Below are 111632 nucleotides of genomic sequence, written 5' to 3'. Positions count from 1 at the left end.
TCCGAGCAGTCTGTCTCCAGCCTTTTCGACTGAACTTCACGCGCCCATGCAATTCAGTGAAATTCTGGAAGAACTAGGCATCCGACTGGGACTGATCAGGCCTGCCCTGCCGAAGAACCGGCTTGTTGTCCTCCTCCGATCTCCGCAATTCATTGTTCTCCTGCCAACCGTGGCAGGCTACGACTATGGTCGCTGGAAAAATCCAGAAAGGGCTGTCCGACTTCCCGTGGATGCGCCGGACGAGGAGATCGGGGCCGCCGCGCAGCACACCTTTCAAGAGGTCAGGATCGACCGCTCCTACAAGGAGCCGCGCAAACGCCACCCCTACGGCATCAGCCCCGAACTGCAGGCTCTCACGGGCTGCAAGCGGACCCGGTCCTTCTACAGCCATGTCAAATATGCACAGGCCGGCGAAGACGACGGGCTCGTAAGGTGCCACGCGTCCATCAGGGGCGCGCTCTATACCTACACGCCGGTCTTCGAAGCGCCGCTCGACGATGCGCGAAAGCTCGGCACGGCCGTGCGTGAGGCGCTGGAGGCCTCACGGTTTTAACGGCCTTCAGGCGCTTGAGTGCGCCAACCAAACCCCGAACTTACCGCTACCGCAGCTTACGTCTCGATCACCGCTCCTCTTTCCTGAAGCAGTTCCCGCAGCACCGAGCGGTGGCAGCGCGCCTCGTCCTCTCAGTAGCAGCCGATGGAGAAATCAGCGTTGAGCGAGCCTGATCCGCACCCGCGCCTCAACTGGGGCTACCGCTCCATCGGGGTCCCCGGCGACGCGCTCGGCTCCACCGGCAGCGCCACCTGTCTCGCCAGCCGCATCAGCTCAGCCTGGCGGGAGACACCGCTCTTCAGAAAGATGTTGTCGAGATGCGTGCGCGCCGTCGTTGGCGCGATACCGAGGTCGCCGGCAGCCTCGGCGAGCATCCGGCCGGCGAGCAGACAGGTGAGCAGCCGCGTCTCAGCCCGCGTCAGCCCGAAGGTCCGCGCGATCATCTCCGCTTCACTCTCCGCGTCCGGCTCGCTGCCGATGAAGACGGCGGCCACCGCCGCCGGCTGGAGACTCGTGCGAAGATCACTACCGGTCATCGGCAGGAGGTGGGCGAAGAGCGGCAGTGCGTCGATATCTGTGAGGCGGACGCTCAGCCCCGCCTTGCCCATGCCCGCCTCGTCGCACGCGGCCTGACGGATGGCGTTGCGCAATTCGCGCGCGGCGGCGGGGACCTTGGCCTCCAGAACGCCTCGACTCTCTCTTATGGCTGCGCCCTCGCAAAGCATGCGCTCAGCCGCGCGGTTGGAATGCAAGATGGCACCGCGCTCGTCTGTCAGCACCACACCACAGGCGAGCGCGTCGAGCGCCTGAACCATGCGTTCACGTTCGATCGCGCGGGCGTCGAGCACCCGGCTAATCGTCACGGCGCGTCTCAGATGGGGCAGGAGCAGCTTGCCGATCGCGATTTCACGGTCCGTCATCAAGCCCTGCCGCTGGTGCCGAAAGACCACCATCTCGGAAAAATGGGTTGGCGTGTACATAAGGAAGAAGTGAGTGATGTCGGTAATTCCTTGCGGCTTGAGGCAGCGCTGCACGTAGGGCGAGGCCGCAAGGCGCTCCGGCGGAATCTCGCGCGAGGCGACGTAAGCCTCGTCCAACGACGTGCCTGGGGACAGCCACGATGAAAGAAAGCCGTGGATCTCGGGAAGATGCTGCGCCCTTTCCTCCAGCCAATGCTGTTCCCAACCGAAACTCTGATCGATCACCAGATGGTCGTGGCGCAGATCGTTCAGCGACAGGATGAGCGACTGCGCAAGGAGAGCCTCCGCGATCTCGGCGAGCGTATGCCCCCAGCGCGACGGATCGAGCGTGCAGTCGTAGATCGATCCGACGAGCCTCGAGAAGGCATGTGGCGGCAGTGTCTCGACCATGCTCCCGGACTCCGAACGCAAATTTCCGACCGCTGCCACCCTTCCCTGCGCTTGGCGCGGCATCACGCCCCAACTTTTCACGGCCTCCTGCAAACGCAGGATGCGCAAGTAAAGAGGCCGTGAAAAACTTCGCGCAGTCAATGCAAATCTGTTCTGTCAGGAAGAGCGAAGATCATGTCAGGAAAAAGGAACGGACATCCGATCGGTGGCGTGAAGACGGGTGATGGTATCCGGATGCTGTCCGCTTCGCCGGCGGAAGTGCCGGCGCCCAAGGGAGGAGAATCAGCGATGACACGACGTTTGACTGCGTACGCATTCGCGTGGCTCGCCGCGACCGGCGTTGCCGCGGCCTCGGACTTGGCTCCCGAGAGCGGGCACAGCCTACACCTCGCCCGCTTCAACGGCACCCTCTACTACACGGTCGAGGAGGACGGCTTTCATGTGGTCGCCACCCTCGCCGAGGGCGAAGACGGCCTGCCTGTGCGCTTCATGGCCATCTTGGCCGACGGCCAGGTGCTTGCCATCTCCGTTCCGGGCAGGCCCGGCGAAACGGGCGAGAAGATCGAAATCCTGCGCGCCGGAAGCAAGGTCCGGATAGACATGCAGCCGCAACCCGGAGCCTTCGTGAGCGCTCGTCCATAGACAGCAATGGGGGGGAGGAAATGCCATGTCTGGCTCGGTTCTGATCTCAACGGCCATGTTGCAATTCCTGGCGGGCTACATGGTGATCGTGATCACGCCCGGGCCGATCGCACTCACCACAGGAAGCCTCGCCTCGCTCTACGGCTTCGCTCGAATGATCCCGCTCCTGGCCGGCATCGGCGTGGGAACGGCCGTTCTGGCGACCCTCATGGCCTTTGGCGCGGTGCGTCTCGCCGCTTCCCTGCCGCCGCCGACGGTCGAGATCGCCAGCGCGGCGGTGCTGGGCGGGATGGCATGGCGCATCGCGTGCATGGCTCCGCCCGCTGCGGCCGAACCGCCACGGAAGCTGCAAGCCAGCCTGTTTGTCGGGGGCGTTCTGATCGGATTTCTGTCACCCCAGACCGCCTCCTTCCTAGCCGTTGTCTTCGCCGGAATGATGCTGCCCATCCAGAATACCGGCGACGCTTTTTTGGTGGTCGCCGTCACGACGCTCCTCGGGGTCGGCTGGTACGGGTTTGTGGCTGCCGCCCTTTCCCGTCCAGCTGTGCGCGCCGCCGCCCTTCGCCGTCACCGCGCCATCTGCCGGGGGGCGGGTTTCACGCTGGCTTTGCTTGCGCTTGCTTCCGCCCTTTCCGCCCTTTCGCCGAGCTAAAGGGAAACCATGTGCAACAATGCCATCAAGGCACGCTTCGAAGCCATTCTGGCGCCCGATGAGCGCTGGATGGTCTTTGACCGGCTGACCGAAATGCCGGCGGAATGCGACGACCGCGTGCTGATCGGCCTTGACCAGGTGACCGCCTTTTCCCTCCTGGGCCTTCTGAACGGGACGGATCGCCCCTTACAGCAGGCCGATAAGCCGACCAACCCCGCCCTCCCGGCGGACGGCGCCCGCGCTGGGCGCCCTTGCACCCGTCCCCCCCATCGGTTATAGACGCGCGTCCGCGCGGACACCCTTGGAGGCAGCGCGGATGAAAACCGGTTGCCGAGAACGCCACCGGTTTTCCGTTTTCGGGATTCGGCTTGTCCCTCCCGGAAACGCTCCGAAAAACGAAAGGAAAAGACCATGGCCCATCAGTCCTATGAACTGAAGGCCGAGGCGCGCGAACGGGTCGGAAAGGGGTCCGCCCGGGCAATTCGGCGCAACGGCAAGGTTCCCGCCGTCATTTACGGCGAAAAGCAACCCCCGCTGGCGATCACGCTTCCCTACAAGGAGGTGTTCCACCGCATCCACGCAGGCGGCTTCATGACCACCATCGCCTCCGTCGAGGTGAACGGCGAGAAGATCCAGGTCCTGCCGAGGGATTATCAGCTCGATCCCGTACGCGGCTTCGCCATGCATGTGGACTTCCTGCGCATCGGCCGCAACACCATCGTGACGGTCAACGTGCCGGTGCATTTCCTCAACGAGGAGGACGCGCCCGGCATCAAGCGCGGCGGCGTCCTGAACGTGGTGCGCCACGAAGTCGAGTTCGCTTGCCCGGCGACCGCCATCCCGGACTACATCGAGGTCGACCTCACGGGCATGGACATCGGCGATTCCGTACACATCTCCGCTGTGAAGCTGCCCGAGGGCGCCAAGCCGACCATCACCGACCGCGACTTTACCATCGCCACGGTTGCCGCACCGGCCGGCCTGAAGGCCGAGGAGAGCGAGGAAGCCGCCGAAGCGGAAGAGGAACAGGAAGAAGAGGCGGAAGGCGGGGACGAGGAGTAGTCCTCCCCTTCCCCACAGGGGACCGACCGCATGCTTCTTGTTGCAGGGCTCGGCAATCCCGGCCGGCAATACGAAAACCACCGGCACAATGTCGGCTTCATGGCGGCGGACGCGATCGCGCGCCGCCATTCCTTTTCGCCCTGGTCGAAAAAGTTCAGCGCCCTCGTGGCGGAGGGGCTGCTTGGCGGCGAAAAGGTGCTGCTCATCAAGCCGCAAACCTTCATGAACCTTTCCGGCCAGGCGGTCGGCGAAGCCATGCGCTTTTATAAGCTCGCCCCCGCCGACCTCGTCGTGCTCTATGACGAGTTGGACCTTGCCCCGGGAAAGCTGCGCGTCAAGCGCGGCGGCGGGCATGGCGGCCACAATGGCATCAAGTCGATCAACGCCCATTGCGGCCCCGACTACCGGCGCGTGCGCATCGGCATCGGCCATCCGGGCGACAAGGCGCGGGTGAACGCCCATGTTCTGGGCGACTTCGCCAAGGCCGACCGGGACTGGCTGGAGCCGTTGCTCGATTCTGTGGCCGACAATTTCGGGATGCTCGCCGCAGGCGACGAGTCGGGTTTCATGAACAAGGTGAGCCTGGCGATGAAGGGCGAGCCCGACGAGAAGACGCCTGTCCCGGCGCCGAAGGGTCGCAGTCACATTCGCCAGGCGCGGCCGCGGAAACCGGCTGCGCCGGTACCGGAGACGGGACCGATGGCGGCGATGCTGAAAAAGCTCTTCGGCAACAAGGAATAGCCGGACGAGCGCACAGGCGGGGCTTGACCTTTCCAAGCCCCCTCGCCCATACCCTCCCCCAACCTTCGCCGAACCGGTTCCACCTGACAGGACAAAGCACCCATGGGTTTCAAATGCGGCATTGTCGGTCTGCCCAATGTCGGCAAGTCGACGCTCTTCAACGCGCTCACAAAGACGGCCGCGGCCCAGGCGGCGAACTATCCCTTCTGCACCATCGAGCCGAACACCGGCGAGGTGGCCGTGCCCGACCCGCGGCTGAAAAGGATTGCCGAAATCGCCGCCTCGAAGGAGGTCGTGCCGACGCGCATCTCCTTCGTGGACATAGCCGGGCTGGTGCGCGGCGCATCCAAGGGCGAAGGACTCGGCAATCAGTTCTTGGCCAATATCCGCGAGGTGGACGCGATCGTGCATGTCCTGCGCTGCTTCGAGGACGAGGACATCGCCCATGTGGAGGGGCGCATCGATCCGGTCGCCGACGCCGAGACGGTGGAGACAGAACTGATGCTGGCCGACCTCGAAAGCCTCGAGCGGCGCATCGTCGCAACCCGCAAGCGCGCCACGGGCAAGGAAAAGGAGGCGATCACCGTCCTGCCCGTCATGGAGCAGGCGCTCGCTCTTCTCCAGGACGGCAAGCCGGTCAGGCTCCTGCTTTCGGAACTGGATGCGGAAAGCCTGCGCATCCTGCGCATGCTCAACCTTCTGACGTCCAAGCCCGTTCTTTATGTCTGCAACGTCGCCGAGGGCGATGCCGCGAACGGAAACGCCTACAGCGCAGCGGTCGAGGAGATGGCAGCGGCGCAGGGCGCCAAATCGGTGGTGATCTCGGCGGCCATCGAAGCGGAGGTGGCGCAGCTTCCCGAGGAGGAGGCAGCGGAATATCTGGAGGCCATGGGGCTCGAGGAGCCTGGTCTCAACCGCCTGATCCGCGCCGGCTATGCGCTTTTAGACCTGATCACCTTCTTCACCGCCGGGCCGAAGGAGGCCCGCGCCTGGACCGTCCAGAAAGGCTCGAAAGCGCCGCAGGCCGCCGGTGTCATCCATACCGATTTCGAGCGCGGTTTCATCCGTGCGCAGACCATCGCCTATGACGATTTCGTCGGCCTCGGCGGCGAGACGGCGGCGCGCGAAGCCGGCAAGGCGCGCGACGAGGGCAAGGAATACATCGTTCAGGACGGCGACGTTGTGCTGTTCAAGTTCAACACCTGACGGGCGGTCGCCGGACTATCCACCGCTTCCACGCTCTGCGGCGGATTGCCGCCGCTTGCGGATTGGATTCGTGTCATCGAAAGGGTGTAATCCTCAGCTTGTCCGGTGTTCCCCTCCCAGGCACCGGGTTCTCAAACCATTCCCGTGAGCCTCCGGTCCTTGGGCCGGTGGGCGGGCCTGTTTTAAAGGATCGTGTTCATGCTGAGAAAAAGAGTCCCGGACGTGACCTTCCGCACCCGCGTGCGCGATGAGAGCATCGAAGGACCGAATCCCTATCGCTGGGAGAACAAGACCACGGCGGATTATTTCAGCGGGAAGCGCGTGGTCCTGTTCTCGCTGCCGGGCGCCTTCACGCCCACCTGCTCCAACTACCAGCTGCCCGATTTCGAGAAGCTCCACGACGAATTCAAGGCGGAAGGCATCGACGAGATCTACTGCATTTCGGTCAACGACGCCTTCGTCATGAACGCATGGGCCCGCCACCAGGGGATCGAGAAGATCAAGTTCATTCCCGACGGCTCCGGCGAGTTCACGCGCAAGATGGGCATGCTGGTGGCCAAGGACAATCTGGGCTTCGGCATGCGCTCCTGGCGCTATGCTGCCGTCGTCAACGACGGCATGATCGAACAGTGGTTCGAGGAGGAAGGCTTCGCCGACAATTGCGAGACCGACCCGTACGGCGTTTCCTCGCCGCAGAACATCCTGGAAAACCTCAGGGCGCGCGAATCCGCCGCCGCCTGATCCCACCTACTGCGTCTGACCCTCTACCCCCGGACAGAGCCTGTCCGGGGTTTTTGCCGTATGCGGCGTTATCGGCGGGGCTCGCCTCGTCAGTCGCCCGCGAAGGAGACCAGCGTGCGCACCTCGACACCGGCGGCTTCCAGCAAGGCACGGCCGCCCAGATCCGGCAGGTCGATGACAAAGCAGGCCGAGACGATTTCTGCGCCCATCTGGCGCAGGAGCTTGACCGCCGCTTCCGCCGTGCCGCCCGTGGCCACCAGATCGTCGACCAGGATCACCTTCTCGCCGGGCTTGACGGCATCGCGGTGCATTTCCATCTCATCGAGCCCGTATTCGAGGCTGTAGGCCACGCGCACCGTCTCGTGCGGCAGCTTGCCTTTCTTGCGGATCGGGGCGAATCCGGAGGAGAGCTGGTGGGCAATCGCCCCGCCGAGGATGAAGCCACGCGCCTCTATGCCCGCGATCTTGTCGATCTTCGACCCCGCATAGGGATGGACGAGTTCGTCCACCGCGCGGCGGAAGGCGCGTGCATCGCCCAGAAGCGTGGTGATATCGCGAAAGAGGATGCCGGGCTTCGGGTAGTCGGGAATCGTGCGGATCGCCGCGCGCAACGTCTCATCGAGCGACTGCTTCATCTTCCGGAGTCCTCCGCCCTGCTGCCTTGCCAATAAAAAGGGCGCCCATGCGGCGCCCTCAAATTTCACATGGAATGAGGTCTGATGCCGTCAGTGCACTTCCGCCCATACCTTACGCTTGGTCAGATAGACAAGCCCGCCGAATAGGACGAGGAAGACCATGACCGTGAAGCCGGTCGCCTTGCGCGCTTCCATATGCGGCTCGGCCGCCCACATCATGAAGGCCGACACGTCGCGGGAGTACTGGTCCAGCGTCTCAGGCGCACCATCGTCATAGGTGACCATTCCGTCGGCGATCGGCGGCGCCATGGCAAGCGAGATGCCGTTGATGAAATACGGGTTGTAGTACGTACCGGGCGGAACTTCGACGCCCTCCGGCGGCTCCTCGTATCCGGTCAGCAGCGCGTGAGTATAGTCCACTCCGCCCTCGGCATACTGGGTAAAGATATCGAAGAGGAAGGTCGGGAACCCGCGCTCCACCGCCCGCGCCTTGGCCAGCAGCGAAAAATCGGGCGGCACGGCGCCGTTGTTCGAGGCCGCCGCCTGCTCGGGATTGGCGAAGGGCGGGGGGAAGTGGTCGGACGGCTTGGCGGGCCGGGTGAACATGTCGCCCGCCTCGTTCGGGCCGTCCTCGACTTCGTATTCGGCGGCGATCGCCCGCACCTGCTCTTCCGTGTAGCCCAGGTCCTCCAGATTGCGGAAAGCGACGAGGTTCAGCGAATGGCAGGCGGAACAGACCTCGCGATAGACCTTGAAGCCGCGCTGCAGCTGGCCCTTGTCGTAGGTCCCGAACGGCCCCGAGAAGCTCCAGTCAATGGGCTCCGGTTCCTCCAGTGGATACTCCGCGGCCGCCGCCGAGGAGGCCAGGGCAAAGCCGAGGCCGAGCGCCGCCAGGCCATGGAAAAACATCTTCATGTCCGAAATCCCTTTGCGCATCGCTCAACCTTCACTGGCCGCCTGGGCGCCAGCGGGCGCGCTGGTTCTGTTCTTCTCCAGAACCGCTTCGGTAATCGAGTTCGGCAGCCGGCGCGGCGTTTCGATCAAACCGAGAACCGGCATGACGAGTAGGAAGAAGGCGAAGTAGTACAGCGTGGAAATCTGCGCCAGCACGACATAGACGCCCTCCGCCGGCCGCGAGCCGAGCCAACCAAGGAAGATGGTGTCGGCCACGAAGAGCCAGAAGAACAGCTGGTACCACGGCCGGTAGACCGCCGAACGCACCTTCGAGGTGTCGAGCCAGGGCACGACGAAGAGAACGGCAATGGCGCCGAACATGGCGAGCACGCCGCCGAGCTTGGAGTCGATCGGCCCGATGTTGAAGGTGATCGCCCGCAGGATCGCGTAAAACGGCAGGAAGTACCATTCGGGCACGATATGCGCCGGCGTCTGAAGCGGGTTGGCCTCGATGTAATTGTCGGGGTGGCCGAGATAGTTGGGAATGTAGAAGACGAAGTAGAGGAACACGAGGAGGAACACGACCATGGCGAAGCCATCCTTGATGGTCGCATACGGCGTGAAGTTGACCGTGTCCGTCTTCTGCTTCACCTCGATTCCGGTGGGGTTCGTCTGGCCCGTGACGTGCAGCGCCCACACGTGCAGAACCACCACGCCCGCGATCATGAAGGGCAGCAGGTAATGCAGCGAGTAGAAGCGGTTGAGGGTCGGGTTGTCGACCGCGAAGCCGCCCAGCAGAAGCTGCTGGATCCAGTCGCCCACGAGCGGAATAGCCGTGAAGAAACCGGTGATCACGGTGGCGCCCCAGAAGCTCATCTGCCCCCAGGGCAGCACATAGCCCATGAAGGCCGTCGCCATCATCAGCAGATAGATGATGCAGCCGAGGATCCACAGAAGCTCGCGCGGCGCCTTGTAGGAGCCGTAGTAGAGCCCCCGGAAGATGTGCACGTAGACGGCGATGAAGAAGAAGGATGCGCCGTTGGCGTGCAAATAGCGCAGGAGCCAGCCGGAATTGACGTCGCGCATGATCTTCTCGACCGATGCGAACGCGACCTCCGTGTTGGCGGCGTAGTGCATGGCCAGCACCACGCCGGTCAGGATCTGCGCGACCAGCATCAGCGAAAGGATGCCGCCGAAGGTGTAGGCATAGTTCAGATTGCGCGGCACCGGATAGGCGACGAAGGAATCGTAGACGAGACGCGGCAGGGGCAGACGCGCGTCGATCCAGCGCCCGATGCCGGTCTTGGGTGTATAGGTCGAGTGTCCACCGCTCATGGAAAATGCGCTCCCTTTCCTACCCGATCTGGATGACCGAGTCGGAGATGAAATCAAAGGTCGGAATGGCCATGTTCTCGGGAGCGGGCCCGTGGCGGATGCGGCCCGCCGTATCGTAGTGCGAGCCGTGGCAGGGGCAGAACCAGCCGCCGAAATCGCCCTGCTGACCGAGCGGCACGCAGCCCAGATGGGTGCAGATGCCGATCATGACGAGCCAGTTTTCCATCCCCTCGCCCGCCGAGCGGTCGACATCGGTCGCCGGCGCATCCGCGGGCAGGTTGGCATTGCGCGCGACCGGGTCCTTGAGCTCGTCGAGCGGCACCTCGCGCGCCGCTTCGATCTCCGCCTCCGTGCGGTTGCGGATGAAGACGGGCTGGCCGCGCCACTTCACCGTCAGCGACATGCCGGGCTCGACGGCCGAGACGTCCACCTGGATGGAAGCCAGTGCACGCGTGGAGGCATCGGGACGCATCTGGTCGATGAAGGGCCACAGGGCACCGGCGGCGCCAACGGCAGCGGCCGTTCCGGTGGCCACGTAGAGGAAGTCGCGGCGGTTGTGTTCCGGGATATGGGTCGAATCGATATCGCTCACGGGACTGCGGTCCTTTTCACCTCATGCCTGCCGAAGAGAATGCGTTTGTCGACAATCGCGCCCGCCCTTCGATTCCCCACGACGGACCGGCCGTTCCCCCGGCAATTGGCGATGGTTTCTATGCGCGACCGCCAGACTTGTCCAGACACCCGCCGCCTGACAGGGCAGATTGTCGCGGGGAGAACACCCTTTTATGCGCATGTGAGGGCCGTGCGAGACGTTCCCCGCCCTGACCGGCGCATCCCCGCGGATTGCCGGTCCCTATCGCGCGCCGAGCCGCACCAGGACGGCGCGCGGAATGGCAAGCTGGCGCACCACGTCGTCATGGCGCTTCAGCCCGCATAGCTCGCGCTGGATGAAATAGGCGTAGACGGCATCGGCCGCCGCACGCAACAGACCGGCCCGTTCGGATCCCTCGCCCTCGTGCGCGGCGAGCCGCGCCAGGGCCGCCTCGGCCTCCCGACCGGCCCGGCCGAGCGAAGCGGCCATTTCGCCGGCAAGCTCATGGTCGAGCGAATCGACCCCGGTCTGCGGTCTGTTGGCTTTCGTGGAAGGTGCGCGCAGCATGTCCGATTCCCGATTCTCGCGGCCGGTTTGTCTCGACAGGACGTGGAGACGGCACCTATTGTGGTCCTCATCGAACGATGCTTCAACCGATGGCCTGAGAGCCGGCGCAAAGACCCTTGGCCGCGGCACGATCCTGGCAGGAATACGGCAATGACTTTCCTGGAACTCTCCGCCTTCACGCTCGTCGCCACTCTTCTGGTGATCTCGCCCGGCCCGAACGGCGTTCTGATCGCCAAGACCGTTCCCACCTCGGGCAAGGCGGCGGGCTTTGCCAACATCGCCGGTTTCTTCGCCGCCTTCTACCTGCACGGGGCACTGTCGATCCTGGGCATCTCCATCATCCTGGTCCAGTCGGCGCAGGCCTTCTTCATCGTGAAGATGCTGGGTGCCGCCTATCTGTGCTTCATCGGCCTGAAGGCGCTCTGGGAGGCCTGGAAAGGCGTCGCGTTGCCCCGGCAGGTGACGCCGGCAAAGCGGCGGCGGACCCTCGTGCGGGCGACGGTCGAAGGATTCCTCACCAACGCGCTGAACCCAAAAGTGTCGATGTTCTATCTTGCGGCCTTCCCTCAGTTCATTCCGCCCACCGCGCAGGGCGTGCAATGGGCCTTCCTGCTGGTCGCGATCCACTCGCTGGTCAACATCGTCTGGTTCTCGGGCCTTGTCGTGCTCCTGTCTTCGCTCAAGGGGCTCGGCAGCCGCGCCTGGGTGCAGCGCGCGCTCAAGGCCGTAACGGGAACGGTCTTTGTCGCCTTCGGCCTGAAGCTCGCGACCCTGCGGCCATGAGATCACGCCGCGTTGCGGCGCTCCAGACGCTCGCGCATGCCCTGCGGATCCCTGGAAAATGAGGTCGATCAGCGTCTGCCGGCAAGCTACGGCCACTTGACCACAGGCGGCATGCTGGAGAGGATGGAATCGACATTGCCGCCGGTCTTCAGCCCGAAGATCGTGCCGCGGTCGTAGAGCAGGTTGAACTCAACGTAGCGGCCCCGGCGCACGAGCTGCTCCTCGCGGTCGGCTTCGGTCCAGTTGGTATCGAAGTTCTTGCGCACCAGGTGCTCGTAGACGACCAGGAAGGCGCGGCCCACGTCCTGCGTGAAGGCGAAGTCGGCCTCGAAGCCGCCTTTTTCGTCCGAGGTCTTCAGCCAGTCGTAGAAGATGCCGCCGGTGCCGCGCGGCTCGTTCCTGTGCGGCAGGAAGAAATATTCGTCGCACCAGCCCTTCATGCGGTCATACTCCGCCACCTGCTTGTGTCGGTCGCAGACATACCGCATCGCCCGGTGGAAGGCGACCGTGTCGGGATCCTCCTGGGTGCGCCTGCGGTCGAGCACCGGCGTCAGGTCGGCGCCGCCGCCGAACCACTGCCGCGTGGTCACCACCATGCGGGTGTTCATGTGCACGGCCGGCACATTCGGGTTCTGCGGGTGCGCGATCAACGAGATCCCGGACGCCCAGAAGCGCGGATCCTCCTCCGCACCCGGTATCTGCTGGCGGAACTCCGGCGAGAACTCGCCGAAGACCGTCGAGGTGTGCACGCCGGCCTTCTCGAAGACGCGGCCGTTCAGCATCGACATGAGGCCGCCACCGCCCGCCCCTTCCTCGCGCTGCCAGGGCGTGCGCTCGAAACGGCCGGGCGCACGGGTCGAGAGCGGCCCCGACAGTTCGTCCTCGAGCTTCTCGAAGGCGGTGCAGATCCGATCGCGCAGGCTTTCGAACCAGGCCTTCGCCCGTTGTTTCTTCTCCTCCAGGCCGTCGGGCAGTCCGGCCGGTATGTCTGGTCTTTCCATGAGGCCCCTTTCGAGCGCGAAGCCGCGTCGTCGTGGCAGACAAAGGACTCGCAATTGTCACTTTCGATCCCTAATCTTAACGGGCAACGGGTCAAGGAGTTCTTTCGTGCGCGTGCCCGCCAAGCCCCCGCTCGAGGGCCTCAAACGTGCCCTCGACAAGAAGCGCGCCAACGACCATCGCCTACCGCGCGACGGTTTCCTGCGCGAAACCTTCTCGCTGCCGCGCGACGAAGCCCGCGCCAAGGCGCGCGAATGGCTGGAGCGCTGGCCCAAGCAGGCTTACTGGACCGAGGTGGAAAGCTGGTGCGAGCGCCCGGGCGGCGTGATCGAGTTCACCATGCGCCGCCTGCCGAGCGCGGACTAAAGCGCCGCCTTTCGGTTTTTCCGCATCCCGCTTGACCTCAACTTAAGTCGAGGTCGTACCCCGGCCTCCTTCCACTTACCGTGAAGGAGAAAACCGTGCAGCCGTACAGCCTAAGCAAACGAAGCAGCCTACCCCGTCTGCCGCAACGCTTCGCCGCAGACCATCGCGGCGGCAAGCGCGACATTGAGGCTGCGCGCCTCCTCCCGCATGGGAATGACCAGGCGGCAATTGGCCGCCCGGTGCACCTCCTCGGGCACGCCGGCCGACTCGCGCCCGAAGAGCAGCACGTCGCCGTCGCGGTAGCACAAGGCCGTATAGGGGACGGCGGCCGTCGTGGTGAAGAGGAGAAGCCGGCGCCCTTCCGCCTGTCGCCACGTCTCGAACGCTTCCCAGGACGCATGGCGCGTGAGCGGCGCGCGTTCGAGATAGTCCATCCCCGCGCGCTTCAGGGCGCGGTCGGAAAGTTCGAAGCCCGCCGGCTCGATCAGATCCACCGCCACGCCCAGACAGGCCGCAAGGCGCAGGATGGCACCGGTGTTGCCCGGAATGTCGGGTTGGAAAAGTGCGATGCGAATGCCGTGTTTCATGCCTTGCTCGACTGTAGCCCCGGAGACACAGCTGCCCGAAAGGGTGAAAGCACACTGACAAAGGCGCTGGCCAGCCTCGGCATTCTTGGATATAAGGTCGCCACGCTTAACGTAAACCGCCGGAGGCAGACATGGATAATCGGATGGTCGCATCCTTGGTCTGCGCGCGCCCCTGGATCGGGGCCGGGCTCAAGGCCTGACGGCGGTTCTCGCTCCAACGCATATTCTTCCCCAGTAGACCACGCGCGAGCCGATCCGCCGGAACCCATTCCGGAATCATTCCAGGATTCGCTCCATGTCTGCGAAATTTCCCGAAAGGCGCAACGCGCCGGCGACACGAGTCGCTCCCACCACCACGGCTCTGCCGCCGAGCGACGCACACCAGGCTCCCGCCAAGACCCTGTCAGGAGCCTTCGCCGCTGTTCTTGGCGCAAAGCCGCAAATGCCGCATGCCGGGTCCCCGATGCCGCAGGAGAAAGGCTCCGGTTCGAAAGCCTTTGCGGTCAAGGCGAGCGCGCCACCGATCAGAAGCGGAAAGCCCGGAATGCCGACCGTGCTGCCGCGCAAAGGGCACCGCTGAGGGCCCGAGCCTGTCGAGGATGAACGATGTTTAGCTGGTTCGAAAAGCGCCTGCCCGCCTTCCCCGCTGAGGAGATGACCGAGCCGCCGAAGACGCTCGTCGCCTTCTGCCTGCACTTCACCAGGGGCGCCTGGCCCTATCTGGCGGTCTCGATGGTTCTGATGGCGCTGATCGCCATCATCGAGGTGTGGATGTTCTCCTTCCTCGGCAACATCGTCGACTGGCTGGCCGAGCGGGACCGGGCGACCTTTCTCGAGACGGAAGGTTGGAAGCTTGCCGGCATGGCATTCGTCGTGCTGGTGATCCTGCCGATCGCGGTGGTGCTGCACTCGCTTGTGAACCACCAGGTGCTGATGGGCAACTACCCCATGCGCATCCGCTGGCAGGTGCACCGCTACCTGCTCAGACAGTCCATGTCCTTCTACCAGGAGGAATTCGCCGGCCGCATCGCCACCAAGCTGATGCAGACGGCGCTCGCCGTGCGCGAATGCGTCATCAAGCTCATCGATGTCCTGAACTATGTCGTCGTCTACTTCACCGGCATGCTGGTCATCGTCGCCTCCGCCGATCTGCGGCTCGCCGCGCCGTTGGCGGGATGGCTCGTCGGCTACGCCCTCCTTCTGCGCTACTTCATCCCGCGGCTCGGCCGGGTGGCCGAGGAGCAGGCCGATGCGCGCTCGGTCATGACCGGTCGCGTGGTCGACAGCTACACCAACATCCAGACCGTCAAACTGTTCTCGCATGCCCGCCGCGAGGCAGGCTTTGCACGCGAGGGGATGTTGGAGTTCCTGAAGACGGTCTATCGCCAGATGCGGCTGGTGACCGGCCTCTACGGCACGCTCTATCTTTTGAATTCGCTGTGCCTGTTCGCCGTCGCCGCCCTTTCGATCTGGCTGTGGCTGGGCGAAGCGGTCTCGATCGGCGCCGTCGCGGTGGTGATCGGCCTGGTCCTGCGGCTTTGGGGCATGTCGCAGTGGATCATGTGGGAACTGACCGTCCTGTTCGAGAACATCGGCACGGTCCAGGACGGCATTTCCTCGATCTCCCTGCCGCGCCTCGTCGAGGACAAGCCCGGCGCGAAGGAACTGCGTGTGTCTAAGGGCGAGATCGTCTTCGACCGCATCCGCTTTCACTACGGCAAGACGGGCGGCGTGATCGAAGATCTGTCGCTGGCGATCCGTCCTGGCGAGAAGGTGGGCGTCGTCGGGCGCTCGGGCGCGGGAAAATCGACCTTGGTCAACCTGCTCCTGCGCTTCTACGACCTCGAAGGCGGGTGCATCCTGATCGACGGAAACGACATCGCCGAAGTGAAGCAGGATTCCTTGCGCGCCAACATCGGCATGGTCACGCAGGACACATCGCTGCTCCACCGCTCCGTGCGCGACAACATCCTTTACGGCCGGCCCGACGCCGACGAAGCCATGGTGATCGAGGCGGCAAAACGCGCCGAGGCACTGGACTTCATCGGGGGCCTGTCCGACATAAAGGGACGGACAGGACTGGATGCCCATGTCGGCGAGCGTGGCGTGAAACTATCCGGCGGCCAGCGGCAGCGCATCGCCATCGCGCGCGTGATGCTCAAGGATGCGCCGATTCTGATCCTGGACGAGGCGACTTCGGCGCTCGATTCGGAGGCCGAGGCGGCGATCCAGGAGAATCTCGCCTCCCTGATGCAGGGCAAGACGGTGATTGCCATCGCCCATCGGCTTTCCACCATCGCCGCCATGGACCGGCTCGTGGTGATGGACGAAGGGCGCATCGTCGAAGAAGGCAACCACGACGCATTGCTGGCCAGGGGCGGAATCTACGCCCAGCTCTGGCAACGCCAGTCGGGCGGTTTTCTCGACTTCGAAGAAGCAGAGGCAGCGGAGTGAAGGACGGCGAGGAAGAAAAGGGCGGGCTGAACGAGCGCCTGTGGCAAAGCGCCGAGGGGGTGATCGACCCCTTCGGCGACACCGAGCGCGAGGTCCTGCCCACGGAGGCCCACCGCTTCATCCTCTTCTTCGCCGCCCAGGCCAAATGGCCTTTCGTCCTGCTTCTGGCCGCCGGCGGCCTGATGGGCGCGGTGGATGCCGGGCTTTACTGGGCGCTCGGCTGGCTGATCGACCTGCTCGACACCTCGAGGCCCGAAACCTTCCTGGCCGAGCACTGGCCGGCCCTCCTGGCCCTCGGCCTCCTCGTGCTGTTCGGGCGCGCGGCGATCATGATCGTCAACACCGTTCTGGAAGAGCAGGTGATTGCGCCCTCCTTCTACCAGCGGGTACGGTGGCAGTCCTTCCGGCGGGTGATGGACCAGCCCTACGAGTTCTACCAGAACGACTTCGCCGGCCGCATCGCCACCAAGATCATGCAGGGCGGCGAGGCGACGGGCGATTTCATCACCTCCGCGCTCCAGACCCTGTGGAGTTTCCTCACCTTCCTGCTGCTCGCCGCCACCATTCTTACCCGGCTCGACCCGCTGCTCGGCATCGTCCTGGCGCTGTGGTTCGCGGCGTTCCTGGTCACCGCGCGCTATCTCCTGCCGCCACTGCGCGAAGCCGGGCGGCGGCGCGCGGACGAGCGCTCCCTTTTGAACGGCCGCATGGTGGACGCGTTCACCAACATCATGGCGGTGAAGCTCTATGACAGCGGACGGCGCGAGCACGGCTATGTGCGTGAGGGCATGGCGCGCTTCCTCGCGGCCGTGCGCACCCTGACGCGCGCCATCACCCGCGTGCGCGCCGCCGTCGCCATCCTCAACGGCCTGATGATGACGGCGGTGGGTACGCTGGCGGTCATGAGCTGGATGAACGGCGCGACGACGACTGGGGCGATCGCCACCGCCATGGGGCTCGTCTTCCGGCTCAACCAGATGTCGGCCTACATGATGTTCAACGTCAACGGCCTTATCCGCGCCTATGCCACCGTGCAGGACGCCACCGGGGTGATCTCGCGCCGCCCGGCAATCCGCGATGCGGCGAATGCACAGACGCTCCCTGAGGCCAAGGGCGACATCCGTTTCGAGGACGTGACCTTCAACTACGGCAAGGAAGAGGGGGTCATCGAGAACCTCGACCTGCACATCCGCCCCGGCGAGCGGGTGGCGCTCGTCGGCCCTTCCGGCGCCGGCAAGACCACCATCGTCAACCTGATGCTGCGCCTTTTCGACATCGAGGGCGGGCGCATCCTCCTCGACGGGCACGACATCCGGGAATTGAGCCAGGCCTCGCTGCGCGCCCAGTTCGGCGTCGTCACCCAGGAGCCGATGCTCATGCATCGCTCCATCCGCGACAACATCGCCTATGGCCGGCCCGGCGCAAGCGAGGCCGACATTATCGCCGCGGCAAGGCGCGCCTCCGCGCACGACTTCATCATCGGCGTGACGGACCCGCGCGGCCGCACCGGCTACGACGCGCATGTCGGCGAGCGCGGCGTGAAGCTCTCCGGCGGCCAGCGCCAACGCATCGCCATCGCCCGCATGATGCTGAAGAACGCCCCGATCCTCGTCCTCGACGAGGCGACCTCGGCGCTCGATTCGGAGATCGAGTCCGTCATCCAGGAGAACCTGGCCGAGCTAATGGCGGGAAAAACCGTCATCGCCGTCGCCCACCGCCTCTCCACCATCGCCGCGCTCGACCGGCTGATCGTGCTCGACAAGGGCTGCATCGTCGAGGAAGGCACGCACGAAGAACTGATCGCCCGCGGCGGCCTCTACGCTCAACTGTGGAAACGTCAGTCGGGCGGCTTCCTCGGCGAACGGCTGGCGGCGGAATAGGCCGACGCGATCGTCCTGTCAGCGCCTGCAGGCAATGTCGCGCCGAAACGGCAGATCCGCCAGCTCGCGCTGGCTCATTGCGGCGATGTCGGGATGCGAGAGCGGATCGCGACACCATTTCTCCCGTTCCTCCGCATACTCCTCGATCGCCCGGAACGCCTCCCTTCGACGGCGTAGATAGGCGGCAACACTCAAGAAAATCTTCAGCATGGCGATATCCCTCCGGCGCCACAGCCGAAAATCCGCCGAGAGCGGCTCGTTTTCAATGGAGATTGCCTGCACGTTGCTATAGAAAAACTATATGCAAAACCTGAACCGCGTCCACCTGAACGCCTTGCGCGCCGTGGAGGCCGTGCTGCGGCTTGGCTCGCTCGCCGCCGCTGCAGCGGAGCTGGGTGTTTCGGCGGGAGCGGTGAGCCAGCATATCATCCGCTTGGAACGCCAGCTCGGCCGGAGCGTCTTCGAGCGCACGCGGCGCGGCCTCGAGCCGACGGTTTTCGGACGGCAGATCGCGGAAAGACTCAACGAGGGCTTCGAAAGGCTCGACGAGGCGGTGGCGCTGTCGCAACGGCATGCCGACACGGTACTGACCGTTTCCGTCGCTCCGGTCTTCGCCTCGAAATGGCTGGTGCCGCGCCTGTCGGGCTATTCCCGGCAATATCCGGAGATGCGGATCAGGCTCGACGCTTCCGTAACGCTGGTCAATCTCGATGCTTCAGACATTGATCTGGCGATCCGCGTGGGTGAAGGCGGCTGGCCCGGTGTCAAGGCCGAGTTCATCCTCGCGCAGGAGGTCTTCCCGGTCTGCGCACCGGCCTTGGCGGAACGGCTGAAGGAGCCGCGTGACCTGCTTTCCGCGCCCATCGTGCGCGACGCCAATTCGACGACGGGCTGGGACATCTGGCTCGCCCCGCACGGCCTCGACGAGCGGGAGCTCGAGGAAGGCAGTTCCTTCACCGACGCCTCGCTCGCCCTCGACGCGGCGATCGCCGGCCAGGGCGTGATGCTCGCCTGGCCGACGCTCGCGCATGACGCGCTTGCGGCGAACCGCCTCGTGCGGCCGTTTCCCGGACGGGCCCCGACCCGGTTCGGCTACTGGCTGGTGACGTCGAAGAATCGGCCGGAGCCGAAAAAGGTCAAGGATTTCAAAAGCTGGCTTCGCCAGGAGGTGGCTGCCACCGCCTCCAGGTATCAAACGTGATTGCCGGGCCTTGTCTCAATTCGGTCCGAAACCATCTATCGTGCTATACTACCCAGCCCCACCAAGCGCGAAACAAAGGAGGATCGGATGATGAAGGAATTCCATTGCGGATCGCTTGTCCCCGGTTGCGAGTGGCACACGAGGCACGAGGAGGAGGCGGAAGTCATCCGTCGCGCCGTGGAGCATATGCGCGAGGTCCACGGCGAGACCATCATTCGCGAAAGCATGCTCGAGGCCATTCGCTCGCGCATCACCGAGGCCCGCAACGCCGCATAGGGACAGCCTTTCACGACAGGGAAAGCGGTTGGCGCAAGCCTACCGCTTTTCGCCCCGGGCTTCCGACAGGAGGTCTTCCCGACTCATCGCAAAACCCGATTCCAGCCACCGTTCCTCAAGCGCAGCCAGGGTCTTGCCCAGTTCCGCACCGGGCTTGAAGCCCAGGGGCAGGAGATCCTTTCCGCCAAGCGGGAAGACAGGCCGCTGCCAACGTTCCAAAGTGTCGAGCAGGCGGCGATAGCCGGCTGCCTCCATGAGCGCGCCGTCATCCGCTTGCGCGCGGGCGCGGGCACCCGCAAGGGCAAGGCCCAGGCGCTTGTCGACACCCTTCTCCCCGGCGCGGTAAAGCAGCTTTGCGAACGCGCTCTCGCCGAGTGATGGGTCGGGCACGGGTGCCTCGGCCCAGCCAACGAGCGCGGCCGCCTCAGCCTTCGACATGCGCAGGCGGACCGCCAGCGCCTTCACCCGTTCGGCATCGGGCGGGATGATGGCCGCAAGGCGCAGGAGCGGGTCGGGCGCCCAGCCGAATGCCCGCTCGGTATCGACCAGCCCGTGAATCGCGTCGATCCCCCACCGCTCGCTCTCCGGCAGAACGGCGGTGAGCGTGCCCGTCTGGCGCATCCAAAGGAGCGCGCGCGAGGGATCGGCAGCGGCCAAAAGCTTCTTCAACTCGCTCCAGACGCGCTCGGCGGACAGCCGGGCGAGACCGTCTCTAAGCCGCGTGCACGCCTTCAGGCCATCCGCATCCGGCCGGCCCGAGCCGTACCAGGCGAAAAAACGGAAGAAACGCAGGATGCGCAGATAGTCCTCGCGTATGCGTGTCTCCGCGTCGCCGATGAAGCGCAAGGTGCGCGTCTCGAGATCGGAGAGCCCGCCGACGAGATCCACCACGCGCCCGTCCGCCTCGGCGTAAAGGGCATTGATCGTGAAGTCCCGCCGCTCGGCGTCGTCCCTCCAGTCTCGACCGAAGACGACGCGCGCATACCGGCCGTCGGTCTCCACGTCGGCGCGCAGCGTCGTCACCTCGTAGGGCAGGCCCTTGGCGACCACCGTCACCGTGCCGTGCTCGAAGCCTGTGGGAACGACCTTGAACCCGGCCGCCTCCGCCCGTCGGGTGGTCTCCTCGGGCGTGGTGGTGGTGGCGATGTCGACATCCGTCACCGGCTGCCCGAGAAGTGCGTTGCGCACCGCGCCGCCGGCGATCCGCGCCTCCTCGTCGCCTTCGTTGAGGACGGCAAGCAGCGCCTGGAGGCCGGGCCTGTGCAGCCACTCGGCCTTGTTATCGATGGTGGCAAGCGTCATCGCGCGTAGAGCCTTTCATAGAGCATGTGCAAAATACCCGCCGTGACTCCCCATATGAAGCGCTCTCCGTAAGGCATTGTATAATAAAACCGTTCCCGCTCCTGCCAGATGCGGCTTTCGCGCCGGTGATTGGCCGGATCCATAAGGAAGGACAACGGCACCTCGAACGCCACCTCCACCTCGTGCGGGTTGAGCGTCAATGTGAAACCGGGTTCGACGATCGAAAGCACGGGGCGGATGCGGTAGCCGCTACCGGTGACGTAGTCGGGCATGCGGCCGACGATCTCGACCCGCGACGGTGCGAGCCCGATCTCCTCCTCCGCCTCGCGTAGGGCGGCATGTTCGGGCGAGCCGTCTACGGCGTCGATGCGCCCGCCGGGAAAGGCGATCTGGCCCGAGTGCCGGCGCAGGGTCGTGGTGCGCTGGGTGAGGATGACGGTCGCCTCCTCGCCGTGGTCGACCACCGGCACGAGCACGGCCGCATCGTCGAGACCGTCGCGGACGATGAGGTGCCTGATATCCGGGTTCAGCCGATGGTCGCCATAGGCATCGGGATCGTGAGCCGGGTCCTGCGCGGCGGCGCGGCGGCGGAATGCCTCTGCTGAAAAGCGATTCTGCGTAGCGGCCCGCATCGTCATCCCACGAGCGCCTTCAGCCGTTCGGCCGGCATCACGGGAAAGATCGCGCCGCCGGAGCGGACGGCGAACATCGCGCGGCCGTCGATCTCCACCTCTTCGCCCAGTTCCACGAGTTCGTACATGACCGGACGCGCCACCAGCGCCTCGAGTCGGCCCCGCACGAGCACATAGGGCTTCACGCCGCCGGTCCCCTCCTCCTCGACGAAGCGTATCGGATGATCAGAGCCGGCCTCCACCACGTCGCCCACATTGGTGCGGAAGGTCAGGTGCTGATTCTCCCCGGCGCCGGAGACCGCCATCTCCACCGCAAGGAAGGGCGCATCCTCCACGCGGATGCCGACCTTTTCCACCGGCGTGACGAGATAGGTCCTGCCGTCCGCATCCTTGCGCAGAACGGAGGAAAAGAGCTGCACCAGGGCCATGCGCCCGATCGGCGTGCCGAGATAGAACCACGTGCCGTCGGCGCGGATTTCCATGTCGAGATCGCCGCAGAAGGGCGGATTCCAGCGCTCCACCGGCGGCACGCCCTTATCCGCGCGGGCCGCGCGGGCAATCAGCGCCGAGAGCGCCGCCGCGTCACCGGCCTTGGCGAAGGTGCCCTCCCCGGCGGCATTGTCCTGGTTTCGAGCAGTCATGGTCACGAAATAGTCACTGTTGTTCGGCTTGTCAGCCATGGGAACTCAATTAAGCTCGTCGGGCTGGCACGCTGCGCATCCTGTTCCATGTATCGCAGATGACCGCCAGATCGGCAAAGCGAGGACGAGCCGCATGAGCATCATCGCCAGGGAAGGCCAGGCCGGTACAGCCGGCGAGAAGGAAATGGTGGCGCAGGCCGAAACCGCGCTTGCCGATATCGCCCGCGTACGTGAAGGGGTCGGACGGGTGATCTACGGCCAGGAGGCCGTGGTGGAGCGCGCCCTGGTGGCCATCATGGCCGGCGGGCACGCGCTTCTGGTCGGCGTGCCCGGACTTGCCAAGACCAAGCTGGTGGAAACCCTCGGCATGGTGCTCGGGCTCGATGCGCGGCGCATCCAGTTCACGCCCGACCTGATGCCTTCCGACATTTTGGGCTCGGAGGTGATGGAGCAGGACGACACGGGCCGCCGCTCCTTCCGCTTCCTCCCCGGGCCGATCTTCGCCCAGCTTCTGATGGCCGACGAGATCAACCGCGCGAGCCCCCGCACCCAGTCCGCGCTCCTGCAGTCGATGCAGGAGTACCACGTGACGGTGGCCGGTGAACGCCACGACCTGCCCTCGCCCTTCCATGTGCTGGCCACGCAGAACCCGCTCGAGCAGGAGGGCACCTATCCGCTTCCCGAAGCGCAGCTCGACCGTTTCCTGATGCAGATCGACATCCTCTATCCGGAACTCGATGCCGAAAGGCGTATCCTCCTCGAGACGACCGGCCTCGAGGAGGCACGGCCGATGAATGTGCTCGCCCCGGCGCGGTTGAAGGAGATCCAGGCGCTGATCCGCCGCATGCCGGTGCCCGAAAGCGTGGTGGAGGCGATCCTGGCGCTGGTGCGTTCGGCGCGGCCTGGTCTCGGCCACCCCGAAACGGACCGGCATGTGGCCTGGGGACCCGGCCCGCGGGCGAGCCAGGCGCTGACGCTCTGCGCCCGCGCCCGCGCACTCTACGACGGCCGCCTCGCCCCGTCGGTCGACGATGTGCGCGCGCTCGCCGAGCCGGTGCTGCAGCACCGCATGGCACTGACCTTCGCGGCGCGGGCGGAAGGCATGAGCGTGCGCGATGTCATTGCGCGCCTGGTGAAGGCGCTCGGCTGAGCGAACGGCGAAAGAGGCTGATGGCGCGGATCGGTGAAGTCACCACCCCCGTTTCGACAGAGGACGCGCTGGTGCGTGCCCGCACGCGCGCGGCCCTGGTGCCGGATCTTCTGGTGGAGGCCCGCCGCGTCGTCAACAACGTGATCGCCGGCTGGCACGGCCGCCGCCGACGCGGCATCGGCGAGAATTTCTGGCAGTTCCGCCCCTATGTCGAGGGCGAGGCCGTCGCCCGCATCGACTGGCGGCGCTCCGCCCGCGAGGAGGACCATCTCTATGTGCGTGACCGGGAGTGGGAAGCCGCGCACACCGTCTGGCTGTGGGCCGACCGTTCCCCCTCGATGCTCTACCGCTCCGGCCAGGCCGAGGTTTCCAAGGAATCGCGCGCCCTCGTGCTGATCCTCTCCCTGGCCGAGCTCCTGTCGCGCAGCGGCGAGCGGATCGCCTGGCCTGGGCTGACCGACCCCTTCGCCGCCCGCAACGGCGCGGAGCGGTTGGCGCAATACATCAGCCATGCCGAGCCGGACACCGGACGCGCGGACTTCTCCCAGGTCCGCCGCTTTTCCGACGTCGTCATTGCCGGTGACTTCCTCGATCCGCCGGAGGAGATCATGCGTTGGCTCGATCCGCTGGCGCGCCGGGGCACCCGTGCGCATCTGATCGAGGTGGCCGATCCCGCCGAAGAGACCTTTCCCTATTCGGGCCGCACCGAGTTCCAGGACCCCGAAACCGGCGTCAAGCTGACAGCCGGCCGGGCCGAAACGCTGGGCGAGGAGTATCGCCGGCTCTACCTAGCAAGACGCGAGGAACTTTCCCGCTGGGCCAAGAAGGTCGGCTGGAGCTACACGGTCAACCACACCGACCGGCTGGCCTCGGAGGCTCTGATCCGCGTGCATACGGCCATGACCGCCGAGATGGATGCGGGCCGATGAACTTCCTCCCCCTCTCCTTCGGCGCGCCGATGGTCCTGTGGGGCCTTGTTGCCCTGCCGGTCATCTGGTGGCTCTTGCGGCTGACGCCGCCCCGGCCGCAGCGGGAGACCTTCCCGCCGCTGGCCATCCTGGCGCGCATCGTCAGGAAGGAGGAAACCCCGCACCAGAGCCCGTGGTGGCTGACGCTCCTCAGGCTCGCGCTTGCCGCGCTCGTCATACTGGCGCTTGCCGACCCCGTCTTCAATCCGCGCGAACGGACCGTCGTCAACGGCAGCGCGCTCGCCGTGGTGCTCGACAATGGCTGGTCGAGCGCTCCGGACTGGGACAGGCGGGTGGCGACCGCCACGCGGCTGATCAACGATGCGGGGGAAAGCGGCGTGCCGGTGGTGCTGGCGCTGACCGCCGAAGCACCGGCGCAGGATATCGGCCCGTTCGACGCCGCAACCGCGATCGAGCGACTGAACGCCGCGGAGCCACGCCCGGTCCCTAGCGACCGCCCCGCCATCTACGCCCGGGTTGCCGAAACGCTTTCGCAACTGCCCGGCGCGAGCCTCGCCGTGCTTGCCGACGGGCTTGCGCGCGGCGATGACGCGGAAGCCTTCGAGACGCTGTTCTCCGCCGAGCTTTCCGACGTTCTTTGGATCGCTCCGGATAACTTGCCGCTCGTTGCCCTGTCCGACAGCGCCAACGCGCCGGAGCGCTTTACCGTAACCGCCGTTCGGCGCGAGTCGGAGACGGGACCACGGCAGGTCGTCGCCTACGCTTCCGACGAGCAGGGCCGGCGCATCGCCGAAACGGCCATTGGCTTCGGCCCCGGCGAATCCGCCGCCACGGGCGAGATGCGCGTGCCCTTCGAACTGCGCAACGATTTCACCTCGATCGGGCTTGCCGGCGAGAACCATGCCGGCGCGCTCCGGCTGCTCGACGAGAATGCGCGCCGGCGCCGCATCGGGCTCATCTCCCAGCACGAGGCCGACGAGGCGCAGCCTCTCCTTTCACCGCTCTACTACATTCGCCGGGCCATCGGTCCCTATGCCGATCTCATCGAGGCCGGCAGCGCCGATCTGACGCAATCCGTGCCCCGGCTCCTGGAGCAGAAGCCGGCGGCGATCGTCATGGCCGATGTCGGCACTCTGCCGGATTCGGTGCGCAGCCGGCTGATCGAGTGGATGGAAGCCGGTGGCACGCTGATCCGCTTCGCCGGGCCGCGCCTGGCGGCGGCCGAGCACGACGAGGCGCTGCTGCCGGTCCGCCTGCGCACCGGCGAGCGCTCGCTGGGCGGTACGCTCTCCTGGTCGGAACCGCAGCCGGTCGACCAATTCCCTCCAGGCCCCTTCTCCGACCTGACGCCGCCGCGCGACGTGACGGTGAACCGCCAGGTACTCGCCGAGCCGTCCGCCGACATCGTCGAGCGCACCTGGGCCAATCTCGCCGACGGAACGCCGCTCGTGACCGGCGCGCCGCGCGGCGAGGGCCGCGTCATCCTCTTCCACGTGACGCCGGAAGCCACTTGGTCCAGCCTGCCGATCTCCGGCAGCTTCGTCGAGATGCTGCGGCGCATCGTGCAGCTTTCGCGCAATCAGGGCAGCCTGACCGAGCAGGAGGAAACGGGCGCACGGCTGGCGCCTTACCGCATGATTTCCGCGACGGGGGCGCTGGTGCCCCCCGGCCCCGAAGCCGAACCGCTGGAGCCCTCCTCCGACGCACCGGTGACACTGCGAAATCCGCCCGGCTTCTACGGCTCGGAGGAAGGGGTGGTGGCCCATAATCTGCTTTCACCCGACGCCACGCTTGCGCCGCTTGCCCGCCCCGAAGCGCCGGTGAACGTGAGCCAGGCCTCCTATGCATTCGACGAATCCAGGCCGCTCAAGGGACCGCTGATGGCGGCTGCGCTTGCGCTCCTGGCCCTCGACACGCTGGCCGTCCTGTGGCTCGGCGGGCTGTTGCAGCGCCGCCCCGCGCGGCGCGCCGGCACCGCCGCTTCCGCATTCCTGGCCGGCTTCCTCGTCCTCTTGCTCGCCGCACCGGACAATGCGCGCGCGCAGGAGACGCCGCAGGTGGACGAGGCGGCTGCGATCGATGCGATCTCGGCCACCCGCATCGCCTATGTGGTCACGGGCGTGTCGTCCGTCGACGCGGTCAGCCGGGCCGGCATCGCGGGACTGTCGCGTTTCCTGACGCAGAAGACGGCGCTCGAGCCAGGCGCGGCCGCCGCCGTCGACATCGCCACCGACGAATTGTCCTTCTATCCGCTCATCTACTGGCCCATCGATGCCGGCGCCGAAATGCCCTCGGAGCGGGCCGTCGCCCGCATCGACGCCTACATGCAGCAGGGCGGGACGGTGCTGTTCGATACGCGCGACCAGTATTCCGCCGGTTTCGGTTCGTCCGGCTCCGTCAGCCCGGAAACGCAGCGGCTGCGCGACATCCTCTCCGGTCTCAATGTGCCGCCGCTGGAGCCCGTGCCGGATGACCACGTGCTGACCAAGGCATTTTATATCCTGGCGGAATTTCCGGGCCGGTATCGCGGCAGCGATCTGTGGGTCGAAGCCTCCGTGAACGCCGAAAGCCGTTCCGACCGGCCGGTGCGCACGGGCGACGGCGTGTCGCCCATCATGATCACCGGAAACGATCTTGCCGGCGCATGGGCGATCGACTCCGACGGATCACCCCTTCTGCCGACCGTGCCTTCGGACCCGATGCAGCGCGTCTATGCGTTGCGCGCGGGCGTCAACATCGTGATGTACATGCTGACCGGCAACTACAAATCGGACCAGGTCCACGTGCCGGCCCTGCTTGAGCGATTGGGGCAGTGATGGACTGGTCGGTAAGCTTCGATCCGCTGTTTTCCTGGAGCGTACTGGCGCTCTTGCTCGCCCCGCTGACGCTCCTGATGGCGCTCAGCCTGCTTCTCGGCCGGCGCGGCGCCCTTCTGCGCCTGGCGGCCCTTGCAGCGCTCGCCCTCGCTCTCGTCAACCCGGTGCTTCTGGAGGAGGAGCGCGATCCCCTTCAAAGCGTGGTCGCGCTGGTGGTCGACGAAAGCCAGAGCCAGGACATCGGCAACCGGGCCGAGACGACGCACCAGGCGGTGCAGACGCTGCAGGAGCGTCTCGAGCGTTTCGACGAATTCGAGGTGCGCGTGGTGGAAGCCGGACGCGGCGAGGCGGCCGACGAGCGCACCGAGACGCGCCTGTTCGAGGCGCTCGAAGGCACGTTGCGCGATGTGCCGCCCTCGCGCGTGGCCGGCACGATCATGGTCACCGACGGCCAGGTGCACGACACACCGGCCAACGCCACCGGACTTTCCGGACCGCTGCACGCGCTGATCACGGGCGAGGACGACGAGCGCGACCGGCGCGTCCGCTTCGAGCGCGCGCCGCGCTTCGGCATCGTCGGCACGCCGCTGGAGATGACGTACCGCGTCCTCGATTCGGCCAGCGAAGGCGGACAGGTGGAGGTCGAGGTCTTCGTCAACGGCGAATTGGCGCTGATCGAGCAGGCGGTGATCGGCCGCGAGATGCCGCTGGAGATCACCGTTCCCAACGCCGGCCGCAACATCGTGGAACTGCGGATTCCGGTGCTGGAAGGCGAGCTGACCGAGACCAACAACCGCGCCGTTGCCCTGGTGGACGGCATCCGCGAGAACCTGCGCGTGCTGCTCGTCTCCGGCGAGCCGCATTCGGGCGAGCGGACCTGGCGCAACCTCCTGAAGTCCGATGCTTCGGTCGATCTCGTCCATTTCACTATCCTGCGCCCGCCGGAAAAGCAGGACGGCACGCCGATCAACGAGCTTTCGCTGATCGCCTTCCCGACGCGTGAGCTCTTTGTGGAGAAGATCGAGGATTTCGACCTCATCATCTTCGACCGTTACCAGCACCGCGACGTGCTTCCGGTGCTCTACTACGACTACATCGCCGAGTATGTGGAAAACGGCGGCGCGCTGCTGATCGCGGCAGGACCGGAGTTCGCCGGAAACCAGTCCATCGCCCGCACGCCGCTGATCTCGGCACTGCCGGCGCTGCCCAACGGCGAGGTGACGGAAGCCGGCTTCTATCCGCGGCTGACAGAGACCGGCGAGCGCCATCCCGTCACCCGCGGCCTCGACGGTTCGGCCTCCGAGCCGCCGCAGTGGAGCCGCTGGTTCCGCATAGTCGGGGTGGAGCAGCCGGACGGCCACGTGGTGATGGAGGGCGCCGGCGAGCGGCCGCTCCTCCTGCTTTCCCGCCGCGGCGAAGGCCGCATCGGCATGTTCCTGTCCGACCAGGGATGGCTGTGGGCGCGCGGCTATGAAGGCGGCGGCCCCTACGTCGCACTCTACCGCCGCATCGCCCACTGGCTGATGAAGGAACCGGACCTGGAGGAAGAGCGCCTGACGGCGACTGGCCGCGGCATGCAGCTCGAGATCACGCGCCAGACGATGGAGGACGAGGCCGGCACCGCCACCGTGACCGCCCCCTCGGGCGAGACGCGTAACGTGCCGCTCGCGGCCGGTGAGCCCGGCCTCTTCCGCGGCACCATGGAGGTGGACGAGATCGGCCTCCATCAGGTCGAGAATGGTGAACTCAGCACGCTTGCCCATGTCGGCCCGGTCAACGCGCCCGAATTCGCCGATACGATCTCGACCGAAGACGTCCTGGCGCCGGTGGCCGAGGAAACGGGCGGCAGTGTGCGCAGGCTCCAGGGAGGCGTCGGCGGGATCACACTTCCCAATATCGTGCCCGTGCGCGCCAACGCCACCACCGCCGCTGGCCGCGACTGGATGGGGCTGCGCACGACCAATGACAGCGTGCTGAAATCGGTCAAGCGCGTTCCCCTCTTCGCCGGCTTCCTCGGCCTCGGCCTCCTCCTGCTGGCGATCGGCGCCATGTGGTACCGCGAGGGGCGGTGAGCGGCCGCGCTCAATACGCGAGGCGATCCTGCCAGAGGTCACATTTCGGCCCTGCCGCACCGATATAATGGCAGCGTGGAGTATGTTTTTCCATTTAGAATCAGTAGTTTTACATTAGAACTTTACAGAAATGACGAAATCTTTGATCCCTTTGGTCGTGACAGTCGCCGTGGCGGTTTCCTGCAGTTCCGCCTTCGCCCAAAGCAAGAAGGTGCCGGAAAAGTTCCTGTATGCCGGTTCCGGAGAACTGGAAGAACTGCGCCCGATTCTCAAGCGGCCGGGCATCGATGGCATCCAGGTCGTCTACTCATGGAAAGCGCTAGAGCCCGCCTTCAATGAATACGATTTCTCGGCGATCGAGCACGACCTGGCGCTCACCGATTCTCTCGGCAAGAAGCTCTTTATTCAAATCCAGGACAGTTCTTCACGCCTGAAGCGCGGCGCGTGCCCGACTACCTCCTGACCGAGCCGCAATATGGCGGTGGGCTCGCACCTCAGCTCGACAATCCCGGCGAGGGCAAGCCGGTCGGCCATGGCTGGGTCGCCATGCAATGGAACCCCGCCGTGCGCGACCGCTTTCAAGCTCTGCTGCAAGCGCTCGGCGAAGCGTTCGACGGCAGGGTTTTCGGCATGAATCTGCCCGAGACCGCCGCCGACGTCGACATGGAGGATGATCGGAACGGCTTCAGCTGCGAGGCCTATTTCGCGGCGGAAATGCAGAACATCGCGGCGGCCAGGAAAGCCTTTCGAAAATCCCATGTCGTGCAGTATGTGAACTTCTGGCCATGCGAATGGGAGAACGACCACAACTACATGGCTCGCCTCTTCGATTACGCATCCCGGCACGCCATCGGCCTCGGCGGCCCCGACATCGTTCCCGAAAGAAAGGTGCATATGAAGAATGCCTATCCCTTCTTCAACCGGAACAAGGACAGACTCGACCTTGTGGCGATGGCCGTGCAGGAGCCGACGCTCACCTACACCAATCCGAAAACCGGAAAGCCGTTCACGAAGGACGAACTGGTCCGTTTCGCCTCCGAGTACCTGGGAGTCGACGTGATCTTCTGGAGCGCAGCCTCACCCTGGCTCAAGGAGTAACGCGGCAGGCGGCCTCCTTGCCTTGCCTGCCTTTGAGCCGTTATGCGTCCACTCGGACCTACGTATCGTTCTTTCCGAAACCTGTTTCCGGACTTCGGGACGATGCTGGAAAGCTGCCAGGGATTTCGACTGGAACTGGGCCGGGCCGGTTTCGGCCTTCGGTAGGCGCTAGTGGCGTCTGGACATGCTCTCTGACCGCGCAGTCAACAATGTCGTCCCACAATGCCATGATTCGTTCGCCCGAAAAGCGTCGGGCCGAAAGGCGGGCAGCTTCGCCGAGACGCTTGCGCAACACCTCGTCGGACAGCAAGCGCGAGAGTGCCGTAGAAAGCGCATCGACATCGCCATCGGGAACAAGCAGGCCGTTCACGCTGTCGGTGATCATGTCTTCCGGGCCGAACGGGCAATCGAAGGAAACCGACGGCAGGCCCGCCGCCATGGCTTCCGCCAACACGTTGCCCCATCCCTCGTAGCGCGAGGAGAGCACGAAGGCGTCAGCCGCCGCCAGCCATTGGCCGGGCGTGCTGCTGACACCCGGCAGCGCCACCCGGCCTTTCAAACCCAGAGCATCGCGCTGAGCGGTCAATCTGGGTCGCTCCGGCCCTTCGCCCCATATCGTCAAGTGCCAATTGTCGTGCTTGGCGGCAATACGGGCGAAAGCTTCGAGCAGCAGGTCGAACCCCTTCTGGGGCACGAGCCGGCCGACGGCCACGAGTATCCCGCCGCTGCGACAGGCCGTCACGCCGGACGGCAGCACGACGGGATTCGGCACGACCCAGCGGCGCTCGCGCGGAACGCACGGGAAAAGCTCCAACGCGCCGCGCGTCATCGCGACAAGGCCGAACGCGCGAGGATAGCACAGCCGACGCAACCAGACCCAGAACGGTCCAACCCTTTGCCGCTCCGGATTGTTGCGTTCGGAGATGATGACCGGAATGCCGGTGCCCGAAGCGGCGATGACGGCAAGAATGTTGGTGCGCGTCAGAAAGCTGATGATGAGATTCGGAGAAAGCTGGAGAAAGGCGCGCCGCAGGCGCAGCACGCGCTGGATGACAAGCCGTGTCGCCTGAAACCAGTTGCCGGGTGCCGTCGGCAAGCCGAGTCGAAGAACCTCTACGCGCGGATGCGTCGGGTAATAAGCCTCGGTGTCCTCCGCTTCGAGTGTTACGACCGTCACCCGCCATCCGCGTTCGGCCCAGTGACTGGCCATGAACGTCGCAATCCGCTCACTCCCTCCGGCCGCAAGCGATGGGAGGACGAGTGTGACCCTCAAATCGTGTCCTGGCGCTGCTGCGCTAAAATCCTGCCTCGGCATAGCCCCGAATGCCGCGTTTCCTCTCTCGGCACTGTTTTGTCGCCCGCCCACATTGTTGGAGGTCTATTCGTGCCGGAAAGGCAGCCTATACCGTAGGGAGGTTTATGGAAATGGACCCCACCAATGCCGATCAGGCAGTGAAGCGAGAATGCGGAATTTCCTGACAGATTTACTGTCCTCAACCCGCGCGTTCTCCGGCAATCGCTGGATCAAGAAAAGACACCGTTCCACCTGCAGCCTTCAGGCCGGGACGTTTGCCCCTCTTTTCGACTCGCCGGGCCCCTCGCTGACCAGGCCGGCGTGGGTGATCATGCCCTTGAGTTTTTTAAGCTCCCCCTCCTTGAGCTCGGCCGCCAGCAGGCGGTCGGGATCGACGGGGCGCGGCATGGTGAGTTGGCCGCGCGGAACGCGCGTGAAGCCGAGCGGGCCGTAATAGGGCTCGTCGCCGACGAGCAGGACGACGCTGGCGCCGCTCTCCCGCGCAGCCTCCAGCGCGATCCGCACCAGCTTCTTGCCGATCCCCATGTTCTTGCAGGCCGGGCGCACCGCCAGCGGCCCGAGAAGCAGCCCCCTGCCCGCGCCGGCCGCGATGCGGGTCAGCCGCACGGAGGCGACCACCTTTCCGCCCTTGACGGCAACGTGGGAAAGCGTGCGCTCATGCGGACCGCCCTCCCGGATCCTGTAGGCCGCGCGGGCGAAACGCCCCGGCCCGAAGGCCTCGGCATTGATTTCGTCGATTTCGGTATCGTGCGCCGGTTCTTCCGGCAGAAAGGAAATGTCGGCAAGGGACATGAAACGGCTTCCGGTGGACAGACAGGGATGTGCCGGCGCGAGCGCGCGCATTGCCCTCTACGGGGCTCGTCAATCCTGTCGTCGTCGCTCCACCGGCAAGAAAAACATGATGCATATCTCCAAAGCCGGCTTCCGCTAGCACCAAACGCGGCGCCAGTCCACCGGAAAAGAGCCGTCGGCGGGGGCGGTCGCTTGAAAGGCCTTGGGACGCCGGCACCCGCAGCTTCAAGATGATTGACGCAGCGTTCAGTTCCCTTCCCTTGGGCCGGGCGCGTAATCGTCCTAAATGCGGGGGCGAAGAGAAGGAGAGAGAAATGGGCCTGCTTGTCGACGGTATCTGGCACGACCAATGGTACGACACCTCCAAGACCGGTGGCCGTTTCGAACGGTCGAAGTCACAGTTCCGCGATTTCGTGACCGCCGACGGCCGGCCGGCCGAGGGCCGCGAGCGCGGTTTCAAGGCCGAGCCGGGCCGCTATCACCTCTACGTCTCCTACGCCTGTCCCTGGGCACACCGCACGCTCATATTCCGCAAGCTGAAGAAGCTGGAGGACGTCATCTCCGTCTCCGTCGTCCACCATTTCATGGGCGAGAACGGCTGGACCTTCAAGGCCGAGGAGGGAGCGACAGGGGATACGCTCCATGGCCTCGACTTCCTGCACCAGATCTACACCAAGGCCGACCCGCGCTATTCCGGCAGGGTGACGGTACCGGTTCTGTGGGACAGGAAGACGGAGACGATCGTCAACAACGAGTCGGCCGAGATCATCCGCATGCTCAATTCGGCCTTCGACGAATGGGGCGACGCCGCGCTCGACTTCTATCCCGACGATTTGCGCGGGGAAATCGAGGCCGTCAATGCGCTCGTCTACGACAACATCAACAACGGCGTCTATCGCGCCGGCTTCGCCACCACCCAGGACGCCTACGAAGAGGCCTTCGGCCAGCTCTTCGACGCGCTCGATACGGTGGAGGAGCGCCTGTCACGCCGGCGCTATCTTGCCGGAGACCGGCTGACGGAGGCGGATTGGCGGCTCTTCACCACGCTGGTGCGCTTCGATCCGGTCTATTTCGGCCATTTCAAATGCAATCTCAGGCGCATCGTCGACTACCCCAACCTGTCGAACTATGTGCGCGAGCTCTATCAGGTGGCCGGCGTGGCCGAGACGGTGAACCTGCACCACATCAAGGCGCACTATTACGGCAGCCACACCACCATCAATCCCACGGGGATCGTGCCTGTGGGACCGGAGGTGGACTTTACGGCGCCGCACGATCGGGAGAGGCTTGCCAAGGCCGCGTGAGCAAGGAAGCGTCGTCGCTACCACTCCGGCGAAACCGCCGCGCCCTCGAAGATCTCCGCCAGCCGCCGGCGCGTCGCCGCCGTCGTCTCTTCTGGCAGGGCATCGAGGGTGAAGAAACGCGCCTCGGCGATCTCCCGGTCCGGCACGTGTGTGCTGGTCTGGCGGAACGCGGTGACCAGATAGACGGCGACGTGATCGCGCCGGCTTGCCTGGCGGTTGAAGTGGATCGATTGCAGCACCGGGGCGCCGGTGAGCGCGATATTGCCTTCCTCGGCCAGTTCGCGTTCAAGCGCCGTCTCGAGGGTCTCGCCGGGCTCCACACCGCCACCCGGCAATTGCCAGCCGGCCACGTAGGTGTGGCGCACGAGCAGGACGGCGCGCCTCTGGGCGTCGAAGACGACGCCACGCGCCCCCAGAGTCATGGGCCGGCGCAAGAGGAACCACAGATGGAACAGACGTACCCTGAGCCGCATTTTCTCCGCAGGAAGCGGCCCGGTTCTTTTCAATACGCCACTCATGCGAACCGGCCCGAGGGCTGGAAAGCCGAGCGGCACTGAACTACACACGAAGCATGTTTCGCCTTGCGCATTTCTCCGACATCCATCTGGGGCCGCTGCCCGACATAACCTATCGCGAACTCGTCTCCAAACGCATCACCGGCTACATCAACTGGCATCGCTTCCGGCGGGTCGCCCTCGACAACGGCATCATCGACGAAATCACCGAAGACATGCTGGCCGCCAGGCCCGACCACATCGCACTCACGGGCGATCTGGTGAACCTTGCCCTCGAAAAAGAGATCGAGATGGCGCGACTGTGGCTCGAAGCGCTCGGCACCCCAAAGGACATCTCCGTGGTGCCGGGCAACCACGATGCCTATGTGCCGGGCGCGTTGGATCGGGCCTGCCGTGCGTGGGACGGCTACATGGCCGGTGACGGGGTGACAGCGCCCGCCCGCCGCAACCGCTTTCCCTATCTGCGCGTGCGCGGTCCGGTGGCCATCATCGGCGTGTCGTCGGCGCGCGCCACCGCCCCCTTCCTGGCCAGCGGCTATTTCACCGAGAGCCAGGCGCGCAAAACGGCGACACTTCTCGACGAAGCGGGCGCGCGCGGGCTCTTCCGCATCATCATGATCCACCATCCGCCGGTGCGCGGCGCCACGGGGCCGCACAAGCGGCTTCTGGGCATCGGCCGGTTCCAGAAAATGGTGCGGCGGCACGGCGCGGAACTCGTGCTGCACGGGCACACGCATCTGGCGACCGTACATAGGATCGACGGAAAGGACGGCGCGAGCGTACCGGTCGTCGGGGTGGCCGCCGCCGGCCAGAGCCACAACGGTGCCAAGCCGCCCGCCCACTACAACCTGTTCGAGATCATCGGAGCACCGAGCAGCTGGCAGGTGCATCTCAGCCGCCGGGGCGCGGCGCAAGCGGGCGACCGCATTACCGAGCTTTCCAGCCAATGGCTGGTTGCCGCGGACCGGACGCCCGCCTGATCTCAAGACCGAAGGGCCCTGTGCAAGGACGCCGAAGAGAAATGTCCTCGCCCGCTACGGCTGCAGGTATTGCTGCAGCTCCGGAAACCGGTCGGACAGGAACAGGAGGACCGCCGCCACGCCGACCACGCCGCCGGCGATCACGAGAAGCAGGCCGCCGAAGAAGGCTTTCCACATACTGCGCGGCTTGGCATCGGACGAAGCCTCCTCCGCCCGCGCGACCTCCGCGCGGCGCGGCAGCGGCTCGACCTCGCCCTCCACGATGCGCTGGCGCTCGACGATGCGCTCGGCGATATAGCGGGTGACCTGATCGGCCACGGGCTTGATCTCGCTGGATTCGGCCAACACCACGCGGCCGAGCCGGGTGTCGCGCAGGAACCGGTAGGTGCGCCGGTCGCGCCCCATGGTGACATGCGCCACCGCATCGATCCACAGCCGCGGCTGCTCGCCCGAGGAAATGACGAAATCGAAGGCCGGATCGTCCTCCGGCACATCGGTAAAGACCGGCTCCAGTTCCTGAGCCAGCAGTTCGAGCCGGGTGCGGCTCGCCTCGCGCATTTCCACCACCACGTCCTCGCGGTCGGCGGCGGCATTCTTCATCTCGCGCACCGCGTCGGAGAGCCGGCGTACATTGGAAATCGGTGCGACGTTCTGGCCAGCCTCGCTCATGATGGTCCTCCAGACCAAGCTATCCTTAACCCATCGTTAACACGGGCGGGAGGGAAAATCATCTCGATTTGTTCCGTTTTCGTGCCCGGCAGTAGGGCCGGCCTCAGCCGATCGCCCGACGAAGGATACGCGCCATCTCTTCCGGCGCTTCCACGGGCAGCATATGCCCGAGATCGGCAAAGATATGGCGCGAAAAGCGTGTCGGCAGATCGCTTGTCTGGCGCACGGGCAAGACGGCGTCGAGCCTGCCCCAGACAACATGGACCGGCATTTGGAGCGCCGCCAGAAGGTCGCGCGGCAGAACACCCTGCCGCCCCTCGCGCGTGATCAGCTTCGAGATGCGGGTAAGCAGGGTCAGCTGCCGCGGGGTGGCCCGCATCGCCATCGCCTCGCTCACCACGGCTTCGGATGCGCCGCCGCGGCCGCACATGAGAGCGAGGCAATCGCGGACTTCGCCGGCGCTGTCGGCGACGGCCAGGCGGCGCAGGAGCGGCGCGTTGATCTCCGGTCCCAGGCCGCCCGGCGCAAAGAGCGTGAGAGAGGCGACGTCCTGCGGGCGTGCCAGCGCGATCAGCGCCGCCACTGCACCGCCGAAGGAATGGCCGGCCAGATGAAACCGCCTGATGCCGCGCCCATCGAGAACGGCACACACCGCCTCGGCAGCGACACGCGCCGGACCGGCATCCGAAAAATCCAGCGAGCGTCCATGGCCCGGCAGGTCGAAGGCCAGTACATGCACGCCGCTGCCGAGTGCCGCGCGCACACCGCCCCACGCCCGGTGCGTGGCGGCAAAGCCGTGCAGGAGGACGAGGGTCGGTTCGCCCTCGCCCGTCTCGTCCATGTAGAGCGGGGTGCTCACCCGACGATGCGGTTGGCCGCCGACACAACCGCCTCGAGCGAAGCGGTCACGATGTTGGTGTTGATGCCGACGCCGAACAGCTTGCCACCGGGATGTTCCATCTCCATGTAGCAGACGGCGGCCGCATCGGCGCCGCGCTGCAGCGAATGCTCGGAATAGTTGAACACCGTCATGTCGACGCCGATATGGCTGGAAAGCGCGTTGGTGAAGCCGTCGATCGGTCCGTTGCCGACACCCTTGATGATCTTTTCCTCGCCATTATCCAGGATCGTCGCCTCGACGATGCGCCGCCCCCGCACCTGCGGATCCGGAAAGGTCTGGTGGTCGACGAATTTCAGCCGCGCACCGGGCTGGTCGACATAAAGCTCCATAAACCGTTCATGGATGCGCTTGGCGGGGAGTTCCTTGCCATCCCTGTCGGTGATGGCCTGGATGTCCTCGCGAAACTCCACCTGCAGATTGCGCGGCAGATTGAGCCCGTAATCGGCCTGCAGCACATAGGCGATGCCGCCCTTGCCGGACTGGGAATTGATGCGGATGATGGCTTCGTAGGTCCGGCCCACATCGGCCGGGTCGATGGGCAGGTACGGCACCTCCCACAATTCCTTGTTCGCCTGGCGGAAGGCCTTCATGCCCTTGTTGATGGCATCCTGGTGGGAGCCCGAGAAAGCGGTGTAGACAAGCTCGCCAACATACGGATGGCGCTCGGGAATCCTGAGCTGGTTGGAATATTCGTAGACATCCTTGATGCGGTTGATGTCCGAGCAGTCGAGCAGCGGATCCACCCCTTGCGTGTACATGTTGAGCGCCAGCGTGACGATGTCGACATTGCCGGTGCGCTCGCCATTGCCGAACAGCGTGCCTTCCACCCGGTCGGCGCCGGCCAGCAGGCCGAGCTCGGTGGCGGCAACGCCGGTGCCCCGGTCGTTGTGGGGATGCAGCGACAGGATGATCGAGTCGCGCCGGTCGAGATTGCGGCTCATCCACTCGATCTGGTCGGCGTGGATGTTGGGCGTCGACATCTCCACCGTGGCCGGCAGGTTGAGGATGAGCTTGTTTTCGGGCGTCGGCTGGACGATCTCGGTCACCGCGTTGCAGATTTCCAGCGCCACCTCGAGCTCCGTGCCGGTGAAGCTCTCCGGCGAATACTGGAAACGGTAGCCACCTCCCGCCTTGGCCGCCATGTCGGTGATCATCTTGGCGGCATCTGTGGCGATCCGCTTGATGCCGGTCACATCCTTGCCGAACACGACGCGGCGCTGAAGCTCGCTGGTGGAATTGTAGAAGTGCACGATGGGGTGCGTGGCCCCCTTAAGCGACTCGAAGGTCCGCGCGATCAGTTCCGGCCGGCATTGCACGAGAACCTGGAGCGAGACGTCCTCGGGCACATTGCCCTGTTCGATCGCCCAGCGGGCGAAATCGAAGTCCGTTTGCGAGGCGGAGGGAAAGCCGATCTCGATTTCCTTGAAGCCCATGTCGAGCAGCAGGGCGAACATGCGCGCCTTGCGTTCGTGCCCCATGGGGTCGACGAGCGCCTGGTTTCCGTCGCGCAGATCGACCGAGCACCAGATCGGCGCCTTCTCGATGCGCTTCGACGGCCAGGTGCGGTCGGGCAGGTCGACATGCGGATAGGGCTGATATTTGCGTGCGGCGGTAGGCATGCCCTTCACCCCCGCCCTGTCATTGGCGATGTCGTTCTTCACGTCCATCTTAATAACTCCAGCGGCTGCCCCCCGGTGATTTGGTCCGATGGGAAAGGCCTTCTGTCAAGGCTTCGTCTAGATTGTTGAATGGAAGGAGCGCGCCAGTGCATCCGGCGACACGATCGCCGGGCGCCCCTTCACCGGACCCGACGATCGCCGATAAGGCCGAGCAGGAGCAGGGTCGAGAGCAGCGCGTGCGCGACCGCGCCGCAGCCTGCGGACGGATGAAAGCTCGAAATGCACGCGCTCTGTGACATGGCCGCTTGATAGCTCACGCCGGAGACAGGCGCAAGGGGCGGCTTGACGGCACGGAACGTCCGATGTATTTAACATACTAGCTAATTAACCAGAATAGAAAATACAATGAAAGAAGACCCGCTGAGCGCGGCTTTCGCCGCCCTGGCCGATCCGACCCGCCGCGCCATGCTGGCGCGGCTGTGCGAAGGGGAAGCGACGGTGAACGAGATCGCCGCTCCCTTCGATCTGTCGCTTCCGGCAATCTCGAAGCATCTGAAGGTCCTGGAGGGCGCCGGACTGATCTCGCGCGGGCGAACCGCGCAATACCGCCCGTGCCGCCTGGAGGCCGGGCCGCTCAAGGAAGTCGCCGACTGGGTGGAGCGCTATCGCCGCTTCTGGGATGAGAGCCTCGATCACCTGGACGGCTATCTGAAGGAATTGCAGGAGAAGGAGCCTTCCGATGACGTCTGAGTCTGCAGCCGCCCGGCAGTCCGATGCCGAGCTTTACATCTCGCGCCGTTTCGACGCCCCGCGCACGCTCGTGTTCGAGACCTGGACCAGGCCCGAGCACCTCAACCGCTGGTGCTGCCCGACTGGCTTCACCATCCCCTTCTCAGAAGGCGAGATCCGCCCCGGGGGAACCTTCAGGACGTGCATGCGCGCGCCTTCCGGCGAGGAGCATTGGCTGAGCGGCACCTATCGCGAGATCGTCGTGCCTGAGCGCATCGTCTTCACCCATGCCTGGCACGACGAGACAGGCAAGCCCGGGCACGAGACGGTGGTGACCGTCCGCCTCCAGGAAGATGGCGAAGGGACACGCCTCACCCTGCATCAGGCCTTCTTCGCATCCAAGGCCGCCCGTGACGGCCACGAGGGCGGCTGGAACGAGACGCTCGACAGTCTCGCCGCCTATCTGGCGGGCCTCGCCGACCAGAGCCACGCGTGAAGCCGAGCGCTTGAATCACTTCGCGAGCGGACCGGGACAAGGCTCCGCAACGACTCGCCTTTCCCCGTCTCGCAAGGAGACCGCAATGCACACGACCACGACGAAAGACGAACCGTCCCTCACCCTCACCCGCATGTTCGATGCCCCGCGCACCCTCGTCTTCAGGGTCTGGACCGCCCCGGAACATCTCGCTCGCTGGTGGGGGCCGAAGGATTTCTCCGTTCCCTCCATCAAGACCGATTTCCGGGAAGGAGGCGCATGGCGAAGCTCCATACGCTCGCCGGAGGGACGGGAATATTGGGCGCACGGCACCTACCGGGAGATCGTCACGCCGGAACGCATCGTCTTCACCTTCACCTGGGAGGAAGAAGACGCGATCGACACGCTGGTCACCGTCACCTTCGAGGAGGTGGATGATGGGCGAACGAAGCTCACCTTTCATCAGGCTCCGTTCACGAGCATTGACGCGCGCGACGGCCATGCCGAGGGGTGGGGAGAATGCCTGGACCGCCTGGGCAGCTATATCGAAGCACGGAAGGAGGATATGCGGTGAAAAAGACCTATCACGGAAGCTGCCAGTGCGGCGCGGTGCGCTTTTCCGCCAATCTCGATCTCGCACCGGAAGGAGAGCGCTCGGAGCCGACGCGCGAGGGCCCATGGTGGACCTCCACCCGCCGCTGCAACTGCTCATCCTGTCTCAAGACGCGCTTCTGGAAGATCTTCGTGCCACCGGAGGATTTCTCGCTTCTTTCCGGCGAGGAGGCGCTGACGGAATACCGCTTCGGCGACGGCGGAATCCGCCACCTCTTCTGCAGGCATTGCGGCGTCCACCCCTTTGCCAGCGCCGATTTCGACATCATGGGCGGGCCGTTCCATGCGGTGAATATCGTCTGTCTGGACGATGCAAGCGACGAGGAACTGGCGGGCGCCCCCGTTATCTACGAGGACGGGCGGCACGACGCCTGGGACCGACCGCCCGCCGTGACCGGGTTTCTGTGAGGAGCCGGGACGTGCGCAAGGTTCGTCAGCTCGAAAGCCCGTTGCGCGCGGCGACCTCCTCATAGGCGGCCCGCAGCCGCTCGCGCACGCCCGGACCTTTGCGCGGGCGCGCGGGCGGCGTGCCCAGATGCTCCTGGCGCAACTCCTCCATGAAATCAGCCCAGAGCGCCGGTCCGCCCTCCTCGAGAAGCTGTGCGCGGATGGAAAGCGCCTCCGTCACCGGCAGCCATTTGCGGCCCCAGGCGCCGATCATGGCGAAGACGGGCAGGAGTTCGACGCCCTTCTCCGTCAGGCTGTAAATCGCCTTCTGCTTGTGGGTGGGATCGTCCTTTCTGGAGATCACCCCTTCCGCGGTGAGCCGGCGCAGGCGGTCGGCCAGGATGTTTGAGGCGATCCCCTCCTCCGATTGCGTCAACAGCTCGCGGAAATGACGGCGGTTTCCGAACATCATGTCGCGCAGGACGACGAGGGACCATTTGTCCCCCAGCACCTCCACGGTGAGGTTGATGGGGCAGCCCGAGCGGTGGGCGGCGGTTTCCTTTTCCACTTCCAAATCACACCTCCTGAAAAACTGATTGCAATATGGAACCATTATAAATAATATGCAACCAGTTGCAAAATACAATCAAAATGGACGGTACCATGGACCTGTTGCCCACGAGTGAACGCGTAATCAGGACAGATGGCATTGAGATCGCCACGGAAGCATTTGGCGACCTGTCCCATCCGCCGGTTCTGCTCATTATGGGTGCCATGGCCTCCATGCTTTGGTGGCCCGAGGAGTTCTGCAGGAAACTTGCCGCGCGGGACCGATACGTCATCCGCTACGACAACCGCGACACGGGCCTGTCGACGACCTATGAGCCGGGCAATCCACCCTACACCTTCGATGATATGGCCGGCGACGCCATCCGTGTTCTCGACGCTTACGGGATAGAGTCGGCCCACATCGTCGGCATGTCCCTTGGCGGAATGATCGGCCAGATGGTTGCCCTGGCGCATTCGGACCGTGTGGCGACGCTCACGGCCATCAGCACCTCTCCAATCGGCACGGATACGTCCTCCTTGCCACCAATGAGCGAGGCATACCAGGAGCATGCTGCCGCGGGAGAGATGGTTGACTGGACCAACGAGGCCGAGGTGATCGACTTTATCATCAAGGACACCCGGATGATCGCCGGCACAACCCATCCCTATGACGAGACTGCCGCCAGAAATCTGGTCGAGCGCGACGTGGCGCGTGCCCGGTCCTTCGTCAGTGCCACGAACCACTTTATCCTGAAAGGTGGCGACGGGTGGAAAGGCAAGCTGAACGAACTGGTCCCGCCGTTGCTCGTTATTCACGGCACGACCGATCCGCTCTTCCCTGTCGAGCACGGCGCCGCTTTGGCCGCGGAGGTCGATGGAGCCAGATTGGTCAGGATCGAGGGAGGCGGGCACGAACTGCACCCGGCGGACTGGAACCAGATCCTTTCCGCCATCGCCGAGCACACCTGCGCATAACCCGAGACCCGCGAGGGAGATCGAAATGACGAACGAGAAGGGAAAAACCGTCCGGCAGCTTTTCGAAGCCTACCGTGTCAAGGACCGCTCAATGATCGAGCCGCTGCTGGCAGACGACTTCACCTTCACCAGCCCCTATGACGACGCGATAGACAAGCGCGCCTATTTCGAACGCTGCTGGCCAAACAGCGAACGCATCGAGCGACATTCTCTGGAAGAAATTGTCGGGTCGGGGGACCGCGTCTTCGTCTTGTATCTGTGTCGGACCCGCGAGGGAAAGGAGTTTCGCAATGTCGAGACCTTCGACTTCGAAGGCAGCCGCATTCGCGCCATCAACGTCTATTTCGGCGCGGCTTACACCGACGGCGTCTTCCAGCCTTCCTGAGGGAGGCGGCACGCAACACGTCAAGGAGGAGAAAATGAGCTTGCCGGAAATCGTTTCGCGAGAGGAATGGCTGGAAGCCCGCAAGGCGCTCCTGACCAAAGAGAAGGAAATGACGCGGGCGCGCGACGCATTGAGCGCGGAGCGCCGGCGCTTGCCGATGGTCAAGGTCGAGAAGGACTATGTCTTCGACGGACCGAACGGCAAGAAGAGATTGATCGATCTCTTCGAGGGCCGGCGCCAGCTTATCGTCGACCATTTCATGTTCGATCCGCGCTGGGAGAAAGGCTGCCCCGGCTGCACAGGCGATGCCGACGAAATGTCGGACGGGCTCATACGCCACCTCAACCATCGCGACACGTCATTCGCCTGTATATCGCGGGCGCCGCTTGAAAAGCTCGAGCGCTACAAGGCCGAGCGCGGCTGGACCTTCCCCTGGTATTCGTCCTACGGCAGCGACTTCAACTACGATTTCGGCGTAACGATCGACGAAAACCGCGCGCCGGCGATCTACAACTACCGCACCAGGGAAGAGCACCAGAAGGCCGGCACCGGCTACTATTTCGACGGCGAGCCGCCGGCCGAAGCGGCTGGCCTCAGTTGCTTCCTGCGCGTCGGCAACGACGTCTACCACACCTATTCGGCTTTCGGCCGCGGCGACGAGGCGATGGGCGGCGCCTATTACTGGCTCGATTTGACCGCGCTCGGCCGCCAGGAGGAATGGGAAGAGCCGAAGGGCCGCGTGGAGAGCCCCCGCGCCAGCCTGCCGTTCTTCGACGACTGACGAGGAGCACCATGGATTTGCATCAAACGATAGGCCGGCGCTCGCTGCTGAAGGGCGCCACGGCTTCAATTGCACTTGGTGTCGCGGGCCTCGCCCGCGCCGCCGGCGGCGGGACGGCAAAAGGAGAGACGATGGCAGGCAAAGCTGCAATGGCGGAGGTTCTCGAAGCCCTGCAAGAGAAGATGGACCGCCACGTGGCCGACGGCTATATCCCCGGTGCGACCTGGCTCATCCACCATGACGGCGAAACCCACGTCGGCACAACCGGCACTTTTGAGATGGATGGCGCTGGCAAGCCGATTACGCGCGACACGATCTTTCGTGTCGCCTCCATAACCAAGCCCATTACGGCCGCTACAGCCATGAAGCTGGTGGAAAACGGCACAATCGGTCTCGACGATCCGGTCGACGAGTTCCTCCCGGAGCTCGCCCGGCCCCGCGTACTGAGGAGTGTGGAATCGGACCTCGAGGACACGGTGCCCGCCGAGCGCCCGGTCACCCTGCGCCATCTCCTGACACAGACCTTCGGCCTCGGCGCCATCATGGTCTTCCCGGAAAAATACCCGGTCCAGTTAGCCATGCGCGAGGCGGGCATCGCGCCGAGCTGGGTGTTGCCCAAGATGACGTCCGACGAATACATGCAACGGTTGGGCGGCCTTCCCCTCGCCTACCAGCCCGGCGAACGCTTCCTCTACAATAACGGCCTCGACGTGGCCGGAATCCTGGTCGAGAGGGCCACCGGAAAGCGGCTTGGCGAGGTCATGCGGGAGTGGCTGTTCGAGCCGCTCGGCATGAAGGACACTGCCTTCTACGTGCCGCCGGAAAAGCTCGACCGCCTGCCCACGCAATACGGACCGGACTTTGCCGCGGGGGACGGCGCCCTCATCGAGTACGGCCCCGAACAGGGCGTCGACTTCACCGCCCCGCCGCCCATGGATTCCGGCGCTGGCGGGCTCGTGACGACGGTGGACGACTATGCCGCTTTCCAGCGCATGATGCTGAACGAGGGAGAACTGGACGGTACGCACATCCTCAAGCCCGAGACCGTGGCCGAGATGACGCGCAACCAACTCACGCCCGGGCAAATGAGCACATCCGATGCCACCATGTTCATGGAAGATGGCGGTGCCGGCTGGGGGCTTGGCATGTCCGTCATTCTCGGCGAGACGAAGATGGGTCTCAAGCCCGGCGCCTTCGGTTGGAACGGCGGCTACGGCACGACCGCCTACACGGACCCGCAGAACCGGGTGATCGGCATGCTCTTCACGCAGAGGCTCATGGATTCACCAGAACCGCCAATGACTTACGTCGATTTCTGGAATCATGCCTATAAGGCGATCGGGTAATAGGAAAGAAGTCATGGAGAAGACGCGACACGGAAGCTGCCACTGCGGCGCGGTGCGCTTCGCCGCCGAACTCGACTTGCGCGAAGAGACGAGCCGCTGCAATTGCTCGGTCTGCACCAAGGGGCGGTTCTGGAAAAGTGTTGTTCCGGAAAGTGATTTCCGGTTGCTTGCGGGTGCCGATGCGCTCACCGAATACCGGTTCGGAAGCGGCACCATTGTCCACCTCTTCTGCAGAAACTGCGGTATCAAGCCCTTCGGGCGCGGGCATCTGGAGGAACTCGGCGGCACCTTCTACGCGATCAACGTCGCGTGTCTGGACGATGTCCCCGGGGAGGAACTGGCCGCCATCCCCGTCAAGTTCGAAGACGGCCGGCACGACGCCTGGGAGCGGCCGCCCCGCCATACCGCTCATCTCTGACGCGACGCCGGCAGCGATTTCCTCGGGCGCCGTCGGTAACACGCTGACGCGGCAGTGACGGTGGCGACCTTATCCGTCTTCGGAATGTCCGTTCTTGGCCTTGTGTTCCGGCTCCACGTGGATGGTCACCCGCGCGCCGGGCAGTTCGTCCTCCAGCGCGTGCTCGATGCGGTCGCAGATTTCGTGCGAGCGCTCCACCGTCATGTCCGAGGGGACGACGAGATGAAACTCGATGAAGCGGGCGCGGCCGGCCTCGCGCGTCTTCACGTCGTGGAATTCGAGGGCGCCCTCGTAATTTTCCGCGATGATGCGCTCGGCCCTCTCGCGCTCATCCGGCTCGAGCGCCACGTCCATCAAGCCCTGCACCGAGCCGCTGACGAGGTGCCAGCCGTGCCAGAGGATGCTGGCCGCCACCACCACCGCCATCGCCGGATCGAGCCACAACCAGCCCGTTGCGAGCGCCAGGAGAAGACCGGCGATCACGCCCGCCGAGGTGATGACATCGCTCCACAGATGGCGGGCATCCGCCATCAATGCCGGCGAACGCGCGGCGCGGCCCGCCCGCATGAGCACCAGGGCCCATATCCCGTTTCCGACCGCGGCAAGCGCGTTGACCGCCATGCCCACGCCCGGCGTCTCCAGGGCATGCGGTAGATAGAAGGCAAGCACGGCCTCGCGGAAGATCAAAAGGGCCGCGACAACGATCAGCACCCCTTCAAGCACGGCGGAGAGATATTCGGCCTTGTGGTGCCCGAACGGGTGCTCTTCATCCGCCGGGGCGTGCGCGACGCGAATGGCGTACCAGGTCACGCCCGCCGCCACGACATTGACGATCGATTCCATGGCGTCGGAGAAAAGCGCCACGGAGCCCGTCAGCCACCAGGCGGCGAATTTCAGCGCCAGAACCGCCGCGCCGACGACGATCGTCCAAAAGGAAAGACGGCGAACCGTCCTGCCGGATGTCATGCCTGACCGACCCCTCACTCGTCCATGCTCCCGGCGCGCGGGGCCGCCGGCACAGCTTACGCCGCCTTCACCTTGGCCTTGCGCGGAAGGTGCGCCACCACATTCTCGATCATGCGCATGCCCGCGTCCTGGCCCAGCGTCATAATCGATTCGGGATGGAATTGAACGGCCGCCACCGGCTCGCTTTCGTGCTCGATGGCCATGACCACGCCATCCTCCGTCTCGGCGGTGATCACGAATTCCCCGGGTAGACGCGCCGGATCGGCGAAGATGGAATGGTAGCGCCCGACCGTCACCTCGTTCGGCAGGCCGGAGAAGACAAGGCTGTTGCCGCCCACGCGGATGCGCGAGGGCTTGCCGTGCACCGGCTCGTGCAGATGGCGCAACTGCCCGCCATAGGCCACCGCCAGCGCCTGCAGGCCGAGGCACACGCCGAAGATCGGCAGCGAGCGCCCGCGGGCCTTCTTGATGGTGGCCGTGCAATCGAAGTCCTCCGGCGTGCCAGGGCCGGGCGACAGCACCACAAGGTCCGGGTTCACCCGGTCGAACACGCTGTCGGCGACGGGCGTGCGCACCGTGACGACCTCGGCGCCCGTCTGGCGGAAGTAGTTGGCCAGCGTGTGAACGAAGGAATCCTCGTGGTCGACGAGCAGGATCTTCTTTCCTTCGCCGACGCGAGCGGTTTCTCTCGCCTCGTTCGCCATGTTCGTTTTCCCTGCCTCGCGAATGGCCGAAAGCATGGCGGACGCCTTCAGTTCCGTCTCCGCCTCCTCTTCCGCGCCATCGGAATCGAATAAAAGGGTGGCGCCCGCGCGGACTTCGGCAATACCGTCCTTGATGCGGATGGTCCTCAGCGTCAGGCCTGTGTTCATGTCGCCGTTGAAATGCACCATGCCCACCGCCCCGCCGTACCAGGCGCGCGGGCTCTTCTCGTTCTCCTCGATGAAGCGCATGGCCCACAGCTTCGGCGCGCCGGTCACCGTCACCGCCCAGGCGTGCGACAGGAAGGCATCATAGGCGTCCATGCCCTCCCGCAGCCTTCCCTCTATATGGTCCACGGTGTGGATAAGGCGAGAATACATCTCGATCTGGCGCCGCCCGATCACGCGCACCGAGCCCGGCTCGCATACGCGTGACTTGTCGTTGCGGTCGACATCGGAGCACATAGTCAGCTCCGACTCGTCCTTCTTGGAGTTCAAGAGTTTCAGGATCTGCTCGGAATCGGAGATGGCGTCGTCGCCGCGCCTGATCGTGCCGGAAATCGGGCAGGTTTCCACGCGCCGTCCCGACACGCGCACGAACATCTCCGGCGAGGCGCCGATGAGATACTCCCGTTCGCCCAGATTGATGAAGAAGGAATAGGGCGACGGGTTGATCTGCTTCAGCCGCCGGCAGATGTCGGACGGGCGGTTTTCGCAACGCTCGAAGAACATCTGGCCGGGCACCACCTCGAAGAGATCGCCGCGGCGGAAGCTCTCCTTGGCCTTCTCGACCAGCTTGGCATATTCGCCGGGCTGATGGTCGGCGCGCGGGGGCACGCGGTCGGCAGGCTGGAACGGCGCCACACGCCCCTCGCGCGGCATGCCTTCGGTGGCAAAATCCGCACCCGCATAGTCGTAGCGGTCGTGCCAGGCCTTGGCCGCGTGGTGGTCGACGACGAGGATCTCGTCGGGCAGGTAGAGCACGAGGTCACGCTGGCTCTCGGGCCTTTCCAGCCGCAACCCGACGGGATCGAACTGGAAGGCGAGATCATAGCCGAAGGCGCCGTAAAGGCCGAGATTGCTGTCGGCCTCGGTGTGGAAGAGGTCGGTGACCGCCCGCAGCACCGTGAAGACGGAGGGAACGCGCGAGCGTTCCTCCTCGGTGACGATCTCCGTCGGTTCGGCCACTTTCAGCGCCAGGCGACGCTTCGAGCGCTCCGTCACTGCGACCTCCGCCAGCGCCTCGACCGCGCCGGCGAGCATCGGCAGCATCGCCTCGCCTCGCCGGTTCAACGCCTCGATCTTCATGTCGCGGCCACGCGCGGAGATGGCGATGGGCGGATCGATGATGGCCGTATCCCAGCGCGTATAGCGGCCGGGATATTCGTAGTTCGAGGAGAAAACCGCGCCGCGCCGGCTGTCGAGCGCATCGATATAGGTATCGATCGCGCCGCTGTATGACGTCTCCGTGCGGCTGCGCACGACCGTGACGCCGCCCGCCGTGACGAACCGCTCGGCTCCGCTTTCCAGGGTTTCCACGCTCATCTTGTGCTCCCGTTTGAGGTGCCGCCGGGAGGCCCGATCATGAAAATGGCCGCCCGGTTTTCACCTGCGGCCATCGTCGAAGTTGCACACGAATGCTACGCCGGCCGCTCTCAGCGGGCCCGCCACCAAAGCTTCGTGTCTGCAACCATGCTCATGCATTCTCCATAGCGGCGAAAGGCGGGCAGCGCAACTCTTTCCTTAACGCGCGCCGCCGCGCCGGCGCGCCCGGCGGCGCCAGAACTGGAGGAAGGCGACGACGAGCCAGGTGAAGCTCGCCCAGGCCACGCCCAGGGCCCAGCCCGCCGCGACGTCGCTCGGCCAGTGCACCCCCAGATAGACGCGGCTCCAACCGACGATCACCGCGACGAAGAGCGCCACCGCGACCACGTAGATCTGCACGCGTATGTCGTCGAAGAAGCGGATTACCAGCGCGGCCAGGGTCAGATAGGCGACGGTCGACATCATGGCATGCCCGCTCGGGAAGCTCGCCGTATGCACCTTGTCGAGATGATCGACTAGGTCCGGCCGCGGACGGGCGTAGAATTCCTTGAAGAAATGCGACATCAACGCCCCGAGCGCGACCGACAACACCAGATAGACGGCGGGACCGTAGCGTCGCGTGACGACGAACAGGCCGGTGACGGTGGCCAGCGCCAGAATGATGAGCGCGTAGCCTCCGAGTGCGGTGAGTTCCAGCGCCGTTTCCTGAAGCCATGCCGGCCCCAACGGTACCGCCGGGTCCGTGTCGCTGCGCATGGCAAGGAACAGCTGCTCGTCGAAGGCACGAATCTCGCCTTCCGCCACCTCGTCGGCAATGGACAGAAAAGCATAGAGCCCGAGAGCCAAGACCATCAGCACGACGACCGGTGCCACCGCCTCGCGCCGCTGTTTCATTCCTTCGACCAGTCCGGTTACCGTTTCGCTTATCCCTTTGTCCCTGAAGGTCATTTCGCCTCCTTATTCGCGTGCGCTTGAAAATGGTGCCGCCGCGACAAATGTCCTTTACATTGGCTTGTTCATAATCCGGGTCCACAGGAGCACCCCTCGTTATGAGATGGTCCTTCAGCATCGGCAAATTCGCGGGCACGGTCGTGCGTGTCCATATCACCTTTTTCCTGCTTCTTATCTGGATCTGGTTTATGCACTACCAGATTGGCGGCATGGCTGCCGCCTGGGAGGGTGTCGCCTTCATCCTCGCGATCTTTGCCTGCGTTGTGCTGCACGAATTTGGCCATGCGCTGGCCGCGCGCCGCTACGGTATTCGCACGCCGGATATCACGCTTCTGCCGATCGGCGGCCTTGCCCGGCTCGAACGCATGCCGGAGGAACCGAGACAGGAACTCTTCATTGCCGTCGCGGGGCCGATGGTCAACGTGGTGATCGCCGCGATCATCTTCGTCGCGCTCGGAGGCACGGCCGGCATCGAGCAGATGCTGCAGGTGGAAAATCCGCGCGCCGACTTTCTCGTGCGGCTGGCCGGCGTCAACGTCTTCCTCGTGTTGTTCAATATGATCCCGGCCTTTCCCATGGACGGCGGGCGCGTGCTGCGGGCCTTGCTGGCGACGCGGTTGAGCTGGGCGCGAGCCACGCAGATCGCCGCCAATATCGGCCAGGGGCTCGCATTCCTGTTCGGCTTTCTCGGGCTGCTTTACAATCCGCTTCTCATCTTCATCGCCATCTTCGTCTATCTGGCGGCGGCGGCCGAAGCGCAAAATGCGCAGATCCGCGACGTCGCCAACAGTGTTCTGACGGGCGATGTTATGGTGACCGAATTCACCACGCTCGACCGCTCGGCCACCATCGCCGAAGCCATCGACCGGCTGCTCGCCACGACGCAGAACGAGTTTCCCATTCTCGATACGCGCGGCCGCATGGACGGACTTCTCACGCGCAACGACATGATCGCGGCCTTGAAGGAAACCGGCCCCGATGCGCCGGTGGTCAGTGTCATGCGCACCGGCCTGCCCTCCGTTCACCGGCGCCAGAGCCTCACTGAGGGCTTCCGCCTGATGCAGGAAAAGAGCGTCCCCGCGGTGGCCGTCGTCGACAGCGAGGGTCGTCTCGTCGGGCTTTTGACCCACGAGACCATCGGCGAGATGATGATGGTGCGCTCGGCCATGCCGGAAGGGTTTCGCTTCGGCCGGCTGAGACGCCAAGCGCCCCTGCCTCCCCGGCCTTGACATGGCTGAAGCCCTGCCCCACCTTTCGATTATGGAACGGCATCTGCGATCCCCCTTCTTTCTTCTTCGGGTGTGTCCCATCGCGGGACACTAGCCCCGGGGTTCGGTGCCATGCGCCTCCGAACCGCGGGGGTGCAAGAAAGTCTGCCCGTCACACGGGCGCGGCGATTTCAGATTCCAGGCGCAATCACAACAACATTGAAGGGCCGGCAGCGCCGGCAGCACTTGGATATGACCACCATGCGGAAAAAGACCGGGCGCAAGCCCAAGATCACGCTGTGCAGAACCGATCACGACCGCCTCCTCGGCCTTGCCACCGCGATGGAGGATCGCGACCCCGCGCTTGCGGAAACGATGTTGAGCGAGCTCGAGCGCGCCCGCGTGGTCAAGGACAATGCCCTGCCGGCAACGGTGGTCCGCATGGGCTCGAGCGTGACCTACACCGCCGACGACAACGATCCCAAAACGGTGACGCTCGTCTTTCCGGCGGAGGCGGACATCGCCGAGGGCAGGGTTTCGGTAACCACGCCCGTGGGCACCGCGCTCATCGGTCTGTCTGCCGGCCAGTCCATCAACTGGACCGCCCGCAACGGCCAGATCCACCGTTTGACCATCGTCGAGATTCGCCAGCCGGAGGAAGAGGCGGGCTGACGACCCTCAATTTCGGCTGATGCGGCCGGGCATTGCCCGGCCGCAAACGCGATGTCAGGTGTGCTTCAGTCCGTCGTCCAAATCACCTCCAGTAACCCGGCCGCCGTCAGTAGAGCCACGCTCTCATGCTGTCACACCGCCATCGATGGCGATCGAGGCGCCGGTGATGCCGCGACCGCCCTCACCCGCCAGATGGACAATCATGGAGGCGATGTCCTCGGGCCGTCCGTAGGTGCCGAGCGCCATGAACGCGCGCTCGTTATCGGCCCCCTCGCGGTCGGCAGGGTTCATGTCCGTGTCGGTCGATCCCGGATCGACGACGTTGACGGTGATCCCGCGCGCGCCGACGTCGCGGGCAAGCCCCTTGGTAAATCCGATCAGCGCGGATTTGCTGGCCGCGTAGAGCGTGAAGCCTGGACCGGGCACCCGCCATGCCAGCGAGGAGCCGATGGAGATGATCCGTCCGCCCGCCTTCATGTAGCCCAACGCCGCCTGGGAGGCGAGGAAGACAGCGCGGACATGGATGGCAAGCATGCGGTCGATCTCCTCAGTCGTCACCGCCTCGGGCGGACCGTAGGCGAAGATTCCGGCATTGTTGACCAGGATATCCAGCCCGCCGAAAGCACGCGCCGTCTCGTGCACGGCATTCACCACCGCCTCGCGGTCGGCGCTATCCGCCTGGACCGCCAGGGCGCGCCGGCCCGCCCGCTCCGCGTCCCGCACCACCTCCTGCGCCTTCTCCTCGGCGTTGACGTAGGTGATGGCGACATCGGCGCCGCGCGCGGCAAGTGCACGCGCCGTGGCCGCGCCCATTCCCCGGCTGCCGCCGGTCACCAGTGCCGTCTTTCCGAGCAGATCCTGCATGTCCGCCTCCTTTTAGATACCGATTGGTACGTAAATGCTTATTGCGCTTGCGGAGACCGGTCAAGCGATTTATTTACACAGCGGTACAAAAGAGGAAACCGACATGGCTGAACGCGGACGGCCGCGTGCATTCGACCGCGATGAAGCGCTGCGGCGCGCCATGGTGCTGTTCTGGCAGCGTGGCTACGACGGAGCTTCGCTCGGCGAACTGACGGAGGCCATGGGCATCAACAGGCCCAGCCTTTATGCGGCCTTCGGGTCCAAGGAAGCGCTGTTTCGCGAGGCGGTCGCGCTCTACGACGCCACCGAAGGGGCGCCGATCCAGGAGAAGATCGAGCAGTCACCGACAGCTCGGCAGGCGGTCGAAGCCGTCCTGCGGCACAATGCGCGCGCCTATGTACGCACCGATGTACCCCGCGGCTGTCTGGTGGTGCTCGCCGCACTGATCGGAACGCCGGAACACGAAGATCTCAGGTGCTTCCTCAAGGAAAACCGCAAGGGCGCCGAAGACTATCTGTGCCAGCGCATCGCCCGGGGCATCAGCGATGGCGATGTCCCCGCGACCGCGGATCCCGCGGCGATGGCCCGGTTCTACACAACCGTGAACCAGGGCCTTTCGATACAGGCCAGGGATGGCGCCTCCATGGAGGTGCTCGATAGCGTCGTGGACGCGGCCATGGTTGCCTGGGACGGGCTAACGGCCGGCACGCCTTCCACGAAGAGCACCGCCCGTGCGGGTCAGAACAATCCCTCGATATAACCCTGTTCGTTAAGGAAGATGCGCTCGGCCGAAGGCGTTTTCGGCAAGCCGGGCATGGTCATGATCTCGCCGCAGATGGCAACCACGAAGCCGGCGCCCGCTGCCAGCCGCACCTCGCGCACCGGCACCACGTGGCCGGTCGGCGCCCCGCGCAGATTGGCGTCGGTGGAGAAGGAATACTGCGTCTTGGCCATGCAGACGGGCAGATTGCCGTAGCCCTGATCCTCCCACTGCTTGAGCTGGTTGCGCACGCTCTTGTCGGCGATCGCCTCCGAGCCCCGATAGATGCGCCGCACGATCGTGTCGATCTTCTCGAAGAGGGGCATGTCGTCGTGGTAGAGGGGCGCGAACTGAGACATGCCGCTCTCTGCGAGTGCCGCCACCTTGTGCGCAAGCTCCTCCGTTCCGGCAGAGCCGTGGGCCCAGTGGCGGCAGACGACAGCCTCCTCGCCTTCCCCCGCCACATAGGCCTGCACGGCTTCGAGCTCGGCCGGGGTATCGGTATGAAAATGGTTGATGGCGACGATGGCCGGCACGCCGAACTGCTTCACGTTCTCGATATGGCGGCCGAGATTGGCGCAGCCCTTCTTCACCGCCTCGACGTCTTCCGTGCCGAGATCCTCCTTCTTGACGCCGCCATTCATCTTAAGGGCACGCACGGTGGCCACGATGACGGCGGCGGCCGGCTTCAGCCCGGCCTTGCGGCACTTGATGTCGAAGAACTTCTCGGCCCCCAGATCAGCGCCGAACCCGGCCTCGGTCACCACGTAGTCCGCCAGCTTCAGCGCGGTGGTCGTGGCCATGACCGAGTTGCAGCCATGGGCGATGTTGGCGAAGGGGCCTCCATGCACGAAGGCGGGATTGTTCTCCAGCGTCTGCACGAGATTGGGCTGCAGCGCGTCCTTGAGCAGCACCGCCATGGCGCCGTCCGCCTTGATGTCGCGGGCGAAGACCGGGCTGCGGTCGCGGCGGTAGCCGATGATGATGTCGCCGAGGCGCCTTTCCAGGTCGCGCAGATCGGTCGCCAGGCACAGGATCGCCATCACCTCGGAGGCCACGGTGATGTCGAAGCCGGTCTCGCGCGGGAACCCGTTGGCCACGCCCCCGAGCGAGCCGACGATCTGCCTGAGCGCCCGGTCGTTCATGTCCATGACCCGGCGCCAGGTGACACGGCGGATGTCGATGTCCTCGGCGTTACCCCAGTAGATGTGGTTGTCGATGAGGGCGGACAAAAGGTTGTGGGCCGACGTGATGGCGTGGAAATCGCCGGTGAAATGCAGGTTCATGTCCTCCATGGGCACGACCTGGGCGTAGCCGCCGCCGGCCGCCCCGCCCTTCATGCCGAAGCACGGACCGAGGGAGGCTTCGCGAATGCAGACTGCGGCTCTTTTGCCGATGCGGTTCAAACCGTCGCCGAGCCCGACCGTGGTCGTGGTCTTTCCCTCACCCGCCGGCGTCGGGTTGATGGCAGTGACCAGGATGAGCTTGCCGTCGCCGTTCCCCCGGGCTTGCGCGATAAACTCGGCCGACACCTTCGCCTTGTCGTGACCGTAGGGCAGGAGATGCTCCGGCGGAATGTTCAGCCTGGCACCGACCTCCTGGATCGGCCTCTTGTCCGCCGCACGGGCGATTTCGATGTCGGATTTCACTTCGGCCATGAGCGTCTCTCCCCCGATTGCCGTTGGCGAACCTTTGCTGCCACACCCGCCCTCGTCAGGCAATAAGCCGCGTGCTCTCGCGCGGCACGGTTCCGTATAAGGCGAAAACTGCACGAATTGCGACAACAGCCCCGAAGCCCGGCACCGGACAGGCGCAATCGCCTTCTTTCCGCTTGCGGCGGGCCCGAAATGGTGCTTGCGTTTGAATAAAGCGTCGAAGCCGGTTAAACGGCGGGCACACACAAAAGCATGGTGAACAACTTTCAAGGGGAGAACATCCATGTCACCGACGAAACGCGTGGTCGCCGGCCTCGCCCTCTTCCTGTGCGCCGCGCCCGCCTTTGCCCAGGAGCCGGCCGAGTGCCGCACGATCACTTTCTCCGATGTCGGCTGGACCGACATCACCGCCACCACGGCGACCGCTTCCGTGGTGCTGGAAGGCCTCGGCTACGAGCCGGAGACGCAGGTGCTATCCGTGCCGGTCACGTACGCCTCGCTGCAGAACAAGGACGTGGACGTCTTCCTCGGCAACTGGATGCCGACCATGGAGGCCGACATTGCACCTTACCGCGAGGACGGCTCGGTGGAGACGGTCGTCACCAACCTGGAAGGCGCCAAATACACGCTCGCCGTCCCGCAATACACCTATGACGCCGGTCTCAAGAGCTTTCAGGACATCGCCGAGTTCGAAGACGAGATCGACGGCAAGATCTACGGCATCGAGCCCGGCAACGACGGCAACCGTCTGATCCTCGACATGATCGAGAACGACACCTTCGGTCTCGGCGATTTCGAGCTGGTCGAAAGCTCGGAGGCCGGCATGCTCTCCCAGGTGCGCCGCGCCGTGCAGCGCGAGGAGCATATCGTCTTCCTCGGCTGGGAGCCGCATCCCATGAACGCGAACATCGATATGGCCTATCTGGAGGGCGGCGACGACATCTTCGGCCCGAACTACGGCGGCGCCACGGTGCACACCAATGTCTGGGCCGGCCTCACCGAGGAGTGCCCCAATCTCGGACAGCTTCTGGAGAACATGGTCTTCTCGCTGGAGATGGAGAACGAGATCATGGGTGCCATCCTCGACGAGGGACAGCAGCCGCAGGCTGCCGCCGCGGCCTGGCTGAAGGAGAACCCGGAGACGCTGGAACCATGGCTCGAGGGTGTGACGACCGTCGAGGGCGACGACGGGCTGGAGGCGGTCCGGGCGCATCTGGGGCTTTGACGAGGAGCCGTGGGCGCCGCACCGGCGGCGCCTTTTTCCGCCCGACTGTAAGCAGCAGGAAAACCGCTTAGCCCATGGATTTCTTAGCCCAGTGGATTGCAGCCTGGAAAATCCCCATCGGCAGATGGGGTCGCGAATTCTTCGATTTTCTCACCACCAATTTTTCCTGGATCTTCGACAATCTGGCAGACGGTCTGGCGACCGTGCTCGACGGCATGGCCGGTTTCCTGCTCTGGCTGCCGGCAAGCGTCGTCGTCCTGGTGATCGCCGCAGGGGCTTATGCGCTGCAGCGTTCGTGGAAGCTGGCGATCGGCGTGCTCGTCGGCCTGGCCTTCATCATCAACCAGGGCCTGTGGGCGGAGACGATCGAAACGCTGGTGCTGGTGGTCGCCGCGACCACCGTTTCCATGGCCATCGGCATTCCCGTCGGCATCTGGGCGGCGCACAACGAGCGCGTCTACCAGTTCCTGCGGCCGGTTCTCGACCTCATGCAGACCTTGCCGACCTTCGTCTATCTGATTCCGGTTCTTATCCTTTTCGGCCTCGGGGCTGCGCCTGGGTTGATCGTCACGGTGATCTTCGCCTCGCCCGCACCGATCCGGCTCACCTATCTCGGCATCACCTCCGTCCCGAAGCCGATGCTGGAGGCGGGCCAGGCCTTCGGTGCGACACGAAACCAGCTGTTGTGGAAGGTGGAACTGCCGGCCGCCCTGCCCTCCATCATGGCCGGATTGACCCAGTGCATCATGCTGTCGCTTTCGATGGTGGTGATCGCCGCGCTGATCGGCGCCAACGGGCTCGGCAAACCGGTCGTGCGTGCCCTCAACACCGTCAACATTCCGCTCGGCCTTGAGGCGGGGCTCGCCATCGTGATCCTGGCGATCATCCTCGACCGGATGGCGCGCATCGGTCGGGAGATCGACCGATGAACCCGGCCGTCGATTTCCGCGCCGTCGACATCATCTTCGGTACCGACAAGGAGCGCGCGGAAGCGCAGCCGCTGGTCGACCGGGGCGCAAGCCGCGAGGAGATCCTGGAGAAGACCGGCGCGGTGCTTGGCTGCGCAGGCTGCGACCTGACGGTGGAACGCGGCGAGATCTCCGTTCTGATGGGCCTTTCGGGATCGGGAAAATCGACCCTCCTGCGGGCGGTCAACCGGCTCAACAAGGTGTCGCGCGGCGAGGTGATCGTTCGCGACGGCGACTGGTCGGCCAACGTCGTGACGTGCTCGGACGTGGAATTGAGAAAGATCCGCCGCGAATGCGTGGCCATGGTGTTCCAGCAATTCGCGCTCCTGCCCTGGCGTACGGTGGCCGAGAATGTCGGCTTCGGGCTGGAGCTATCAGGCCTTCCGGCGAAAGTGCGCAAGGAGCGCGTGATGGCCCAGCTCGAGCTGGTGCATCTGGAAGACTGGGCCGGCAAATACGCCCATGAGCTTTCCGGCGGCATGCAGCAGCGTGTCGGGCTCGCCCGCGCCTTCGCCACCGAAGCGCCGATCCTGCTCATGGACGAGCCCTTCTCAGCCCTCGACCCGCTGATCCGCACCAAGCTTCAGGACGAGCTGGTCGAGCTTCAGGAGCGGCTGAAGAAGACCATTATCTTCGTCAGCCACGATCTGGAGGAAGCGCTCAAGATCGGCAATCGGATCTCCATCATGGAGGGCGGCCGCATCGTCCAGACAGGCGCTCCCGAAGACATCGTCCTGCGGCCGCAGAACGATTATGTGCGCGACTTTATCGCCAACGTGAATCCGCTTTCCGTGCTGACGGCCTGGAACGTGATGCGCGATGCCCGCGACCTGGAGAACGCCGGCGAACACTGGCTGTGGCTCGACCGCCGGCGCACGACACGCTTCCGATTCGACGAGAACATGCTGGTGATCGACGCCGAGCGCGACGGCAAGCCGGCCATCTGGGTCTCCTGCGACGATATCGAGACGCTGTCGGAGGACAAGCCCAAAGTCTATTGGGCGCGCGCCGGCACGCCGTTGAAGATCGTCATGCAGGCCATGCACCAGTCGCAGACCGCTCCCGTGGCCCTGTTCGACGACGCATCCCGCTTCGTCGGCGCAATCGGCGTGCGCGACGTGTTGAAGGCGATCGTGCGCGGCAGTCCGGCCGAGCTGCCCTGATCCGCCACCCTCCGACTGTCCAGCGATTGTGCTAAGCCGTCGCGCGTTCCGGTCCCAGGTAGCGCAGCGCGCAGTCTTCGAAACCGAGTGCCGTCACCGTTTCGGCGATCTGCGCCCGCAGCCATGCGTGTTGCAGGTCGTCGTCGGCGCGTACGTGCCAGTACATCTCGAACTTGAGAAACGGCATGGGAACCGGAACGCGATAGATCGCCAGGTCCAGTCTTTCGGCCACCGCCTCGGCGAACTGACAGGGCATCAGCGCGACGAGATCGCTGTCGGCGGCGGCCTGCGCCGTCGCCTGGAGATGCGGCAGCGCGAGAGCGGCGCGCTGCCCCAGGCCTACCGACCGCAACGCTTCGACCGCACAGCCGGTCTCGCCGCCATCGAGCGAATAGACTGCAAACGCGCATTCGCGAAACACGCTTGAGGGCAGCAATTGTCCTTCTGCCGGGACCAGTCCCCGCAGGCGGGGATTGTGCCGGCTGGTAACGGCGACGAAACAGGATCGGAAGAGCCGCGCGCGCGAAATCCAGCCCGGAACCTGTGAGAGATATTCGAGAACGACATCGACGGTGCCCTCTCGCAGAAGCTGAACCCCGTCGCCACGGCTCGCATCGATCAATCTCAGGCGGACACCGGGTGCATGTGGAGCAAGCGCGGCGGCAAATTTGGGCATGAAGAGCATCGAGAAGAAATCCGCCCCGAGCAGCGTATAGCTCCGTTCCAGCCTCTTCGGTTCGAGCATCGAGTAGCGGGCGAAGGCCGCTTCGAGCGTGGCAAGGGCCTCACTGACCGATTCTGCAAGAGCGGCCGCGCGCGTGGTAGGCACCATCTGCGCGCCGGCACGAACGAAAAGCTCGTCATGGAAGGCATGGCGCAGCCGGCCGAGCGCAGCACTGACGGCAGGCTGGCTGAGCCCGATGCGGGCCCCGGCGCGCGTGACGCTGCGCTCCTTGAGCAAGGCGTCGAAGACACGCAGAAGATTGAGATCGAAGGAATTCAAGTTCACGGAGTGCTCCACCCGCAATGACGGCCGGCACTCCCGGTCCCCCTGCCCGCCGCCCGGCAAAAATCCATGCCGTCAATGGCCTGCATAATGACATTCGATTTCCCGCCGCGCGAGTTAGCCATTAATCTTATGCGATTGGATAAAATAGGGGCAAAACACATGCCGACCGTGGCACAGCATTTCTTCAAGACGGCGATCGTCTTCCTCATCTTCGGCATCGGCATGGGGCTGTACATGTCCATATCGGGCAATCACAACATCATCGGAGCCCATGCACATACCAACCTGCTTGGGTGGGTGACGATGGCGCTGTTCGGTGTCTATTACGCGCTCAACCCGGCCAAGGCGGCAGGGCGTCTTGCCCGTATCCAGTACGGTGTCTACACGACCGGCGTGGTCGTGCTCACTCCGTCACTGCTCTTCATGCTGCTCGGCAACCCGGCGCTGGAGCCGCTGGTGGCGATCAGTTCCCTCGTCACCTTTGCCGGTGTGCTGCTGTTCGGATTGGTGGTCTTCGCCAGGGAGCAGCCGAGTACCGTGCGCGGCATGCGCTCGCCCGCCTGATCTTAACCGGGAAACACCCCTTGCCAAATTCCCGGCCGTCCGGCATGCCGGAGCCATGGCAAAGACCGACCCGATCCTCGAAACCAATGCCGAGGCAATCCGCCTGGCGAAGACGCTCCTCCGCACCGCCCGGTTCGGCGCCCTTGCAACGCTCGATCCGGCAGACGGCGCGCCGCAGGTCACACGGGTGGCGGTGGCCACGGGCATGGATGGCGCACCGCTCATCCTGGTTTCCGCGCTTTCGGCGCACACCCGGGCACTCGAAGCCGATCCGCGCTGCTCGCTGCTTGTCGGCGAGCCGGGCAAGGGCGATCCCCTCGCCCATCCGCGCCTGACGCTGAAGGCGCGGGCGGACAAGCTGGCGCGTGACACGGATGAACACGCACACGCCAAGCGCCGCTATCTGAACCGTCACCCCAAGGCCCGTCTCTACGCTGATTTCGCGGATTTCGCCTTCCACCGGTTGAGCCCGGAAGGCGCGGCGCTGAACGGCGGCTTCGCCCGCGCCTACCGGCTTGACCGCGCCGACGTCGTCACCACGAGCCCGGCGAACGAGGCACTCGTGGAGATGGAACAGGGCGCGCTCGACCACATGAACGCGGATCACGCGGACGCCGTTAAGAATTACGCCGTTGCGCTGGCTGGCGGGACACCCGGCAAATGGTCGCTGACGGGCATCGACGCCGACGGCATCGACCTCGCCAGGGGCGATGAGGTGCGCCGGGTCTTCTTCGACGCGCCGCTGGAAGAGGCGGCGCAGATGCGCCCCGTTCTGGTCGCCATGGCGAAGAGGGCGCGCGGCGCCTGATTGAGATGCCGCGCGACCTCATCCCGATCGACGACCCCGACGACCCGCGCATTGCCGCCTATCGCGACATCCGCGAGCGCGATCTGGTCGGCCGCCAGGGCCGCTTCGTCGCCGAGGGCAAGGTGGTCTTGAGCGTGCTGTTCTCGACGGCCCGCTTTGCCGCCGAATCCGTTCTTCTCCGGCAAAACCGCGTGGCCGGCATGGACGATCTCCTGACGCGCATCCCGGCGGAAGTGCCTGTCTATGTGGCCGCCGGTCCGGTGATGGATGCCATTGCCGGCTTCCCCATGCATCGCGGCGTGCTGGCGATCGGCCGCCGCGCGGTCGAGGAAAACCCCGACACGCTCGTTTCGCGCCTGCCCGAAAAAGCCCTCGTGGTCGCCCTCGCGGGAATCGCCAATCACGACAATATGGGTGCGATCTTCCGCAACGCCGCCGCCTTCGGTGTCGATGCCGTGCTTTTGGACGGGCACTGTTGCGATCCGCTCTACCGCAAGGCGATCCGCGTTTCGGTGGGCGCGGCACTGAAGGTGCCCTTCGCCCGCACATCAAGCACCGAAACGCTCGCCGCCACGCTTGCAGCGCACAGTTTTGCGATGCTGGCATTAAGCCCCGGAGGGACGCGCGAAATCACCGAGGTTGCGACCGGGCCGCGAACGGCGCTGCTGCTCGGCGCCGAAGGTCCCGGGCTTCCGCCGGCTCTCCTCGAGCGCCTGCCGACGGTGCGCATCGCCATGCGCGACGATTTCGACAGCCTGAACGTCGCCGCCGCCTCGGCGATTGCACTGCATCACCTGTGGCGGCCCGATAAATAAGATAGCCCTATTCGGCCGCCGGCGAACCCCGGCGCAAGGCGCGCACGCGCTCGGCGAGGCTGGGCGGCCCGGCTCCGACGCCGTCGTCACCGCCCGGCGGGTCTTCCGACAGCGCTTGATCGATGGGGGAATCCGGGCCTTCGAGCGCTGCCGTGATGTTAACCACCTCCGCCGCCAGGCTGGAAATCTGTTCGCGCAGTTCCTCCTCCCCCTCTCGGTCGGGCGTATTCGCGCCGGCCGCGATCTCCGTGCGCAGTTTCTTGTTCTGCCGCATCAGCGTCGCCAGACGCGAGCGCAGCCGCTCGATTTCCGTCCGCGCGCCGGAGGCTCCGTTCAAGCCGTGGTCTTGCGGCAGGAGAGCCGGCGCGTCGGCCGCAAGCTCCACCGCTCCGGCCTCTTCCCGTCCCTCGTCGATACCGGCCAGCGGAATGCCGTCAGGCCCGGTTTGCCCCTTCCCGTCCCTGATCTTTTGCTTCAAGCGCGCAATCTCCCTTTCGCGCCGTTCCAGCCGCTCGTCACGGGTGGAGAGATTGGTCATCATGCGCTCGACCTTGCGCTCCAGATTGGCGGCACGTTCCCGTTCGACGCGCAAGGCTTCCTCGAGCTGCCCCTTCTCGGCCACCGCATCCCGCATGGCGCGCTCGGCCTCCTTGCGCTGGGCGCGCAGGGTCGCATTCGCATCCTGAAGGCGCTCGATGTCCGCCTCACGCGCCACCAGCTCGATCTGCCGGCTGCTGGACGTCAGGCTCGCCTCCTCATAGAGGCGTGAAAGCTCCTCCACCTCCTCCACTTGCCTTTTCAGCGCCTGCCTGTCTTCGGCAAGCCTTGCCCTCAGCGCCTCTATCTCCCGCTCGCGTTCGGAAAAGCGCTCCGACAATGCCTCGCGATCAGCCTCCATTCGGCCGATGGTCTCGTCGCGTTCGGCGCACGCCTCCTCCAGGCGCTTGATCTCCTCGCGCTGGAGATTGATCTCCACCAGATCTTGCGCGGCCTTCTGCTTGATCGCCTCCGCCTTCATCTCCAGCCGCCGCATGGCCATAGCGTGCTCGGCCCTCAGCGCGTCGACCTGCGCCTCCAGTTCCTCGCGCGACATCGGCATGGACGCTTCCATGTGACGGCGCATGTGAATACCGGCACGGCGCCACAAGGCGGGCGCCACCGAGAGCGCGAGAATCGCCGCGACGAGAAAACCGAGAGCAAAGGACAGGACAGTCTGGATCACGGGGCAAATCCGTCGCCGATAGATCCGCTACTGTGCCACGACCCGCAGCGGCAAATCCAGTGTTGCGATAGGCGGAGGGCCCCACCGAAAGAGTGATGCCAAGGCCCTCGGCACCAGCCCTTCGCTTAGAAGGGGTTCCATGTCGGCCGGGCCGTCATCTTCAGATAGCCCAGATTGACCCCGAGACGGGCGCCGACGCCCGTGCGGATCGGCACGATGAGCACGTCGTTGTTCTTCAACACGTTGAAACCGAGCCCGGCGACCAGATAGGCCGACCCTGCCACGCCGGCGAAACGACGGTAAAGGTCGTCTATAGTGTTGAGATTGTAGACGAGCACCATGACGCGCGAGCCCTGGGCGCCGAAGTCCCAGCCCACCGAAGGGCCTTGCCAAAAAACCGCATGGTCGCCCGCATTCTTGGTGTAAAGCGTCCCCTCGCCATAGGTCAGGCCGCCGACGATGGCGCCGGAGCCTTCCTCGCCGAGGACATAACCGTTGGGCAGGCCGTAGGCGGAGAAGATCTTCTCCACCGCCGTCGCGAGACCGCCAGTGGTGGCGCCGAAGAAGTTGCTGCCGGCCTCGACGATCTCCTCCATCGAGTAGCCCTCCTGCGCCCGTGCGGAGGACGCGGGCAGTATGATCGCGGCGCTCAGGATCGCCAGCAGCAGAACGGCAAGATGCGCTTTCAGGCGGCTGAAGAGGCTGATTGGCATCATCGTTTTCATCTCCATTGTGACGCGATGGCACGTGCGAACTGCATTGCCTCTCGGGCACCCCGCATGTCCGATTACGGAAAATGCGATTCTAGGCCGTAATCCTTTTTCAACCATTAACCCGCATTTCTCATTCTCCCGGCGTCCTGACCGTCTGCCCCATTTCCGCTGCGGTCCGCGCCGCTTTGTTGCCGCTAAAGCGCGGGACGTGTACCAACGGCGCAATTGACGACAATGCGATTCGCGGGCGTGGGGTTCGGCCCCGCCTCTTGGTTCGGCAAAACCATCGACGGAACGGCTCAGACAATGACGGACATCTTTTCGCTCAGCGCCACCGATCTCGCTGCACTGCTTTGCAGCCGTGTCTGCCATGACATCATCTCTCCCGTCGGAGCGATCAACAACGGGTTGGAGTTGCTCGACGAGGGCGGCGCGGAGGAAGACGCCATGCAGCTCATCCGCACCAGCGCCGCCAATGCCTCCGCCCGGCTGCAGTTCGCCCGCATCGCCTTCGGGGCCGCAGGTTCCGCGGGCATGCAGATCGACACGGGAGACGCCGAGAACGTCGCCGGCGCCTTCATCCGTAACGAAAAGCCGGAGCTGGAGTGGATCGGCGGACGAGCGCTCCTGCCGAAGAACAAGGTCAAGCTCCTGCTGAATCTGATCCTGGTGGCCAACAGCGCCATCCCCCGCGGCGGCAAGCTGACGGTCCGGCTGGAGGAACTCGAGACCGCACCGAAGTTCACCGTCGTTGCCCATGGGCCGATGGTTCGCGTACCCCCGAAATTCCTCGAATTGCATACCGGACGCGAGCCCGAGGAACCGGTCGATGCCCACAGCGTGCAGTTCTACTACACGCTCCTGCTCGCCCGGGAGACGAACATGACGATCTCACTCCGCGGCTCGGCGGAAGAGATCGTGATCGGCGCGCGTTAGGCATTGTTAACCATTCCGGTTTGCCTCGGCTTTACCAGGCCGGGTTAACCTTGCTTCAGGCCAGAGCCGTCAGCCACGGGAACCGGACCATGAAGCGTTGTTTGATCGTCGACGACTCGAGCGTCATCCGAAAGGTGGCCAAGCGGATTCTCGCCGGCCCGGAAATGCTCGTGGGCGAGGCGGCCACCGCCTATGAGGCCATCGAGATCTGCAGCCACGAGATGCCGGATGTCGCGGTGGTCGACAGCATGCTGCCGGACATGGATTCGGTCGAACTGATTCAGCGACTGATGGCGCTGGAAGCAGCGGTGAAGCCCCGCCTCCTCCTGTGCACCTGCGAGCTCGATCTCGGCCGCATCATGCGCGCCAAGCGCGCCGGCGCTCGGGGCTATGTGATGAAGCCCTTCACGCGGCCACAACTCCTGGAAAGTTTCCGCGAGCACCGGCTGGCCGCCTGACGCGTTTTTCGCGTCGGCCATCCTCGGCACCGCCCCTATAGCAAAACCCGGCCGAAGCCGGGTTTTTCATGGCGAAGGGTGGCGGATTACGCGCTCTCGCGGATTTCCTCCGGCTCGCGCAGCACATAGCCGCGGCCCCAGACGGTCTCGATGAAGTTCTGGCCACCCGAAGCCGTATCGAGCTTCTTGCGCAGCTTGCAGATGAAGACGTCGATGATCTTCAGTTCCGGCTCGTCCATGCCGCCATAGAGATGGTTGAGGAACATCTCCTTGGTCAGCGTGGTGCCCTTGCGCAGCGAGAGCAGCTCCAGCATCTGGTATTCCTTGCCGGTCAGATGCACCCGCTGGCCGGCGACCTCGACGGTCTTGGCGTCGAGGTTCACCACCAGGTCGCCCGTGGTGATGATCGATTGCGCGTGGCCCTTCGAACGGCGGACGATGGCGTGGATACGCGCCACCAGTTCGTCCTTGTGGAAGGGCTTGGTCATGTAGTCGTCGGCGCCGAAGCCGAGCCCCCTCACCTTATCCTCGATGCCGGCCATGCCGGAAAGAATGAGGATCGGCGTCTTCACCTTGGAAAGGCGAAGCGTCCTGAGCACCTCGTAGCCGGACATGTCGGGCAGGTTGAGATCGAGCAGGATGATGTCGTAGTCGTACAGCTTGCCGAGGTCGACGCCCTCTTCGCCGAGATCGGTCGTGTAGACGTTGAAGCTCTCCGACTTCAGCATCAGCTCAATGCTCTGTGCCGTCGCACTGTCGTCTTCAATCAGCAGAACACGCATTTCTTTCCCCTTTCCGCCGCCGAACCGGGTCGTGAGCAATCCGGCACCGGAGCAGTGATCGCCTGAATCAGAGGCTGCCAGTTAATGGTTAACAAAATCTGATTCGCCCTTGCAAGCGCTGATGGCATATTTCAGCTTTTTCGATCACGTCCTTGAATCCAAATATTGAATCAACTTCGGTACGCGCCGTGCCTGAACACCCTTTCAAGCCGTGGTATCAGGCCCGCTGCGCTCGTGGCCGCCGGGCGATCTCCTCGAATCTTTACCGCGCCTTAAGCCCTGGGCCATATGATTAACAATGCCCGTAAACGAATGGTTACCGCCCGGGAGGAATCTTAGGATTTCGTTTTCCAAGCGTCCGGCAGGAATGCGGGCAAGGGGCTTTGCCGGCCGGTCGATTTGGGGTGTTGGTCCGCGTTTGGGAGTGTGAGGGATGAAGTCACGTACGAGTATTGTCCGGTTGAAGCAGTTTCAGGTCAACGAAAAGCGCCGCCGCATCACCCAGCTGGACACCATGATCGCCGAGTTCGACCGCATGGCCGCCGAACTGGATGCCCAAATCACCGCCGAGGAAGGCAAGGCCGGCATCACCGACCAGAACCATTTCGCTTATCCCACCTTCGCCAAGGCCGCCCGCTTGCGCCGCGACAACCTGCGGGATTCGCAGAGCGAGCTTTCCCAGCAGAAGGCGCAGGCCGAGGAGGAACTCGCCGAACTCGAGGCAGAGCTGAAGAAGGCGGAAGCGCTGGAATCGCGCGACGGCAAGCAGCGCGGCGGTGACGAGGAAGCCCGCGCCCTCACCGGCTGACGGAAGCCGCCGAAACAGAAGATCGCCTGCCCGCCTCCGGCGCTGCCGGCGCGGCCACACGCGAGGAAGAGCAGCGTGGACGCGCATGGAGGCAGCCGCCGCGACGAGGCCGGCTAATCGGCGCCTTTCCCTAACGACGACCAATCAAGAGCGAAGGGACGCACGCTTGCGGTCCCCGCCTGCCGCTCGATTTCTTCAGGATAAGTGCTTTCCGTGACTTGTCGCGGGCTGTCGCGCTCTTCGAAACAGCCCTTTCAGTGACGGTATTGCTGAATGCGCGTCGTGCGCAGCCCCTGCAGGCCGTATTCGTCGATCGAGGCCTGCCAGGACAGGAACTCCTCGACCGTCAGCCGATAGCGCTGACATGCCTCTTCCAGGCTCAACAGCCCGCCGCGCACGGCGGCAACCACTTCGGCCTTGCGGCGTATGACCCAACGGCGCGTGTTGGTCGGCGGCAGGTCGGCAATCGTCAGCGGACTGCCGTCAGGCCCAATCACATATTTTACGCGCGGTCGCACCAGATCGGTCATCGTACTCTCTACACTAACCCAAGACCCAATCGCGACGACGGTACCGCCGCAGCTTTAAGAATTGCCTAAACGCGTGGTAAGACTAGCGTAATACAAATGAATCCCGCGTTAGGGATTTGTCCGCATATCGATTCAAATGCGGAATATCCGCCAGGCGAGACCGCGCTGCGAAAGGGGCGCTTGCACGTCTTGACCTTGCAATGCAGCATTGCCATGTAGCCTGCGACCGGAACGGGAATGAAACCGATGAACAGCCTCGACCTACCCGGAAGCCCCGAGGATACACGCGTCGTCGTCGCCATGTCAGGCGGCGTGGATTCGTCCGTGGTGGCCGGCATACTGGCCCGGCAGGGCTATGAGGTGGTTGGGGTGACCCTCCAACTCTACGACCACGGCGCGGCCACGCACCGCCCGGGCTCCTGCTGCGCGGGCCAGGATATCGACGACGCGCGCCGCGTGGCCGAGACGCTGGGCATCGCCCACTACGTGCTCGATTATGAGGAGCGCTTCCGCAAGGCGGTCATCGATCCCTTCGCGGAAAGCTACATTTCCGGCGAGACACCGATACCGTGCGTGTCCTGCAACCAGACCGTCAAGTTTTCCGACCTCTTGGGGACCGCCCGCGATCTGGGCGCGGATGCGCTCGCCACCGGCCATTATATCCGCTCCCGCCCCAACGGTGCGCACCGCGCGCTCTTCCGGCCGGTCGATGCCGACCGCGACCAGAGCTATTTCCTTTTTGCCACCACGCAAGCGCAGATCGACTTTCTGCGCTTTCCGCTGGGAGAGTTGTCCAAGCCGCAGGTGCGGCAAATCGCCGAGGAGATGGGTTTGTCCGTGGCGACCAAGCAGGACAGCCAGGACATCTGCTTCGTGCCGCGCGGAAAGTACTCGGATATCATCTCGCGCCTGAAGCCGGAGGCCTCCAATCCCGGCGACATCGTGCATATCGACGGCCGCGTGCTCGGCCGGCACGAGGGCATCCTGCGCTTCACCATCGGCCAGCGCCGCGGCATCGGTATCGCCACCGGCGAGCCCCTTTACGTGGTGCATATCGACGCCGAAAGGGCGCGCGTCATCGTCGGCCCGCGCGAGGCGCTGGAAACGCGGCGGCTCTATCTGCGCCAGGTCAACTGGCTGGGCAACGGCCCGCTGGACGCGATTTCCGCCGAAGGCATGGAGGTTTGGGCGAAGGTGCGTTCGACGCGGCCGCCGAGCCCGGCCACGCTCTATCATCGCGACGGTGGCACCTTTGTCGAACTGCACGAGGGAGAAGCCGGCGTCGCCCCCGGCCAGGCCTGCGTGCTTTACTCCGACGAGGGAGCGGAAGCGCGCGTCTTAGGCGGTGGGTTCATCGAGCGTTCGGAACGCCGCGCCGAGGCGGAAGCGCAGCTTGCACGGCTGGAAAACCTGCCGGCCTGATTCCGCGCCGAGGTTGCCGCTCCCTCAGGCGTGGGAGACCGTGCCGGCGGTCAGGATCCGCAGCACCTCCACCGCTTCCTCGCCCGGGGTCCGCGGCTCCACGCGCGTCTCGATGCATTCGAGGAAATGCTCCAGCTCGCGGGTCAGCGGCATCCCCTCCTCGACCGGGACATAGCTCGGCTCATTGGTGGTGAAGGCCCACTGTCCGCTGTCCTGCCAGATGGCGTGGCGGTAGACGGCGAGCTTGCGCCCCCAGGGCTCGACATCGTCGAAGACGGCCATAGCCTTCGTGCCCACCACCGTCAGGCGGCGCTCGCGATACGGGTTGAGCCTGGAGGCGAAGAGGTGGCTGCGCAGCCCGTTCTCGAACTGCATGTGCAGATGAGCGAAGTCGCTGAGATGATCGAGCAGGGCCGCCCCCTCGCCGCGGACTTCCACCGGCCCCGCCCCCGTAATGGCCAGGATCATGGATAAATCGTGCGGGGCGAGGTCCCACAGGGCGTCGTTCTCGGTATGGAATTTCCCCAGGCCCAGCCGATGCGAGTGTATGTAGCGCAACTCGCCCAATTCGCCCGTGTCGATGAGCGCCTTCAGCGTCTCGAAGGCGGGATGGAAGCGCAGCACGTGCCCGACCATGAAAATGCGCTTGGCTTCGCGCGCCGCCTTCACCGCCTTCTCGGCATCCTCGACGGTGAGCGCAATGGGCTTTTCGACCAGAACGTCCTTTCCCGCGGCCACGGCGCGCATGGCATATGTCGCATGGTGCTGCGGCGGCAGCGCCATGACGATCGCATCGATCTCCTGATCGTCAAACAGCGCCTCGGGATCGACGGCACGGCAGTCATGCTCGCTCGCAAACCCTTCCATACGTGCCTGGTTGGCATCCGAAACCGCGCTCAACGCGCCGAGAGATTTCAATGTGCGGATGTGGTTCGCGCCCCAATATCCACACCCCAGAACTGCGATACGCGGCTTCATACAATCTTCACAAAGGTTTGGCGTTGCCGACACATATCGGCGCGGGCGTTTCAACTCAAGCCCGTGAGATGCTTCTTCCGTAAGGCAGAAATTTGAATCCCCGGTAACCCGCTCTCTTAACCAAGCCTGCGCCAATGTGCGCGCCCGGTAGCGGCGCGGAACCTACGGCACCCGCACTGCGCCCAAAGCCTCGAGGAAATGATCGTTCTCCTCCCGGCTACCGACGGTCACGCGCATGAAAGACCGATATCCTTCCTGCCTCCACGGCTTGACGATCACCCCGTGGCGCAGGAGTTTCTCGCTCACGGCGGCGTCGTCGCCGCCCATGTCCACGAACAGGAAATTCCCTTTCGACGGCGCGGTGCGCAACCCCATGGCGGTAAGGCGCTCCGAAACGCGCCGCCGCTCGCTCACCGCCAGGGCGACGACGCGCGCCAGATGGTCCGTGTCCCCAAGCGCAACGCATGCAGCGGCTTGTGCGAGCGCATTGGTGTTGAACGGCGTGCGCGCACGGTCGAGATAGGCGCGCAGGCCGGGCTCGCTCACCAGCCCGAAGCCGATGCGGAAGCCCGCCAGGCCATAGGCCTTGGAAAACGTCCGCAGCACGATCCAAGGTCTAGTCCCACCTTTAAGAAGAGACAAAGCCGAGCAGTAATCCTCGCCGGCCGCGTATTCGGCATAGGCCTCGTCCACCACCAGAAGCGTGTCGGGATGAAGCGCGTCGACGATCCGAGCCAGCGCCGCCGGATCGAGCCAGCTTCCTACGGGGTTCATCGGGTTGGAGAAGATCACCATTCGTGCCGGCGCACAGACGGCCGAGACGAGCTTGTCGACATCGATGGTCAGGTCGTCGCTGAGCCCCACGCGCTCGATGCGTGCCCCCATGATTGCCGCATAATCCTCATGCAGCGGAAAGGACGGATAGAGCGTCACCACGCGATCACCGGGGCGCAGCACCGTCCGGCAGATCACCGCGATGAGGTCTTCCGACCCATTGCCAAGGATCACCTGACCGGGCGTCAGCGAGAAGGCCTCGGCAATGGCTGCCGCGAGGGCACTTCCGGAAGGATCCGGATAATGGCGTGCGAGAGCGCGCAACTCCCCGGCAAGCGTATCGACCTTCGAAGAAGGCCCCAGCGGGTTCTCGTTGGATCCGAGCTTGGCAATACGGGGCGGATCGTGGCGGGCTTTCACCTCGGCCAGCGTCAAGCCGGCATTATAGGGGGAAAGCCCTTGCACTTCCGGGCGAATGAGATGGAATGACCCCGACACTCTTGATAACTCCTTTGCCTCACCGCGGCTGAAAGTGATGTTGCAATCACGCTGTTGTATATGATTGTATAGACAACGACGCGACTTGACCAGCCGGGAGCGGGCAGAACAGACGGGGGAGCCGAGCATGGAAGTTTCGAGACTGTTCGACCTGAGCGGCCGCAAGGCGCTTGTGACCGGCGCAAGCCGCGGCCTCGGCCAGGCGATGGCCGAAGCCCTGGCGGCAGCCGGCGCCGACGTCGCCGTCACCGCCCGCGAAACCGCATCGCTCGACGAGACATGCACGCGCATCGAGCAGACAGGGGCGCAAGCCCACCCCCTGTCCCTGGATGTGCGGGATGTGGAGGCCTGCCGGGAGGCAGTTGCGAAAGCTGCCGACGCGATGGGCGGCCTGGACATTCTCCTGAACAACGCCGGCTATGAGCAGGTGCATCCCTCGCTAGAACTGGACGAGGAGTTGTGGGACCGGATCGTCTCGACCAACCTGAAGGGCTCCTTCTTCTGTTCCCAGGCGGCGGCGCGAAAGATGCAGCAGCGCGGCCGGCCCGGGGCGATCGTCAACCTTTGCTCGCTGACCTCCTATGTGGGCGTGCCGACCGCCGTCCCGTATGGGTCCTCGAAGACTGGACTCCTCGGCATGACGCGGGCCCTCGCCGCGGAGTGGGCGCCGCTCGACATCCGCGTCAATGCCATCGCGCCCGGCTATTTCCGCACCGCCATGACCGATGTTTTCTACCGCGATCCCGAATGGCAGGAGTCGATGCTGGAGAAGATCCCGCAGAAACGCTTCGGTCGGATGGAGGACCTGGCAGGCACCGTCCTTTTTCTCGCCAGCGATGCTTCGGCCTATGTGACCGGCCAGTGCATACCCGTCGACGGCGGCTATCTGGCCGCGATCTGAAGGGCCGGCCATGCTTGCAAGCTCTTGTACATGGTTGTATAGACGACATAAGGCGCCAAACCGAAGAACAGCACGAGCGCCACGAAGGGGAACAGAATGGATGAAACTGTAAGGGAGGCACGGGCAGAGTCCATTCCGGGCGACCGGCCGGTAGCCGTATCCGTACAGAATGTCAGCATGGTCTTCAGCGGCGTCCATGCGGTGAAGGACGCGACGTTCGATCTCCCCAAGGGTAAGTTTCTCACCATTCTCGGCCCCTCCGGCTCGGGCAAGACGACGCTCCTGCGCCTTATCGCCGGCTTTCAGCAGCCGACCAGGGGCGAGATCTTCATCAATGGTCAAGCCGTCAGCGCCGTGCCCGCGCACAAGCGCTCGATCGGCATGGTGTTCCAGCGCCTAGCGCTTTTCCCGCACATGACGGCATCGGAAAACGTCGCCTTCCCGCTGAAGATGCGGCGCACCGACGCGCGAAAGATTCCCGAGCGGGTCGATCGCTACCTCGACCTGGTCAAGCTCGGCGGCTACGGCCATCGGCGCATCCACGAGCTTTCCGGCGGCCAGCAGCAGCGCGTCGCGATCGCCCGCGCCCTGGTATTCGAGCCCGACCTTCTCCTGCTCGACGAGCCGCTGGCCGCGCTCGACCGCAAGCTGCGCGAGGAGATGCAGCTCGAATTCCGCCGCATCCAGCGCGAACTCGGCGTCACCACCATCAACGTGACGCACGACCAGCGCGAGGCGCTGGTGGTTTCCGACGAGATCATCGTCATGAACGACGGCGAGATCCAGCAGAAGGCGCAGCCGGCGCAAACCTACAGCGATCCGAAGAATGCCTTCGTCGCCAATTTCATCGGCGTGACCAACTTCATATCCGGAACGGTGCGCTCCGTGGGCGACGGGCAGGTGGTGGTCCGCCACGGGGAGAGGGAAATCACGGGCGTTCCGGGCAACATGCACAACCCGCCGGTGGCCGGGAGCAACGTCGCCGGCGCCATCCGTGCCGAGCGGATCTGGATCGCGCGCGAGCCGCTGGCCGCCGATGCTGCGCAGGACAGCGTCAAGGGAACGATCTCGGACGCCATCTTCGAGGGAGAGCGGATCGTCTACGAGGTGCGCGTCCCCGAGTTCGGGGATGCGATCATGCGCGTCTTCCACCACGACCCGCTCGCGCATGGCCAGCCGGAGCCCGGAGACGAGATCGTGCTCGCCTGGAAGGCGCGCGACATGCGCTTTTTCAGCGACGAGGCGGAACGGTAACGGACAACAACAACAGCCCGAAACCAATAGAGGAGAATCCCATGAGCAGAAAATTTCCATCCATCCCACTGCGCCGCCGGCAATTCCTGAGCGGAGCGGCCGCGCTCGGCGGCGCCGCCGGCCTTACAGCCCTCGGCATGCGCGGCGCCTTCGCGCAGGAGCCTGAGAAGCCGGGCGAAATCATCGTCCGCGCCTGGGGCGGAAGCTGGGTTGAAAGCCTGAAGGCGGGCGTCTCCGATCCCTTCACCGAGATGACCGGCATCGCCGTGCGCCACGACCTGACCGAGGACAACGAGATCCAGCCGAAGGTCTGGGCCGCCGTCGCCCAGAACCGCATCCCGCCCATTCACATCAACTGGGACACCACCACCAACGCCACCAAATCGGCGCTGCGCGGGGTGACGGAAGACCTTTCCGACCTGCCTAACCTCGCCAATGTGACGGAGCTGGCAAAGCCGGTCGGCCTCGACGGCTATCCGATCGTCAACACCTACGGCTATGTCTATGTGCTGGCCTACCGCCCCGAGGCTTTCCCGGACGGACCGCCCCAGTCCTGGCGGGATCTGCTCGACCCACGCTTCAAGGGCCGCATCGCGCTCTACAATGACGGCATCGGCTTCCATTTCCCGGCCCAGGTCGCCGGCGGCGGCTCGCTCGAGGATATCCCCGAGAACATGCAGCCTTGTTGGGACTTCATTGCCGAAATCAAGAAGCAGGAGCCGCTCCTGGGCGAGGACCCGGACTTCACCACCTGGTTCCAGAACGGCGAGATCGACGCCGCCTGCACCATTTCCACCAATGCGCGCGAGGCCAAGAAGAACGGCATCGAGATCGACTGGGTGGTGCCGGAGGAAGGCGCCAAGTTCGATACGGACGGCCTGTGGATCCCGAAGGGCCTGCCGGAGAACGAGCTATACTGGGCCAGGCAGTACATCAACTTCGCCCTGACCAGGGAAGCGCAGCAGGTCTGGCTCGACGGTCTCGGCCTGCCCGGCGTGGTGCCCGGCCTGACGCCGCCGGAAGACCTTGTCGGCGATCCGTCCTATCCGACCGAGGAAGAGGATTTCGAGAACCTGATCCGCATCTCCTCCAAGGTCCAGGTGGAGAACGAGAGCGACTGGTTCGCCAAGTTCAAGGCCATCATGCAGGGCTGACCGCCCGCATGCGCCGCCGCTCTTGGAAGGCGGCGGCGCGTCCCCTCTCCTCCACGAACGCCGGGATGTGACCGCATGCGAGCCGCGCGCGCTGCCTATCCGATGACATGGCGCATCATGGATGCGCTGGAAGCCTTCGCGGCCTTCGTCTGGCCGGCGAACTTCAAGCGCGCCGTGCCGTACCTCATGCTGGCGCCGGCCATCCTGCTCGTCGGGCTTCTGGTGCTCGGGCTCGTGCAGATCACCGACACCAGCCTGCGCACCCTCGACACCAGCACCTTCATGATGTCGCAGGATTACACGCTGGCGAACTATCACCGCGCCTTTACCGAGCCGTTTTTCGCGACCGTGGCGATGCGCAGCCTGCTCGGCGCGCTGATCGTCACGGTGATCACGCTCGCCTTCGCCTTTCCCTATGCCTATGTGATGGTGCGCACCCCTTCTGCGGGCTTGCGCAAGTTCCTGCTCATCGCGCTCTTCCTGCCCTTCTTCATCGGCCAGGTGGTGCGCGCCTATGGCTGGCTCATCATCCTCGGCAACCAGGGCATGGTGAACGAGGCGCTCGGCCTCGTCGGCGTCGAGCCGATGCGCCTGCTCTACAATTATCCGGCCGTGCTGTTCGGCCTGGTGCAGTACATGCTGCCCTTCGGGGTCCTGATGCTGGCCCCGGCGCTGACGGCCATCCCCGAGGAGTTCGAGGCCGCCGCCGGCTCGCTCGGGGCGAACTGGGTGCGCACCTTCATCCACGTGGTGCTGCCGCTCGCCCGTCCCGGCATCATTGGCGCCGGTATTGTGGTCATCACCCTGTCGCTGACCGATTTCGCCATGCCGGCGATCCTCGGCGGCGGCTCCCAGGACTTCATCGCCAACGCCATCTACGACCAGTTCTTCCGCACCTCCGACCAGGGCCTGGGCGCAACGCTGGCGCTCATGCTGGTGGCCGTCGGCTCGCTGGTGGTCGGGCTGATCTTCACGCTCTTCGGCGCCGGCACGCTGGCCATGGGGAGGACCCGCCGATGAACGCGCCGCTCAGCAAGACCGTCACGCTGTGGACCTTCATCCTCATCACCATCGTGGTGCTTTCAGCGCCCACCATCGTCGTGCTCGGCGCCTCCTTCACCTCGGGCAACATCATCACCTTTCCGCCCGACGGCTTCTCGCTGAAATGGTACGGCGAGATCGCCCGCGCCCGCGCCCTGTGGGACGCGTTTCTGCGCTCGGTCTATGTGGCCACGATCTGCACCCTCGTCGCGCTGCCGGTCGGAACGCTGGCCGGCATCGCGCTCGCCAAATATGGGGTCCGTTTCGAAAAGACGATCCAGACCTATCTGCTTCTGCCCTTCACAATTCCGCTGATCGGCTCCGGCATCGGCCTGATGCTCGTCTTCGGCGAGGCGGGTGTTCTCGGCCAGTTGTGGCCGGTGGGTATCGCCTGCTGCGTCATCAACCTGCCCTTCATGATCTGGGCGGTAACGGGGAGTGCCGCGAGCCTCGATCCCGATCTTGAGCTGGCCGCCGCCAATTGCGGTGCGCCGCCGCTGCAGACTTTCTTCCACGTGACCCTGCCGGCCGTGATGCCCGGCGTCATCACCGGCTCGCTTTTGATGTTCATCCTGGCGCTCAACGAGTTCCTGGTGAGCCTCCTGCTGGTGGATGCCCGCATCGTCACCCTGCCGGTGCAGATCTACAACTCCATCCGCTCCATCATCACGCCCGACCTGGCGGCCATCTCGGTGGTGTTCATCGCCTGCGCCGTCGCCGCGATCACGCTGCTCGACCGGCTGGTCGGGCTCGATGTCTTCCTGAAGTCGAAGTGAGGGCCGGCGGGTCCGGAAGCCGAAGAAACGAGGGAACACAATGACCGACGTCTCCTATCACGAGTTCGACAAGCTGGACGCCGAGCAGCGCGCCGCCCTGTTGCGCCGCTCCGAAACGGACCTTTCCGGCGTCATCGAGAAGGTGAAGCCCATCATCGAGGCCGTGTGGGCGGAAGGCGACGCGGCCCTCGTGCGCTTTGCCCGCGAGCTCGACAAGGCGGACCTCTCCGCAGGCGGGCTCAAGGCGACGGAGGCCGAGTTCGATGCGGCGTTCGACCAGGTCGAGGACAGCGTCGTCGAAGCGATCAAGTTCGGCATCGACAACATCCGCCGCTTCCACGAGGAGCAGAAGCCGGAAGCCATGTGGCTGAAGGAGATGCGGCCGGGCGCCTATGCCGGCGACCGGTTCACGCCAATCCGGTCCGTCGCGCTCTACATACCGCGCGGCAAGGGCGCCTTTCCTTCCGTCACCATGATGACGGCGGTTCCCGCCGTCGTTGCCGGCGTGCCGGAGCTTGCCATCGCCACCCCGCCGGCGCCGGACGGCTCGGTGGACGCTGCGACCTTGGTGGCAGCGCGGCTCGCGGGCGTGGAAACGGTGTATAAATGCGGCGGCGCGCAGGCAGTCGCCGCGGTTGCCTACGGCACGGAGACGGTGAAACCGGCCCTGAAGATCGTCGGACCGGGCAGCCCCTGGGTGGTGGCGGCCAAGCGGCTTCTTGCCGGCGTCATCGACCCCGGCCTGCCGGCCGGCCCCTCGGAGGCCGTGATCTTCGCCGACGACACCGTTTGCGGCGGCCTTGCCGCGCTAGACCTCCTGGTCGAGGCCGAGCACGGGCCGGATTCCTCGGCCTGGCTCGTCACCCACAGCAGGCGGGTGGCGGAGGAAGCGCTCGCCGCCCTGCCGGACCATTGGGCCGAGATGACCGAGCAGCGCGTCGCCTTCTCCAAGGCGGTGCTGACCGGCCGCTACGGCGGCGTTCTGCTCACGCCCTCGGTCGAGGAGAGCTACCGCTTCGTCAACGATTATGCGCCGGAGCATCTGGAGATTCTTTCGACGGACCCCTTTGCGCACCTCTCCCACATCACGGAAGCTGCCGAGATCCTGATGGGCCCGCACACGCCGGTCTCCATCGCCAATTTCGGTCTCGGTCCGAACGCGGTGCTGCCGACCAGCCGCTGGGCGCGCACCTTCGGGCCGCTGTCGGTCACGGACTTCGTCAAGCGCTCCTCGATCGGCTACGTGACGGCATCCGCCTATCCCGAATTCGCCGGCCACGCCCGGACACTGGCGCGCTACGAAGGCTTCTCCTCGCATGAGCGCGCCGTCTCCGATGTCCGCGATACCTATCTGCGGGGGGAGCGATGAAGGCAGTGCGCCTCTACGCGGCCCGAGATCTGCGGGTCGAGGCGATCGAGAGGCCCGGTTCGCCGGGAGCCGATGAGGTGCGCCTGAAGGTGCGGGCCGCCGGCATTTGCGGCTCCGACCTGCACAATTTCAGCACCGGCCAGTGGATCAGCCGCGCGCCATCGGTCGCAGGCCACGAGTTCGCAGCCATCGTCACGGAAGTCGGCGCCGCCGTCACCGGCTTCGCGCCGGGCGACACGGTGGTCGCCGACTCGCGTTACTGGTGCGGAAAATGCCCGGCCTGCCGGAGCGGGCGGCAGAACATCTGCGAGAGCCTCGGCTTCGTCGGCGAGCTGTGCGACGGCGGCTTTGCCGAGGAAACGCTCCTGCCGGCGCGGCTTCTCATCAAGCACGATCCCGCGCTCGACCCGGCGATCGCCGCCATGGCCGAACCGCTCGCGGTGGCATTGCACGCGGTGCGCAAGCAAGCCGTGCCGGCGGGCGAAGCGGTTCTCGTCGCCGGCTGCGGCCCGATCGGCGGCCTTGCCGCACTGCTTCTGGCGCGGTTTCACACGGGCCCGCTGCTGGTAGCCGATAAGAACGCCGCGCGCGTTGCACTTGTCGCGGACGTGACCGGCGCACGCACCATCGATCTCGATGATATCGCGACGGCGGGCGGCGACCCTCCGCTGCGCTATGCGCTCGATGCGACCGGCAATATCGGCGTGATGGAAAAGCTGCTCAAAGCCCTTGCAGGCGGCGGCTCGCTGGCGCTCGTGGGCATTGCCCATGGTGCGATGGAGCTCGACCCGAACCTGCTCGTGGAGCGCGAGACCGCCCTGATCGGCTGCCACGCCTTCACGCACGAACTGCCCGAGGCGGTCGCGCTTCTGTCGGATCTGCAGCCGGCGCTCGCGCGCTTCATCGGCGAACGCATCCCTCTCGAAGAGGTACCGGCGGCCTATGCCCGTCTTCTGGCGGGCGACAGCCGTGGGCTCAAGACCATCCTGCAGATCGGAGAGAGCGGCCATGTCTGATAACGCGGCCTCCGGCAAGCAGACGCGGATCGAGGCGCTCTCCACCTCCGCAGGACCGCTCTATGAAAAGGTCAAGGAGTACGTCCTTGCCAACATCGGCAGCGGCAAATGGAGCCGGCACCACAAGCTTCCCTCCGAAAACGAGCTCGTCTCCGCGCTCGGCGTTTCCCGCATGACCGTGCATCGGGCGCTGCGCGAGCTGACCTCGGAAGGATATCTCCTGCGTATCCAGGGTGTCGGCACCTTCGTCGCGCCGCCCAAGCCCCAGTCGGCGCTGATCGAGATCAAGAACATCGCCAACGAGATCCACCAGCGCAACGGCCGCCACAAGGCGAGCGTGATCGTGCTGGAGACGATGCCGTCCTCGGCCGAACTGACCGCCGCCTTCGAGGCCGGCCGGAGCATCCCCATCGGCCACTCCCTCATCGTGCACTACGAGAACGACGTGCCGGTGCAGCTCGAAGAGCGCTTCGTCAACGCCGAATTGCTGCCCGATTACGACAAGCAGGATTTCGAGACCATCACCACCTACGATTACCTCCAGAAGAACACCCCGCTGACGGAGGTGGAGCACGTCATCTCGGCGATCGCCGCCGACGAGGAGACGGCGCGGCTCCTGATGCTCCGTCCCGGCGATCCCTGTCTGCTTCTGCACCGCCGCACCTGGTCCGGTGCGACCGTGGCGACGGTCAACAAGCTCGTCTATGCCGGCGGGCGCTATTCGCTGGGCAGCCGCTACACCCCGGCCTCCGTGGGCTAAGGAAACGACCGTGACAGGCGACAGCACACCTTCGAGCAGAACCGCCGCGATCCGCCGCCTCGCCGCGACCGACGAGGCGGAAGCAGGCCGCCTGCTGGCCGGGCTTCTGCTCGACCTTTTCGATATCCGGGCCCGCGCGGTCACCATCAACCGGGACCGCTACAGCCTCAATTCGCTCAACGGCTTCTTCGAGACGGACGACGGCGCCTTCTTCTTCAAGTTCCACCAGGAGGAAGGCGAGGAAGCGATGAGCGGTGAATACTACCGCGCCGACATCCTGGCCGAGGCCGGCCTGCCCGTCGACCAGCCCCTCTATAAGTCCGTCCTACCCGGCGAGCAGATCCTCATCTATCGCCGCCGGCAGGATCCGCGCTTTTCGGACGTTCTGCGGGCGCTCGACCTTGCACCGGACGAGGCTGTCGAAAGGGAGGCGGTTTCGGCGGAGCGGGATCTCTCGGAACGGCTCCTTGCCGTCTACCGCGCCACGTTGCACCCGGTCACGGTGGACGAGGTCCGCGCCGAGCCGATCCATCGGCTGTTCTACGAACGCCTGATCGACCCCGAAACCGGAGCCCTGCCCGGCGGGCGCTACAAGAGCTTCTATGTCGGCAAGACATTCCGCTTTCCGGGCGTCGAGCTCGACTGGGACCATTTTAGAGAGGCCCGCTTCGTCATCAACGGCCGCCGCTATGAACATTCGGTCGGCGCACTGTTCACCGCTGCAGCCCGGCGGCTCGACCCGGCACGTCTTGCCGATGCGGGCGGCATCACCGCCCATGGCGACGCGCACAACGCCAATGTCTGGTACGAACGAGGAAAGGATGGTGCCCGGCTCGCCTTCTTCGATCCTGCCTTCGCCGGCGCCGACATTCCCACGCTGCTCGCGGAGGTGAAGGCGACCTTCCACAACGTCTTCGCCCATCCGCTCTGGCTCTACGATCCGGCCGAGGCCACGCAGCGCTTTCATGCAGCGGCGCGCTATGCGGACGGCACGCTCTTCATCGAGACCGACTGGAAACCGACGCGCGTCCGCCACGCCTTGCTCGACGTCAAGGCGAGACATCTCTGGCGGCCGCTTCTGCAAACCCTGAAGGAGAGGGAGATGCTGCCGGCGGACTGGCGCGACGTGCTGCGACTGGGGCTTTTTCTCTGCCCCACCCTGGTGATGAAGCTGCGCGCCGGTTCCGGCACCCATACGCCGGTCTCCTCGCTCATCGCCTTCTCCATGGCCGTGATGGCCGGGAGCCCGCCGCGCGAGGGAGAGGATCTGGTGACCCAGTTCCTCGACGCGATCGATCCGGACAAACCCGCCCCCGCCGCACCTGCGTGAGACCGAGCCCGTCATGACGCCCGTCAACATCGACGATATGCGTAAGGCCGCACGCCGGCGCCTGCCGAAGATCTTCTTCGACTACATCGACGGCGGCGCCTTCGGCGAGGCGACCATGCGCGCCAACCGCGAGGACTTCGCCCGCTACCGTCTCGAGCAGAGTGTCCTGACGGGTGTCGATGCGGCGGATCTGTCGACGACATATCTCGGCGCGCGCCATGCCCTGCCCTTCATGCTGGGGCCGGTCGGCTTTCTCGGGCTCTACGCGGGAAACGGCGAGATGAAGGCCATCAAAGCTGCCCATGCGGCCGGCATTCCGCTGTGCCTGTCCACCTTCTCCATCGCCTCGCTCGCCGACCTGCGCGCCGAGACCGGCGCGGATCTGCATTTTCAGCTCTACATTCTGAAGGACCGGGGCCTCTGCACGGAGCTGCTTCGAACGGCCGAGGACGCCGGGGTCGACACGCTCCACCTCACTGTCGACACAGCCGTCACCGCGGTGCGTGAGCGTGACGTGCGCAACGGTTTCCGCTCGCTCGAACGTCTCACGCCCGGCCTTCTCCTTTCCATGGCCAGGCGACCGCGCTGGTGCCTGGACATGGCGCGGGCCGGCACGCCGAAGGTCGGCATGCTGCGCGAGCGCCCCGCCTTCGGCGGAAACATCCTGCAGCAGGCGGCGAACCTGTCACGAAACATCGACAAGACCCTGAGTTGGCGCGACGTCGAATGGCTGCGGCGGAACTGGAAGGGGCGGCTGGTGATCAAGGGGGTCCTCTCGGCCGCCGACGCGCTTTCCGCCCGCAAGCACGGCGCCGATGCCGTCGTCGTTTCCAACCATGGCGGGCGCCAGCTCGACGGGGCCAGTTCCACCATCGCCGCCCTGGCGGCCATTCGTGAGGCCGTCGGCCCGGAAATGGGCGTCATGATCGACGGCGGTTTCCGCCGCGGCTCCGACATCGTGAAGGCGCTCGCACTCGGCGCCGACGGCGTGATGCTCGGCCGGGCCTACACATATGGGCTTGCAGCGTCCGGCCGTCCCGGCGTGGAGCGGGTGATCGCCCTTTTGCGCGACGAGATCGAGATCACGCTGACCCTGATGGGGCTCGCCTCCGTTGACGCCTTGAAGCGCAAGGGTCGGGCGGCGCTCACCGATGCCGGTGGCCACTTACAGGCTCCGGTGCGCTGATCTAACGCCAACGGCCTGGGCCGGCACCGGATGACAACGGGTGAACGACGGGTACGGTCGCAACGGCGCCCTTCACCGAAGGGTTCAGGCCGATCGATGGTGATCTACGATTGTCGTGACAATCGCATCAGTCCTCCTCCCTTTGGTGATCGTCTGCCGGCGCACGCTTCTCCTGCGACGATGCCGCTTTTTGCACCTCGGGCCGGGAAACCACATATACCGCCGAACCGATCAGAGCCAGCGCAACAAGAACGGCGAGCCACGGGACCGGCTCCACCGCAAGCAGAAAGGCTCCGTAGCCGATTGCCATGCCCGCGCAGGCCATGATTTTGGCGTGGCGTGACACCGCGCCCTCTTCGCGCCATGCACGCAGGGGCGGACCGAAGCGCGGATGAGAGAGCATCCAGGCTTCAAGCCGCGGCGACGAACGCGCGAAGAACCATAGCGCCAGAATGAGGAAGATCGTCGTTGGCATGAGGGGCAACACTGCCCCGACGACGGCGAGCAGGAGCATCAGGCAGCCAAGGGCGATGAGGCCGCTTTTTCTGTATTCACCCAATGAGCGACCCTTTCTCGGTGGGACATTGCTCCCGGCACTGCCCGCCTCCCGGAAGTAGCGCCATGATTACAAAGGCGGAGATGGATTTCGATGATATTCATCGAAATCCATCCTCAATCCTCCAAGTGGCGGCCGCGGCTTCAGCGAGCCGGTGCCCTGGTGGCACTGCGGTTGCGGGCGGCGAAATTGCGGATGGCATTTCTCGACCGGCGGCCAGCTGTCTATTCGGCGTTCATTCTGCGTGCCTGCCACTTGCGAATGCGAACTCCAGCGCTAGCTAGCAGTTCTATCCTGCGACAGTCAGTAGACGCCGACGCCCAGCCGCCCCCTCCGCCCGGAATTGAGGAATCAGAGATGAGCGAGAAAGAGAAATCACCGAAGCACGGCGCACAGGAACGGACTCTCACCAACAGGCAGGGACATCCGATTACGAACAACCAGTCCCAGCGCACCGTTGGCAATCGTGGGCCGGCGACACTGGAGAATTACCCGTTTCTCGAGAAGATAACGCACTTCGATCGCGAGCGCATACCCGAACGGGTGGTGCATGCGCGGGGGTTCGTCTGCTATGGCGAATTCGAGGCCACCGGTAATATCGGTGACGAGGCTGCTTCCAAATACACGCGCGCAAAGCTCTTCCAGGAACCGGGTAAGAAGACGCCGCTCGCCATCCGCTTCTCAACAGTCATAGGGGGGCGCGACTCCTCGGAAGTCGCGCGCGACCCGCGCGGGTTTGCGGTGAAGTTCTACACGGAAGACGGCAACTGGGACCTGGTGGGCAACAATCTCGCCGTCTTCTTCATCCGCGATGCGATCAAGTTTCCAGATGTGATCCACTCGTTGAAACCGGACCCGGTGACGTTCCGCCAGGAGCCGAACCGGATCTTCGATTTCATGTCGCAGACACCGGAATCGATGCACATGCTGACGCACCTGTTCTCACCGCGCGGCATCCCGGCGAGCTACCGTCACATGGAGGGGTTCGGCGTGAACACGTACAAGATGGTGAACGCGCAGGGCGACACGGTGCTGGTGAAGTACCACTTCCATCCACGCCAGGGCATCGCGAGCCTGACTGCCGAGGAAGCCGGGCGCGTGCAGGGCAAGGATCTCGGCTCTGCCTCGAAGGATCTTTATGAGGCGATCGAGCGTGGCGACCACCCGCAGTGGGACATGTATGTGCAGATCATGGAGGATCACGACCATCCCGAGCTGGACTGGGACCCGCTCGACGACACAAAAATCTGGCCGGAGAAGGATTTCCCGCTGCGCCATATCGGCACCATGACCCTCAATCGAAACGTGGACGATGTCTTCAACGAAAATGAGCAGATCGCTATGGGTACCGGTGTTCTGGTCGACGGTCTTGATTTCTCGGACGACAAGATGCTGGTCGGTCGTACCTTCTCCTATTCGGACACGCAGCGTTATCGGGTCGGCACCAACTACCTCCAGCTGCCGGTCAATCAGGCAAAGAACGCCAATGTCGCAACCAACCTGTCAGGCGGCACGATGTCCTACCGGCGCGAAATCGCCGATGGGCAAAACCCGCACGTCAACTACGAGCCGTCCATACATGGCGGGCTGGAGGAGGCGGGCCGCGAGCGGCCCAACAATCCGCCGGAAATCAGGGGCCGTCTAACGCGCAGTGTGATCGAACGGCATAATGACTACCTCCAGGCGCGCGGGCGCTACTGCACCATGATGGATTGGGAGCGGGATGATCTCGTTCTCAACATGGGCACCCTTCTCGGGCAGTGCGAGCGGGACGTTCAGGAGCGGATGATCTGGCACCTGTTCCTTGTCCACGATGACTACGGCAAGCGAGTCGGCGAGATGATTGGCATCACCGCGGATGACGTTCGCCATCTTCCCCCTTTGCCGAAACAAGTGCTTACCAGTGAGGAAGAAAGACGGCTCCAGCACCTGGGCAACAATGGCGACGAAATCGACAGCTCGGTATGGGGCCAGTGGACGAGCTCTGTGAAGAACCTGCAGGTATCCGCAGATGACGTCCTTTCGGGGAAACTGCCTTCCGCCCAGGGGAGCATGAGCGATCGTGCCGCCGAGTAGGCGTTGCATGGCAGTCGAGGGCTCCACGTCCAGGGAGTTGGTGCACCAGGCATAGTCGCCGGTTTCCCCAAGAGGCTGTCACCGCGCCGCCGGGTGGACCGGCGAGGCGAACTTGGGCTCCAATGGCGCAGCGGCCCGATGGCGGCGTGACGCTTGGCGATGGCCAGGACCGCCAGTCGTGCGTCTTCCAGTTCTTTCAGGCGCGGTGCGATGCGCGCTTCGAAGATTTTAGAAAAACCCGCTTCGATGGGGCTGCGTTCGGTGAATTCGATCATTTGTCCTCTTGATGCTGTCGACCAGGCCGCGGGGCGTCACGGAAATGCCCAGCCCTCATGTTCGATCCGCATGATGCGCAGCGCCGGCGGATCGAACGAGCCATCGCCTCGCAGGCGAAAGACCGCCTGCTGCGGATGCCCGAAATTGCGGAATGTCGCATGCACGCTGACCATGCCGCGAAACATCGCGCGTTCGGGGGCGGGAAAGATCTGCAACTGTGTAATGTCGGCGTCCTGCGCTCCAAACAGCGGGTGAGCCTCCAGCGGATGACCTCGCGCACCCTGCGCGAGCCGCGCGACTCCGTCCGGGAAGAAGTAGCGGCGCGCGACAGAGGGGTGCAGCGGGCCGATGGCGCTGGCACTGCGTGCGCTGAGCTCCCGGTCATAGATCCGGCGCACCAGTGCGACACCTTCGGCGACCAACGGGTGCATGTCGGGCCGGGCGGCTGACGTATCCTCTTTAAGATAACGGGCCGACACCCAGCCTTTGATCCCATGATCAGGGCTTTCCACCAGACACCATCTGGGTGGAAGGTTCGCGCGCTGGCTTTCGGTCAACTCCGAACGCTTCTGCCGTGTCAGGAACGGAACGCAGGTGACAATCTGCAGGCCCGTGGCATCCGATGGAAAGGCGCCGATCACCAGATGGTCCGTTCCCGGCCCGGTGCGCGCATTCAGCGTATCATCGGGCGCAACGCCCGTAACCTGCCAAGCATCCGGCCCGTGTCCGTCCATCTGCGCCAGTGCGACCGTGGGGGCCGTAAGCAGGAGTACTGCTGCCACGAGGTTTTTGATGCGTGAAAACATTGGAATGCTGCCTACTCATGATCGTCCACGGCCAAGGATGCCAGGCGCGATGATGGCACGACAGGTTCGAGGTGCGCCCCCTTCGTTCGGAGGGGACGGGAGCGCGCGCCGCTGGCCGTGCCGTTCTTCGCCTCGATCAAGACTTCCGATATCCCCGAAGACGCCGTGAAGTCGCGCAGTCGCCGGTCGGTGAGAACCTGTAGCTGCCCTATCTTACGGCCACGGGTGTGCTCAGGATAAGCGCGACCAGATCGACCTGCCGACGCGTTCCCGTTTTCTCGAACAGGTTTCGCAGGTGAAACGCCACGGTGGTCTGGCTGATCTTCAGTCGGCGGGCAATGTCGGCACTGCGCTGTCCGCTGACAAGGCCATGCGCGATTTGCGCCTCGGTCGGTGTCAGCCCGAAAAGGGAAGCGAGCATATGTTCCGGCGGTGCGGACCGCCGCTTCGAATCGGAGATGAGGATGGCAGCCAGCGACGAGGGGGCATCGTCCTTTCTGCCACCAGGGAGAGCGCAGATCACCAGAATGAGCTCCTCGCCGTCATCCGGTCGCGGCAGAGCAAGCCCCCTCATGATATCTTCGCCCCGTCTCGCAGCGTCGGCGACTTCCGCCACATGCGTCCGGAGTTTGCGGCTCAGCTCCGGTGTTCCAGCGCGCAGGCGGCCGTGGAGGGAAAAGGCTTCGGTTTCTGCGCTGAGTGTCCGTGCGAAAGCATTGGCGAAGACAACATCGCCGTGTGCATCGGCGAGCACGACGCCAAAACCGAGGATGTTGAGTACGTCCGTGGTGCCCTCCGTGACCCGCTCTTGATCGACGAGGTGACGAAAAGCCTCCTGGACGGCATCCGCGTCCCGCCGGTGCAGCGTGCGTACCCGCCGCGTCTGCGCCAGGCGCGCCTCGATGCTCGCGAGCATGAGATCGAAATCGATCGGCTTTACGAGGTAATCGTCGACGCCGGCGCGTTTTCCCGAAATCACCTCGTCGCGTTCATCGAGCGCAGTGAGGAATACAAACGGCACATCGCCCAGGTCCGTCCGCTCTTTGCGCATGGTCTCGAGCAGGTCATAGCCGTTCATTTCCGGCATGGAGATATCGCAGAGGATCAGGTCTGGACGCACGGCTTCCAAAGCATCCAGGGCTTCCCGCCCGGTACCGGCCCCGATTGCGTCATGGCCGGATGAGCGCAACTCCTCGATGATGTCCTCGCGCAAATCCCTTTCGTCCTCGACGCAAAGGATCAAGTTCCTGCTGCCGCCCGGTGTGTGCTTTGTCGTCATGTCGCATCCCCCCGATACGCGCAATAGTGCCGATAAGAACTATCGGGCTTGCCCCTCTATTTGAAGGGGGACGGTACATTTGGATTGGGATAGGAGGTGGGAACCACTCGAGCAAATAGTTGCGAAGGGTTTCTGTCATGTGGGATTTCTCGATCAATCGAGCCTTCGGGCTCATGATGCGCACTCTACCGTTCCTCCTGCTGCGCATCGCCGTCTATTTCGGCGTGGCCGTCGCCTATGTGCTGATGACGGGTGTGGGCGCTGGTGTGGGCTGGGGGATCGGCGGCTTCGGCGATGAAGGTTTCCGTGCTGGGGCGACCTTCTGGGGCGGCGTCGCCGGCTTCGCGGTCGTCGGCGCTGTCATGTACTTCCTGCGTGAGTACACGCTCTACATCGTGAAGGCGGGGCATATTGCCGTTCTGGTCGAACTCCTCGACGGAAAGCCGATGCCCGAGGGGCGCTCGCAGATCGCCCATGCGCGCAATGAGGTGACGCAGCGCTTCGCCCAGACCAGCGTACTGTTTGCCATCGACCAACTCGTCAAGGGCGTGCTGAGAGCGGTCACCGGGCTCGTGCGCGGTTTGATGACGGTGCTGCCCATCCCCGGCGCGCGGCAGCTCGTCAGTATCATTCATGCCTTCCTGCGCATCGCCATCGGCTTCGTCGACGAGGTAATTCTGGCCTACGCCATGCGCACGCGTTCGACCAACGCCTGGGAGTCGGCGCGCACGGGCCTGGTTCTTTACGCGCAGAACTACAAGCCGATGCTCAAGAACGCCGCTTGGCTGGCGCTCATCGTCTACGGCCTGTCCTTCGTTGTCTTCCTCGTCATGCTCGCTCCGGCGGGGCTTGCCGTCTACATGATCCCCGGCGCGTGGTCGGCCGGCGGCATGGTTTTCGCGCTCCTCTTCGCTTGGAGCGTCAAGGTGGCGCTGCTTGAGCCCTTTGCCATCACCTGCATGATGCAGGTTTATTTCAAGACCATAGAAGGCCAGTCGCCGGATCCGGCTTGGGATGCAAAGCTGGAGAACCTGTCGGCCAAGTTCCGCAAGCTCAAGGAAAAGGCCGCTATCGGTGGAGATACCACCGAGCCCGCTGCGCCATTGCCCGCCGGCAATGCTACCGGTTAGTCCCGCGGCCGAACCAGAAGAATGAAGAGGGGTTGAGAATGCGAAAAGTTGGATATCTCCTTGCCGGCGTGGTCATGTGGACCGGAAGCGCCATCGCTGCGGACGATGTCATGGTGGTCTTCGACGGGTCGAATTCCATGTGGGGCCAGATCGACGGAACCGCCAAGATCGAGATCGCCCGTGGGGCGATGGAACGCCTGGTCGGGGACTGGACGGAAGGCACCAATGTCGGTCTGATGGCTTATGGCCATCGGCGCGAGGGCGATTGCAACGATATCGAGACAATGATCGCCCCGGGGTCTTTTGACCGCGAAGACTTCCTGGGAAGGGTCAGGGACATCTCGCCGAAGGGCAAGACACCGCTGACGACCGCTGTCGAGCAAGCGGCGGAGGCCCTGGCCTATCGCGACAATCCGGCAACCGTGGTGCTGATCACCGACGGGATCGAGAGCTGCCGAAGGGACCCCTGCGCCCTCGCCGAGGATCTGGAGCAAATGGGCGTGGGTTTCACCGCCCACGTCGTCGGTTTCGACCTCAAGGGCAAGGAACAGGAGGCGGTGGCTTGCATGGCCGAGCGCACCGGGGGCCGGTTCGTCGCTGCCAATAATGCTGACGAGCTGAGCGCCGCTCTGAGCGAAGTGGGCACGGTGGTGGCCGAGGCACCTGAACCGGAGCCGGAGCCTGAACCCGAACCCGCGCCGAGCGTGGCGCTGGAAGGCCCGGACAGAGCCATCATAGGGTCTGCTTTCGATGTGTCATGGGAAGCTCCCGATCAGCAGCCGCGTGACTACGTCACCATCGTGCCGATGGACGCCGATGAGGGCGAGCACGGCGACTATACGCGCGTCAAGGACGACTCTGAAGGCAATCTCCGCGCGCCCGCCGAAACGGGCCTTTACGAGTTGCGCTACGTCCGGCAAGAGGATCGAATGACATTGGGTTCTGCCGAGATCGAAATCGTCGGAGCGTCGGTGTCGGTTGAGGCGCCCGAGAGCGCTACGGCTGGCGAAAGCTTCTCCGTTTCCTGGTCGGACGCGGTTCATCCCCGAGACTACGTGACCATCGTACCCGCCGGTACGGCGGACGGCGAATATGGCGACTACACGCGGGTATCCGGCAAGAACGCGGGAAATCTCCAGGCACCGGCCGAGCCTGGGCTCTACGAGGTGCGCTATGTGCTCCAGGAAGGCCGCAAGACGCTGACCTCGACTGACATCGAGATCGTCGATGCAACGGCTTCGGTGGAGGCCCCGGAAACCGCGACAGCCGGCGAGCGCTTTTCCGTCTCATGGTCGAAAGGAATTCACCCCCAGGACTACGTGACCATCGTGCCGATGGGCGCGGACGAAGGCGAATACGGTGACTATGCGCGGGTGAGCGACAAGACCGAGGGCGCGCTCCAGGCACCGGCCGAACCTGGCCTTTATGAGGTGCGTTATGTCCTCAAGGAAGGCCGCAAAACACTCGCATCAACCGAGATCGAGATCGTCGAGGCGGAAGCTTCGGTGCGGGCACCCGATAGTGCCGTCGTCGGCTCCCCCTTTCCGGTGCAGTGGTCGAGAGGTATCCACCCGCGCGACTTCGTGACGATCGTGCCCATAGGGGCCAAGGAAGGTGACTACGGCGACTATGCTCGGGTCTCTGACAAGAGCGAAGGCAGCCTCAGGGCGCCAGCCGAACCAGGGCTCTACGAGGTGCGCTACGTTCTCCAGGAAGGCCGTAAGACGCTGGCCTCTCAAGAGATCGAGATCGTCGAGGCCGACATAGAACTCTCCGGGCCCGAGACGGTGCGCGCGGGATCGGAAATCGAGGTCGTGTGGTTCGGCACGGCACCCCACCCACAGGACTATGTGACGGTCGTGCCGATGGGGGCCGAACAGGGCAGCCATGGCGATTATGCCCGCGTCGGAAACGTCGACGAGGCCACCCTCGACGCGCCCGAGGAGACGGGGCTCTACGAACTTCGCTATGTGCTTGACGAGGACAAGCGTATTCTCGCCCGCCATACGCTCGAGGTGGTGGCGGAGACGGCAGCGCTCAACGACGGCGGCGCGCTCGAAGCACCGGAGACGGGCGCACCGGGCGAGACGGTGAAGGTGAACTGGACGGCCGATGACGGCGACAACGATCGGCGTGTCGCCCTGGCGGGTGCCGATCAGGCGGACTTCACCTGGATCGATGTGCAAAAGGCAGCCGCCGGTCCGTTAAGCTTCACGTTGCCCGATGAAACGGGCTTCTATGAGTTCCGTCTGCTCGACATTAGCGAGCGCAAGGTGCTCAGCCGCGTGACGATCAGCGTCGAGTGAAGCTTCCCGCCGGCCATTTCCAGCGCCGGCGGGGTTCAGCCCGTAGGCAAACTGCCCGATCACAGGATAGTCGGTGCCCGGCTATACTTGCATTGAGCGCGTCGTCTGACGCGACATCAATGACGCGCGAAGTTTCCGGGCCATCGACTTCTGCCCACGCCGTGCCGGAGGCCGTTAGCTATACGAAACTGGCAGCGCAACTCGTTCGAGTAGCAAAACGTTTCAGTCTGAAGCCGAGCATGGCCTGCTTCCCATTCTCCTTGGTCTTTGAATCACAAGGCCAGCACAATAGAATGTTTCCGCTCCCGCCAGAAAGGATGGGCTGTAACTTCAATCGGAGCTAAAGACAGACGCAGAACGCGCAGGGGGAACATCACGATGGGCGAGGCCAAATTCTTTTCCTTGAGTGCCTTCATCATTTCGGCACATATTGTCGCGACCGCGGGCGCAGCATTTGCTGCAACTCTAGGCAATCCGGGCGGCAAGATCCTGCTGGAGGTCGAAGGCCGGATCGAACACACGAATCGCAAGGAAAAGGCGGTCTTCGACCGTGCGATGCTGGAGACGCTTCCACCGGCAACTTTGGAGACCACGACGGTCGTGACCGACGGCGTTCAGCGTTTCGACGGTTTTTACATGCGCGACCTCTTGGAATTGGTGGGCGCCGACGGAGAAACGGTTACGGCCAGCGCGCTCAACGACTATGTGATCGACATTCCGGCCGAGGATTTCACCCGTTTCGATGTCGTCGTGGCGACACATATGAATGGCGAACGGCTCGAGACGCGCGACAAGGGACCGCTCTGGATCGTCTACCCGCGCGATGATCACGCCGAACTCGAGGACCTGCGCTACGACTATCGCTGGGTCTGGCAGCTCAACCATCTGGATGTCCAATGACCGTCCGGCGTGGCGTCCTGGCCTATCCCTTCAGTCTTGCCGCCATCCTCATCTTCACCGGCCTCCTCGTCTTTGCTCTTTGGCGCCTGTGGAGCACGGAAGCGGCACTGCGCACGCAGGCGGGCGACAACATGCTTTGGGCGATCGCGCAGGCTCAGGTGGCCACCCAGCAGCTCGACATCACATTGGCCCAAGAGCGTCTTGAGGAAGCCGACGCCGACGCGCTGGCGCTGCGCTACGACGTGCTCCTCAGCCGCCTCACCCTGCTTGAGGACGGGCCGCAGCGCCGCTATCTCGCCGATCTCGGTCACTTCGAGACGATCCACGCGCTTGCGGAACGGGTCTACGCGCGAGAGAATGCTTTCCTCTCCGCTGGCGTGCGTGCCGGGGACGCGGGAGAACCCCTTCACGAGTTGCTTGCCGAACTCGCCCGCGAGATCGGTCGTGCAGCCAACCGCGCCATGGTCGCTCAATGGAACGAGACCGGCGCCCAGCTGGACAAGCAGCACGGCGCGATCATGCAGGTCATCGCGACGGTGATCGTCATCCTGGCGATTGGCGCCTTCATCTCCTGGCGCATGCTCGCCGCGGTTCACGCGGAGCAACGGGCACAGATGTCGCTCCTGCGGGAGCAGGAAATCCGTGAGGCATACCGCAGCTTTGTCGCGCTCGTCTCCCACCAGTTCCGCACCCCGCTTTCGGTGATCGACGCCTCGATGCAGCGCATCCTGCGCGCAGGCGATTTAATGCCTCGAGCGGAGATCCGACAGCGTGCGGGCCGCGTGCGGGAGACGGTCAAGGGGCTGACGGACCTGATGCAGGCCACACTCGATTCCATGAAACTGGAAGCCGGCCGGATCGAGGTCAAGAAAACCGAATGCGATATCGCGGCCGAACTGGAGACCGCGCGGAAACGGCAACTCGACGCAAGCCCCGGCCGGACCATCCATGTCGATACCGGAAGCGAGGTCCCCGCCCGCATCACCACCGATGCGCTCCTTTTTCAGCAGATTGTCGGCAATCTGCTCGCCAACGCCCTCATATATTCCCCGCAGACAGAACCGGTGACGGTCCGTGTCCGAGCGGACAGCAGCCGGATACGTATCGCCGTTGAGGATCGAGGGATCGGCATCCCGGAAGAGGAGAAGGATAGACTTTTTCAGCCCTTCTTTCGCGCCAGCACCGCGGCAAAGGTAAACGGTGTCGGCATGGGGCTGCATCTCTCGCGCCGCCTTGCCCGCATGCTTGGCGGAGACCTGACATTCGAAAGCCGGCAGGGCTTCGGTTCGACATTCACGCTCGCGCTATCCCTGTAGAGTGCGGTTGTTCAGGGTCAGAAGCGGATGCCCAGGCTGGCTGCGTCCTCGACGTTCGGAACGCCGGTGACGGTAAAGTATCACCGTCGGCAAAGGCGTGCGTCGACAGCGGCGTCGTAGCCGAAAGCCAGCCGAGCAAATCATGACGCCGTGGCGCTCATGCAGCCCAGAGTGAACTTCGTGGTGACATTGACACCCGAGGAACGGGCCCGACACGTATGGACGAACGCGTCCCATACCCGATCTCATCATATTACCAAGCGACATCAGGTGCTTTCGCTTGGAAACAGATCCCTTACCCTATAGGCAACCTCGGTGCGGTTTGTGGCATTCAGCTTCTTCATTATGTTGCGGACGTGGACTTTCACCGTGCTTTCGCACATGTTGAGCTCATAGGCGATAATCTTGTTCGGCTTGCCCTGCCTTATGGCGTTCGCAACCTCGATCTGACGTGGCGTAAAAAGCTCCGCCAGTTGGCTGTTATGCGACGCGTCCGAGGCAACCATTTGGTGCATCGCAGACACACTGCTTGCCGGAACGAAAACACCACCTGCCAAGGACAGGTTAATTGCCTTGGCACACACCTCTATGCTCACCGAGGATGGAATGTAGCCGCGAACGCCGCAGTCGAGCGCATGGATAATTTGCCCGATGTCATCGGAATCGGCGAGAACGATGACTGGCGTCGGGCTGAAATCCTCAACGAGTTCTTTGAGTTGATCCGCGACGCCTGAACTGGTGACCTTTTGTGGGCCTATGTGGAACAGGATTGCTGTAGCGGGAGGATAAAGATCGGCCGCGCGCCATTCATCCACGGAATCGAAGGTGGCGATCTCCCATGAAACACGTTGCGAGATCAGACCGCTTCGCAGGCATTCTCGCCGGAGTATGCAGGCATCGATCAATGCAACGGAGTGCACGTTTTCACGAACCTCGTCGAGTCCTTCTCCGTTGGAGTGCATGTCATCGTCGAACTTGTTGATCGATCCATCGATGGTCCGCTCGAAGCCATGAAACATGCTCGGCCTGCCGTCGGTTCCAAGGTCGGTATGCGTAGTATGAACGGTCATATCGGTCTCTCTCGTGCTTTGACGAAAGGAAATTGGTTGTTCTGAGGTTCCCTCAGACAAGGTCTGTCAAGATTCACGCCCGGCCAACTGAAGATGACGATCTTCCACGCTTCCGATGCTTGAGTGCCCTCCCCCGCATGCGTTCTGCGTCGAATCTACAAAAAGCATCATTTCGCCCGGCCCGAGCGTGAAACTCAGCAAACCTAGGGGAGTTCTAATTCTTCTGTCTGTGAAATTTGCTACACACGCTTTTCTTATCGCACCGGGGTGGGCTGCCACTCCAGGAACTATGAGTCACCCAGATCGACAATGGTTTGCAAACCGTTCGCATTCGTCACGCGGATGGCACTACGTCTAATCGCGATTAGGGAGCGGCCACGCCATTCGTTGAGCATTTTGTTGACCGATTCCCGTGTCGCCCCCAGGAACGCGGCAAGGTCAGCCTGTGAAATTGGAATCCAGCCATCCTTGTCGGCCAATACTCCGGAGAGGAACAGCAACCGCTTGGCGAGGCGGGTTTCGATTTTGAGCAGCGCCTGATCACTCCGCTCGCCGCTGACCCATCGTAACCGGGCACAGAGGAGTCCGATGATCGCGATCGCGAGGTGAGAATTCTTCTCCAGCCTATCCAGAAACTGAACCCTGCTGAGGGAAACCAACGTACATCCGGTCAGGCAAAGCGCGCTCGCTGTTCGTGGTCCCCCGTCAAGCGCTCCGATCTCGCCTATAAGACTTCGCGACAGTTCGATATTGGCGACAAGCTTGCGTCCGGTGAGCCCGTAGATCGAGATTTCCACCGTACCGGACAGTACACCGTAGATGCGATCGCCCGGATCCTCCTGCATGAAGAGATGCTCGCCTGCATCAAAGTGTTCGGGCCGGCATCCGCCAAACAGAAGTTCGAACAGATCCTGAGACAACCTTGCCTGGCGGGAACCGAAGCTCACACTCCGCGGATCGTTCATGTCCGGAAATACGGTTCCCTTCGATGACATCTATGTGATCTGCCCATCCAACGGTCGGCGTGGAGGGCGCATAGTGGGTCTGAAGCTTCGCCTAGGTCAACACATTGCCACTCCAAGTTCTTCTGGCGGCGAATAAAGCGAATACGGAATGGCACCGTCTCGCGCATTCCTATCAGGCAAGATGCGCCGTGAAGTTGCGCCGGGAGGAATGAGTTGCTTTGACGTTCTTGCCTTCAGCCGCTTCCACTGGGGCATCCAGGAATCTACTATCCCGGACAAATATCTGCGGAACGGAAGAACATTTGTCCTTTGAGCGCGGTCCATTTCCCTCTCTGGAACAGCTCCATGATAATCGTTCGGATGGAGCAAAGGAGGTTTTTCTTGGTAGCCACCGCACCGTCGCTCCATCTGAAACCGTCGCACGCGTGAACAAACTCATGTCATGGATGGGTATTACCCGCCTTGCAAATGTCACCGGGCTCGACCGCATCGGCGTGCCTGTCGTGATGGTGTGCCGCCCGAACGCGCGCTCGCTCGCGGTTTCACAGGGCAAGGGGATCGACCTGGCTGCGGCGGCAGCGTCGGGTCTTATGGAAGCGGCCGAGCTTTATCACGCGGAGCATATTGACTTGCCCCTGAAGCTCGGAAGCTATTCCGAGCTGGCCCAGTCCCATGCATTTGTCGATGTCGACCGTCTGCCGAAGGTATCCGACATCCCATTTGACCAAAACCTCGTAACGCTTTGGATCGAGGGCGTTGATCTGTTCTCCGGCACGTCGCGCTGGGTTCCTTTCGAATCCGTCCGTACGAATTTCACGCTGCCTCTGCCGCCCGGCAGCGGCTACTTCGATTGCAGCAGCAACGGCCTCGCTTCCGGCAACACCATGGTCGAAGCGGTCTGCCACGCGATCTGTGAGGTCGTCGAGCGCGATGCCACGGCTCTGTGGAACAGGATCCCATCGAAGGATCGCGCCCGTACCGGGCTTAATCTCGACAGTGTCGCCGACGAAGCCTGCCGGGAGGTGCTCGGCAAGCTCGAACGCACGGAATTCGACGTGACGGCCTGGGAGACGACGAGCGACGTTGGCGTTCCGGCCTTCTTCTGCCTGATAACCGACCGGCGCAGTCCCCGGAACCACCACGGCGTGGGTGCAGGGGCACATCCGGCACCCGGCATCGCGCTGCTAAGGGCCCTGACGGAAGCCATCCAGGTCCGCACGACCTACATCTCGGGAGCGCGCGACGATCTCCTTCCTGAGGAATATACTGAGACGGAGCGTGCACGAAAGGCGCGTGTCGCCGCCCGATTGCGCGCCGAGCATCTGCCCGAGAGGGACTTCGGAGCCATTCCCGACCGGTCGTCAGATAATTTCGCCGACGACCTCGCCTGGCTTCTCTCGCGGCTGAGGGCCGTGGATGTGCGCGAAGTGGTGGCAGTCGACCTCAGCAAATCCTGGCTCGGATTGTCCATCGTCCGCATAGTGGTTCCGGGGCTCGAAGGACCCGACGATCACGACGCCTATGTGCCTGGAGAGCGGACGCGCCGGTTGTTGGGGGGTGCGTCATGAGCGTTATCGTCTTTTGCGGTCCGACGTTGCGCGATGAGGAGCTTGCTCCTTATCGGCATTTCGAGTTCCGCCCACCCGTCCGCCAGAGCGATCTCTACGCGGCGGCGCGAACGAAACCGAAGGCGATCGGAATCATCGACGGATATTTCGATGGCGTGCCGGCCGTCTGGCACAAGGAGGTTCTGTGGGCGCTTTCAAATGGCGTCGCCGTGTTCGGCGCCTCCAGCATGGGAGCACTTCGCGCTGCCGAACTGCACAGCTTCGGGATGTATGGTGTCGGCCGGATTTTCGAGGATTATCGCGACGGCAGGCTCACCGATGACGACGAGGTCGCACTCGTCCACGGGCCGCCCGAGACCGGCTATCTTTGCCTCAGCGAACCGATGGTGAATATTCGCGCAACGGTGGAGCGTGCGCTGGGGGAAGGTATTCTGGATTCGCGCTCCGCAGATATGATCGTGGCCGCCGCGAAATCCCAGTTCTATCAGGAGCGAACATGGACGAGCGTACTCGCAACGGCTGAAGAAGTGCCGGCACCGGTGCGCGAACGCCTTCTTGCCTGGCTGCCAACGGGAAAGGTGGATTGCAAGCGGGATGATGCGTTGGAGCTTCTCCGGACGATCGACGATTTCATGTCCCGCGGCGAAAAGCCGGCCGCTCCGTCTTTCTCATTCGAATGGACCGAGGCTTGGGCCCGTGCGCCCTGGCTTGCCGCTTCCCGGGGGAAGGATAATGAAGGCGACGGCGACGCGGTCCTTGATGAGTTGCGGCTTGAGGGCGACGCCTATGCGCGGACAAGGCAGACCGCGCTCCTGCAGGTTCTCGCCAACGAAGCGATTGCAAGAGAGAGGCTCGAGCCGCAGCGCAGGGAGATCGCCGAAGAAATCTTGGCGTTCCGACTGCCGCTCGGCATGGTGCGCCAGAAGGATGTGGAGCATTGGGCCGCGGAGAACGATATCGATATAGCTCGTTTCGAGCGGCTGATGTCCGATCGCGCGGCTCTGGAAAAGCTAGCGCAGCAGCGCGATGCGGAACTGCGGCCCTGGATGCTCGATCAGCTTCGTCAGGAAAATGCCTACACTGCATTGCGCGAACGGGCCCGTGCGAAGGCGCGTTTCCGCGAGAGCGCGGAGGGTGAAGCGAAAATCCCGTCGCCGATGCTGGTCTCCTGGTACTTCGGTACGCGGCTTGGAAGGGATGTGCCGTACGATCTCGCCGCCTACGTTGCCGCGATCGGGTTTCCGGACCTTGATCGGTTCTACGAATTGTTGGCGATGGAATACGCCTTATCGGTTAGAGGTGCCGAACCGGAGCGCTCTGGCGCACAACGCAAACCGCGGCTAACATGAAATATGTAGCGGCGAGCCTTGATACGGTCGGCCCCACCCGAGGGGAATAAAATTGATGAAGGGGGGCAGGAAGCCAGGAGATATGGCCGGAACGCGGTTCCGGCTCTTTGCACAGGCGCCCTTCCTCGAACCGTTCCGGGACGCCGAGACAATAAGGGTGTCATCGCCCAGCGGCACGATCGGCCCGGGGCCTTCCGATGCGCGCATGTATGTCATTGATCCCATCGGCAAACCGATACCCTATGGCGAAGCGGAGAACCGTTTCGGCAGTCCTTTCTTTTTGCTTCCGCCGTGGCGTGGGCCGGTCTTTCCCCCTGCAATGCCCGACGCTGACGGCCATTTCGATCATATACCGGTGGAAAGCCCTGAATTCGAGGCCGCACATCTATTTGCTGCAGTCCGGTGGACGCTCGACATTTGGGAGGCATACTTCGGCCATCGGATCGAATGGCATTTCGCGCGTGATTTCGACCGGCTCGAACTTGTGCTCGAGCGCGGCGTGCTGGAAAATGCTTATATGGGATACGGCTTTCTGGAGACCGGATTCCATCGCGCGTCCAACGGGGATATCCACCCGTTCAGCTTGAATTTCGACATCGTGGCGCATGAAGTCGGCCATTGTATCATCTATTCAATCGTTGGCGTACCAGACCCGCAAACGGCACGTGCCGAATATTTCGGATTCCACGAGTCCGCGGCCGATCTGACGGCGCTGATCGCTGCGCTGCATTTCGACTCCGTGATCGATGATCTCCTAGGAAGCACACGCGGCAATCTTTACGCGCTCAACGTTGTCAATCGGTTTGCGGAGCTGACCGGCAATGAGCAGATGCGCCTTGCAGCAAATCCGCTTACGCTCCTCGATTTCGCGGCCGGCTGGCGTGACGAACACGATCTGGCGCAGCCGTTGACCGGCGCGATTTTCGATATGTTCGTCGATATCTTCCACGAGGAACTGGTGGAGCGTGGGCTGTTCAGCGCCAGCTCGGAGGATCTTTCCGACCGATTGGAAGATCACCCGGGCTATCACCGAGTCATCCAGCCGGTTTTCGACGAAACCTTCGCCGCCGATCCGGACGGATTCCGCGAAGCTCTTGTCGCGGCACGCGACGTCATCGGAACCTATTTGGCCGAGAGCTGGCGGCTGCTTTCGCCGCATCATCTGGGTTATGATGACGTCGGGCAGACACTCTTCGCCGTCGACCGGATGCTCACCGGAGGACGTTACCGGCGCATCATCGATGTCAATCTTCGCCGGCGCGCGATCGGTATGGCGCGCGTTGGACCGCGGCTGAAGCCGTCCGGCCCGGACAATCACTTCGATCTGCGGCGTCTCTTCGTACCGGTACAAAGGCCCTGCTGTCGACGTCGCCTTTCCTATCGCGAACGTTTTGAAATGGCACGAGGGAGATTGTGAGATGAATCAAGTGATCAAGAGGGAATTTCAACTAGACTAGGTCGACACAGCAAAAGTTGATGAATGACTGAAGCACAAGGCGCAGAACGAGTGTGTGGATGGCGACTAGGCGAGGTTCTTGCGTTCTAAGGGGGTTATATCAATGGCAGAGACACTACTTAGTCATTCCAGTATCTTGCTTTTCGGGCGTGTGGTAGAAGATCTTCAGGTCACGGAGCCGCCAGCCAAACCCGGAGACAAGGGACGCACCGATCCCCGACACGGCCCTTTTCCAAAAAGTCGTATGGGGCTGCCAGGCCAGGTGGAGCAGCAACTTCGTTCGGACAAACCGTGCTTTGCCCGGATCTACGGATTCAGTTTCGAGGGATTCTACTACGATTTACCGCGCCCGGTCCTGTTCCTGGTCCATGGTCCTGGGCTTCCGGCAAGTGAAGCGAAGGCCGAGATCAACGAGCCTCATCGTGCACGCGCCACACCCGAGCCCTCGCTAGGCGGTGTCGGCGCGGGAAACTTTCAGTTCGCGGACGACATCATGGTGTGGTCCTACGACAAGGCCGACTACACAATCCGCATGGACGTCGAGAGCGGCATGTTCGAACAGGTGCTGCTCGACGCCGTGCTTGGCGGGCCGGGAAGTTTCGATGCGCGGGGCGCGACCGCCCGTGGTGCAACGGTGCGCGGTGCGACGGTACGGGGCGCGACCGGTCGTGGTGGCGGAAACAGCGACTGATCAAGACCGGGGCGGTCCATAGGGATCCCACACCATGTCTATAATTGGAGTGGCGTCGGGCTCGATGACACGAAAGCCCAACCGCTCATAAAGCCTGATCGCCCGGTTTGTGCGAACAGCAGAAAGGGATACCGTTTTTCCCTCCCGTCTTGCCCGTTCCAGAAGAGCGTTGATCAATTGCGTGCCGATACCACGGCCGCAGTACTCTTTGAGGAGATGGATCTGAGCGATGTTGTAATCCGTATCGCGTTCGCTCACCTGCATCCAGCCGATATCCATGCCGTTGAGGGTGATTATGCTGGTATCGCTGGCCTTGAAGGATCGGCGCAATGCCCCCCTTCGCGCTGCTTCGTTCCAAGAGTTGAGGCCGAGTAAAAGCGGCCGCATCACGTCGATGTAAATCGACTCGGCGAAGGCAAACTCGTCGCGTCGCGCCGGCCTCAGTTCGAATCTCTGTTCTTGCTTCATTCGATCATAATAATCCATTTCACGCCATGTCACACCGGCTTCCGTCGATGCTTTTACATAGATGCAAGTCTATGCAGTCGCAGCGACATCGGTGATGTGCTAATAACCTGTGGCGACTTCAAAGAAGCCAGAACATGGGTAAGAGTTTACAATCCAGTCTGACCGCCTCTCGGCTCTCAGCCGTGCTCTATGCGGATATTCATGGCTATACCCGCCTCGTGGAGCGGGACGAAGCGGGAACGGTTGAGCGCCTGACACGGTCGCTTGCGATGATCCGCAATCTCATCGGCGATTATGGTGGCGCTGTCGTGAACACGGCCGGTGATGGGTTGGTGGCAGTCTTTCCCAGTGTCCGCCAAGCTCTGCATTTTGCCATAGAAATGCAGCGGGAGCTGTCGCGAGAGTCCACATGGTCCGGTGGGCGGGAACCGCTCGCATACCGGGTCGGGATCACGATAGGCGACACGATTTCCGGCGACGATGGCGTCTACGGCCACAGCGTCAACCTGGCGGCCCGCATCCAGGAACTGGCAGAACCCGGAGGGATCTGCATCAGCGACACGGTTTACCAGACCGTGAGGAATGGCTCTCAACTAACGCTGCGGTCGCTTGGCAAGAAAAAGCTGAAAAACATCTCCTCGCCAGTCGAGGTCTACGCCGTGGATCTTGTCTCTGCGCCTTCACACCTCGACCCGATCCCGCTTTCTGCGTCGCCCTTTGCGGCGAGCCGACTGGCACCCGATGCCTCCCTTGCGGTGCTCCCGCTGGAGAATGTTTCCGGTGATCCCGCCGACCTACATCTCTGTCAGGGTATCGTCGCCGACCTCATCACCCATCTCAGCCGATTCCGCGACTTGATGGTGATTGCGCGCCATTCGACTTTCCTCGCGGCCGCCAGCCTCAAGTCATTGCGCGAGATCGGGCATCAACTTGGGGTTCGATATCTGCTCTCGGGCGGCTTCCGGCGCATGGGGAAGGGAATTCGGATTACCGTTGACCTTATCGAGGCTGAATCGGAGAATATTATCTGGTCTGAACGTCATGACGGTTCGATGGCGGATGTTTTTGCCTTCCAGGATGACGTCACGGCCACTGTCGCATCACGGGTAGCACTTCACATCGACGCGGCGGAAAGGCGCCGACTCTCCGCGCAAGCCTATCCCAGCGTTTACGCTTACGGACTCATACTGCGAGGGTTGGATCTCAGTTTCCGTTTCCGGGCAGAGAGCAATTTACACGCGCGGCGACTGTTTGAACAGGCGCGCGACCTCGATCCGCACTATGGCCGAAGCTATGCCGCGATCTCGCGCACGCTCAATTTCGATTGGCGTTACAACTGGGTCAATGACCCCGACAGCGCCTTGAACGAAGCGCTCGAGCTCGCCAAGCTCGCCGTTGAGTATGATAATCTTGATGCACGTGGCTACTCGGAAATGGGGATGGCTCACCTCTACAGAAAGGAGCATGACGAAGCGTTGGCGGCCTATGAGCACGCGTTGGAACTCAATCCAAACGATGCGGATCTGTTGGCGGAGGCGGGCGACTGCCTTGCCTATGTCCGGCAAGGCAAGCGTGCCGTAGAGCTGCTGCAAAGGGCGATAAGGCTCAACCCCTACTGCCCGGATTCCTATTTTTGGTATCTGGGCGATGCATATTTCCATGACGGCGAGTACGAAAAGACAATCCAGACCGTCAGCAGGATGCGGGATCAATCCGAAGGGCATCGGTTGATGGCGGCGAGTCATGCATTGCTCGGCGATATAGCCGAAGCCCAACGTCATGCGCGGGCAGTTATGGAAGTCCATCCGAACTTCACGATCGAGCATTGGCGCAAGGTTCCGCCGCTTAGATACACTGAAGATCTGGAGGTCTTGGTCGAGGGCCTTCGAAAGGCCGGGTTGCGTTAGGTTCCCGACATCCCAACGAGGCCATGCTTACCGGACAGATGCGCTCGCACGAGTAGAGGCGCGCCGCGCAGGCTGCGCCCGCACAATCGCGCCATCTTCGTCGAGGCCGCGTTCGGCGGGCAATCGATTCACTGGATTGATTGCCTATCCGCCACACCGTCGATGAAGTTCAGTTTCTTTGGGTTGAGATCGAGGTGGCCGGCGAACCAGGCTCGGCGGCGTGCGCCGACTTTTTTGAATGTGATGCTGCGCCGGTCCAGGAACAGCCAGACCGTCGACGGCGCCGGCCGCACGCCGCGCTCGGCAGCCAACCGCGCACCGATCTCGGCAAGCGTGATGTCCGGCGTCTCCTCGATGAGGCCGAGCATGAAGGCCTCATGCGCGTCGAGCTTCGAACGCGGCGGCTGGCCTTGCTTGCGCGCTTGTGTCTCGCCGGTCTCGCCATAGCGGCGATACCAGTTCCCGGCCGTCGAAATCCCGATCCGGAAGGGCCGCGCCGCCTCCCGCGTCGACACACCATCTTCAATGGCCGCAATCACGCGCCCGCGAAGGTCAGCGCTCAAGCTCCTGGTCATCATCACCTCCCGCAAATCACTAGGAGAAATGAATCAGACAAAACCTATCGCCTGAATCCCAAAACCGACTCCGCCTTCTTCGAAGACGCTCTAGATACGACTTCCACGCGTTGACTTGTACTTCTATCAGCGTGGCTCATTTGTCGGCGCGATAGCTGCCGACCGAAAGTTGGCGCGGCCGACCGGTGGGCACACGCAGCCCTCGAACGGATGAGCAACTGACATGCCTCCATTCGAGATGGGATTTTCGTCGCAACGCCGTCTCGCTGACGGGGCGCTGCAAGTGTCAAGAAACGCTCAAGTCTGCGCCGGAGGGTGCAGATCCAATGGCCGCTGTAGGTGAGGTGGATGCATTCCACTATGGTGCGCGGACGTTCTCAATGTCATGATCACGCTAGCGTTCGTCGACGACACTCGCTCCTCAGGAGCTTGGCAGCCTGGAGCGAAGGCAGGACGTCGGTCCAAGGCGATAGAGCCGGACGGCAACGGGAGATGTGGACGTAGGTGGATTGGTATGCCGTTTTCCTGGCCATTTTTGGCGCCGTCGTTCTCCTCACCGCTTGGCTGCCCCTTCTGCTGAAGGAGCTGCCGCTATCCCTGCCCATGGTCTGCATCGGCACGGGGGTGTTGCTGACCTGGTCGCCGCTTCTGCCGAATGACTGGGTGAATCCGCTCGAGAACCGATACATCACAGAACGGATGACGGAGTTTGTCGTTATCGTCTCCCTCATGGGCGCCGGGCTGAAACTGGATCGGCCGATCGGTTGGCGCAATTGGGGCATGACATGGCGCCTCCTTTTCATTGCCATGCCGATCACCATCGCGGGCGTCGCGCTGCTTGGGTGGGCCGTCCTCGGATTGGGCATTGCCGCCGCCCTTCTTCTCGGCGCTGCCCTGGCGCCAACCGACCCAGTCCTGGCGAGCGACGTACAAGTTGGGCCGCCTCAGTCCGGTGAGGAGGATGAGGTGCGCTTTGCGCTCACCTCGGAAGCGGGCCTCAACGACGGTGCCGCCTTTCCATTCGTCTACCTGGCTATCGCGATCGCGCTCTCGCAGGTTTCGGGCGAACCCTTTTTCGCCGACTGGCTGCTTGTCGATGTCATCTGGAAAGTCGGTGCAGGCGTGGCCATCGGCTGGATCGGCGGATGGGTGATGGGGCATCTCACATTCCGCCTGCCGAACCGAGCGGCACTCGCCAAGTCCAATGACGGTTTTGCCGCGCTCGGCATTACATGCCTTGCCTATGGCACAACCGAGCTGGCCAATGGCTACGGCTTCCTCGCGGTCTTTGTCGCTGCGGTGGCTTTCCGGGCAGTCGAACGGCGACACCGCTACCATCGCAACCTGCATAGCTTTGCCGAGCAGATCGAACGGCTGGTCATGATGGTGCTGTTGGTCTGCTTCGGTGCCGCCATTGCCGAGGGCACGATTTTCAATGCGCTGAGCTGGCCGGTCATACTTGTTGCCGTGCTGATCCTGCTTGTCCTGCGACCACTTTCCGGCTGGATCAGCCTTGCGGGTCATCCTGCACCTTATCACGAGAGGTTGGCGATCTCCTTCTTCGGCATCCGCGGCCTCGGCTCGTTCTACTATGTCGCCTATGCCCTGGGTCAGGCCGAATTCGACGAGGCGCAGGTGATCTGGGTCACGGTCTGTTGCGTGGTCCTCGTTTCGATCGTCATCCACGGGATCGCGGTCACCCCGATCATGAGCCGTCTCGATCGTTACCGGACGTCAACGCGCAGCGCGACCGGATCACCGCGTCGGCGGCCGCCCGCGATCGGGCGGACAGGTCCTTAGACCGGGGTACCCTCGTTGGCGCGCGGAATGCGAAGCCATCTGTAGTCATAACCCCCGTTTTCGATCGTGACGGTTCCATCCTTCTCGATGGTAAAGCCGCCGTGGCCGAAGAGGTCGACGAGACCAACGAACTCGCCCATGTTGCCCAGAAGCGGATCGCGGACCGTCCGCAATCGATGAAGTTTGCAACAAGCGTCGGCCCAAAGCCGCTGCCGGCGGCGATCATGGCCGCTGAAAGCGGACTTTCTCCAGAATCGACATCGTTGTCCTTACACTGCGCCTGCATCGGTAAGTGCTGGTTGCACGCACGTCGTGGCATCCTCCGCCGCCTTACTCTGCCGCTCGCGTATATCGACGCGGCGCCGGCATGTGCTCTCGCTCCCAATCCACCATGTAATCACGCGTTAGCGGAACAGTGTCGGATTGCTTTGCAAGCTGTATCTGGAAGACCATCATGGAGCGAAAGCGGAATCCGATCTCGCACAAGACAAGATAGAACTCCCACATGCGGCAGAACCGTTCGTCGTAGAGCGCCGCGACGCGCTGCCGATTGGCCATAAAGCGCCTGCGCCAGTGACGGAGAGTTTCCGCGTAGTGAAGGCGGAGGATCTCGACGTCGGTGGCGATCAGGCCCGAGCGCTCAGCGGCTGAGCAGACTTCCGACAAGGATGCCAGGTCGGCACCCGGAAAGATGTATTTGCGGATGAACGGGTTTATCGGGCCCGGTGCATCCGAAAACCCGATTGCATGCAGCAGCGCAACACCATCTTCCCTGAGCAGGCCGTTGAGCTTGGCAAAGAACTCGTCATAGTTCTTCTTGCCCACGTGCTCGAACATGCCGACTGAGACAATGCGATCATACTCGCCGGCCACCTGGCGGTAGTCGCGCAGTTGAAAGCGGGCTCGATCGGCAAGGCCGGCTGCCGCCGCCCGCGCCTCGGATTTTTTGTGCTGCTCGACGCTCAGTGTGACACCGGTAACGTCAGCGCCCGCTTCTTCGGCCAGATACAGGCCCAGCCCTCCCCAACCTGAGCCGATATCCAGTACGTTGAGGCCCGGCCGATCGAGCAGCAGCTTTGCCGCGATATGGCGCTTCTTGTTCTCCTGTGCCGTCTCCAGGCTGTCGCTGGCATTGATGAAATAGGCGCAGGAATACTGACGGTCGCTGTCGAGGAAGAGATCATAGAGTTGGTCCGATAGATCGTAGTGATGGGCGACATTGCGGCGCGCCCGATCGATCGGATTGTACTGCTTGAGCCGTCGCATCATACGCGACAGCAAGGAGAACCAAGGCATCTTATCGAAATTTTGGAGGTTTCGTGCAGCAATCTCAAGGAGATCGTAGAGCGTCCCGTCCTCGACGGTCAGCAGGCCATTCATGTAGGCTTCGCCGATCGAGAGCTCCGGATTCAAGGCAAGCGTGTAGTCAAGATGGCGAGCGCGCAGCCGAACGGTACAGTGGGGCGCGGTGCCATCGCCATACACGTGAGTTCTTCCCGCACCATCGATCAACCGCAGGCTGCCAGTGCGGATGGTAGATTTGAGGATGACGGGAAACAGCATGTGGCGATCCTCCAGGTTGATCGCGAATTTTAGCGCGATCGCGTGCGGCGGAAAGTCAAATGTCCTGCGAAGCAAATTCAGCACGCAGCAATTGTTGGTTTGACTGGAACGAAAGAGGCCGTCGACCATTGACTCAAGTTGGAGCGCGGCCGCGCAAGGTGCAACGTCGGCTCCGCATTGCGCTGCACGACGGCCACGACGCGAAACGGGTGGAGAGCGGTTGTTCGTTTCGGGCATGTCGGAACAGTAATCGGACTACCTGCCGCCGCCGGCGATCTAATTTTGCCGACATCCGTGCGGGATCAGCGACCACGTTCCCATCGCCGCCACACAATTTGTGCTGACGGTCCGCGCAAGGTGTCTACTTCTGTCGGCCTTTAAGGCCATCGATCTACGTAATTGCTCGTTTCCCGGATCACATTCCAAGTATGGCGAAAAAGATAGTCGACAAGTCCGAAGGGCAAAAGGCCGCCGAAGCCAATGTCGAGAGCTTTCGGCACGAACTCGGCCCGTTCGTCGTCGCCGCCGATCAAACACGGATGGCGATGGTGTTCACGGACGCGAAGGGACCCGGCCATCCGATCATCTTCGCCAATGATGCTTTTCTCGCCCTGACCGGATACGACAGGGAAGAGGTGCTCGGCCAGGACTTCAATTTCCTGATGGAGCGCGGCGCAGATGCCGCGGCGCTGGCGAAGATCGAGAGCGAGTTCAAGGCGCATGCGGAGGGAGGCGCGGAAATCCAATATCGCCGCAAGGATGGCAGCGATTTCTGGGCCGTCGTCTTCATTAGTCCGGTCCGCGACCAGGATGGAGAGATCGTCCAGTATTTCGCCTCCTTTGTCGATGTCACAAGACACAAGGAGGAGCAGATCGAATCCAAGATGCTCATCGACGAGTTGAATCACCGCGTAAAGAACACGCTGGCAACGGTGCAGTCGCTCGTCTGGCAGGCATCGCGAACGAATTCCGATCCCCAGGTGTTCCGGGAAGCGATCGAAACCCGGCTGTTCGCGCTTTCCCGGTCGCACGATCTGCTGACCCGGGAAAACTGGGAAAGCGCAGGGCTGGTGGACGTGCTCAACGACGCCCTCGAGCCGTTCGGAATCGCGGATGGCCGCGCGGAGCGCGTTACGATCAAGGGCGAGAACATCCGCTTCCCGCCGAAAGCGGCCTTGGCGCTTGGGATCGCGTTCAACGAACTTGCAACCAATGCCGTGAAGTACGGCGCGTTCTCCAACGCTACAGGCTCAATCCATATCGAGTGGAAGGTCGAATCGGGAGCGAATGGACCCCGATTGTCCTTGATATGGCGAGAGAAAGATGGCCCGCCGGTCGCCGCGCCCATACGCAAAGGGTTCGGCTCTCGCGTGATCGAGCGCGGCGTGGCTCACGAACTGGAGGGTCTCGTGCATCTCGACTATCGTAAGGAAGGATTGGTCTGCACCATGGACATTCCCGCCGCATCGGAACCGCTCAATGGATGATTTACTCTCCGGCCGCCGCGTCCTCGTCGTCGAGGATGAAATGCTGGTCCTCATGATGATCGAAGACATGCTGGCCGACCTCGGGTGCGAGTCCGTGACCGCCGCCGCCACGATCGATAAAGCCCTCGCGTCGATCGAAGAGCATGTCTTCGACGCGGCGATGCTGGACATGAACCTGAATGGCGACGATAGCCTCAAGGTAGCCGACACGCTGACCGCACGCGGCGTGCCGTTCGTCTACTGCACTGGCAATAACGGCCATGGCATGAGGATAGACTCCGCCAACACACCGGTTCTTCGCAAGCCGTTCAGCTTCGAGGAACTGACCGCCATCCTCACGCGCCTTCTCTCTCGCTAATCGCACCGGGCGCTCAGTCGAAGCCCTTCGCCCGTAGCCGGCGGCTGTGGGGTATCGTACCGCCATCAGGTGTCACTGCTCAGCGCTTCAGGGCGTTCCGGACCTTGTCCTTGGCTCTGCCTACGCCTTTTTGAACCGTGCCCTCTGCCTCGTCCGCCTTGCCTTCAGCGCGGAGTTTGTCATTACCCGCGCCCTTCCCAAGAGCTTCTTTCACGTTACCGCGAACTTTCTTCGCACTGCCTTTTGCCTCGTCCTTGTCCTCTCAGAGCAGACCCACGATCTCGTCGCATGAACAACTGCTTGGCGCCAATTTGGACGAAGTCGGATGCCCCGATCATACCCGGTGACTATGCTTTAATGCGTTGCATCGCCACAATTCCTGTCTCCGCTGCCCTGCGCCGCAACGGACGGTACAACTAGCGGAGCGCCCCTTTTTTCACTAGGCTTCCCCGGGAACTGCCAAGCCAGTACTCGCCCTCGCTGCACTGGCTCCGCAACCATCGCGGGGAATATATGACAACTGCGGAAGTGCGCATCTGTTGAGGAAGTGAGCCACCGTGCCTGATCCAGACACTGCGAAGCACCAGACCGAGCCTATGCGGCTCGCGGATTTTATCCGTGCAAACGTCGACCCGATCGTCGCGGAGTGGGTAAAGTTTGCGCAAACGCGTACGCCAGCCAGCGACAGCATGACGAAGTTCGCCCTGAAGGACCACATAGTCGAGCTTCTCAAATTCATCGCCGATGATCTTGAATCTCCCCAATCCAAAAATGAGCAGGTCCGAAAGTCTCGTGGCCTCGGTGTCGAACACGGCGAGTTTGCCCGGAGTGCGGCAGAAATTCATGCTTCGCTAAGACTGTCCGACGGCTTCAACATCGATCAGATGGTCTCGGAATACCGTGCGTTGCGGGCAAGTGTCGCGAAGCTGTGGGCGGCCTCCAGCCAGGTCCTCTCCGCGACCGACCTTGAAGATGTGACCCGTTTCAATGAGGCAATCGACCAGGCCATGACGGAGTCGGTCGCCGAGTATACGAAAACGGTCGATCAGTCCCGGGACCTATTCCTCGGCGTACTGGGGCACGATCTGCGAAATCCGATCGGGGCCGCCTTGATGGCCGCGAGATCGATTGTCAAGCGCGGCGTGGCCGACAGCAAGGAGAGCATGCTTTCGGGCCAGATCGCGTTATCGATGGAACGGGCGATTTTCATTCTCGATGATCTTCTTGAAGTTACGCGCTCTGCCTTCGGTTCGGAATTGCCACTCGTCCGAACGCCCATGAAAATGGGGGAGCTTGGCACGCAGCTCGTTGAAGAGATGCGCACGCTTTCTGGGGGCAAGCGGATCGAGATCGAAATCGAGGGCGATACGCAGGGCGAGTGGGACAGGTCCAAGATGGGACAGGTGTTTTCGAACCTGATTGGAAACGCTCTCCAATACAGCCCCAGCGACAGCGCCATAACTGTCACGATCACCGACCAGGGGGACCGGGTTCTGATCTCCGTGCACAACGAGGGCGACCCAATTCCTCTAGACAAGCAGAAGACGATTTTCGAGTCCCTGACGCGTGGCAAGGATAGTGGCTCCGAAAGCGCCGGATCGACCCACCTCGGGCTGGGACTTTTTATAGCGCATAAGATCGTAATTGCGCACGGTGGAAAGATTTCGGTGGATTCAGCACAGGAACGGGGGACGACGTTTTCCGCAGCTCTGCCGAAGCGCTGCGCCGACGACTACCGATTAAAATCAGAGTCCCGAGAGAATGCAGCGCAAGATGCGTAATTCGGACCCTTGGTTGCGCTCCGATGTGAGTTCAGGTCCAGCGAAGCATCCGCACATTACCCGAATGTTCGTTATATGAGGCTTGCTTCCCCGAAGCCGCCTGTCCGCATTCTCCACCAGGTGGAGCCGTAAATTGCTGTGCCGGTTTGGCTGGGAGTTGACGGTCCGCCTTCGGGACGAGGTTACCGAAAAGCGGCCATTCCGCTGGCGACCCCATAAGTGCTGTTCGGGGTTAGTTGGTCATTTTTGCTCACGAAGCCATTGATTTGGCGGCACGCCGGCAACATTCTGGAATAAGGCAAAATCGAGCCGGAATCGACCGCCGCACGGGGCCGGTACGCCCTATCCGGTTCGGGCTCGAGAACGGTTCACAATTCCCCAATACGGCCTGTTCGGCTATCATTCGGGGCAGATGTTGGAACTCATCTGGGGAATGTCAGATTATATGCTGCGAAGCTTATTCACAATTATCGTGCCTAGACCGGCAAACGTTGAATGACAGGGGCATCACCGGAGACTGACTGTGTCTGATGTCACGATCGTCGATCGCGACAATGTAGACGTCCATTCGCGCGGGCTGCCGCTGCAGCTGCGTCTGGCGTTGCGTTTCATCGCCCGGTTCGAGTGCGGTCGCCTGGAGATCGGTCTTCCCGACGGCCGGCGCTACGCTGTTGTCGGCCGGCAGGAGGGACCTTCGGCGGTCATCGAAATCCGTGATCCGCACTGTGCCTGGCGGATGTTGGCCGGCGGCGACCTGGGTGCCGCGGAGGGCTATTTGCGCGGTGAATGGGACACCCCGGACCTGTCCCGGTTGTTGTATCTGTTTGCCCGCAACAGCGAACCCGCCAACGAGTTCTTGAGCAGCAACCGCCTCGTGCGCATGTGGCAGCGCTTCGGTCATTGGCGGCGGCGCAATACGCCGCGCCAGGCACGGCGCAACATCCACGCCCATTACGACCTCGGCAATCGCTTCTACGCCGCCTGGCTCGATCCCTCGATGACCTATTCCTCGGCGATCTATGGTGCCGGGGCCGACGATCTGAAGGCCGCCCAGGAGCGGAAGTACCGCACCCTTGCCGAAGGCATCGGCCTGGCGCCAGACCAGCGTGTGCTGGAAGTCGGCTGCGGTTGGGGGGGCTTTGCTGAATTCGTCGCCCGAACCTATGGTGCGCGTGTCACGGCCTTGACCATCAGCCGTGAGCAGCACGACTATGCCAGCCGCCGGATCTTCGAGGCCGGACTTTCGGAGCGCGTCGAGATCAAGTTCCAGGACTATCGCGAGGCGGCGGGGCTGTATGACCGCATCGCCTCCATCGAGATGATCGAGGCTGTCGGCGAAGCCCACTGGCCGCGCTATTTCGCCCAGCTCCGCAACCGCCTCGGCCCCGATGGGCGGGTTGGCATCCAGGCCATCACCATTCAGGATCGGCTGTTCGCGGAGTACCGGCGCAGCGTGGACTTCATTCGCGGCTATGTCTTCCCCGGCGGCATGCTGCCGGCGCCGCAGGTGCTGGTCGACTTAGGCCGCCGGCACGGGCTCGCGCTGGCCGGCGAGAGAGTCTTCGGCCAGGATTATGTCCGCACGCTCAGCGACTGGCGCACCCGTTTCCGCTCCGCCTGGCCGTCGATCGAACAGATGGGCTTCGACGAGCGCTTCCGGCGGCTCTGGGAATACTATCTCGCCTATTGCGAGGCCGGCTTCCGGTCCGGCACGATCGACGTTCGCCAGATGGTATTCGCCCGCCAGAGCTGACAAGAAGGACAGCGCCGCTACTCCTTCGCCCGCTTCAGGAGTTCGTCAAGGCGGGGCATGATTTCGATGAACCGCAATCTCCCGCTTCCTCGTAGTGAAGCGATAAAGGGGCCGCGCGAAATCAAAGGCAACAAGCAGCCGATTGTGACCTGATCAGTTACGATCGCCGACGGATTGGTCAGCGCCATCTCCATCTTAACCGACAGGCCTTGATTTGGGCGAACGATTGACTTGCCGTCGCCTGCCAGGCCGGAACTGGGTCCAGAGGCGACCGATATGACTCAAGCGGCATCCGGAGGCCCCGACGTGGAATGCCTGTGGCCCTTCACCTCGGCCGCGTGCCACTCAAGGAAGAGGCTGTAGGCGATCGCCAGCGCGGCGAAGATCCTGTCGAACACACCCAGCCGGCTCCAGCGAATGAAGCGGTTGTAGAGCGTCTTGTGCGGTCCATATGCCGTCGGCGCGTCCTTCCACTGCAGGCCAGTCCTGATCACATAGACGATGCCGCTCACCACACGTCGGTCATCAACCCGCGGAACGCCATGGGATAGCGGGAAATACGGCGCTGTCCGCGCCATCTGGCGCTCGCTCAGCAGAAACAAAGCACTCATCACGGCCTCCTTCATTGGAGATCGTGAATCACATCTCACAACCAAATTAATAGGTCCTGAGGCTAGCTAAGGCCTCATGCGCGTCGAGCTTCGAATGCGATGGTTGGTGCCTGTGATCATCCCCGGGCCAAGTGCTCGAAGAGCCTCGCGACCGCCTCCGCTCCAGGGTCTACGTTGCCTTGAAGCTGATGAGCACCGATATATGAGGCTCTGCCGACACGCGCCTTCGACATTGACGCGGTTGCGTCCGCGCCCTGGCGCGCCGACGCAGCAGCGGCGGCGAATCCCTGGGGGAGCGTGTCGAGCGCTGGCGCGAGCGCATCGACCATTGTCCGGTCGCCGCGCTCCGCACCCCCGATTTCCTGCATGCGCGACAGCCCGGCCTTGAGGGCTTGGCCCATGGGCTCGCCGCTAGATGCCGCATCCCCAGCGGCGGCGAAGAAGATCGCAAGCAGAACTCCGGACGAGCCACCCATGGTCTGGCTGAGTTCCTGGCCGATGGCGCGCAGAAGCTGGGTGTGGTCGGACAAAGGCAACTGGTCCATGCGCTCCAGCAGCGCACGCGCGGCGCCGGCAAGAGTCGACCCGGTATCGCCGTCACCGGTCTTCGCGTCGAGCGCATTCAGTTCCGATTCTGCCTCGATCAGGACATTGCAGCATCGGGAGAGAAACTCCCGCGTCGGCGCGTGATTTGAGGGCATGGGCTTGATGGGCATCAGCCCATCGGGAAGCGGGGCGACAGCGACTTCCGAAAGACCGGCAACACCCGGCCATGCGGCGATCGGTGTCGCTGCCTGGAGGAGACGCAGGTTCTCCTCACTTGCCGGCAAGACCGAGATCGAGAAACCGCGCATGTCGAGCGATGTCATCATGAA

Annotated in this window: 113 protein-coding genes and 2 pseudogenes (2 of these 115 only partly in view); 71 read left to right on the top strand and 44 right to left on the bottom strand. The window is 63.8% G+C overall.

Annotation, left to right across the window (positions count from 1 at the left end):
* Both SIN08_RS12125 and SIN08_RS12120 read left to right on the top strand, forming a co-directional pair.
* Positions 1-33, top strand: the end of a protein-coding gene (locus SIN08_RS12125; RefSeq protein WP_322451832.1) for a ribose-phosphate pyrophosphokinase. Its footprint begins 900 nt before the window's first position; the window shows 33 of its 933 coding nt (coding positions 901-933); the start codon falls outside the window, past its left edge; the stop codon is at positions 31-33.
* A 193-nt stretch (positions 34-226) separates the two neighbouring features.
* Complete coding sequence (locus tag SIN08_RS12120; RefSeq protein WP_322451831.1) at positions 227-553, top strand: hypothetical protein; 327 nt, start codon at positions 227-229, stop codon at positions 551-553.
* Between the two features lie 197 nt (positions 554-750).
* On the opposite strand, the gene SIN08_RS12115 is transcribed toward SIN08_RS12120, so the two are convergent.
* Complete coding sequence (locus tag SIN08_RS12115; RefSeq protein ID WP_322451830.1) at positions 751-1923, bottom strand: LuxR C-terminal-related transcriptional regulator; 1173 nt, start codon at positions 1921-1923, stop codon at positions 751-753.
* Between the two features lie 288 nt (positions 1924-2211).
* On the opposite strand from SIN08_RS12115, the gene SIN08_RS12110 reads away from it, so the two are divergent.
* The 7 genes from SIN08_RS12110 (at position 2212) to SIN08_RS12080 (ending at position 6967) form a co-directional block, all read left to right on the top strand.
* Positions 2212-2565 carry a hypothetical protein gene (locus SIN08_RS12110; RefSeq protein WP_322451829.1) on the top strand — a complete coding sequence of 118 codons (354 nt, stop codon included), beginning with the start codon at positions 2212-2214 and terminating at the stop codon, positions 2563-2565.
* Between the two features lie 25 nt (positions 2566-2590).
* A complete protein-coding gene (locus SIN08_RS12105; RefSeq protein WP_322451828.1) occupies positions 2591-3217 on the top strand; it encodes a LysE family transporter in 627 nt (208 codons plus the stop codon).
* Positions 3218-3226: 9 nt separating this feature from the next.
* Positions 3227-3496 (top strand): hypothetical protein, encoded by a 270-nt coding sequence (locus SIN08_RS12100; RefSeq protein WP_322451827.1) that lies wholly within the window; start codon positions 3227-3229, stop codon positions 3494-3496.
* Between the two features lie 132 nt (positions 3497-3628).
* Positions 3629-4279, top strand: a complete 651-nt coding sequence (locus tag SIN08_RS12095) for a 50S ribosomal protein L25/general stress protein Ctc (RefSeq protein WP_322451826.1) — start codon at positions 3629-3631, stop codon at positions 4277-4279.
* Positions 4280-4309: 30 nt separating this feature from the next.
* Complete coding sequence (gene pth, locus SIN08_RS12090) at positions 4310-5020, top strand: aminoacyl-tRNA hydrolase (RefSeq protein WP_322451825.1); 711 nt, start codon at positions 4310-4312, stop codon at positions 5018-5020.
* 102 nt (positions 5021-5122) lie between these two features.
* On the top strand, positions 5123-6226 hold the full coding sequence (ychF, locus tag SIN08_RS12085; protein WP_322451824.1) for a redox-regulated ATPase YchF: 1104 nt from the start codon (positions 5123-5125) through the stop codon (positions 6224-6226).
* Positions 6227-6424: 198 nt separating this feature from the next.
* Complete coding sequence (locus tag SIN08_RS12080; protein WP_322451823.1) at positions 6425-6967, top strand: peroxiredoxin; 543 nt, start codon at positions 6425-6427, stop codon at positions 6965-6967.
* Positions 6968-7056: 89 nt separating this feature from the next.
* On the opposite strand, the gene SIN08_RS12075 is transcribed toward SIN08_RS12080, so the two are convergent.
* The 5 genes from SIN08_RS12075 to SIN08_RS12055 form a co-directional block, all read right to left on the bottom strand.
* Positions 7057-7602 carry an adenine phosphoribosyltransferase gene (locus SIN08_RS12075; RefSeq protein WP_322451822.1) on the bottom strand — a complete coding sequence of 182 codons (546 nt, stop codon included), beginning with the start codon at positions 7600-7602 and terminating at the stop codon, positions 7057-7059.
* A 90-nt stretch (positions 7603-7692) separates the two neighbouring features.
* Positions 7693-8517 carry a cytochrome c1 gene (locus tag SIN08_RS12070; RefSeq protein WP_322451821.1) on the bottom strand — a complete coding sequence of 275 codons (825 nt, stop codon included), beginning with the start codon at positions 8515-8517 and terminating at the stop codon, positions 7693-7695.
* 24 nt (positions 8518-8541) lie between these two features.
* Complete coding sequence (locus SIN08_RS12065; RefSeq protein WP_322451820.1) at positions 8542-9831, bottom strand: cytochrome b; 1290 nt, start codon at positions 9829-9831, stop codon at positions 8542-8544.
* A gap of 19 nt (positions 9832-9850) precedes the next feature.
* Positions 9851-10423: a ubiquinol-cytochrome c reductase iron-sulfur subunit gene (gene petA, locus SIN08_RS12060; RefSeq protein ID WP_322451819.1), complete on the bottom strand. Its 573-nt coding sequence runs from the start codon at positions 10421-10423 to the stop codon at positions 9851-9853.
* Positions 10424-10684: 261 nt separating this feature from the next.
* A complete protein-coding gene (locus SIN08_RS12055) occupies positions 10685-10990 on the bottom strand; it encodes a DUF6665 family protein (protein WP_322451818.1) in 306 nt (101 codons plus the stop codon).
* A gap of 150 nt (positions 10991-11140) precedes the next feature.
* On the opposite strand from SIN08_RS12055, the gene SIN08_RS12050 reads away from it, so the two are divergent.
* Entirely contained in the window at positions 11141-11773 is a 633-nt protein-coding gene (locus SIN08_RS12050) for a LysE family translocator (RefSeq protein ID WP_322451817.1), read from the top strand.
* A gap of 86 nt (positions 11774-11859) precedes the next feature.
* On the opposite strand, the gene hemF is transcribed toward SIN08_RS12050, so the two are convergent.
* Positions 11860-12774, bottom strand: coding sequence for an oxygen-dependent coproporphyrinogen oxidase (gene hemF, locus SIN08_RS12045; protein WP_322451816.1), 915 nt, complete (start codon positions 12772-12774; stop codon positions 11860-11862).
* Between the two features lie 106 nt (positions 12775-12880).
* Here hemF and SIN08_RS12040 point away from each other — a divergent pair, with 106 nt between their 5' ends.
* Positions 12881-13138 (top strand): hypothetical protein, encoded by a 258-nt coding sequence (locus SIN08_RS12040; RefSeq protein WP_322451815.1) that lies wholly within the window; start codon positions 12881-12883, stop codon positions 13136-13138.
* Positions 13139-13266: 128 nt separating this feature from the next.
* Here the strand turns inward: SIN08_RS12040 and SIN08_RS12035 are convergent, their stop codons facing one another.
* Positions 13267-13725 (bottom strand): tRNA (cytidine(34)-2'-O)-methyltransferase, encoded by a 459-nt coding sequence (locus SIN08_RS12035; RefSeq protein WP_322451814.1) that lies wholly within the window; start codon positions 13723-13725, stop codon positions 13267-13269.
* A gap of 606 nt (positions 13726-14331) precedes the next feature.
* On the opposite strand from SIN08_RS12035, the gene SIN08_RS12030 reads away from it, so the two are divergent.
* Positions 14332-16179, top strand: coding sequence for an ABC transporter ATP-binding protein (locus tag SIN08_RS12030; RefSeq protein ID WP_322451813.1), 1848 nt, complete (start codon positions 14332-14334; stop codon positions 16177-16179).
* Complete coding sequence (locus tag SIN08_RS12025; protein ID WP_322451812.1) at positions 16176-18059, top strand: ABC transporter ATP-binding protein; 1884 nt, start codon at positions 16176-16178, stop codon at positions 18057-18059. The genes SIN08_RS12030 and SIN08_RS12025 overlap by 4 nt, the downstream gene beginning before the upstream one ends.
* Positions 18060-18077: 18 nt before the next feature.
* Here the strand turns inward: SIN08_RS12025 and SIN08_RS12020 are convergent, their stop codons facing one another.
* Positions 18078-18269: a hypothetical protein gene (locus SIN08_RS12020; protein WP_322451811.1), complete on the bottom strand. Its 192-nt coding sequence runs from the start codon at positions 18267-18269 to the stop codon at positions 18078-18080.
* Positions 18270-18360: 91 nt separating this feature from the next.
* Here SIN08_RS12020 and SIN08_RS12015 point away from each other — a divergent pair, with 91 nt between their 5' ends.
* A complete protein-coding gene (locus SIN08_RS12015) occupies positions 18361-19260 on the top strand; it encodes a LysR substrate-binding domain-containing protein (protein ID WP_322451810.1) in 900 nt (299 codons plus the stop codon).
* Positions 19261-19350: 90 nt separating this feature from the next.
* On the top strand, positions 19351-19536 hold the full coding sequence (locus tag SIN08_RS12010) for a DUF1059 domain-containing protein (RefSeq protein WP_322452154.1): 186 nt from the start codon (positions 19351-19353) through the stop codon (positions 19534-19536).
* Between the two features lie 39 nt (positions 19537-19575).
* On the opposite strand, the gene SIN08_RS12005 is transcribed toward SIN08_RS12010, so the two are convergent.
* The 3 genes from SIN08_RS12005 to SIN08_RS11995 are packed head-to-tail and all read right to left on the bottom strand — an operon-like array spanning position 19576 to position 22111.
* The gene (locus tag SIN08_RS12005; protein ID WP_322451809.1) at positions 19576-20838 is read right to left on the bottom strand and encodes a CCA tRNA nucleotidyltransferase; all 1263 of its coding nucleotides are present in this window, start codon (positions 20836-20838) and stop codon (positions 19576-19578) included.
* Positions 20835-21470: a CoA pyrophosphatase gene (locus SIN08_RS12000; protein WP_416208068.1), complete on the bottom strand. Its 636-nt coding sequence runs from the start codon at positions 21468-21470 to the stop codon at positions 20835-20837. Before SIN08_RS12000 ends, SIN08_RS12005 begins: the two co-directional genes overlap by 4 nt.
* Positions 21471-21472: 2 nt before the next feature.
* Positions 21473-22111, bottom strand: coding sequence for a DUF1285 domain-containing protein (locus SIN08_RS11995; RefSeq protein ID WP_322452153.1), 639 nt, complete (start codon positions 22109-22111; stop codon positions 21473-21475).
* Positions 22112-22244: 133 nt separating this feature from the next.
* On the opposite strand from SIN08_RS11995, the gene SIN08_RS11990 reads away from it, so the two are divergent.
* From SIN08_RS11990 to SIN08_RS11965, 6 genes are all read left to right on the top strand, one after another.
* Positions 22245-23261 (top strand): MoxR family ATPase, encoded by a 1017-nt coding sequence (locus tag SIN08_RS11990; RefSeq protein ID WP_322451806.1) that lies wholly within the window; start codon positions 22245-22247, stop codon positions 23259-23261.
* A 20-nt stretch (positions 23262-23281) separates the two neighbouring features.
* On the top strand, positions 23282-24190 hold the full coding sequence (locus SIN08_RS11985; protein WP_322451805.1) for a DUF58 domain-containing protein: 909 nt from the start codon (positions 23282-23284) through the stop codon (positions 24188-24190).
* Complete coding sequence (locus tag SIN08_RS11980) at positions 24187-27006, top strand: DUF4159 domain-containing protein (protein ID WP_322451804.1); 2820 nt, start codon at positions 24187-24189, stop codon at positions 27004-27006. The genes SIN08_RS11985 and SIN08_RS11980 overlap by 4 nt, the downstream gene beginning before the upstream one ends.
* Positions 27006-29078: a hypothetical protein gene (locus SIN08_RS11975; protein ID WP_322451803.1), complete on the top strand. Its 2073-nt coding sequence runs from the start codon at positions 27006-27008 to the stop codon at positions 29076-29078. The genes SIN08_RS11980 and SIN08_RS11975 overlap by 1 nt, the downstream gene beginning before the upstream one ends.
* A gap of 157 nt (positions 29079-29235) precedes the next feature.
* Entirely contained in the window at positions 29236-29541 is a 306-nt protein-coding gene (locus SIN08_RS11970) for a hypothetical protein (RefSeq protein WP_322451802.1), read from the top strand.
* Positions 29523-30176: a hypothetical protein gene (locus tag SIN08_RS11965; RefSeq protein WP_322451801.1), complete on the top strand. Its 654-nt coding sequence runs from the start codon at positions 29523-29525 to the stop codon at positions 30174-30176. The genes SIN08_RS11970 and SIN08_RS11965 overlap by 19 nt, the downstream gene beginning before the upstream one ends.
* A 58-nt stretch (positions 30177-30234) precedes the next feature.
* Here SIN08_RS11965 and SIN08_RS11960 read toward each other — a convergent pair whose 3' ends face one another.
* Both SIN08_RS11960 and SIN08_RS11955 read right to left on the bottom strand, forming a co-directional pair.
* Positions 30235-31491: a glycosyltransferase family 4 protein gene (locus tag SIN08_RS11960; RefSeq protein WP_322451800.1), complete on the bottom strand. Its 1257-nt coding sequence runs from the start codon at positions 31489-31491 to the stop codon at positions 30235-30237.
* Between the two features lie 240 nt (positions 31492-31731).
* Positions 31732-32283 carry an N-acetyltransferase gene (locus SIN08_RS11955; RefSeq protein WP_322451799.1) on the bottom strand — a complete coding sequence of 184 codons (552 nt, stop codon included), beginning with the start codon at positions 32281-32283 and terminating at the stop codon, positions 31732-31734.
* A 314-nt stretch (positions 32284-32597) separates the two neighbouring features.
* Between SIN08_RS11955 and SIN08_RS11950 the strand changes: the two genes are divergently transcribed.
* Positions 32598-33587 carry a glutathione S-transferase family protein gene (locus tag SIN08_RS11950; RefSeq protein ID WP_322451798.1) on the top strand — a complete coding sequence of 330 codons (990 nt, stop codon included), beginning with the start codon at positions 32598-32600 and terminating at the stop codon, positions 33585-33587.
* Positions 33588-33604: 17 nt separating this feature from the next.
* On the opposite strand, the gene SIN08_RS11945 is transcribed toward SIN08_RS11950, so the two are convergent.
* Positions 33605-34060, bottom strand: a complete 456-nt coding sequence (locus tag SIN08_RS11945) for an NUDIX domain-containing protein (RefSeq protein ID WP_322451797.1) — start codon at positions 34058-34060, stop codon at positions 33605-33607.
* A 98-nt stretch (positions 34061-34158) separates the two neighbouring features.
* Between SIN08_RS11945 and SIN08_RS11940 the strand changes: the two genes are divergently transcribed.
* The gene (locus SIN08_RS11940) at positions 34159-35082 is read left to right on the top strand and encodes a metallophosphoesterase (protein ID WP_322451796.1); all 924 of its coding nucleotides are present in this window, start codon (positions 34159-34161) and stop codon (positions 35080-35082) included.
* Positions 35083-35136: 54 nt separating this feature from the next.
* On the opposite strand, the gene SIN08_RS11935 is transcribed toward SIN08_RS11940, so the two are convergent.
* From SIN08_RS11935 to leuA, 3 genes are all read right to left on the bottom strand, one after another.
* Positions 35137-35751, bottom strand: a complete 615-nt coding sequence (locus SIN08_RS11935) for a hypothetical protein (protein WP_322451795.1) — start codon at positions 35749-35751, stop codon at positions 35137-35139.
* 103 nt (positions 35752-35854) lie between these two features.
* Complete coding sequence (locus SIN08_RS11930; RefSeq protein ID WP_322451794.1) at positions 35855-36610, bottom strand: alpha/beta fold hydrolase; 756 nt, start codon at positions 36608-36610, stop codon at positions 35855-35857.
* Positions 36607-38271 (bottom strand): 2-isopropylmalate synthase, encoded by a 1665-nt coding sequence (gene leuA / locus SIN08_RS11925; RefSeq protein ID WP_416208067.1) that lies wholly within the window; start codon positions 38269-38271, stop codon positions 36607-36609. The genes SIN08_RS11930 and leuA overlap by 4 nt, the downstream gene beginning before the upstream one ends.
* Before the next feature lie 405 nt (positions 38272-38676).
* On the opposite strand from leuA, the gene SIN08_RS11920 reads away from it, so the two are divergent.
* From SIN08_RS11920 to SIN08_RS11905, 4 genes are all read left to right on the top strand, one after another.
* Complete coding sequence (locus SIN08_RS11920; protein WP_322451792.1) at positions 38677-39021, top strand: ArsR/SmtB family transcription factor; 345 nt, start codon at positions 38677-38679, stop codon at positions 39019-39021.
* Positions 39011-39496: an SRPBCC domain-containing protein gene (locus SIN08_RS11915; RefSeq protein WP_322451791.1), complete on the top strand. Its 486-nt coding sequence runs from the start codon at positions 39011-39013 to the stop codon at positions 39494-39496. Before SIN08_RS11920 ends, SIN08_RS11915 begins: the two co-directional genes overlap by 11 nt.
* A gap of 85 nt (positions 39497-39581) precedes the next feature.
* Positions 39582-40049, top strand: a complete 468-nt coding sequence (locus SIN08_RS11910; RefSeq protein ID WP_322451790.1) for an SRPBCC family protein — start codon at positions 39582-39584, stop codon at positions 40047-40049.
* Positions 40046-40495, top strand: a complete 450-nt coding sequence (locus SIN08_RS11905) for a GFA family protein (RefSeq protein ID WP_322451789.1) — start codon at positions 40046-40048, stop codon at positions 40493-40495. Before SIN08_RS11910 ends, SIN08_RS11905 begins: the two co-directional genes overlap by 4 nt.
* 25 nt (positions 40496-40520) lie before the next feature.
* Here the strand turns inward: SIN08_RS11905 and SIN08_RS11900 are convergent, their stop codons facing one another.
* Positions 40521-41087, bottom strand: a complete 567-nt coding sequence (locus tag SIN08_RS11900) for a winged helix-turn-helix transcriptional regulator (protein WP_416208055.1) — start codon at positions 41085-41087, stop codon at positions 40521-40523.
* 50 nt (positions 41088-41137) lie between these two features.
* Here SIN08_RS11900 and SIN08_RS11895 point away from each other — a divergent pair, with 50 nt between their 5' ends.
* The 5 genes from SIN08_RS11895 to SIN08_RS11875 all read left to right on the top strand — a co-directional run bounded on the left by SIN08_RS11895 (position 41138) and on the right by SIN08_RS11875 (position 44928).
* Positions 41138-41998, top strand: a complete 861-nt coding sequence (locus SIN08_RS11895; RefSeq protein WP_322451787.1) for an alpha/beta hydrolase — start codon at positions 41138-41140, stop codon at positions 41996-41998.
* A 25-nt stretch (positions 41999-42023) separates the two neighbouring features.
* Positions 42024-42383, top strand: coding sequence for a nuclear transport factor 2 family protein (locus SIN08_RS11890; RefSeq protein WP_322451786.1), 360 nt, complete (start codon positions 42024-42026; stop codon positions 42381-42383).
* Positions 42384-42417: 34 nt separating this feature from the next.
* Entirely contained in the window at positions 42418-43164 is a 747-nt protein-coding gene (locus tag SIN08_RS11885) for a DUF899 domain-containing protein (RefSeq protein WP_322451785.1), read from the top strand.
* A gap of 131 nt (positions 43165-43295) precedes the next feature.
* A complete protein-coding gene (locus tag SIN08_RS11880) occupies positions 43296-44510 on the top strand; it encodes a serine hydrolase domain-containing protein (RefSeq protein WP_322451784.1) in 1215 nt (404 codons plus the stop codon).
* Between the two features lie 13 nt (positions 44511-44523).
* Positions 44524-44928 (top strand): GFA family protein, encoded by a 405-nt coding sequence (locus tag SIN08_RS11875; protein ID WP_322451783.1) that lies wholly within the window; start codon positions 44524-44526, stop codon positions 44926-44928.
* Between the two features lie 69 nt (positions 44929-44997).
* On the opposite strand, the gene SIN08_RS11870 is transcribed toward SIN08_RS11875, so the two are convergent.
* The 3 genes from SIN08_RS11870 to SIN08_RS11860 all read right to left on the bottom strand — a co-directional run bounded on the left by SIN08_RS11870 (position 44998) and on the right by SIN08_RS11860 (position 49088).
* The gene (locus tag SIN08_RS11870) at positions 44998-45894 is read right to left on the bottom strand and encodes a cation diffusion facilitator family transporter (RefSeq protein WP_322451782.1); all 897 of its coding nucleotides are present in this window, start codon (positions 45892-45894) and stop codon (positions 44998-45000) included.
* Positions 45895-45950: 56 nt separating this feature from the next.
* Complete coding sequence (locus SIN08_RS11865; protein WP_322451781.1) at positions 45951-48140, bottom strand: anthranilate synthase; 2190 nt, start codon at positions 48138-48140, stop codon at positions 45951-45953.
* Positions 48141-48338: 198 nt separating this feature from the next.
* A complete protein-coding gene (locus SIN08_RS11860) occupies positions 48339-49088 on the bottom strand; it encodes a phosphatase PAP2 family protein (RefSeq protein WP_322451780.1) in 750 nt (249 codons plus the stop codon).
* A 101-nt stretch (positions 49089-49189) separates the two neighbouring features.
* Between SIN08_RS11860 and SIN08_RS11855 the strand changes: the two genes are divergently transcribed.
* Positions 49190-50320, top strand: a complete 1131-nt coding sequence (locus tag SIN08_RS11855; protein ID WP_322451779.1) for a site-2 protease family protein — start codon at positions 49190-49192, stop codon at positions 50318-50320.
* A gap of 240 nt (positions 50321-50560) precedes the next feature.
* Complete coding sequence (gene rnk / locus SIN08_RS11850; protein WP_322451778.1) at positions 50561-50971, top strand: nucleoside diphosphate kinase regulator; 411 nt, start codon at positions 50561-50563, stop codon at positions 50969-50971.
* Between the two features lie 123 nt (positions 50972-51094).
* Here rnk and SIN08_RS11845 read toward each other — a convergent pair whose 3' ends face one another.
* Positions 51095-51835, bottom strand: coding sequence for an SDR family NAD(P)-dependent oxidoreductase (locus tag SIN08_RS11845; protein ID WP_322451777.1), 741 nt, complete (start codon positions 51833-51835; stop codon positions 51095-51097).
* A gap of 103 nt (positions 51836-51938) precedes the next feature.
* On the opposite strand from SIN08_RS11845, the gene SIN08_RS11840 reads away from it, so the two are divergent.
* Positions 51939-52595 (top strand): TetR/AcrR family transcriptional regulator, encoded by a 657-nt coding sequence (locus SIN08_RS11840; protein ID WP_322451776.1) that lies wholly within the window; start codon positions 51939-51941, stop codon positions 52593-52595.
* On the opposite strand, the gene SIN08_RS11835 is transcribed toward SIN08_RS11840, so the two are convergent.
* Positions 52574-54253 carry a formate--tetrahydrofolate ligase gene (locus tag SIN08_RS11835; RefSeq protein ID WP_322451775.1) on the bottom strand — a complete coding sequence of 560 codons (1680 nt, stop codon included), beginning with the start codon at positions 54251-54253 and terminating at the stop codon, positions 52574-52576. The two genes, SIN08_RS11840 and SIN08_RS11835, sit on opposite strands and share 22 nt — an antisense overlap.
* 280 nt (positions 54254-54533) lie before the next feature.
* Here SIN08_RS11835 and SIN08_RS11830 point away from each other — a divergent pair, with 280 nt between their 5' ends.
* The 3 genes from SIN08_RS11830 to choV all read left to right on the top strand — a co-directional run bounded on the left by SIN08_RS11830 (position 54534) and on the right by choV (position 57606).
* Positions 54534-55475 (top strand): choline ABC transporter substrate-binding protein, encoded by a 942-nt coding sequence (locus SIN08_RS11830; protein ID WP_322451774.1) that lies wholly within the window; start codon positions 54534-54536, stop codon positions 55473-55475.
* A gap of 74 nt (positions 55476-55549) precedes the next feature.
* Entirely contained in the window at positions 55550-56404 is an 855-nt protein-coding gene (choW, locus tag SIN08_RS11825; protein WP_322451773.1) for a choline ABC transporter permease subunit, read from the top strand.
* Entirely contained in the window at positions 56401-57606 is a 1206-nt protein-coding gene (choV, locus tag SIN08_RS11820) for a choline ABC transporter ATP-binding protein (RefSeq protein WP_322451772.1), read from the top strand. Before choW ends, choV begins: the two co-directional genes overlap by 4 nt.
* 31 nt (positions 57607-57637) lie before the next feature.
* Here choV and SIN08_RS11815 read toward each other — a convergent pair whose 3' ends face one another.
* Positions 57638-58615, bottom strand: a complete 978-nt coding sequence (locus SIN08_RS11815; RefSeq protein ID WP_322451771.1) for a LysR family transcriptional regulator — start codon at positions 58613-58615, stop codon at positions 57638-57640.
* Positions 58616-58774: 159 nt separating this feature from the next.
* On the opposite strand from SIN08_RS11815, the gene SIN08_RS11810 reads away from it, so the two are divergent.
* Genes SIN08_RS11810 through SIN08_RS11800 form a run of 3 tightly spaced genes read left to right on the top strand, consistent with a single transcriptional unit; the run spans position 58775 to position 60802 of the window.
* On the top strand, positions 58775-59179 hold the full coding sequence (locus SIN08_RS11810) for a hypothetical protein (protein ID WP_322451770.1): 405 nt from the start codon (positions 58775-58777) through the stop codon (positions 59177-59179).
* A gap of 55 nt (positions 59180-59234) precedes the next feature.
* On the top strand, positions 59235-59987 hold the full coding sequence (locus tag SIN08_RS11805; protein WP_322451769.1) for a HugZ family protein: 753 nt from the start codon (positions 59235-59237) through the stop codon (positions 59985-59987).
* 5 nt (positions 59988-59992) lie between these two features.
* Positions 59993-60802, top strand: a complete 810-nt coding sequence (locus SIN08_RS11800; RefSeq protein WP_322451768.1) for an RNA methyltransferase — start codon at positions 59993-59995, stop codon at positions 60800-60802.
* Positions 60803-60809: 7 nt separating this feature from the next.
* Here the strand turns inward: SIN08_RS11800 and SIN08_RS11795 are convergent, their stop codons facing one another.
* Together SIN08_RS11795 and SIN08_RS11790 are read right to left on the bottom strand one after the other, a co-directional pair.
* Positions 60810-62024: a hypothetical protein gene (locus SIN08_RS11795; RefSeq protein ID WP_322451767.1), complete on the bottom strand. Its 1215-nt coding sequence runs from the start codon at positions 62022-62024 to the stop codon at positions 60810-60812.
* A 125-nt stretch (positions 62025-62149) separates the two neighbouring features.
* Entirely contained in the window at positions 62150-62737 is a 588-nt protein-coding gene (locus SIN08_RS11790) for a DUF1134 domain-containing protein (protein WP_322452152.1), read from the bottom strand.
* Between the two features lie 306 nt (positions 62738-63043).
* On the opposite strand from SIN08_RS11790, the gene chpT reads away from it, so the two are divergent.
* Together chpT and SIN08_RS11780 are read left to right on the top strand one after the other, a co-directional pair.
* A complete protein-coding gene (chpT, locus tag SIN08_RS11785) occupies positions 63044-63673 on the top strand; it encodes a histidine phosphotransferase ChpT (protein ID WP_322451766.1) in 630 nt (209 codons plus the stop codon).
* A gap of 89 nt (positions 63674-63762) precedes the next feature.
* On the top strand, positions 63763-64131 hold the full coding sequence (locus SIN08_RS11780; protein WP_322451765.1) for a response regulator: 369 nt from the start codon (positions 63763-63765) through the stop codon (positions 64129-64131).
* An 86-nt stretch (positions 64132-64217) separates the two neighbouring features.
* Here the strand turns inward: SIN08_RS11780 and ctrA are convergent, their stop codons facing one another.
* Positions 64218-64913, bottom strand: a complete 696-nt coding sequence (gene ctrA, locus SIN08_RS11775) for a response regulator transcription factor CtrA (protein ID WP_322451764.1) — start codon at positions 64911-64913, stop codon at positions 64218-64220.
* A 433-nt stretch (positions 64914-65346) separates the two neighbouring features.
* Here ctrA and SIN08_RS11770 point away from each other — a divergent pair, with 433 nt between their 5' ends.
* Entirely contained in the window at positions 65347-65721 is a 375-nt protein-coding gene (locus tag SIN08_RS11770; protein ID WP_322451763.1) for a flagellar export protein FliJ, read from the top strand.
* 254 nt (positions 65722-65975) lie between these two features.
* Here the strand turns inward: SIN08_RS11770 and SIN08_RS11765 are convergent, their stop codons facing one another.
* Positions 65976-66251, bottom strand: coding sequence for a DUF1153 domain-containing protein (locus SIN08_RS11765; RefSeq protein WP_028032565.1), 276 nt, complete (start codon positions 66249-66251; stop codon positions 65976-65978).
* 246 nt (positions 66252-66497) lie between these two features.
* On the opposite strand from SIN08_RS11765, the gene mnmA reads away from it, so the two are divergent.
* Positions 66498-67673 (top strand): tRNA 2-thiouridine(34) synthase MnmA, encoded by a 1176-nt coding sequence (gene mnmA, locus SIN08_RS11760; protein ID WP_322452151.1) that lies wholly within the window; start codon positions 66498-66500, stop codon positions 67671-67673.
* A gap of 24 nt (positions 67674-67697) precedes the next feature.
* Here the strand turns inward: mnmA and SIN08_RS11755 are convergent, their stop codons facing one another.
* Together SIN08_RS11755 and SIN08_RS11750 are read right to left on the bottom strand one after the other, a co-directional pair.
* The gene (locus SIN08_RS11755; protein ID WP_322451762.1) at positions 67698-68651 is read right to left on the bottom strand and encodes a Gfo/Idh/MocA family oxidoreductase; all 954 of its coding nucleotides are present in this window, start codon (positions 68649-68651) and stop codon (positions 67698-67700) included.
* 162 nt (positions 68652-68813) lie between these two features.
* Positions 68814-69923, bottom strand: a complete 1110-nt coding sequence (locus tag SIN08_RS11750; RefSeq protein ID WP_322451761.1) for a histidinol-phosphate transaminase — start codon at positions 69921-69923, stop codon at positions 68814-68816.
* A 127-nt stretch (positions 69924-70050) separates the two neighbouring features.
* On the opposite strand from SIN08_RS11750, the gene SIN08_RS11745 reads away from it, so the two are divergent.
* The 10 genes from SIN08_RS11745 to SIN08_RS11700 all read left to right on the top strand — a co-directional run bounded on the left by SIN08_RS11745 (position 70051) and on the right by SIN08_RS11700 (position 80710).
* Positions 70051-70824, top strand: a complete 774-nt coding sequence (locus tag SIN08_RS11745) for a glucose 1-dehydrogenase (protein ID WP_322451760.1) — start codon at positions 70051-70053, stop codon at positions 70822-70824.
* Positions 70825-70920: 96 nt separating this feature from the next.
* Positions 70921-72078 carry an ABC transporter ATP-binding protein gene (locus tag SIN08_RS11740; RefSeq protein WP_322451759.1) on the top strand — a complete coding sequence of 386 codons (1158 nt, stop codon included), beginning with the start codon at positions 70921-70923 and terminating at the stop codon, positions 72076-72078.
* A 41-nt stretch (positions 72079-72119) separates the two neighbouring features.
* Positions 72120-73232 (top strand): PotD/PotF family extracellular solute-binding protein, encoded by a 1113-nt coding sequence (locus SIN08_RS11735; RefSeq protein ID WP_322451758.1) that lies wholly within the window; start codon positions 72120-72122, stop codon positions 73230-73232.
* A gap of 75 nt (positions 73233-73307) precedes the next feature.
* Entirely contained in the window at positions 73308-74252 is a 945-nt protein-coding gene (locus SIN08_RS11730) for an ABC transporter permease (protein ID WP_322451757.1), read from the top strand.
* Positions 74249-75049, top strand: a complete 801-nt coding sequence (locus tag SIN08_RS11725; protein ID WP_322451756.1) for an ABC transporter permease — start codon at positions 74249-74251, stop codon at positions 75047-75049. The genes SIN08_RS11730 and SIN08_RS11725 overlap by 4 nt, the downstream gene beginning before the upstream one ends.
* A gap of 40 nt (positions 75050-75089) precedes the next feature.
* Positions 75090-76418, top strand: coding sequence for a histidinol dehydrogenase (gene hisD, locus SIN08_RS11720; RefSeq protein WP_322451755.1), 1329 nt, complete (start codon positions 75090-75092; stop codon positions 76416-76418).
* Positions 76415-77434 carry a zinc-dependent alcohol dehydrogenase gene (locus tag SIN08_RS11715; RefSeq protein ID WP_322451754.1) on the top strand — a complete coding sequence of 340 codons (1020 nt, stop codon included), beginning with the start codon at positions 76415-76417 and terminating at the stop codon, positions 77432-77434. The genes hisD and SIN08_RS11715 overlap by 4 nt, the downstream gene beginning before the upstream one ends.
* Positions 77427-78194 (top strand): histidine utilization repressor, encoded by a 768-nt coding sequence (gene hutC, locus SIN08_RS11710; protein ID WP_322451753.1) that lies wholly within the window; start codon positions 77427-77429, stop codon positions 78192-78194. Before SIN08_RS11715 ends, hutC begins: the two co-directional genes overlap by 8 nt.
* A gap of 91 nt (positions 78195-78285) precedes the next feature.
* A complete protein-coding gene (locus SIN08_RS11705; protein ID WP_322452150.1) occupies positions 78286-79524 on the top strand; it encodes a hypothetical protein in 1239 nt (412 codons plus the stop codon).
* Between the two features lie 13 nt (positions 79525-79537).
* On the top strand, positions 79538-80710 hold the full coding sequence (locus SIN08_RS11700) for an alpha-hydroxy acid oxidase (protein ID WP_322451752.1): 1173 nt from the start codon (positions 79538-79540) through the stop codon (positions 80708-80710).
* 127 nt (positions 80711-80837) lie between these two features.
* On the opposite strand, the gene SIN08_RS11695 is transcribed toward SIN08_RS11700, so the two are convergent.
* Positions 80838-81269, bottom strand: coding sequence for a YbaN family protein (locus SIN08_RS11695; RefSeq protein ID WP_322451750.1), 432 nt, complete (start codon positions 81267-81269; stop codon positions 80838-80840).
* Positions 81270-81623: 354 nt separating this feature from the next.
* Between SIN08_RS11695 and SIN08_RS11690 the strand changes: the two genes are divergently transcribed.
* The gene (locus SIN08_RS11690) at positions 81624-83342 is read left to right on the top strand and encodes a catalase (RefSeq protein WP_322451749.1); all 1719 of its coding nucleotides are present in this window, start codon (positions 81624-81626) and stop codon (positions 83340-83342) included.
* Positions 83343-83464: 122 nt separating this feature from the next.
* Positions 83465-83629: a hypothetical protein gene (locus tag SIN08_RS11685; protein WP_322451748.1), complete on the top strand. Its 165-nt coding sequence runs from the start codon at positions 83465-83467 to the stop codon at positions 83627-83629.
* 24 nt (positions 83630-83653) lie between these two features.
* On the opposite strand, the gene SIN08_RS11680 is transcribed toward SIN08_RS11685, so the two are convergent.
* Positions 83654-84424, bottom strand: a complete 771-nt coding sequence (locus tag SIN08_RS11680) for an SH3 domain-containing protein (RefSeq protein WP_322451747.1) — start codon at positions 84422-84424, stop codon at positions 83654-83656.
* Positions 84425-84632: 208 nt separating this feature from the next.
* Positions 84633-85703, bottom strand: coding sequence for a response regulator (locus SIN08_RS11675; protein ID WP_322451746.1), 1071 nt, complete (start codon positions 85701-85703; stop codon positions 84633-84635).
* 137 nt (positions 85704-85840) lie between these two features.
* On the opposite strand from SIN08_RS11675, the gene SIN08_RS11670 reads away from it, so the two are divergent.
* The 4 genes from SIN08_RS11670 to SIN08_RS11655 all read left to right on the top strand — a co-directional run bounded on the left by SIN08_RS11670 (position 85841) and on the right by SIN08_RS11655 (position 91355).
* A complete protein-coding gene (locus tag SIN08_RS11670) occupies positions 85841-86833 on the top strand; it encodes a hypothetical protein (protein WP_322451745.1) in 993 nt (330 codons plus the stop codon).
* Between the two features lie 38 nt (positions 86834-86871).
* Positions 86872-89139 (top strand): VWA domain-containing protein, encoded by a 2268-nt coding sequence (locus tag SIN08_RS11665; protein WP_322451744.1) that lies wholly within the window; start codon positions 86872-86874, stop codon positions 89137-89139.
* Between the two features lie 378 nt (positions 89140-89517).
* On the top strand, positions 89518-90039 hold the full coding sequence (locus SIN08_RS11660) for a molybdopterin-dependent oxidoreductase (protein WP_322451743.1): 522 nt from the start codon (positions 89518-89520) through the stop codon (positions 90037-90039).
* On the top strand, positions 90036-91355 hold the full coding sequence (locus SIN08_RS11655; protein ID WP_322451742.1) for a HAMP domain-containing sensor histidine kinase: 1320 nt from the start codon (positions 90036-90038) through the stop codon (positions 91353-91355). Before SIN08_RS11660 ends, SIN08_RS11655 begins: the two co-directional genes overlap by 4 nt.
* A gap of 266 nt (positions 91356-91621) precedes the next feature.
* Here the strand turns inward: SIN08_RS11655 and SIN08_RS11650 are convergent, their stop codons facing one another.
* Both SIN08_RS11650 and SIN08_RS11645 read right to left on the bottom strand, forming a co-directional pair.
* Positions 91622-92425 carry a response regulator transcription factor gene (locus tag SIN08_RS11650; protein WP_322451741.1) on the bottom strand — a complete coding sequence of 268 codons (804 nt, stop codon included), beginning with the start codon at positions 92423-92425 and terminating at the stop codon, positions 91622-91624.
* Between the two features lie 287 nt (positions 92426-92712).
* Positions 92713-93390 carry a Crp/Fnr family transcriptional regulator gene (locus SIN08_RS11645; protein ID WP_322451740.1) on the bottom strand — a complete coding sequence of 226 codons (678 nt, stop codon included), beginning with the start codon at positions 93388-93390 and terminating at the stop codon, positions 92713-92715.
* Between the two features lie 302 nt (positions 93391-93692).
* Here SIN08_RS11645 and SIN08_RS11640 point away from each other — a divergent pair, with 302 nt between their 5' ends.
* From SIN08_RS11640 to SIN08_RS11625, 4 genes are all read left to right on the top strand, one after another.
* Entirely contained in the window at positions 93693-94958 is a 1266-nt protein-coding gene (locus SIN08_RS11640; protein WP_322451739.1) for a YcaO-like family protein, read from the top strand.
* Complete coding sequence (locus SIN08_RS11635; RefSeq protein WP_322451738.1) at positions 94955-96307, top strand: TfuA-like protein; 1353 nt, start codon at positions 94955-94957, stop codon at positions 96305-96307. Before SIN08_RS11640 ends, SIN08_RS11635 begins: the two co-directional genes overlap by 4 nt.
* An 82-nt stretch (positions 96308-96389) precedes the next feature.
* On the top strand, positions 96390-97724 hold the full coding sequence (locus SIN08_RS11630; RefSeq protein WP_322451737.1) for a hypothetical protein: 1335 nt from the start codon (positions 96390-96392) through the stop codon (positions 97722-97724).
* Positions 97725-97866: 142 nt separating this feature from the next.
* Positions 97867-98454, top strand: coding sequence for a hypothetical protein (locus SIN08_RS11625; RefSeq protein ID WP_322451736.1), 588 nt, complete (start codon positions 97867-97869; stop codon positions 98452-98454).
* On the opposite strand, the gene SIN08_RS11620 is transcribed toward SIN08_RS11625, so the two are convergent.
* The gene (locus SIN08_RS11620) at positions 98455-98922 is read right to left on the bottom strand and encodes a GNAT family N-acetyltransferase (protein ID WP_322451735.1); all 468 of its coding nucleotides are present in this window, start codon (positions 98920-98922) and stop codon (positions 98455-98457) included.
* A gap of 134 nt (positions 98923-99056) precedes the next feature.
* Between SIN08_RS11620 and SIN08_RS11615 the strand changes: the two genes are divergently transcribed.
* The gene (locus SIN08_RS11615; RefSeq protein ID WP_322451734.1) at positions 99057-100829 is read left to right on the top strand and encodes an adenylate/guanylate cyclase domain-containing protein; all 1773 of its coding nucleotides are present in this window, start codon (positions 99057-99059) and stop codon (positions 100827-100829) included.
* 128 nt (positions 100830-100957) lie between these two features.
* On the opposite strand, the gene SIN08_RS11610 is transcribed toward SIN08_RS11615, so the two are convergent.
* Together SIN08_RS11610 and SIN08_RS23645 are read right to left on the bottom strand one after the other, a co-directional pair.
* A complete protein-coding gene (locus SIN08_RS11610; protein ID WP_322452149.1) occupies positions 100958-101410 on the bottom strand; it encodes a transposase in 453 nt (150 codons plus the stop codon).
* Between the two features lie 38 nt (positions 101411-101448).
* A complete protein-coding gene (locus SIN08_RS23645; protein WP_416208066.1) occupies positions 101449-101637 on the bottom strand; it encodes a DUF4060 family protein in 189 nt (62 codons plus the stop codon).
* Positions 101638-101908: 271 nt separating this feature from the next.
* Here SIN08_RS23645 and SIN08_RS11605 point away from each other — a divergent pair, with 271 nt between their 5' ends.
* Complete coding sequence (locus tag SIN08_RS11605) at positions 101909-103204, top strand: cation:proton antiporter (RefSeq protein WP_322451733.1); 1296 nt, start codon at positions 101909-101911, stop codon at positions 103202-103204.
* Here SIN08_RS11605 and SIN08_RS11600 read toward each other — a convergent pair.
* Both SIN08_RS11600 and SIN08_RS11595 read right to left on the bottom strand, forming a co-directional pair.
* Positions 103201-103377, bottom strand: coding sequence for a hypothetical protein (locus SIN08_RS11600; protein WP_322451732.1), 177 nt, complete (start codon positions 103375-103377; stop codon positions 103201-103203). The two genes, SIN08_RS11605 and SIN08_RS11600, sit on opposite strands and share 4 nt — an antisense overlap.
* Before the next feature lie 157 nt (positions 103378-103534).
* Positions 103535-104896: a cyclopropane-fatty-acyl-phospholipid synthase family protein gene (locus SIN08_RS11595; protein ID WP_322451731.1), complete on the bottom strand. Its 1362-nt coding sequence runs from the start codon at positions 104894-104896 to the stop codon at positions 103535-103537.
* A 299-nt stretch (positions 104897-105195) separates the two neighbouring features.
* Here SIN08_RS11595 and SIN08_RS11590 point away from each other — a divergent pair, with 299 nt between their 5' ends.
* On the top strand, positions 105196-106254 hold the full coding sequence (locus SIN08_RS11590) for an HWE histidine kinase domain-containing protein (RefSeq protein WP_322451730.1): 1059 nt from the start codon (positions 105196-105198) through the stop codon (positions 106252-106254).
* Positions 106247-106612, top strand: coding sequence for a response regulator (locus SIN08_RS11585; RefSeq protein WP_322451729.1), 366 nt, complete (start codon positions 106247-106249; stop codon positions 106610-106612). The genes SIN08_RS11590 and SIN08_RS11585 overlap by 8 nt, the downstream gene beginning before the upstream one ends.
* 79 nt (positions 106613-106691) lie before the next feature.
* Here the strand turns inward: SIN08_RS11585 and SIN08_RS11580 are convergent.
* Positions 106692-106853, bottom strand: a pseudogene (locus SIN08_RS11580) (CsbD family protein); the annotation flags it as partial.
* A gap of 316 nt (positions 106854-107169) precedes the next feature.
* Between SIN08_RS11580 and SIN08_RS11575 the strand changes: the two are divergent.
* Together SIN08_RS11575 and SIN08_RS11570 are read left to right on the top strand one after the other, a co-directional pair.
* Positions 107170-108393, top strand: coding sequence for a sensor histidine kinase (locus tag SIN08_RS11575; RefSeq protein WP_322451728.1), 1224 nt, complete (start codon positions 107170-107172; stop codon positions 108391-108393).
* Positions 108394-108916: 523 nt separating this feature from the next.
* Entirely contained in the window at positions 108917-110146 is a 1230-nt protein-coding gene (locus SIN08_RS11570) for a cyclopropane-fatty-acyl-phospholipid synthase family protein (protein ID WP_322451727.1), read from the top strand.
* Between the two features lie 368 nt (positions 110147-110514).
* Here the strand turns inward: SIN08_RS11570 and SIN08_RS11565 are convergent.
* A pseudogene (locus SIN08_RS11565) lies at positions 110515-110757 on the bottom strand (transposase); the annotation flags it as partial.
* A gap of 116 nt (positions 110758-110873) precedes the next feature.
* Positions 110874-111632, bottom strand: partial view of a dihydroxyacetone kinase subunit DhaK gene (locus SIN08_RS11560; RefSeq protein WP_322451726.1) — the end only. It continues 864 nt past the right edge of the window; 759 of the gene's 1623 nt are visible here — the last part of the coding sequence; its start codon lies beyond the right edge, outside the window; the stop codon is at positions 110874-110876.

The organism is Chelativorans sp. M5D2P16, assembly GCF_034427935.1.
In the GTDB taxonomy this organism is placed as follows: Bacteria; Pseudomonadota; Alphaproteobacteria; order Rhizobiales; family Rhizobiaceae; genus Chelativorans.
The sequence above is the reverse complement of the archived record's forward strand: the minus strand, read 5'-3'. Positions and strand labels throughout refer to the sequence as shown.

Excerpts from the sequence above, each read along its gene's own strand:
- SIN08_RS11680 (WP_322451747.1), bottom strand. The coding sequence starts at position 84,424 with ATGTTTTCACGCATCAAAAACCTCGTGGCAGCAGTACTCCTGCTTACG.
- SIN08_RS12100 (WP_322451827.1), top strand. The coding sequence starts at position 3,227 with ATGTGCAACAATGCCATCAAGGCACGCTTCGAAGCCATTCTGGCGCCC.
- SIN08_RS11700 (WP_322451752.1), top strand. The coding sequence starts at position 79,538 with ATGACGCCCGTCAACATCGACGATATGCGTAAGGCCGCACGCCGGCGC.
- SIN08_RS11675 (WP_322451746.1), bottom strand. The coding sequence starts at position 85,703 with ATGACGACAAAGCACACACCGGGCGGCAGCAGGAACTTGATCCTTTGC.
- SIN08_RS11915 (WP_322451791.1), top strand. The coding sequence starts at position 39,011 with ATGACGTCTGAGTCTGCAGCCGCCCGGCAGTCCGATGCCGAGCTTTAC.
- ctrA (WP_322451764.1), bottom strand. The coding sequence starts at position 64,913 with ATGCGTGTTCTGCTGATTGAAGACGACAGTGCGACGGCACAGAGCATT.
- SIN08_RS11715 (WP_322451754.1), top strand. The coding sequence starts at position 76,415 with ATGAAGGCAGTGCGCCTCTACGCGGCCCGAGATCTGCGGGTCGAGGCG.
- SIN08_RS11655 (WP_322451742.1), top strand. The coding sequence starts at position 90,036 with ATGACCGTCCGGCGTGGCGTCCTGGCCTATCCCTTCAGTCTTGCCGCC.
- SIN08_RS11690 (WP_322451749.1), top strand. The coding sequence starts at position 81,624 with ATGAGCGAGAAAGAGAAATCACCGAAGCACGGCGCACAGGAACGGACT.
- SIN08_RS12010 (WP_322452154.1), top strand. The coding sequence starts at position 19,351 with ATGAAGGAATTCCATTGCGGATCGCTTGTCCCCGGTTGCGAGTGGCAC.
- hisD (WP_322451755.1), top strand. The coding sequence starts at position 75,090 with ATGACCGACGTCTCCTATCACGAGTTCGACAAGCTGGACGCCGAGCAG.
- SIN08_RS12030 (WP_322451813.1), top strand. The coding sequence starts at position 14,332 with ATGTTTAGCTGGTTCGAAAAGCGCCTGCCCGCCTTCCCCGCTGAGGAG.
- SIN08_RS11890 (WP_322451786.1), top strand. The coding sequence starts at position 42,024 with ATGACGAACGAGAAGGGAAAAACCGTCCGGCAGCTTTTCGAAGCCTAC.
- SIN08_RS11755 (WP_322451762.1), bottom strand. The coding sequence starts at position 68,651 with ATGAAGCCGCGTATCGCAGTTCTGGGGTGTGGATATTGGGGCGCGAAC.
- SIN08_RS11735 (WP_322451758.1), top strand. The coding sequence starts at position 72,120 with ATGAGCAGAAAATTTCCATCCATCCCACTGCGCCGCCGGCAATTCCTG.
- SIN08_RS11945 (WP_322451797.1), bottom strand. The coding sequence starts at position 34,060 with ATGCGGCTCAGGGTACGTCTGTTCCATCTGTGGTTCCTCTTGCGCCGG.
- SIN08_RS11855 (WP_322451779.1), top strand. The coding sequence starts at position 49,190 with ATGAGATGGTCCTTCAGCATCGGCAAATTCGCGGGCACGGTCGTGCGT.
- mnmA (WP_322452151.1), top strand. The coding sequence starts at position 66,498 with ATGAACAGCCTCGACCTACCCGGAAGCCCCGAGGATACACGCGTCGTC.
- SIN08_RS11885 (WP_322451785.1), top strand. The coding sequence starts at position 42,418 with ATGAGCTTGCCGGAAATCGTTTCGCGAGAGGAATGGCTGGAAGCCCGC.
- choW (WP_322451773.1), top strand. The coding sequence starts at position 55,550 with ATGGATTTCTTAGCCCAGTGGATTGCAGCCTGGAAAATCCCCATCGGC.
- SIN08_RS11875 (WP_322451783.1), top strand. The coding sequence starts at position 44,524 with ATGGAGAAGACGCGACACGGAAGCTGCCACTGCGGCGCGGTGCGCTTC.
- SIN08_RS11835 (WP_322451775.1), bottom strand. The coding sequence starts at position 54,253 with ATGGCCGAAGTGAAATCCGACATCGAAATCGCCCGTGCGGCGGACAAG.
- SIN08_RS11975 (WP_322451803.1), top strand. The coding sequence starts at position 27,006 with ATGGACTGGTCGGTAAGCTTCGATCCGCTGTTTTCCTGGAGCGTACTG.
- SIN08_RS12000 (WP_416208068.1), bottom strand. The coding sequence starts at position 21,470 with ATGCGGGCCGCTACGCAGAATCGCTTTTCAGCAGAGGCATTCCGCCGC.
- SIN08_RS12015 (WP_322451810.1), top strand. The coding sequence starts at position 18,361 with ATGCAAAACCTGAACCGCGTCCACCTGAACGCCTTGCGCGCCGTGGAG.
- SIN08_RS11805 (WP_322451769.1), top strand. The coding sequence starts at position 59,235 with ATGGCAAAGACCGACCCGATCCTCGAAACCAATGCCGAGGCAATCCGC.
- rnk (WP_322451778.1), top strand. The coding sequence starts at position 50,561 with ATGCGGAAAAAGACCGGGCGCAAGCCCAAGATCACGCTGTGCAGAACC.
- SIN08_RS11880 (WP_322451784.1), top strand. The coding sequence starts at position 43,296 with ATGGCAGGCAAAGCTGCAATGGCGGAGGTTCTCGAAGCCCTGCAAGAG.
- SIN08_RS11670 (WP_322451745.1), top strand. The coding sequence starts at position 85,841 with ATGTGGGATTTCTCGATCAATCGAGCCTTCGGGCTCATGATGCGCACT.
- SIN08_RS11870 (WP_322451782.1), bottom strand. The coding sequence starts at position 45,894 with ATGACATCCGGCAGGACGGTTCGCCGTCTTTCCTTTTGGACGATCGTC.
- SIN08_RS11745 (WP_322451760.1), top strand. The coding sequence starts at position 70,051 with ATGGAAGTTTCGAGACTGTTCGACCTGAGCGGCCGCAAGGCGCTTGTG.
- SIN08_RS11665 (WP_322451744.1), top strand. The coding sequence starts at position 86,872 with ATGCGAAAAGTTGGATATCTCCTTGCCGGCGTGGTCATGTGGACCGGA.
- SIN08_RS11780 (WP_322451765.1), top strand. The coding sequence starts at position 63,763 with ATGAAGCGTTGTTTGATCGTCGACGACTCGAGCGTCATCCGAAAGGTG.
- SIN08_RS12115 (WP_322451830.1), bottom strand. The coding sequence starts at position 1,923 with ATGGTCGAGACACTGCCGCCACATGCCTTCTCGAGGCTCGTCGGATCG.
- SIN08_RS12055 (WP_322451818.1), bottom strand. The coding sequence starts at position 10,990 with ATGCTGCGCGCACCTTCCACGAAAGCCAACAGACCGCAGACCGGGGTC.
- SIN08_RS12070 (WP_322451821.1), bottom strand. The coding sequence starts at position 8,517 with ATGAAGATGTTTTTCCATGGCCTGGCGGCGCTCGGCCTCGGCTTTGCC.
- SIN08_RS11645 (WP_322451740.1), bottom strand. The coding sequence starts at position 93,390 with ATGAACGATCCGCGGAGTGTGAGCTTCGGTTCCCGCCAGGCAAGGTTG.
- SIN08_RS11935 (WP_322451795.1), bottom strand. The coding sequence starts at position 35,751 with ATGAGCGAGGCTGGCCAGAACGTCGCACCGATTTCCAATGTACGCCGG.
- SIN08_RS11730 (WP_322451757.1), top strand. The coding sequence starts at position 73,308 with ATGCGAGCCGCGCGCGCTGCCTATCCGATGACATGGCGCATCATGGAT.
- SIN08_RS11865 (WP_322451781.1), bottom strand. The coding sequence starts at position 48,140 with ATGAGCGTGGAAACCCTGGAAAGCGGAGCCGAGCGGTTCGTCACGGCG.
- SIN08_RS11660 (WP_322451743.1), top strand. The coding sequence starts at position 89,518 with ATGGGCGAGGCCAAATTCTTTTCCTTGAGTGCCTTCATCATTTCGGCA.
- leuA (WP_416208067.1), bottom strand. The coding sequence starts at position 38,271 with ATGCCTACCGCCGCACGCAAATATCAGCCCTATCCGCATGTCGACCTG.
- SIN08_RS12005 (WP_322451809.1), bottom strand. The coding sequence starts at position 20,838 with ATGACGCTTGCCACCATCGATAACAAGGCCGAGTGGCTGCACAGGCCC.
- SIN08_RS11940 (WP_322451796.1), top strand. The coding sequence starts at position 34,159 with ATGTTTCGCCTTGCGCATTTCTCCGACATCCATCTGGGGCCGCTGCCC.
- SIN08_RS11620 (WP_322451735.1), bottom strand. The coding sequence starts at position 98,922 with ATGAAGCAAGAACAGAGATTCGAACTGAGGCCGGCGCGACGCGACGAG.
- choV (WP_322451772.1), top strand. The coding sequence starts at position 56,401 with ATGAACCCGGCCGTCGATTTCCGCGCCGTCGACATCATCTTCGGTACC.
- SIN08_RS11615 (WP_322451734.1), top strand. The coding sequence starts at position 99,057 with ATGGGTAAGAGTTTACAATCCAGTCTGACCGCCTCTCGGCTCTCAGCC.
- SIN08_RS12080 (WP_322451823.1), top strand. The coding sequence starts at position 6,425 with ATGCTGAGAAAAAGAGTCCCGGACGTGACCTTCCGCACCCGCGTGCGC.
- SIN08_RS12105 (WP_322451828.1), top strand. The coding sequence starts at position 2,591 with ATGTCTGGCTCGGTTCTGATCTCAACGGCCATGTTGCAATTCCTGGCG.
- SIN08_RS11635 (WP_322451738.1), top strand. The coding sequence starts at position 94,955 with ATGAGCGTTATCGTCTTTTGCGGTCCGACGTTGCGCGATGAGGAGCTT.
- SIN08_RS23645 (WP_416208066.1), bottom strand. The coding sequence starts at position 101,637 with ATGGAGGCATGTCAGTTGCTCATCCGTTCGAGGGCTGCGTGTGCCCAC.
- SIN08_RS12075 (WP_322451822.1), bottom strand. The coding sequence starts at position 7,602 with ATGAAGCAGTCGCTCGATGAGACGTTGCGCGCGGCGATCCGCACGATT.
- SIN08_RS11590 (WP_322451730.1), top strand. The coding sequence starts at position 105,196 with ATGGCGAAAAAGATAGTCGACAAGTCCGAAGGGCAAAAGGCCGCCGAA.
- SIN08_RS12095 (WP_322451826.1), top strand. The coding sequence starts at position 3,629 with ATGGCCCATCAGTCCTATGAACTGAAGGCCGAGGCGCGCGAACGGGTC.
- SIN08_RS11770 (WP_322451763.1), top strand. The coding sequence starts at position 65,347 with ATGAAGTCACGTACGAGTATTGTCCGGTTGAAGCAGTTTCAGGTCAAC.
- SIN08_RS12050 (WP_322451817.1), top strand. The coding sequence starts at position 11,141 with ATGACTTTCCTGGAACTCTCCGCCTTCACGCTCGTCGCCACTCTTCTG.
- SIN08_RS11765 (WP_028032565.1), bottom strand. The coding sequence starts at position 66,251 with ATGACCGATCTGGTGCGACCGCGCGTAAAATATGTGATTGGGCCTGAC.
- SIN08_RS11900 (WP_416208055.1), bottom strand. The coding sequence starts at position 41,087 with ATGGTTCCATATTGCAATCAGTTTTTCAGGAGGTGTGATTTGGAAGTG.
- SIN08_RS11990 (WP_322451806.1), top strand. The coding sequence starts at position 22,245 with ATGAGCATCATCGCCAGGGAAGGCCAGGCCGGTACAGCCGGCGAGAAG.
- SIN08_RS11895 (WP_322451787.1), top strand. The coding sequence starts at position 41,138 with ATGGACCTGTTGCCCACGAGTGAACGCGTAATCAGGACAGATGGCATT.
- SIN08_RS12065 (WP_322451820.1), bottom strand. The coding sequence starts at position 9,831 with ATGAGCGGTGGACACTCGACCTATACACCCAAGACCGGCATCGGGCGC.
- SIN08_RS12110 (WP_322451829.1), top strand. The coding sequence starts at position 2,212 with ATGACACGACGTTTGACTGCGTACGCATTCGCGTGGCTCGCCGCGACC.
- SIN08_RS11740 (WP_322451759.1), top strand. The coding sequence starts at position 70,921 with ATGGATGAAACTGTAAGGGAGGCACGGGCAGAGTCCATTCCGGGCGAC.
- SIN08_RS11800 (WP_322451768.1), top strand. The coding sequence starts at position 59,993 with ATGCCGCGCGACCTCATCCCGATCGACGACCCCGACGACCCGCGCATT.
- SIN08_RS11845 (WP_322451777.1), bottom strand. The coding sequence starts at position 51,835 with ATGCAGGATCTGCTCGGAAAGACGGCACTGGTGACCGGCGGCAGCCGG.
- SIN08_RS11630 (WP_322451737.1), top strand. The coding sequence starts at position 96,390 with ATGGCCGGAACGCGGTTCCGGCTCTTTGCACAGGCGCCCTTCCTCGAA.
- SIN08_RS11840 (WP_322451776.1), top strand. The coding sequence starts at position 51,939 with ATGGCTGAACGCGGACGGCCGCGTGCATTCGACCGCGATGAAGCGCTG.
- SIN08_RS11685 (WP_322451748.1), top strand. The coding sequence starts at position 83,465 with ATGGCGCAGCGGCCCGATGGCGGCGTGACGCTTGGCGATGGCCAGGAC.
- SIN08_RS12035 (WP_322451814.1), bottom strand. The coding sequence starts at position 13,725 with ATGAAACACGGCATTCGCATCGCACTTTTCCAACCCGACATTCCGGGC.
- pth (WP_322451825.1), top strand. The coding sequence starts at position 4,310 with ATGCTTCTTGTTGCAGGGCTCGGCAATCCCGGCCGGCAATACGAAAAC.
- ychF (WP_322451824.1), top strand. The coding sequence starts at position 5,123 with ATGGGTTTCAAATGCGGCATTGTCGGTCTGCCCAATGTCGGCAAGTCG.
- SIN08_RS11860 (WP_322451780.1), bottom strand. The coding sequence starts at position 49,088 with ATGACCTTCAGGGACAAAGGGATAAGCGAAACGGTAACCGGACTGGTC.
- SIN08_RS11650 (WP_322451741.1), bottom strand. The coding sequence starts at position 92,425 with ATGACCGTTCATACTACGCATACCGACCTTGGAACCGACGGCAGGCCG.
- SIN08_RS11955 (WP_322451799.1), bottom strand. The coding sequence starts at position 32,283 with ATGTCCCTTGCCGACATTTCCTTTCTGCCGGAAGAACCGGCGCACGAT.
- SIN08_RS12020 (WP_322451811.1), bottom strand. The coding sequence starts at position 18,269 with ATGCTGAAGATTTTCTTGAGTGTTGCCGCCTATCTACGCCGTCGAAGG.
- SIN08_RS11980 (WP_322451804.1), top strand. The coding sequence starts at position 24,187 with ATGAACTTCCTCCCCCTCTCCTTCGGCGCGCCGATGGTCCTGTGGGGC.
- hutC (WP_322451753.1), top strand. The coding sequence starts at position 77,427 with ATGTCTGATAACGCGGCCTCCGGCAAGCAGACGCGGATCGAGGCGCTC.
- SIN08_RS11960 (WP_322451800.1), bottom strand. The coding sequence starts at position 31,491 with ATGCCGAGGCAGGATTTTAGCGCAGCAGCGCCAGGACACGATTTGAGG.
- SIN08_RS11910 (WP_322451790.1), top strand. The coding sequence starts at position 39,582 with ATGCACACGACCACGACGAAAGACGAACCGTCCCTCACCCTCACCCGC.
- SIN08_RS11595 (WP_322451731.1), bottom strand. The coding sequence starts at position 104,896 with ATGGTCGACGGCCTCTTTCGTTCCAGTCAAACCAACAATTGCTGCGTG.
- SIN08_RS11995 (WP_322452153.1), bottom strand. The coding sequence starts at position 22,111 with ATGACTGCTCGAAACCAGGACAATGCCGCCGGGGAGGGCACCTTCGCC.
- SIN08_RS11725 (WP_322451756.1), top strand. The coding sequence starts at position 74,249 with ATGAACGCGCCGCTCAGCAAGACCGTCACGCTGTGGACCTTCATCCTC.
- SIN08_RS11950 (WP_322451798.1), top strand. The coding sequence starts at position 32,598 with ATGGGCCTGCTTGTCGACGGTATCTGGCACGACCAATGGTACGACACC.
- SIN08_RS11985 (WP_322451805.1), top strand. The coding sequence starts at position 23,282 with ATGGCGCGGATCGGTGAAGTCACCACCCCCGTTTCGACAGAGGACGCG.
- SIN08_RS11830 (WP_322451774.1), top strand. The coding sequence starts at position 54,534 with ATGTCACCGACGAAACGCGTGGTCGCCGGCCTCGCCCTCTTCCTGTGC.
- hemF (WP_322451816.1), bottom strand. The coding sequence starts at position 12,774 with ATGGAAAGACCAGACATACCGGCCGGACTGCCCGACGGCCTGGAGGAG.
- SIN08_RS11790 (WP_322452152.1), bottom strand. The coding sequence starts at position 62,737 with ATGCCAATCAGCCTCTTCAGCCGCCTGAAAGCGCATCTTGCCGTTCTG.
- SIN08_RS11810 (WP_322451770.1), top strand. The coding sequence starts at position 58,775 with ATGCCGACCGTGGCACAGCATTTCTTCAAGACGGCGATCGTCTTCCTC.
- SIN08_RS11585 (WP_322451729.1), top strand. The coding sequence starts at position 106,247 with ATGGATGATTTACTCTCCGGCCGCCGCGTCCTCGTCGTCGAGGATGAA.
- SIN08_RS11625 (WP_322451736.1), top strand. The coding sequence starts at position 97,867 with ATGGCAGAGACACTACTTAGTCATTCCAGTATCTTGCTTTTCGGGCGT.
- SIN08_RS11920 (WP_322451792.1), top strand. The coding sequence starts at position 38,677 with ATGAAAGAAGACCCGCTGAGCGCGGCTTTCGCCGCCCTGGCCGATCCG.
- chpT (WP_322451766.1), top strand. The coding sequence starts at position 63,044 with ATGACGGACATCTTTTCGCTCAGCGCCACCGATCTCGCTGCACTGCTT.